The 115,343-nt window shown below is 66.3% G+C and carries 81 protein-coding genes, 2 tRNA genes, 3 rRNA genes and 18 pseudogenes (2 of these 104 running past the window's edge); 67 read left to right on the forward strand and 37 right to left on the reverse strand.

Features of this window, described 5'->3' with window-relative positions:
• Window positions 1–610, reverse strand: the 5' portion of a protein-coding gene (locus OMK73_RS29415; RefSeq protein WP_267605136.1) for a DUF433 domain-containing protein. 80 nt of this gene lie to the left of the window's left edge; the window shows 610 of its 690 coding nt (coding positions 1–610); its start codon is at window positions 608–610; its stop codon lies beyond the left edge, outside the window.
• Between the two features lie 557 nt (window positions 611–1,167).
• On the opposite strand from OMK73_RS29415, the gene OMK73_RS29420 reads away from it, so the two are divergent.
• The gene (locus tag OMK73_RS29420; RefSeq protein WP_267605137.1) at window positions 1,168–1,452 is read left to right on the forward strand and encodes a hypothetical protein; all 285 of its coding nucleotides are present in this window, start codon (window positions 1,168–1,170) and stop codon (window positions 1,450–1,452) included.
• 269 nt (window positions 1,453–1,721) lie between these two features.
• Here the strand turns inward: OMK73_RS29420 and OMK73_RS29425 are convergent, their stop codons facing one another.
• Together OMK73_RS29425 and OMK73_RS29430 are read right to left on the reverse strand one after the other, a co-directional pair.
• On the reverse strand, window positions 1,722–2,453 hold the full coding sequence (locus OMK73_RS29425; RefSeq protein ID WP_267605138.1) for a hypothetical protein: 732 nt from the start codon (window positions 2,451–2,453) through the stop codon (window positions 1,722–1,724).
• The gene (locus tag OMK73_RS29430) at window positions 2,453–2,869 is read right to left on the reverse strand and encodes a hypothetical protein (RefSeq protein WP_267605139.1); all 417 of its coding nucleotides are present in this window, start codon (window positions 2,867–2,869) and stop codon (window positions 2,453–2,455) included. The genes OMK73_RS29425 and OMK73_RS29430 overlap by 1 nt, the downstream gene beginning before the upstream one ends.
• Window positions 2,870–2,959: 90 nt before the next feature.
• Here OMK73_RS29430 and OMK73_RS29435 point away from each other — a divergent pair, with 90 nt between their 5' ends.
• Entirely contained in the window at window positions 2,960–3,127 is a 168-nt protein-coding gene (locus OMK73_RS29435; protein ID WP_267605140.1) for a hypothetical protein, read from the forward strand.
• Window positions 3,128–3,256: 129 nt separating this feature from the next.
• Here OMK73_RS29435 and OMK73_RS29440 read toward each other — a convergent pair whose 3' ends face one another.
• Together OMK73_RS29440 and OMK73_RS29445 are read right to left on the reverse strand one after the other, a co-directional pair.
• Window positions 3,257–3,517 (reverse strand): Txe/YoeB family addiction module toxin, encoded by a 261-nt coding sequence (locus OMK73_RS29440; protein WP_267605141.1) that lies wholly within the window; start codon window positions 3,515–3,517, stop codon window positions 3,257–3,259.
• Window positions 3,514–3,774, reverse strand: coding sequence for a type II toxin-antitoxin system Phd/YefM family antitoxin (locus tag OMK73_RS29445; protein WP_267606562.1), 261 nt, complete (start codon window positions 3,772–3,774; stop codon window positions 3,514–3,516). The genes OMK73_RS29440 and OMK73_RS29445 overlap by 4 nt, the downstream gene beginning before the upstream one ends.
• A 339-nt stretch (window positions 3,775–4,113) precedes the next feature.
• Here OMK73_RS29445 and OMK73_RS29450 point away from each other — a divergent pair, with 339 nt between their 5' ends.
• Window positions 4,114–4,422 carry a hypothetical protein gene (locus OMK73_RS29450; protein ID WP_324291776.1) on the forward strand — a complete coding sequence of 103 codons (309 nt, stop codon included), beginning with the start codon at window positions 4,114–4,116 and terminating at the stop codon, window positions 4,420–4,422.
• On the forward strand, window positions 4,415–4,717 hold the full coding sequence (locus OMK73_RS29455) for an addiction module antidote protein (protein WP_267605142.1): 303 nt from the start codon (window positions 4,415–4,417) through the stop codon (window positions 4,715–4,717). The genes OMK73_RS29450 and OMK73_RS29455 overlap by 8 nt, the downstream gene beginning before the upstream one ends.
• Before the next feature lie 100 nt (window positions 4,718–4,817).
• Here OMK73_RS29455 and ychF read toward each other — a convergent pair whose 3' ends face one another.
• Window positions 4,818–5,909, reverse strand: a complete 1,092-nt coding sequence (gene ychF, locus OMK73_RS29460) for a redox-regulated ATPase YchF (protein ID WP_267605143.1) — start codon at window positions 5,907–5,909, stop codon at window positions 4,818–4,820.
• Between the two features lie 252 nt (window positions 5,910–6,161).
• Here ychF and OMK73_RS29465 point away from each other — a divergent pair.
• The 5 genes and pseudogenes from OMK73_RS29465 (at window position 6,162) to OMK73_RS29485 (ending at window position 13,729) form a co-directional block, all read left to right on the forward strand.
• Window positions 6,162–7,423: pseudogene (locus tag OMK73_RS29465) on the forward strand (UbiH/UbiF family hydroxylase).
• A 44-nt stretch (window positions 7,424–7,467) separates the two neighbouring features.
• The gene (locus OMK73_RS29470; RefSeq protein ID WP_267605144.1) at window positions 7,468–8,217 is read left to right on the forward strand and encodes a DsbC family protein; all 750 of its coding nucleotides are present in this window, start codon (window positions 7,468–7,470) and stop codon (window positions 8,215–8,217) included.
• 81 nt (window positions 8,218–8,298) lie between these two features.
• Window positions 8,299–9,288, forward strand: coding sequence for an MDR family oxidoreductase (locus tag OMK73_RS29475; protein WP_267605145.1), 990 nt, complete (start codon window positions 8,299–8,301; stop codon window positions 9,286–9,288).
• Between the two features lie 44 nt (window positions 9,289–9,332).
• Window positions 9,333–11,137 (forward strand): annotated as a pseudogene (locus OMK73_RS29480) (M61 family metallopeptidase).
• A gap of 40 nt (window positions 11,138–11,177) precedes the next feature.
• Window positions 11,178–13,729, forward strand: a pseudogene (locus tag OMK73_RS29485) (FUSC family protein).
• Window positions 13,730–13,763: 34 nt separating this feature from the next.
• Here OMK73_RS29485 and OMK73_RS29495 read toward each other — a convergent pair.
• On the reverse strand, window positions 13,764–15,110 hold the full coding sequence (locus OMK73_RS29495; protein ID WP_267605148.1) for a nitrate/sulfonate/bicarbonate ABC transporter ATP-binding protein: 1,347 nt from the start codon (window positions 15,108–15,110) through the stop codon (window positions 13,764–13,766).
• A 62-nt stretch (window positions 15,111–15,172) separates the two neighbouring features.
• Window positions 15,173–16,926 (reverse strand): annotated as a pseudogene (locus OMK73_RS29500) (ABC transporter permease).
• A gap of 326 nt (window positions 16,927–17,252) precedes the next feature.
• Here OMK73_RS29500 and OMK73_RS29505 point away from each other — a divergent pair.
• Window positions 17,253–17,525, forward strand: a complete 273-nt coding sequence (locus tag OMK73_RS29505; RefSeq protein WP_150985647.1) for an acylphosphatase — start codon at window positions 17,253–17,255, stop codon at window positions 17,523–17,525.
• A 45-nt stretch (window positions 17,526–17,570) separates the two neighbouring features.
• Here OMK73_RS29505 and OMK73_RS29510 read toward each other — a convergent pair.
• From OMK73_RS29510 to rpe, 8 genes and pseudogenes are all read right to left on the reverse strand, one after another.
• Window positions 17,571–18,364 (reverse strand): annotated as a pseudogene (locus OMK73_RS29510) (uracil-DNA glycosylase).
• 55 nt (window positions 18,365–18,419) lie between these two features.
• Entirely contained in the window at window positions 18,420–19,061 is a 642-nt protein-coding gene (locus OMK73_RS29515) for an inorganic triphosphatase (protein WP_267605149.1), read from the reverse strand.
• A gap of 16 nt (window positions 19,062–19,077) precedes the next feature.
• Complete coding sequence (gene trpC, locus OMK73_RS29520; RefSeq protein ID WP_267605150.1) at window positions 19,078–19,881, reverse strand: indole-3-glycerol phosphate synthase TrpC; 804 nt, start codon at window positions 19,879–19,881, stop codon at window positions 19,078–19,080.
• A 48-nt stretch (window positions 19,882–19,929) separates the two neighbouring features.
• The gene (gene trpD / locus OMK73_RS29525; protein WP_267606563.1) at window positions 19,930–20,958 is read right to left on the reverse strand and encodes an anthranilate phosphoribosyltransferase; all 1,029 of its coding nucleotides are present in this window, start codon (window positions 20,956–20,958) and stop codon (window positions 19,930–19,932) included.
• 68 nt (window positions 20,959–21,026) lie between these two features.
• Window positions 21,027–21,596: an anthranilate synthase component II gene (locus OMK73_RS29530; RefSeq protein ID WP_267605151.1), complete on the reverse strand. Its 570-nt coding sequence runs from the start codon at window positions 21,594–21,596 to the stop codon at window positions 21,027–21,029.
• A 24-nt stretch (window positions 21,597–21,620) separates the two neighbouring features.
• Window positions 21,621–23,137 (reverse strand): annotated as a pseudogene (trpE, locus tag OMK73_RS29535) (anthranilate synthase component I).
• Window positions 23,138–23,620: 483 nt separating this feature from the next.
• A pseudogene (gene gph / locus OMK73_RS29540) lies at window positions 23,621–24,350 on the reverse strand (phosphoglycolate phosphatase).
• The gene (gene rpe / locus OMK73_RS29545; protein WP_267605152.1) at window positions 24,347–25,048 is read right to left on the reverse strand and encodes a ribulose-phosphate 3-epimerase; all 702 of its coding nucleotides are present in this window, start codon (window positions 25,046–25,048) and stop codon (window positions 24,347–24,349) included. Before rpe ends, gph begins: the two are co-directional and overlap by 4 nt.
• Before the next feature lie 165 nt (window positions 25,049–25,213).
• Here rpe and apaG point away from each other — a divergent pair, with 165 nt between their 5' ends.
• On the forward strand, window positions 25,214–25,588 hold the full coding sequence (gene apaG / locus OMK73_RS29550; protein ID WP_006162582.1) for a Co2+/Mg2+ efflux protein ApaG: 375 nt from the start codon (window positions 25,214–25,216) through the stop codon (window positions 25,586–25,588).
• Window positions 25,589–25,604: 16 nt separating this feature from the next.
• Here apaG and OMK73_RS29555 read toward each other — a convergent pair whose 3' ends face one another.
• Window positions 25,605–25,823: a hypothetical protein gene (locus OMK73_RS29555; protein WP_267605153.1), complete on the reverse strand. Its 219-nt coding sequence runs from the start codon at window positions 25,821–25,823 to the stop codon at window positions 25,605–25,607.
• Window positions 25,824–25,911: 88 nt separating this feature from the next.
• On the opposite strand from OMK73_RS29555, the pseudogene OMK73_RS29560 reads away from it, so the two are divergent.
• Window positions 25,912–27,074 (forward strand): annotated as a pseudogene (locus OMK73_RS29560) (murein transglycosylase A).
• Window positions 27,075–27,143: 69 nt separating this feature from the next.
• On the opposite strand, the gene paaK reads toward OMK73_RS29560, so the two are convergent.
• The 3 genes and pseudogenes from paaK to paaG form a co-directional block, all read right to left on the reverse strand.
• Complete coding sequence (gene paaK, locus OMK73_RS29565; RefSeq protein ID WP_267605154.1) at window positions 27,144–28,445, reverse strand: phenylacetate--CoA ligase PaaK; 1,302 nt, start codon at window positions 28,443–28,445, stop codon at window positions 27,144–27,146.
• Between the two features lie 52 nt (window positions 28,446–28,497).
• Window positions 28,498–28,944, reverse strand: a complete 447-nt coding sequence (paaI, locus tag OMK73_RS29570; RefSeq protein ID WP_267605155.1) for a hydroxyphenylacetyl-CoA thioesterase PaaI — start codon at window positions 28,942–28,944, stop codon at window positions 28,498–28,500.
• Window positions 28,945–28,990: 46 nt separating this feature from the next.
• Window positions 28,991–29,802, reverse strand: a pseudogene (gene paaG / locus OMK73_RS29575) (2-(1,2-epoxy-1,2-dihydrophenyl)acetyl-CoA isomerase PaaG).
• A 227-nt stretch (window positions 29,803–30,029) separates the two neighbouring features.
• Here paaG and OMK73_RS29580 point away from each other — a divergent pair.
• From OMK73_RS29580 to OMK73_RS29610, 7 genes are all read left to right on the forward strand, one after another.
• Window positions 30,030–30,806: an enoyl-CoA hydratase gene (locus OMK73_RS29580; RefSeq protein ID WP_267605156.1), complete on the forward strand. Its 777-nt coding sequence runs from the start codon at window positions 30,030–30,032 to the stop codon at window positions 30,804–30,806.
• A gap of 573 nt (window positions 30,807–31,379) precedes the next feature.
• Window positions 31,380–32,909: ribosomal RNA gene (locus OMK73_RS29585) — 16S ribosomal RNA — on the forward strand.
• A 61-nt stretch (window positions 32,910–32,970) separates the two neighbouring features.
• Window positions 32,971–33,047, forward strand: a tRNA-Ile gene (locus OMK73_RS29590).
• A gap of 60 nt (window positions 33,048–33,107) precedes the next feature.
• Window positions 33,108–33,183, forward strand: a tRNA-Ala gene (locus OMK73_RS29595).
• Between the two features lie 305 nt (window positions 33,184–33,488).
• Window positions 33,489–36,367: ribosomal RNA gene (locus OMK73_RS29600) — 23S ribosomal RNA — on the forward strand.
• 135 nt (window positions 36,368–36,502) lie between these two features.
• A 5S ribosomal RNA gene (rrf, locus tag OMK73_RS29605) occupies window positions 36,503–36,615 on the forward strand.
• Together the 16S, 23S and 5S rRNA genes with 2 tRNA genes alongside form the textbook arrangement of a ribosomal RNA operon.
• Before the next feature lie 266 nt (window positions 36,616–36,881).
• Window positions 36,882–37,841: a DUF3047 domain-containing protein gene (locus tag OMK73_RS29610; protein ID WP_267605157.1), complete on the forward strand. Its 960-nt coding sequence runs from the start codon at window positions 36,882–36,884 to the stop codon at window positions 37,839–37,841.
• A 7-nt stretch (window positions 37,842–37,848) separates the two neighbouring features.
• Here the strand turns inward: OMK73_RS29610 and OMK73_RS29615 are convergent, their stop codons facing one another.
• Entirely contained in the window at window positions 37,849–39,042 is a 1,194-nt protein-coding gene (locus tag OMK73_RS29615) for a M20 aminoacylase family protein (protein WP_267605158.1), read from the reverse strand.
• Window positions 39,043–39,353: 311 nt separating this feature from the next.
• Between OMK73_RS29615 and OMK73_RS29620 the strand changes: the two genes are divergently transcribed.
• The 5 genes and pseudogenes from OMK73_RS29620 to OMK73_RS29640 all read left to right on the forward strand — a co-directional run bounded on the left by OMK73_RS29620 (window position 39,354) and on the right by OMK73_RS29640 (window position 45,175).
• Window positions 39,354–40,940 carry an ABC transporter substrate-binding protein gene (locus OMK73_RS29620; RefSeq protein ID WP_267605159.1) on the forward strand — a complete coding sequence of 529 codons (1,587 nt, stop codon included), beginning with the start codon at window positions 39,354–39,356 and terminating at the stop codon, window positions 40,938–40,940.
• A gap of 255 nt (window positions 40,941–41,195) precedes the next feature.
• A pseudogene (locus OMK73_RS29625) lies at window positions 41,196–42,172 on the forward strand (ABC transporter permease).
• 4 nt (window positions 42,173–42,176) lie between these two features.
• Window positions 42,177–43,094 carry an ABC transporter permease gene (locus tag OMK73_RS29630; RefSeq protein WP_267605160.1) on the forward strand — a complete coding sequence of 306 codons (918 nt, stop codon included), beginning with the start codon at window positions 42,177–42,179 and terminating at the stop codon, window positions 43,092–43,094.
• A 21-nt stretch (window positions 43,095–43,115) separates the two neighbouring features.
• Entirely contained in the window at window positions 43,116–44,114 is a 999-nt protein-coding gene (locus OMK73_RS29635) for an ABC transporter ATP-binding protein (protein WP_267605161.1), read from the forward strand.
• A gap of 32 nt (window positions 44,115–44,146) precedes the next feature.
• The gene (locus OMK73_RS29640) at window positions 44,147–45,175 is read left to right on the forward strand and encodes an ABC transporter ATP-binding protein (RefSeq protein ID WP_267606564.1); all 1,029 of its coding nucleotides are present in this window, start codon (window positions 44,147–44,149) and stop codon (window positions 45,173–45,175) included.
• Window positions 45,176–45,310: 135 nt separating this feature from the next.
• Here OMK73_RS29640 and OMK73_RS29645 read toward each other — a convergent pair whose 3' ends face one another.
• Window positions 45,311–46,480: an ABC transporter substrate-binding protein gene (locus OMK73_RS29645; protein ID WP_267605162.1), complete on the reverse strand. Its 1,170-nt coding sequence runs from the start codon at window positions 46,478–46,480 to the stop codon at window positions 45,311–45,313.
• A gap of 312 nt (window positions 46,481–46,792) precedes the next feature.
• Here OMK73_RS29645 and OMK73_RS29650 point away from each other — a divergent pair.
• Both OMK73_RS29650 and OMK73_RS29655 read left to right on the forward strand, forming a co-directional pair.
• Window positions 46,793–48,897, forward strand: a pseudogene (locus OMK73_RS29650) (molybdopterin-containing oxidoreductase family protein).
• Between the two features lie 5 nt (window positions 48,898–48,902).
• Entirely contained in the window at window positions 48,903–50,111 is a 1,209-nt protein-coding gene (locus OMK73_RS29655) for an aminopeptidase (RefSeq protein WP_267605163.1), read from the forward strand.
• On the opposite strand, the gene OMK73_RS29660 is transcribed toward OMK73_RS29655, so the two are convergent.
• Genes OMK73_RS29660 through OMK73_RS29670 form a run of 3 tightly spaced genes read right to left on the reverse strand, consistent with a single transcriptional unit; the run spans window position 50,112 to window position 56,566 of the window.
• Window positions 50,112–51,443: a branched-chain amino acid ABC transporter substrate-binding protein gene (locus tag OMK73_RS29660; protein ID WP_267605164.1), complete on the reverse strand. Its 1,332-nt coding sequence runs from the start codon at window positions 51,441–51,443 to the stop codon at window positions 50,112–50,114.
• Window positions 51,444–51,463: 20 nt separating this feature from the next.
• Window positions 51,464–54,784, reverse strand: a complete 3,321-nt coding sequence (locus OMK73_RS29665) for an acetyl-CoA carboxylase family protein (protein WP_267605165.1) — start codon at window positions 54,782–54,784, stop codon at window positions 51,464–51,466.
• Window positions 54,785–54,835: 51 nt separating this feature from the next.
• Window positions 54,836–56,566, reverse strand: coding sequence for an AMP-binding protein (locus OMK73_RS29670; protein ID WP_267605166.1), 1,731 nt, complete (start codon window positions 56,564–56,566; stop codon window positions 54,836–54,838).
• A gap of 219 nt (window positions 56,567–56,785) precedes the next feature.
• On the opposite strand from OMK73_RS29670, the gene OMK73_RS29675 reads away from it, so the two are divergent.
• From OMK73_RS29675 to ltrA, 3 genes are all read left to right on the forward strand, one after another.
• Entirely contained in the window at window positions 56,786–57,457 is a 672-nt protein-coding gene (locus OMK73_RS29675) for a TetR/AcrR family transcriptional regulator (RefSeq protein WP_267605167.1), read from the forward strand.
• Between the two features lie 199 nt (window positions 57,458–57,656).
• Window positions 57,657–59,339, forward strand: coding sequence for a long-chain fatty acid--CoA ligase (locus OMK73_RS29680; RefSeq protein WP_267605168.1), 1,683 nt, complete (start codon window positions 57,657–57,659; stop codon window positions 59,337–59,339).
• A 467-nt stretch (window positions 59,340–59,806) separates the two neighbouring features.
• Window positions 59,807–61,177 carry a group II intron reverse transcriptase/maturase gene (gene ltrA / locus OMK73_RS29685; protein ID WP_267600714.1) on the forward strand — a complete coding sequence of 457 codons (1,371 nt, stop codon included), beginning with the start codon at window positions 59,807–59,809 and terminating at the stop codon, window positions 61,175–61,177.
• Between the two features lie 88 nt (window positions 61,178–61,265).
• Here ltrA and OMK73_RS29690 read toward each other — a convergent pair.
• Window positions 61,266–62,719: pseudogene (locus OMK73_RS29690) on the reverse strand (CHASE3 domain-containing protein).
• Between the two features lie 284 nt (window positions 62,720–63,003).
• Here OMK73_RS29690 and OMK73_RS29695 point away from each other — a divergent pair.
• The 4 genes and pseudogenes from OMK73_RS29695 to OMK73_RS29710 all read left to right on the forward strand — a co-directional run bounded on the left by OMK73_RS29695 (window position 63,004) and on the right by OMK73_RS29710 (window position 64,699).
• Window positions 63,004–63,177, forward strand: coding sequence for a DUF1328 family protein (locus OMK73_RS29695; protein ID WP_035859073.1), 174 nt, complete (start codon window positions 63,004–63,006; stop codon window positions 63,175–63,177).
• Window positions 63,178–63,260: 83 nt separating this feature from the next.
• A complete protein-coding gene (locus OMK73_RS29700) occupies window positions 63,261–63,422 on the forward strand; it encodes a DUF1328 domain-containing protein (protein ID WP_150992526.1) in 162 nt (53 codons plus the stop codon).
• A gap of 159 nt (window positions 63,423–63,581) precedes the next feature.
• Window positions 63,582–64,004: pseudogene (locus tag OMK73_RS29705) on the forward strand (glycine zipper domain-containing protein).
• Window positions 64,005–64,183: 179 nt separating this feature from the next.
• Window positions 64,184–64,699, forward strand: coding sequence for a ferritin-like domain-containing protein (locus OMK73_RS29710; protein ID WP_267606565.1), 516 nt, complete (start codon window positions 64,184–64,186; stop codon window positions 64,697–64,699).
• Window positions 64,700–64,971: 272 nt separating this feature from the next.
• Here OMK73_RS29710 and OMK73_RS29715 read toward each other — a convergent pair whose 3' ends face one another.
• Window positions 64,972–65,316, reverse strand: coding sequence for a DUF1840 domain-containing protein (locus OMK73_RS29715; protein WP_267605169.1), 345 nt, complete (start codon window positions 65,314–65,316; stop codon window positions 64,972–64,974).
• 260 nt (window positions 65,317–65,576) lie between these two features.
• Here OMK73_RS29715 and argS point away from each other — a divergent pair.
• The 6 genes and pseudogenes from argS (at window position 65,577) to OMK73_RS29745 (ending at window position 72,134) form a co-directional block, all read left to right on the forward strand.
• Window positions 65,577–67,369: pseudogene (gene argS, locus OMK73_RS29720) on the forward strand (arginine--tRNA ligase).
• A gap of 127 nt (window positions 67,370–67,496) precedes the next feature.
• Complete coding sequence (locus OMK73_RS29725; protein ID WP_267605170.1) at window positions 67,497–68,267, forward strand: SPOR domain-containing protein; 771 nt, start codon at window positions 67,497–67,499, stop codon at window positions 68,265–68,267.
• 91 nt (window positions 68,268–68,358) lie between these two features.
• Window positions 68,359–68,997, forward strand: coding sequence for a thiol:disulfide interchange protein DsbA/DsbL (locus tag OMK73_RS29730; RefSeq protein WP_267605171.1), 639 nt, complete (start codon window positions 68,359–68,361; stop codon window positions 68,995–68,997).
• Between the two features lie 169 nt (window positions 68,998–69,166).
• A complete protein-coding gene (locus OMK73_RS29735; RefSeq protein WP_267605172.1) occupies window positions 69,167–69,967 on the forward strand; it encodes an SDR family oxidoreductase in 801 nt (266 codons plus the stop codon).
• A complete protein-coding gene (locus OMK73_RS29740) occupies window positions 69,964–70,800 on the forward strand; it encodes a helical backbone metal receptor (protein ID WP_267605173.1) in 837 nt (278 codons plus the stop codon). The genes OMK73_RS29735 and OMK73_RS29740 overlap by 4 nt, the downstream gene beginning before the upstream one ends.
• Before the next feature lie 77 nt (window positions 70,801–70,877).
• Window positions 70,878–72,134 carry an IS256 family transposase gene (locus tag OMK73_RS29745; RefSeq protein ID WP_267605175.1) on the forward strand — a complete coding sequence of 419 codons (1,257 nt, stop codon included), beginning with the start codon at window positions 70,878–70,880 and terminating at the stop codon, window positions 72,132–72,134.
• Between the two features lie 839 nt (window positions 72,135–72,973).
• Here the strand turns inward: OMK73_RS29745 and OMK73_RS29750 are convergent.
• Window positions 72,974–74,046 (reverse strand): annotated as a pseudogene (locus OMK73_RS29750) (MBL fold metallo-hydrolase).
• Window positions 74,047–74,279: 233 nt separating this feature from the next.
• Between OMK73_RS29750 and OMK73_RS29755 the strand changes: the two are divergent.
• The 27 genes and pseudogenes from OMK73_RS29755 to OMK73_RS29885 all read left to right on the forward strand — a co-directional run bounded on the left by OMK73_RS29755 (window position 74,280) and on the right by OMK73_RS29885 (window position 99,301).
• Complete coding sequence (locus OMK73_RS29755; protein WP_267605178.1) at window positions 74,280–74,717, forward strand: MerR family transcriptional regulator; 438 nt, start codon at window positions 74,280–74,282, stop codon at window positions 74,715–74,717.
• A gap of 85 nt (window positions 74,718–74,802) precedes the next feature.
• The gene (locus OMK73_RS29760) at window positions 74,803–75,261 is read left to right on the forward strand and encodes a PaaI family thioesterase (RefSeq protein WP_267605179.1); all 459 of its coding nucleotides are present in this window, start codon (window positions 74,803–74,805) and stop codon (window positions 75,259–75,261) included.
• A gap of 53 nt (window positions 75,262–75,314) precedes the next feature.
• Window positions 75,315–76,496, forward strand: coding sequence for an isovaleryl-CoA dehydrogenase (locus tag OMK73_RS29765; RefSeq protein WP_267605180.1), 1,182 nt, complete (start codon window positions 75,315–75,317; stop codon window positions 76,494–76,496).
• A 160-nt stretch (window positions 76,497–76,656) separates the two neighbouring features.
• Window positions 76,657–78,501 (forward strand): bifunctional isocitrate dehydrogenase kinase/phosphatase, encoded by a 1,845-nt coding sequence (aceK, locus tag OMK73_RS29770; RefSeq protein WP_267605181.1) that lies wholly within the window; start codon window positions 76,657–76,659, stop codon window positions 78,499–78,501.
• Window positions 78,498–79,169: a carbonate dehydratase gene (can, locus tag OMK73_RS29775; RefSeq protein WP_267605182.1), complete on the forward strand. Its 672-nt coding sequence runs from the start codon at window positions 78,498–78,500 to the stop codon at window positions 79,167–79,169. The genes aceK and can overlap by 4 nt, the downstream gene beginning before the upstream one ends.
• 93 nt (window positions 79,170–79,262) lie before the next feature.
• Window positions 79,263–80,459 (forward strand): acetyl-CoA C-acetyltransferase, encoded by a 1,197-nt coding sequence (locus OMK73_RS29780; protein WP_267605183.1) that lies wholly within the window; start codon window positions 79,263–79,265, stop codon window positions 80,457–80,459.
• A gap of 92 nt (window positions 80,460–80,551) precedes the next feature.
• Window positions 80,552–81,232, forward strand: coding sequence for an SDR family oxidoreductase (locus tag OMK73_RS29785; RefSeq protein WP_267605184.1), 681 nt, complete (start codon window positions 80,552–80,554; stop codon window positions 81,230–81,232).
• A gap of 60 nt (window positions 81,233–81,292) precedes the next feature.
• Window positions 81,293–82,423, forward strand: coding sequence for an acyl-CoA dehydrogenase family protein (locus tag OMK73_RS29790; RefSeq protein WP_267605185.1), 1,131 nt, complete (start codon window positions 81,293–81,295; stop codon window positions 82,421–82,423).
• Between the two features lie 100 nt (window positions 82,424–82,523).
• Window positions 82,524–83,207, forward strand: coding sequence for a 2-hydroxychromene-2-carboxylate isomerase (locus OMK73_RS29795; protein ID WP_267605186.1), 684 nt, complete (start codon window positions 82,524–82,526; stop codon window positions 83,205–83,207).
• Window positions 83,204–83,893: an HAD family hydrolase gene (locus OMK73_RS29800; RefSeq protein WP_267605187.1), complete on the forward strand. Its 690-nt coding sequence runs from the start codon at window positions 83,204–83,206 to the stop codon at window positions 83,891–83,893. The genes OMK73_RS29795 and OMK73_RS29800 overlap by 4 nt, the downstream gene beginning before the upstream one ends.
• Window positions 83,890–84,309, forward strand: a complete 420-nt coding sequence (locus tag OMK73_RS29805) for a YchJ family metal-binding protein (protein WP_267605188.1) — start codon at window positions 83,890–83,892, stop codon at window positions 84,307–84,309. The genes OMK73_RS29800 and OMK73_RS29805 overlap by 4 nt, the downstream gene beginning before the upstream one ends.
• Window positions 84,306–85,007, forward strand: coding sequence for a glutathione S-transferase family protein (locus OMK73_RS29810; RefSeq protein WP_267605189.1), 702 nt, complete (start codon window positions 84,306–84,308; stop codon window positions 85,005–85,007). Before OMK73_RS29805 ends, OMK73_RS29810 begins: the two co-directional genes overlap by 4 nt.
• Window positions 85,008–85,078: 71 nt before the next feature.
• Window positions 85,079–85,978: a dienelactone hydrolase family protein gene (locus tag OMK73_RS29815; RefSeq protein ID WP_267605190.1), complete on the forward strand. Its 900-nt coding sequence runs from the start codon at window positions 85,079–85,081 to the stop codon at window positions 85,976–85,978.
• A gap of 273 nt (window positions 85,979–86,251) precedes the next feature.
• Complete coding sequence (gene bioA / locus OMK73_RS29820; protein ID WP_420715602.1) at window positions 86,252–87,739, forward strand: adenosylmethionine--8-amino-7-oxononanoate transaminase; 1,488 nt, start codon at window positions 86,252–86,254, stop codon at window positions 87,737–87,739.
• Window positions 87,729–88,945: pseudogene (gene bioF / locus OMK73_RS29825) on the forward strand (8-amino-7-oxononanoate synthase). The gene bioA and the pseudogene bioF overlap by 11 nt, the downstream one beginning before the upstream one ends.
• On the forward strand, window positions 88,942–89,664 hold the full coding sequence (gene bioD / locus OMK73_RS29830) for a dethiobiotin synthase (protein WP_267605192.1): 723 nt from the start codon (window positions 88,942–88,944) through the stop codon (window positions 89,662–89,664). The pseudogene bioF and the gene bioD overlap by 4 nt, the downstream one beginning before the upstream one ends.
• A gap of 56 nt (window positions 89,665–89,720) precedes the next feature.
• A complete protein-coding gene (gene bioB / locus OMK73_RS29835) occupies window positions 89,721–90,767 on the forward strand; it encodes a biotin synthase BioB (RefSeq protein WP_267605193.1) in 1,047 nt (348 codons plus the stop codon).
• Between the two features lie 95 nt (window positions 90,768–90,862).
• A pseudogene (locus OMK73_RS29840) lies at window positions 90,863–92,898 on the forward strand (acetyl/propionyl/methylcrotonyl-CoA carboxylase subunit alpha).
• Window positions 92,899–92,993: 95 nt separating this feature from the next.
• Entirely contained in the window at window positions 92,994–93,935 is a 942-nt protein-coding gene (locus OMK73_RS29845; RefSeq protein WP_267605194.1) for a 2-hydroxyacid dehydrogenase, read from the forward strand.
• 117 nt (window positions 93,936–94,052) lie between these two features.
• Window positions 94,053–94,988 carry a hydroxymethylglutaryl-CoA lyase gene (locus tag OMK73_RS29850; RefSeq protein WP_267605195.1) on the forward strand — a complete coding sequence of 312 codons (936 nt, stop codon included), beginning with the start codon at window positions 94,053–94,055 and terminating at the stop codon, window positions 94,986–94,988.
• A gap of 25 nt (window positions 94,989–95,013) precedes the next feature.
• Entirely contained in the window at window positions 95,014–95,535 is a 522-nt protein-coding gene (locus OMK73_RS29855; protein ID WP_267605196.1) for a YbaK/EbsC family protein, read from the forward strand.
• A gap of 42 nt (window positions 95,536–95,577) precedes the next feature.
• Window positions 95,578–95,826, forward strand: coding sequence for a DUF1289 domain-containing protein (locus OMK73_RS29860; RefSeq protein WP_267605197.1), 249 nt, complete (start codon window positions 95,578–95,580; stop codon window positions 95,824–95,826).
• Between the two features lie 33 nt (window positions 95,827–95,859).
• Window positions 95,860–96,549: a 2-hydroxychromene-2-carboxylate isomerase gene (locus OMK73_RS29865; protein WP_267605198.1), complete on the forward strand. Its 690-nt coding sequence runs from the start codon at window positions 95,860–95,862 to the stop codon at window positions 96,547–96,549.
• Between the two features lie 23 nt (window positions 96,550–96,572).
• Window positions 96,573–97,517, forward strand: coding sequence for an MBL fold metallo-hydrolase (locus OMK73_RS29870; protein ID WP_267605199.1), 945 nt, complete (start codon window positions 96,573–96,575; stop codon window positions 97,515–97,517).
• Window positions 97,518–97,595: 78 nt separating this feature from the next.
• Window positions 97,596–98,192, forward strand: coding sequence for a GatB/YqeY domain-containing protein (locus tag OMK73_RS29875; RefSeq protein ID WP_267605200.1), 597 nt, complete (start codon window positions 97,596–97,598; stop codon window positions 98,190–98,192).
• Window positions 98,193–98,301: 109 nt separating this feature from the next.
• Window positions 98,302–98,898 (forward strand): GNAT family N-acetyltransferase, encoded by a 597-nt coding sequence (locus OMK73_RS29880; protein ID WP_267605201.1) that lies wholly within the window; start codon window positions 98,302–98,304, stop codon window positions 98,896–98,898.
• A 1-nt stretch (window position 98,899) separates the two neighbouring features.
• Complete coding sequence (locus OMK73_RS29885; protein WP_267605203.1) at window positions 98,900–99,301, forward strand: GFA family protein; 402 nt, start codon at window positions 98,900–98,902, stop codon at window positions 99,299–99,301.
• A 70-nt stretch (window positions 99,302–99,371) separates the two neighbouring features.
• On the opposite strand, the pseudogene OMK73_RS29890 reads toward OMK73_RS29885, so the two are convergent.
• Window positions 99,372–100,951: pseudogene (locus tag OMK73_RS29890) on the reverse strand (ABC transporter substrate-binding protein).
• Between the two features lie 283 nt (window positions 100,952–101,234).
• On the opposite strand from OMK73_RS29890, the gene OMK73_RS29895 reads away from it, so the two are divergent.
• Window positions 101,235–101,858, forward strand: coding sequence for a glutathione S-transferase family protein (locus OMK73_RS29895; RefSeq protein WP_267605204.1), 624 nt, complete (start codon window positions 101,235–101,237; stop codon window positions 101,856–101,858).
• Between the two features lie 7 nt (window positions 101,859–101,865).
• Here OMK73_RS29895 and OMK73_RS29900 read toward each other — a convergent pair whose 3' ends face one another.
• From OMK73_RS29900 to zigA, 8 genes are all read right to left on the reverse strand, one after another.
• Window positions 101,866–103,275 carry a hypothetical protein gene (locus OMK73_RS29900; protein ID WP_267605205.1) on the reverse strand — a complete coding sequence of 470 codons (1,410 nt, stop codon included), beginning with the start codon at window positions 103,273–103,275 and terminating at the stop codon, window positions 101,866–101,868.
• Window positions 103,272–103,952, reverse strand: a complete 681-nt coding sequence (locus OMK73_RS29905; protein WP_267605206.1) for a hypothetical protein — start codon at window positions 103,950–103,952, stop codon at window positions 103,272–103,274. The genes OMK73_RS29900 and OMK73_RS29905 overlap by 4 nt, the downstream gene beginning before the upstream one ends.
• Window positions 103,919–109,687 carry a protein kinase domain-containing protein gene (locus OMK73_RS29910; RefSeq protein ID WP_267605207.1) on the reverse strand — a complete coding sequence of 1,923 codons (5,769 nt, stop codon included), beginning with the start codon at window positions 109,685–109,687 and terminating at the stop codon, window positions 103,919–103,921. The genes OMK73_RS29905 and OMK73_RS29910 overlap by 34 nt, the downstream gene beginning before the upstream one ends.
• Window positions 109,684–110,373, reverse strand: coding sequence for a 4Fe-4S cluster-binding domain-containing protein (locus tag OMK73_RS29915; RefSeq protein ID WP_267605208.1), 690 nt, complete (start codon window positions 110,371–110,373; stop codon window positions 109,684–109,686). The genes OMK73_RS29910 and OMK73_RS29915 overlap by 4 nt, the downstream gene beginning before the upstream one ends.
• The gene (locus tag OMK73_RS29920; protein ID WP_267605209.1) at window positions 110,370–112,256 is read right to left on the reverse strand and encodes an AAA family ATPase; all 1,887 of its coding nucleotides are present in this window, start codon (window positions 112,254–112,256) and stop codon (window positions 110,370–110,372) included. The genes OMK73_RS29915 and OMK73_RS29920 overlap by 4 nt, the downstream gene beginning before the upstream one ends.
• Before the next feature lie 144 nt (window positions 112,257–112,400).
• On the reverse strand, window positions 112,401–114,602 hold the full coding sequence (locus OMK73_RS29925; RefSeq protein ID WP_267605210.1) for a TonB-dependent receptor: 2,202 nt from the start codon (window positions 114,600–114,602) through the stop codon (window positions 112,401–112,403).
• A 133-nt stretch (window positions 114,603–114,735) separates the two neighbouring features.
• Entirely contained in the window at window positions 114,736–115,212 is a 477-nt protein-coding gene (locus tag OMK73_RS29930) for a hypothetical protein (protein ID WP_267605211.1), read from the reverse strand.
• Window positions 115,181–115,343, reverse strand: the end of a protein-coding gene (gene zigA / locus OMK73_RS29935) for a zinc metallochaperone GTPase ZigA (protein ID WP_267605212.1). 1,133 nt of this gene lie beyond the right edge of the window; 163 of the gene's 1,296 nt are visible here — the last part of the coding sequence; its start codon lies off the right edge, out of view; the stop codon is at window positions 115,181–115,183. The genes OMK73_RS29930 and zigA overlap by 32 nt, the downstream gene beginning before the upstream one ends.

Consider the following 115,343-nt stretch of genomic DNA (forward strand, 5'->3'; position numbering starts at 1 on the left):
GCTTGTCGCCTTCAGCCTGGAATGCCTCGGCGAGGATCGAAGTTCTGATGGCGCCATCGGTGACAATGGGCTTGCCGAAGGCGATTTCAGGATCCAATACCACGGCTTTGCTGCGCAGCGTCGGGTACCAACGTGCAGCGGCATCGTCCGCACCGAATTCGATGCCACGATACAAAGAGGGCTCGATGATCTTCTGAAACGCGTACTGGCTTTTCACCAAGTCCAGCAGCTCAGTCTCACCAGATTCCTGTATTGTCGACGCGAAGATCGTGCGGCCGTCCGTCTGAAACCGGCGGGAGGTAAAGGGATGCGGCAGGGCAAAAAGCTCGCGTGCCTTGCGGCTGGCCAAGCGAATCGTTTGCAGGCTGACGCCGTGCTGGCGAAACGCTCGGACGAATCGGGCTTCCAGCAAATCATGAAAACTGATGCCATCCACGTCCGCTTCCGCCAGTTCGGACTCCCAAAGTGGAGCAACCGGAACCGCACGCCGGGTCGTCTTGTCCCGATATGCATAGCCGTCTAGCCAGCGCCGCAGGTCGCGCACGGGGATGCCGGTGAGCCTCGCAGCTTCATGGAAGGTGTAAAGGCCAATGCCAGTCAACTTCATCATTGCCCTTCCTTCCATCGTAGTGTCCTGCCAGCTGAATGCCGGCGACGAATCCGGATATTTTAGCGACTTAGTGGACCTGCTGTTGTCATGTTTTCGTTAACACTCTCCAGTGCATGACTCGCGTAAGTCTATCGGGGAGGAGCCCCAAGCTTTGTTTGCGGGTCTTCGTGGAGTCGGCAGTCGATGCCTCAGGAAAGCGCAAGATCATCGCGGCCAGCGCTATACTAGATGAGTCGCTGCAACCACAGCGACCGGGATTGGCGTCCCGAAAACGTAGGCGGATAGCCGCCGCCAGGCGGTTTTTCCGTCGTGCCTTCGCACGTCCCTATGGGCGGGCCTGGGCGGGGAGCCTTCGGGCTCGCCGGTTCCTACGTTCTGGTACGCCAACCCTGCCTTGCGCCCGCCCACCCCGATTGGCGTCGGGGAGCGGAGTTGAAACCGCAACGTAGGAGGCATCTGCATGCCCCAGTTTTCGCTCGCCCATTTAGGGCAATCTGCATTTCCCAAAACTCCTCTCGTCTGTCAGCGCGAGCGCGCATCCCAGCGGAGGGCATCCAATGTGTAAGCACCCGCACTACAACATCAGCGCCGAGCAGACCGGCCGCGATATCTTCGTGACCGCGCACGCTGCATCCGAAAGCCCGCTTAGCCTCGCCGCTGAAAAGGCTGCCCAGCTCAACGCGCTGCTGTCGGTCGCCATCGAGAACGCTGCCGGCGGCACATTGGCCAATCTGACTGAAGAGACTCAGGGCCATCTGCTCTCGCTGGCGGCCGTGCTTGCGAAGGAGACGCTGGTGTTGAGCGAACTCGCGGTCCTGCGGGACCTTGAGGGGGACGCGTGATGGGTGATCCGATGGCGGGCTTCCACGAGCGGGCTGCGTCAGCAGTCTCGTGAAATAAGGAGCCCCGCAGGCGTTTGGTCGCCCCGGGGCTTCCGTTTGTTTTCGTGCGCATGGATTCTCACCCTGCCGGCGAGCCATCCCGCCTATTTGGCCAATTCGCGCGGAAGTGGCGGTCCCGAGTCGCTACACTGGGCGAAGCCAAGCCTTGATCGAGCCGATCAGCCCGGCAATCTGCAAGTTCTCCGTCTCGGCTTGTTCTCAAAGGGTGCTCATGTCGGGCACAACCCCGCATCGCGCAAGCGGCGCAACAGGGCGCCGCGCTTGGCGTGGGAAGCCAGGAGTTGCCGCAGCGCGATCTCGAATGCTTCAGTGCTTGACGTGAGCGCATAGCCGTCCGCCAGCTCTGACAGCGCCTTCGTTGCCTCGTCATAGGCCGACGCCGTGCCCCTCTGCACCTGCGCATCAATGGCTACCCAGCGCTTGTCCACATCGTTCATCACCAGCCTCAGTTGCATTTCGCGTTTTCGGCGGCGTGCGGCCTCCTGCTTGGCTTGCGCCTTCGCTTCGCGCTTCAGGCGCGCAATGCTGGCCGCTTCGGCGAGTTCCCGCAGATGGCCAAGGGTGCGCTGCGCCGAGGAAGACGGTGAAACGCGCTGTGCTTTCAGCCAGGCCGCATGACGTAGCCGCACCTGGCGTTCGGCCTGGTGTACCAGCCCTTGGGCGAGCAACTTCATCACGGCAGTCATTTCCTCTCGCTGCCATTCGTCTAGCCACGCGTCGATGCGATCATCCTGCTCGGCGTCGCCCGGCGAAACGTCAGCACTCGCTGCCGCGGCGGCGGCCAGCAGGTCGGGGTCGATCTCCAGGAATTCGACGAGCGCCTCCTGCGGCGGCGACAGTGTCGCCAGGCCGGGTGGCACCTCCGGCTCCAGCGCGTCGTCCTCAAGGTCAGGGGATCCGGCCAGCCAGCCCAGGTAAAGCGGGCGCAGGTCGCCGCGCATCAGCTCGGCGCGCAGGGGGCCAGGCGCTGCATCCAGCCGCTACCGTCTTCCATGTCGAAACGGTCATACTCTTCGCTGTCGTTGTGCGACCAGCCAAAGATCCAGTGCTCTCCGTTTGCCTCAACGGTCGAGGCATGCCGGATAGTGAAAGGCTTCAGTTCCGCCTTGCCAAACGTGGAGAGCGGTACGCGCAGCGCCAGCCGGCAGCTGCGCCAGTTGGCCGTGTAGACGAAGACGTCGAAATACTGCCGCATCCAGTCAGCCGGATCGGCCTTCAGGTCGCCCCACTCATAGTGATTGACGAACCCCGTGGGGCTGATCTGGGCACGCGTGGAGACGGTGCGCAACTGCGCCATCTCGGCGCGAGTCAGCGGCCGGTCGATGGCCGCGAATTCGTAGTATTGGTATTCGCTCATGCTGATTGGATCAAATAGGGATCAGTCTACTTTGCGCTTGCGCGCAGGATTCCCTCCTGAGACGCACTGGGGCTGAATAACTCCTGATCGATGAAGCGGCCGTGGCTGCGCATCACCGGCGCGCAGCACGGCTGCGCACAGTTCCCGGTCATCGTGGGTCAGTGGGCGGAAGAAGTGTTCGCGAGGCGGGGTGAAGAACAGCATGAGCAGATCGCATCCTATAGCCAGTTTTCAATGTTGCTGTGCTCGGGTTCATGATCAGGGCGGGCCCGGGTCCCCAAGGTGCGGGACGGAATCAGCCCTCCGCGAGCGGCGGTTGCTCAAGGGAGTCATGCGCGGCCGGAAACAAAAGCTCCCGCGGGCGTCCGGTCGTGCGAGGGCACTTTCTTAATAATGGTAACGGCAAGCGACGATGTTGATCCGGTCCTCGATCACGTCATAGACGAGGCGATTGGTGTCATCAATGCGCCGTGACCAGAAACCTGTGAAATTGCCCACCAGCGGTTCGGGCTTCCCGATTCCCTCGAACGGCGTGCGTTGCGCATCTTTGATCAACTTGCTGATGCGTTTGAGGGTCTTGCGATCCTGGCCTTGCCAGTAGAGGTAATCTTCCCAGGCATCGGGCGTGAAGAGCGCGGGCCGGCTCACTCATCTTCCTCGGGCCGGGGACGCTCAATGGCCTGCCCGCGCTGGAGTTGCCCGATGGAGCGGGCCAGCCGTGCTGCGTTGGCAGGCGAACGCAGCAGGTGCAGCGTTTCTATCAGGCTGTCGTAGTGCTCCTGCGACATGATGACGGCGTTGGGTGCGTCGCGGCGGGTGATCAGGATCGCGTCCGCGTCGTCGATGGTTTGGTCGATCACAGCTTTGAGATTGTTGCGTGCATCGGAGAAATGTACAGTGCGCATGGTCACTCCAACTTGTACAATTACACGTACAAGTATAGCTTGCGTTAATGACTGAAACCAGCGCCCGTAAGTCAACCAGCTTCCAAGAAACCCCGCCGCATGCACGTCTTGCGGGCCCTTCGTCGCCTGCCGGACCCAGCCAGCGGCGCTCGCCGCGAAAGGCACGAACAGACTGGTCGTCGTCATTGGCGAGATGGGCCCGGCGGCCTTGCCGTGCCGGAATTGCCCAATGGAATCGGCGCTCATTATTGGAGTATTCGAAAACACATCGATCCTTGCGTTGTTCCCAATCTCCTCTTGTCCTTGACATTCGTATCCAATTGGATACGATTGGAGGCCATGACCACGCTCAACCGCACAGCTGAATTCAGCGCTTGGCTCCTGGCTCTTCAGGATCTGAAGGCCAGGGCCAAGATCCTTACACGTCTCAAGCGGGCCGAACAAGGCAACTTTGGCGATTCGGAGCCGATCGGCGAGGGCCTGTCGGAGATGCGGATCGATTTGGCCCTGGCTATCGCATCTATTACGGCCGTGAAGGCGCTGTGGCCTACCTGCTCATTTCGGGTGGCGATAAGTCGACTCAGAAAGCCGACATCAAGCGAGCTAAGGAAATGTGGAAAACGATCAAGAAGGAGTCATCATGAATAAGGTCGAAGTCGCACGCTTCGATGCCTCGGACTATCTCGACAGCGAGGAAATGATCTCCGAGTACCTGAATGCAGCCCTGGAGGAGGGTGACACTGCAGTGCTTATCTCCGCTATTGCGGACATCGCCAAGGCGCGTGGCATGACCAGAGTGGCGGCCGACTCCGGCCTTGGCCGCGAGAGTCTTTACAAGGCACTCGCTCCGGGTGCCAAGCCGCGTTTCGACACCATCATGAAGCTCCTGCATGCTCTCGGCGTGAAGCTTACGACTTTGCCGGACGCCGGCACTCACGCATAGCAGACCGACGCCTCAAAAACAAAAAGCCCCGCAGGCACACATGCCTTGCGGGGCTTTTTGCCATCCGCCGAATCCAACCGGCAGACAGCAGATCAGGATCTTAGACGTTGAACAAGAAGTTCATCACGTCCCCATCCTTCACCACATACTCCTTCCCTTCCGCGCGCATCTTCCCGGCTTCCTTCGCGCCTTGCTCACCCTTGTAGGTAATGAAGTCCTCATAGGCGATGGTCTGGGCGCGGATGAAGCCGCGTTCGAAGTCGGTGTGGATCACGCCGGCCGCTTGCGGGGCGGTGTCGCCCACGTGGATGGTCCAGGCGCGGACTTCCTTCACGCCGGCGGTGAAGTAGGTCTGCAGGCCGAGCAGGGTGAAGCCGGCGCGGATCACGCGGTCCAGGCCGGGTTCTTCCATGCCGAGGTCGGCCAGGAATTCGGCCTTGTCGGCGTCGTCGAGGTCGGCGATCTCGGCTTCGATGGCGGCGCAGACGGCCACGACCGGCGACTTGGTCTTGGCGGCGTGGGCGCGCACGGCATCCAGGTGGGGATTGTTCTCGAAGCCGTCTTCACGCACGTTGGCCACGTACATGGTGGGCTTGGCGGTGATCAGGCACAGCGGCTTGATGGCGGCCCATTCTTCGTCGGACAGGTCGAGCGTGCGCACGGCCTTGGCTTCGTTGAGCACGGCCTGGGCCTTGTCCAGCACGGCCACCAGGCGCAGCGCTTCCTTGTCGCCGGCGCGGGCGGGCTTAATGTAGCGGGCGTGGGCTTTTTCGACGGTGGAGAGGTCGGCCAGCGCCAGTTCGGTGTTGATCACCTCGATGTCGGACAGCGGGTCGACCCGGCCGGAGACGTGGATCACGTTTTCGTCTTCGAAGCAGCGCACCACGTGGGTGATGGCGTCGGTTTCGCGGATGTTGGCCAGGAACTGGTTGCCCAGGCCTTCACCCTTGGACGCACCCGCCACCAGGCCGGCGATGTCGACGAATTCGACCACGGCCGGCAGGATGCGCTCGGGCTTGACGATCTCGGCCAGCTTGGCGAGCCTCGCATCCGGCACTTCCACCACGCCCACATTGGGCTCGATGGTGCAGAACGGATAGTTCTCGGCGGCGATGCCGGCCTTGGTCAGGGCGTTGAACAGCGTGGACTTGCCGACGTTGGGCAGGCCGACGATGCCGCATTTGAGGCTCATGGTAAACCTTTAAAAATCAATGGGTTGCGGTTCACCCTGGGTGCGTCCGGCGCGCTCTGGCAGCGCAGCGGTGAAGGACGCAGAGGGGGAAAGCTCAGCACGAGACAAGACAGCCAAAGCGGGGCGATGCTCACCGGTTTTGTGCTGGAATTGCCATCGGAAAGATGGCTATTGTAACCGCGCCGGAGGTTGCGCTGAACTGGGCGCGAGGGCGCACCAAAGCCGTCATGCCGGGGTGGCTATAATCCACGCATGACTCGTCCATCTCCCTCCCATTTCCAGGTTGCCGTGGTTGGCGGCGGCATCGTCGGCAAGGCTTGCGCGTTGCTGCTGGCCCAGCAGGGCATGCAGGTGGCGCTGGTTGCGCCGCGCTTGCCTGCATCCGCTGCTACGCCGGATCCTGGCCAGTGGGACAGCCGTATCTACGCCTTCTCGGCGAGCTCGCAAGCCTTGCTGGAGCAGTTGCGCGTATGGGAGGCGCTGGACCCTGCGCGGATGCAGCCGGTGTGCGACATGCGTGTCTTCGGCGATGCAAGCGCCGCACAGGCGGATGCCTCGGGCGCCGGTGATCTCCATTTCTCGGCCTACGCGGCCACCGTTGCGCAACTGGCGTGGATCATCGAATCCGGCCATGTGGAGCGCGTGCTCGATACCGCGCTGCGCTTCCAGCACCAGGTGCACTGGCATGACGATACCGCCGCCGCGTTCGCGCGCGACCATGACGGCGTGACGCTGACCCTGGCCGGCGGCGGCAAGGTGCGCGCGGCTTGCGTGGTGGGCGCCGATGGCGCGCGCTCGTGGGTGCGCGAGCAATGCCATATTCCTGTCACCAAGCGGCACTATCGCCAGCTTGGCGTGGTGGCCAACTTTGAATGCGAGTTGCCGCACCAGGACACGGCCTGGCAGTGGTTCCTGGGCACGCCGCCCAAGCTGATGGCTGACGAGGAGCCGGCCAACGGCGAGATCCTGGCGTTGCTGCCATTGCCGGGACGGCGCGTGTCGATGGTGTGGTCGGCTGACGATGCCCACGCGAGCGATCTGCTGGCGCTGTCGCCCGAGGCGCTGGCCGACACCGTGATGCAGGCCGCCAGCGGCGCCGTGGGGCGCCAGTTTGGCGCGCTGCGCTGCGTGACGCCGGCCCAGGGCTTCCCCTGGTGCTGCAGCGCGCCGATCAGTTTGTGCAGCCGCACGTGGCGCTGGTGGGCGACGCCGCCCATGTGGTGCACCCCTTGGCAGGTCAGGGCATGAACCTCGGTTTGCGCGATGTCGCGGAACTTGGCCGCGTAATGGCCGACAAAGAGTCTTTCCGCGCAGAAGGCGACTTGCGCTTGCTGCGACGCTACGAGCGGGCGCGCGCCACCGATCTGTTGTCGCTGACGGCGGCTACCGATGGCCTGCATCGGCTGTTTTCCTTGCCTGGCGGTGTGGCGCGCACGGTGCGCAATACCGGCATGCGGGTCGTGGGTGGCCAGTCGCTGCTCAAGCGTTTTCTTATCGGCCGCGCGCTGGGCTGAACCCCGCCCACGCGAACCGAATCACCCGAATTACTGGAGTCATCATGTTGCAATTCCTGCGCCGCCGTCCCGCCTTGTCCGCCACCATCGTCGGCGGCATCGCGGCTGCCGGCTTCGCGCTGCACGCCATGGCGGCGGGCGAGCCCGGCACCGACCGCATCAAGGAATCGATGCAAAAGATGCTGGGCGGGCGCGCTGAAGTGAAGAGCGTGGCCAAGACTCCCGTGCCCGGCCTGTTCGAGGTCAATATCGGCGGGCAGGTGGTCTACACCGATGCTACCGGCCGCTACATCATCAACGGCGAGATGGTGGACTCCAAGACCGGCACCAACCTGACCGAGGAGCGGCTGGCCGACATCAACCGCATCAAGTGGTCGGACCTGCCGCTGGCGCGCGCGATCAAGTGGAGCAAGGGCGATGGCAGCCGCCAGGTGGCGGTGTTCTCCGACCCCAACTGCGGTTACTGCAAGCGCATCGAGCAGACGTTCCAGCAGATGGACAACATCACGGTCTACACCTTCCTGTACCCGGTGCTGTCGCCGGATTCGTCGGTGAAGGCCAAGCAGGTGTGGTGCGCGGCAGACCGCACCAAGGCCTGGCGCGACTGGATGATCAGCCACGTGGCGCTGACCGGCAACGGCAGCTGCAAGACGCCGGTGGAAGACAACCTGGCGCTCGGCCAGAGCCTGAACATCACCGGCACCCCGGCCGTGTTCTTCATGGACGGCACCCGCATTCCCGGCGCTGCCGACGCCGCCACGCTCGAGCGCAAGCTCGCCAGCCTGAAGAAGTAAGCACATCGCGCCGGAGGCCTTCCCGGTGCTGCGTGCCGGAGCCGACCGGTCGTCTTTGATCACAGATCCAAAGGAGACTCCATGACGTTCCAGGCATTGCTGCTGACCCAGGCCGACGGCGCCACCCACGCCGCCGTTACCGCGCTCGAAGAATCCAGCCTGCCCGCCGAGGGCGATGTGCTGGTGGCCGTCGACTACTCCACCATCAATTTCAAGGACGGGCTGGCTATTACCGGCCGCTCGCCGGTGGTGCGCAAGTGGCCGATGGTGGCTGGCATCGACGGTGCCGGCACGGTGCTGGAATCCACCCATGCGCGCTGGAAGGCCGGGGACAAGGTCGTGCTCAACGGCTATGGCGTGGGCGAGACGCACTGGGGCTGCCTGGCGCAGCGCGCCCGCCTCAAGGGCGACTGGCTGGTGGCGCTGCCGGACGCGTTCACCACGCAGCAGGCCATGGCCATCGGCACCGCCGGCTATACCGCCATGCTGTCGGTGCTCGCGCTGGAGCGCGCGGGCGTCAAGCCGGCCGATGGCGAGGTGCTGGTGACCGGGGCCTCGGGCGGCGTGGGCTCGGTGGCCATCGCCATCCTGTCAAAGCTGGGCTATCGCGTGGTGGCCTCCACCGGCAAGACGGCCGAGGCGGATTTCCTCAAGGCGCTGGGCGCGGCCGAGGTGATCGACCGCACGGAACTAGGCAAGCCCAACAAACCGATGCAGAAGGAGCGCTGGGCCGCGGTGGTGGATTCGGTGGGCTCGCACACACTGGTCAATGCCTGCGCGCAGGTGCGTTACGGCGGCGCGGTAACGGCGTGCGGGCTGGCGCAAGGGCTGGATTTCCCGGCCTCGGTGGCGCCCTTCATCCTACGTGGCATTACGCTCTATGGCATCGATAGCGTGATGGCGCCGATGGCCCTGCGCGAGCAGGCCTGGCAGCGGCTGTCGCAGGACCTGGTGCCGGATCGCCTGCGCGCCATCACTCGCGAGATCGGCTTGTCGGAGGCGATCGAGGCCGGGCGCAAGATCGTCGACGGCGGCATGCGCGGCCGCGTGGTGGTGAACGTCAACGCCTGAGCCGGCGCGGGGTCGGGCCCGGGCATGGCGCTACAATCACGCTCATGAAGCCGATCCATTACGCCATTGCCCCGCTTCAACCGGAAGCGCACCTGTTCGCCGTCACCGTCACGGTAGACGCCCCCATCCCGCCGGCCAGCTGTTCTACCTGCCGGCGTGGATTCCCGGCAGCTACATGATCCGCGACTTCGCACGCAATATCGTGCGCATCCGCGCGGATGCCGGCGGCAAGCCGGTGGCACTGGCCAAGCTGGACAAGCAGAGCTGGCAGGCGGCACCGGTGGACGGGCCGCTTACGCTCAGCTATGAGGTCTACGCCTGGGACCTGTCCGTGCGCGCCGCGCACCTGGACGCCACGCACGGCTTCTTCAACGGCAGCTCGGTCTTCCTCTGCGCCGAAGGGCAGGAAGACCAGCCTTGCACGGTCGACATCCATGCACCCGACGGCGAGGCCTATGCCGGCTGGCGTGTCGCCACGGCCATGCGCGAGGCGCCAGGCCGCGGTGGTGCCAAGCGCTACGGCTTCGGCCGCTACCAGGTGGCAGACTACGACGAGCTGGTCGATCACCCCGTCGAGATGGGCAACTTCACCATGGGCAGCTTCCGCGCCTGTGGCGCCCAGCACGACGTGGTGTTCACGGGCAATGTGCCGCAACTCGATCTGGAGCGCGTGTGCCGCGACCTGAAGCAGATCTGTGAAGCGCAGATCCGCCTGTTCGAACCCAAGACCGAGGCCGCGCCCTTCCTCGACAGCAACCGCCGCTACGTGTTCATGACCATGGTCACGACCGATGGCTACGGCGGCCTGGAGCATCGCGCCAGCACCGCGCTGATGTGCGCGCGCGCCGACCTGCCGGCGCGCGGCAAGGAGGAGGCCACCGAGGGCTATCGCACTTTCCTCGGGCTGTGCAGCCACGAGTATTTCCATACCTGGAACGTCAAGCGCATCAAGCCCGCGGCGTTCGTGCCGTACCGGCTGCGCGAGGAAACCTACACGCCGCTGCTGTGGCTGTTCGAGGGTTTCACCAGCTATTACGATGACCTGATGCTGGTGCGCAGCGGCCGCATCACCGAGAAGCAGTACGTGGAGCTGCTGGCCAAGACCTGGAACGGCGTGCTGCGCGGCAACGGCCGCACCAAGCAGAGCGTGGCCGACAGCTCCTTCGATGCCTGGACCAAGTACTACCGCCAGGACGAAAACGCACCCAACGCCATCGTCAGCTATTACACCAAGGGCTCGCTGGTGGCGCTGGCACTGGATCTCACCATCCGCACCAAGACCCGCAACCGCCGCTCGCTCGACGACATCATGCGCGCGCTGTGGCAGCGCTATGGCAGCGGCTTCTACGCGCTGGGCGCGCAGCAGCGTGGCGTGACCGAGGCCGAGGTGCATGCCTTGTTCGACGAGGTCAGCGGCCTGCGCCTGGGCGCGCTGCTGCGCTCGCTCACCGAAGGCACCGGCGAGCTGCAGCTCGCCGCGCTCCTCAAGCCCTTCGGCATCAAGGCGGTGCCGGCCAAGCCGGAGCGCAACGCCGCGCTCGGCATCAAGACCAAGAACGAGGATGGCTGGGTGCGCGTGACCCAGGTGCTCGACGGCGGCGCGGCCCAGGGGGCCGGGATCTCGGCGGGAGACCTGCTGGCCGCGGTGGATGGCCTGCGCGTGGCCCCGGGCCAGCTCGATAAATTGCTGGCGCGCTACCGTACCGGCGATAGCGCCGAGTGCCATGTGTTCCGTCGCGATGAACTGCACGTGCTGCCGCTGACCTTCGCGCGCGAGCCGGCCGTGCAGTACACCGTGACGGCCGAAGGCGGCCGCCAGGCCATGCGCGCGCGCTGGCTGGGCCGGTAGGCCAACAGGCCAGCAGGGAACACAGGACCTACGCAGCCACATGCAATACGCGCACGACGCCCGCACCTTCGTTTATTCGCATTACGTGGCTCGCGGCCTGCGTTCCGCGACCGGGGTGATCGGCGCCACGCTGATCGCCCTGCAGTTCGCAGACCTGCCCACCGCCATGGTGGTCTCGATGGGCGCGCTGTGCACCAGCCTGATGGACCTGCCCAGCCCGTTCAACCACAAGTTCAACGAGATGCTGGCCAGCGTGCTGCTGTGCACGGCGGTGACCTTGCTGGTGGCCATGGCCACGCCGTTCCCGCGCGTGATGCCACTGGTGCTGGTGCTGGTGACCTTCATGGCCGGCATGATGACGGTGTACGGCAACAAGACCTTGCCATTGCAGTTCTCGGCCTTGTTCGTCATGACGCTCACCATCAACGAGGATTTCGTGGTGCGGCGCGCGCTCGAGCATTCCTTGCTGTTCGGCATCGGCGCGGTGGCGTACATGGCCTACGCGATGGTGGTGAGCTGGGCCACGCAGCGGCGCACCAAGCAGCAGGTGCTGGCCGAGGCGTTGTATGAGATGGCGGGCTACCTCGAGATCAAGGCGGGCTTCTACGATGCCGGCTACGACTACGAGGCGCAGTTCAACCAACTGGTGCGCCAGCAGATCGTGGTGGCCGAGCGCCAGCAGGCCGCGCGGGACCTGGTGCTGCGCGGCAACCGCACTCCGCACGACGGGCTGCTGGTGCAGGTTCACATGCGCATGCTGGACCTGTACGAGTACATTCTCTCCACCAATACCGATTACCCGCTGCTGCGCCAGACCTTTGCCGGCACGCCGGTGCTGGATCACTTGCGCCGGCTGGTGCAGCTGATGTGCGAGGACGTGGAGGGGATCGCCTACGACATCACGCGCGGCCGGCCCTCCTACGCTTCCGTTGAGTACCGGCAGGAGCTGCGCGCCGTCGAGCACGAGATCGCGCAGCTGCGCCATCACCACATCAACGCGGCGGCAATGACGGCGGTCGCGGAGACGCTCGACATGATCAAGGGCGCCATCGTGCTGGTGGAACAGTTGCACGAGGCGTCGCGCACGCCGGTGGAGCCCAGCAAGGTGCTGCCCGGGCCCGACATGACGCCATTCCTGACGCGCCAGCGCTACGAGCTCAAGGTGCTGCGCGACAACCTGAACTGGAAGTCGCCGGCGTTCCGCTATGCGCTGCGCATCACCATGGCGGTGGGCGCGGGCCTGTGGATCGCCGATCATCTGCCTTATGTCTCGCACAGTTACTGGATCCTGCTGACCATCATCGTCATCCTGAAGCCCAACTTCAGCATGACCAAGCAGCGCTACAACGATCGCCTGATCGGCACGCTGATCGGCTGCGTGATCGCGGTAGGCGTGCTCAAGGTCGTGCACCAGCCGCTGATCCTGCTTGGCGTGCTGTTTCTGGCGCTGGTGGCCAGCACGGCGTTCTCCACCATCAAGTACCGATATACCGCTGTCGCCGCCTGCGTGCAGGTGCTGATCCAGATCAACCTGCTGATGCCGGGTAGCCCCACTGTCGCCGGCGAGCGGCTGATCGATACGGTGATCGGCGGGCTGATCGCCTCGGTGTTCAGCTTCGTGCTGCCCAGCTGGGAATACCGCGCGCTGCCTGCGCTGGTGGAGAACGTGCTGCAGGCCAACCGCCGCTACATCGCCGCCACGCGCGACCTGCTGCTGCGCGTGGCCAAGGACGATTTCGCCTACCGGGTGCAGCGCAAGCAGTTCATGGACAGCCTGTCGGCGCTGATCGGGGCGTTCCAGCGCATGCTCGACGAGCCCAAGAGCCGGCATCGTGCGGTGGACAACCTGAACCGCTTTATCGTGCAGAACTACCTGGTGGCCGCACACGTGGCCGCGGCGCGCATCCAGGTGCGCGAGCACTATGGCGAGCTGGACCTGCCGGCCGCCGAAGCCGCCATCCGCCAGGCCACCGATGCCGCGGCCAACAGCTTGCAGCTGGCGAACGAACGGCTGGCCGAGGACGATCGTGCCGGTGGACGGGGGCGGGTTTCATTCGCGCGGTGAAGGATCCAGCGAAGGGGAAGGCGCAGGCGAAAGCGCCGGTGAAAGCCACGGAGACAGCGGACCTGGCGAACGATAGCGTGGATGCCAAGGGGGCGGCCGGCGCTGGTGTTGCCGAGCTGGCCGATGTTGCCGTTGCGTCCGCGGCGTCCGCGGCGTCCGCGGCGTCCACGGCGTCCACGGCGTCCACGGTGTCTGCTGCGTCCAATGCGCAGGCCGTGCGCGCCGCCGATGCCGCGATCGCCACGGAAGCGCTCATCGCGCCGCCCGCGGCCGAAGACGCCAGCGAGCGTCGCGCTCGCCTGGCCGATTCGGCCGACCGCCGCCGCGCCGACGTGCTGGTGCAGGCCGCGGCCTCGGGCGAGCTGACCCGGGCTGCCAGCGAAGCCGGCGGCACCGCCAGCACGGCGAGCTCCACCGGGCGCACCGCCAATGCCATCCTGGAGCGCCGCCTGCGCGCGCTGCGCGAGGACACCGCCAAGATCGCCCTGCGTACCGGCGCGATCGGCCGGGCCATGCGCGAGCGCTAGGAACCTAGGAAACCAGAACGCCGGGCCGCGCCAATCAGGACTGCGTGCCCGCGCCCGGCGCCGGCTGCTCCTCGCGGGGCAGCGTCAGCATGCCGCTGTTGTAGCTGTATTCGTACACCTCGCCATAGCGGCCCCATTCGATCGCAAGGGTCAGCACGCGCTCGGCTTCGTCCGGCTTGAGGAAGGCTTCGAGCTCGCGCAGCGCATGTTCCTCGCGGATCTCTCCGTCCTCCGACTGCTCAAGCTCGCGGCGGATATGCGCGGCCAATGCCACGTGCTGCAGCAACTGCTTGCCGAACAGCACCTTGCGCTCGGGCGGTTCCGTCTCGTAGTACGCGCGGCCCAGGCCGGTGGCGCTGATGTCGCCGCGCTCGATGGTGGCCAGCTGCAGCAGGTGCAGCGCTTCGCAGGCCGGGAGCAGGTCATCGTCGGTGAGCCCGGCCTCCTCGGCCAGGTGCGGCAGGTCGGCCCGGCCGAAAAAGGGCGCTTCGCACAGCAGGTCGAGAATGGCTTCCATCTGGCTGATGTCGGCATCCGGCAGGCGGTAGCCGATATCGCTCGCGGCCGCCAGCGCGGTGACGCGCGGGCCCATCGCGGCGGGCGACGTCATCAGCGTGTAGACCTCGTCGATCAGCCCGCGCACCTGGGAAGAGTCGCGGTTGCGCGGGCGCGGGAATGGAATCTTCACCTCGGCGCGGATGCGGCCGGGATCGCTCGACAGGATCACGATGCGGTCGGCCATCATCACCGCCTCCTCGATATTGTGCGAGACGATCAGGATGCACTTGATATTGGTGCGGCCGTCTTCCCACAGGTCGAGCATTTCGTCGCGCAGGGTCTCGCCGGTCAGCACGTCGAGCGCGGAGAAGGCCTCGTCCATCAGCAGCAGGTCGGGCTCGGTCACCAGCGCGCGGGCAATGCCCACGCGCTGGCGCATGCCGCCGGAGAGCTCGCGCGGCAGCGCGCTGTTGAAGCCCGACAGCCCGATCATGTCGATCGCCGCCTCGGCCCGGCGCGCGCGTTCTTCCTTGTGCACGCCCTGGGCTTCCAGCCCGAGCTCCACGTTTTGCTGCACGGTGAGCCAGGGAAACAGCGCGAACGACTGGAACACCATGGCGATGCCTTCGGCGGTGCCGTGCAGCGCCTGCCCGCGAAAGCGCACCTCGCCGCGATCGGCGCCGACCAGCCCGGCCATGATGCGCAGCAGGGTGGACTTGCCCGAGCCGGACTTGCCCAGCATGGCGACGATCTCGCCGCGCTTGAGGGTCAGGTCCACGCCCTCGAGCACGGCGCGGTCGGAGCGGTCCGCGGTGCGGAAGATTTTCGAGACGCCGCGTAGTTCGACTACGGATTCGGCTGCGTCTGCGGTGGGGCTTGCCATGATGGAATTCCGTTCAGATTCAGGGCTTCAAATGGGCGGCTTCTTGGCGGCGTATGGGCGGCTCAAAGACGCGTGCGTTCTTGCGCGAGCAGGTAGAGGCGGTTCCACAGCAGGCGGTTGAAGCCCACCACGAACACCGCCATCACGCCGATGCCCAGCGCGATGCGGGGAAGTCGCCCTTCGAGGTCATCTCCGCGATATAGCTGCCAAGGCCGGTGGCAACCAGCGTGCGGTCGCCCCAGGTGACGTATTCGGACACGATACTCGCATTCCACGAGCCGCCGGCCGCGGTCACCAGGCCGGTCAGCAGGCTGGGAAACACCGCAGGGACCAGGAAGCGTTTCCACAGCAGCCAGCCGCGCAGGCCAAAATTGCGCGCGGCCAGCTTGAGTTCGGTGGGGATGCCGGAAGCGCCGGCAATCACATTGAACAGGATGTACCACTGCGTGCCGAAAATCATCAGTGGGCTGAGCCAGATCTCCGGGTTCAGCCCGAAGCGCACGATCAGCATCACCACCAGCGGGAACATCAGGTTGGCCGGGAAGGCGGCCAGGAACTGCGCCACCGGCTGGGCGATGCGCGCCACCTTGGGGTTCAGGCCGATGCGGATGCCGATGGGTACCCAGATCACCGCGGCCAGCGCGATCAGCACGATCACCCGCACCATGGTCAGCGTGCCCAGCCACAGCACATGGCCCACCTCCGCCCAGCCCACCTCGGTGCGCACGAAGTGCATCACGCGATACAGGGCCAGCATGGCAATCACGATGATGATGACATTGCCGGCGCGTTCGATCCACATTGCGCGCCGGCTATCGTTGGCCTTCGGCGCTACCGCCTTGCGCCCGGATCCCCAGGCCAGCGTGCGCTCGGCCAGCGCTGCCGTGCGGCCCAGCAGCACGCGTACCCATTCCGAGCGGCGCAGCAGGTTGAGCAGCCACGATTGCGGCTCGGTTTCCTGCGCCATGATCTCGAAGCGGAAGCGGTCGGCCCAGGCAATCAGCGGCCGGAACAGCAACTGGTCATAAAGCACGATGCCGATCAGCATGGCCAGGATGGCCCAGCCGATCGCCGCCAGGTTCTGCTGCTGGATCGCCAGCGAGATATAGGAGCCGATGCCCGGCAGCCGGATGTCGTTGCCAGACACTGAGATGGCCTCGGACGCGACCACGAAAAACCAGCCGCCGGACATCGACATCATCATGTTCCATAGCAGGCCCGGCATGGCGAAAGGCACTTCGAGGCGCCAGAACTTCTGCCACGGCGAGAGCCGGAACATGGCTGCCGCTTCCACCAGGTCGGTCGGGATGGTGCGGATCGACTGGTACAGGCTGAACGCCATGTTCCAGGCCTGCGAGGTGAAGATGGCGAAGATGGCGGCGCATTCCACCCCGACCAGGCTCCCGGGGAACAGGGCGATGAAGCCTGTCACCGTAATCGACAGGAAGCCCAGCACCGGGATCGACTGCAGGATGTCGAGCGCCGGCACCATCACTTTCTCGGCGGTGCGGTTCTTGGAGGCGAGCGCCGCGAAGGCGAAGGAGAACAGCAGCGAGGCGCCCAGCGCAATCATCATGCGGATGCTGGTGCGCATGAGATAGTAGGGCAGATAGGCGATGTCCAGGTGCACGTCCAGCGGCTCGCCGGGCTGGTAGGGCACGTTCATCTGGCGGGCGGCAAAGGCCACCAGCACGATCACCGCCAGGATGATGGGCAGCAGCGCCAGGTCGAAGCGGTTCGGCGGCGCGGTCAGCAGCTGGCTGGCGTAGCCACGGGAAGTGACCGAGCTGGCCTGGTCGTGTTCGGCTTGCTGCATTATCTTGGCAGTGGAAACGTTGGCTGCGGTTGCCGGACGGGGCCGGGCGGTCCGGGGGCCTGGATGAATCGGATCGGCGGTGGCCGGCCAGGGCGTGGGCGCCTTGCGCTGCGCTGGCTCGGGTTATTTCGGGTTACGTCGGCTTGCTAACAGGGCTTTCGGGTTGTCGACAGAGCGCGACTCGCGCGTCGTTGTGCTGCGGACGTTACCTGCGTTGGCCTGCCCCTACTGGTAACGCTTGGCAGGGCGGTCTGGTTTACCTGTTATGCGTGTCGTAACCGTTTCAACGGTTGTTTCAGCGCTCGCGCGCGGCAAGGGGAAGCCAGATGGAAACGTGGCACATCGTGGTCAAGGGGCGGGTGCAGGGCGTGGGCTACCGCGTGGCGTGCGCGGGGCAGGCCGGGGCGCTGGGCATCAACGGCTGGGTGCGCAACCGGCGCGATGGCTCGGTCGAGGTGATGGCCTATGGGCCGCCGGATCGGCTGGAAGCCCTTTGCAACTGGATGCGGCGCGGGCCGCCGGACGCGCAGGTCAACGCGCTGGTGGCGCTGCCCGGCGCGGGTGAGTTCGAGGATTTCGACTGCCTGCCGACGGCCTAAAGGCGGGCAGGCGCGCCCGGCAGGGTGAACAGGCTGCCCGGCGGCTCAGGTGGCGCGCCAGTCCACCGGCGCGGCACCGTGCTCTTGCAGCCAGTCGTTGGCCAGCCGGAAGTGCCCGCAGCCGAGGAAGCCCCGGTGTGCCGACAGTGGTGACGGATGCGGCGCTTCCAGCACGCAATGCGTGCCGGCCAGCAAGGGTTTCTTGGCCTGCGCGTGGCTGCCCCACAGCAGGAAGACCAGGTGCGGGCGCGCGGCGGACAAGGCCTGGATCAGGCAATCGGTCACCGCTTCCCAGCCGCGCTTGGCGTGGCTGGCGGCTTGGCCCTGCTCCACCGTCAGCACGGTGTTGAGCAGCAGCACGCCTTGGCGTGCCCAGCCCTCCAGGTTGCCGGAGGCCGGGGCTGTTGCCCCGCCGTCGCCATATTCCGCGGCGATTTCCTTGAAGATGTTGCGCAGGCTGGGGGCACGCGCACGCCATCCGGCACCGAGAAGGCCAGGCCATGCGCCTGCGGAATCTCGCTGCCGTTGACCACCCCGGTGCCGTGATACGGGTCCTGGCCAAGGATCACCACCTTGACGGTCTCGGGCGGCGTCAGGTGCAAGGCGTGGAACACGTCATGCGGAAAGACCGGCTTGCCGCTGGCGCGCTCGCCGTCGACGAAGGTGGCCAGTTCCTGCCAGCCGGCTGCGTTCATGCAGGGGGCCAGCAATGCGCGCCAGGCCGCTGGCAGCGCCGCGGCTTGCTCCGACAGGCTGGCGGCGGGCGCGGGCGCGGTTTCGGCTGCGGCAACGACCGGGGCTGCGAACAGGTCGGCCTGTGCGCTGTTGTGCTTGCTCATGCTGGAGGGATACCTGGTTCTTGAAGTAGGGGAGAGGCGGGCGGGGCGCGCCAACTCAGGCGCGGCCCGCGCCGCCGGCGAGCCGGTAGCCGCGCGCGGCTTTGCTCTGGTCGGACGGTTTGAGGGGCGCGACGTGCTGCAGGCGCAGCGCCAGCGCGCGCAGCGCGGCCTCGGCCCGTTCCTGCGTGGGAGCTTGTCCGGCGTCGCCGGGCAGCCATTCGAGCTCGAGTTCCTGGATCGTCTCTTGCGCGGCGCTGGCCGGTACTGAAATCGTCCCGACGTCGAGCGCGGCCTCGATGCTGACGCCATCCTGTTCGACCAGCCAGGTGCGCCGCGCGAAATCGGTGCGGAAGACCGGCGCCAGGGTTGCGGCCAGCGGCGCCAGCAGGGCACGCGCCTCGGGCGGGAAGGCATCGAGCTCGATGGCTTCGGCCGCCACCTTGGTTTCCCACTCGTGGCGGGCGGCCAGCCCGGCTTCGCTCTTGCCCGCGGTCTTCAACGTCTGCAGCCATTGCTCGCCACGGCGGCGCAGCCGCAGGGCGGCACGGGCGCCGGCCAGGTCGCGGGCCGGGGTGTCGAGGTAGACGTTGAGCAGCGTGTGCTCGCCGCACGCCTGCCCTTGTGCATCCAGCCAGGCCGCTAGCGCCGGCATGGCACCGTCGGGCACCGCCAGCTTGAGTTCGATTTCCTGGGCCATTTTTTCGTGCTCCCGCTCAGGCGAACAGGCGTGCCAGCTCGACACCCGGGTCGGGCGCGCGCATGAAGGCCTCGCCCACCAGGAAGGCGTGCACATTGGCGTCGCGCATGCGGTGTACGTCGTCCGGGCCGATGATGCCGGATTCGGTCACCACCAGGCGGTCGTCCGGGATGCGCGGCAGCAGGTCCAGCGTGTTGTCGAGCGAGACCTCGAAGGTGCGCAGGTTGCGGTTGTTCACCCCCAGCAGCGGCGATTTCAGGCGCAGCGCGGCGTCGAGCTCCTCGCCGCCGTGCACTTCCACCAGCACGTCCATGCCGAGCTCATGCGCGCAGGCTTCCAGCTCGGCCATCAGGCCCGGGTCCAGCGCGGACACGATCAGCAAGATGGCGTCGGCGCCCCAGCAGCGGGCTTCATAGACCTGGTACAGGTCGATCATGAAGTCCTTGCGCAGCGCGGGCAGCGGGCAGGCGCCGCGGGCGCGCTTGAGGAAGTCGGCGTGGCCCTGGAAGAAGTTCACGTCGGTCAGGACGGACAGGCAGGCCGCGCCGTGCGTGGCGTAGCTCTCGGCGATGGCCTCCGGCACGAAATTCGCGCGCAGCACGCCCTTGGAGGGCGAGGCCTTCTTCACCTCGGCGATCACCCCGGCGTTGCCGGCGGCGATCTTCTCGCGCAGCGCGCGCGCGAAGCCGCGTGGCGCCAGGCCCGGCTCGGCGCGCAGGCTCTCGGCCTCGGCGCGCAGGCTGGGCAGGTCGCGCTTCTTGCGCGCCGCGTTCACTTCGTCGGCCTTTACGGCCAGGATTTTCTGCAGGATATCGGACATGCGGGAATTCTCTCGCTCGGCTTAATTTGCTAGACGGACCAGGCCGGCTTACTTGAACTGCTGCGTGGCGCGCACGAACTGGTCGAGCTTCTCGCGTGCCGCGCCGCTGGCGATGGCCTCGCGCGCGCGCTGGATGCCGTCCTCGATCGAGGTGGCCACATTGGCCGCGTACAGTGCGGTGCCGGCGTTGAGCGTGACGATCTCGCGCGGGGTGCCCGGCACATCGGTGAGCGCTTCCAGCAGCATTTCCTTGGACTCGGTGGCATCGGCCACCTTCAGGCCGCGGTTGGAGATCATCTGCAGGCCAAAGTCCTCGGGATGGACTTCGTACTCGCGCACTTCGCCGTCCTTGAGTTCACCCACCAGCGTGGCAGCGCCCAGCGAGACTTCGTCCATGCCGTCCTTGCCGTAGACCACCAGCGCGTGGCGCGCGCCCAGGCGCTGCATCACGCGCACCTGGATGCCGACCAGGTCAGGATGGAACACGCCCATCAGGATATTGGGCGCGTCGGCCGGGTTGGTCAGCGGGCCCAGGATATTGAAGATGGTGCGCACGCCCATTTCCTTGCGGATCGGCGCCACGTTCTTCATGGCCGGGTGGTGCGTGGGCGCGAACATGAAGCCGATGCCGGTCTGCTCGATGCAGTGGCCAACCTGTTCCGGCGTGAGCATGATGTTCACGCCCAGCGCTTCCAGCACGTCGGCGCTGCCCGACTTGGAGCTCACGCCGCGGTTGCCGTGCTTGGCGATGCGCGCGCCGGCAGCGGAGGCCACGAACATCGACGCGGTGGAAATATTGAACGTATGCGAGCCGTCACCGCCGGTGCCGACGATATCGACGAAGTTCTCGCGATCCTTGACGGGCACCTTGTTGGCGAACTCGCGCATCACCTGCGCCGCCGCCGAGATCTCGCCGATGGTTTCTTTCTTGACGCGCAGCCCGGTCAGGATGGCCGCGGCCATCACCGGCGACATCTGGCCCTGCATGATCTGCCGCATCAGGTGCAGCATCTCGTCATGGAAGATCTCGCGATGTTCGATGCAGCGGGTGAGGGCTTCCTGGGGCGTGATGGACATGGCGGTCTCGGTCTTGGCGTTGGTGTGGGCAGCGCCTGGCGCGGGCGCGTTGGGCGTATCGAGCAGTCTCATCGGGGCGCCTTGATGAAGTTGGCCAGCAGCGCATGGCCATGCTCGGACAGGATGGACTCGGGGTGGAACTGCACCCCTTCAATGGCGAGCGTCTTGTGGCGCACGCCCATGATCTCGCCATCCGGTGTCCAGGCCGTCACTTCCAGGCAATCCGGCAAGGTTTCGCGCTCGATCGCCAGGGAATGATAGCGCGTCACGTCGAAGTGCTTGGGCAGGCCGGCGAACACGCCTTCCTGCGTGGTCTCGATGCGGCTGACCTTGCCGTGCATGACCTGCTTGGCGCGGATCACCTTGCCGCCGAAGGCTTCGCCGATGGCCTGGTGGCCCAGGCACACGCCCAGCATCGGGATGCGGCCGGCAAAGTGCTGCAGCACCGCCACCGAGATGCCGGCTTCCTTGGGACTGCACGGGCCGGGCGAGACGCAGATATGGTCGGGCTTGAGCGCCTCGATCTCTTCCAGCGTGATTTCGTCGTTGCGATAGGTGCGCACGTCGGCGCCGAGTTCGCCGAAGTATTGGACGATGTTGTAGGTAAACGAATCGTAGTTGTCGATCATCAGCAGCATGGCGGTTCCCCTGTTCCCTTTACCTTAGATATCCGAGTCCAGGCCGTCCTGGACCTGCTCGGCGGCGCGGATCACGGCGCGCGCCTTGGCTTCGGTTTCCTCCATTCGGCTTCGGGGTCCGAGTCGGCAACGATGCCGGCAGCGGCCTGCACATAGAGATTGCCGTCCTTGACGATGCCGGTGCGGATCGCAATGGCCAGGTCCATCTCGCCGCCGAAGGACAGGTAGCCCACCGCGCCGCCGTAGATGCCACGCTTGCGCGGCTCCAGCTCGTCGATGATCTCCATCGCATGCACCTTGGGCGCGCCCGACAGCGTGCCGGCCGGGAAGGTGGCGCGCAGCACGTCCAGGTTGCTCATGCCGGGCTTGAGCGTGCCTTCCACGGAGCTGACGATGTGCTGCACGTGGGAGTATTTCTCGATCACCATCTGGTCGGTGACCTTGACCGAGCCGATCTCGGCAATGCGGCCGATGTCATTGCGCGCCAGGTCGATCAGCATCACGTGCTCGGCGATTTCCTTGGGGTCGTTGAGCAGTTCGGTGGCCAGCTGCGCGTCCTTCTCCGGCGTGTTGCCGCGCGGGCGGGTGCCGGCCAGCGGGCGGATGGTGACGATGTGATCCTCGCGCTGGTCGCCGTTGCTGCCGACGCGGCGGGTTTCCTGGCGCACCAGGATCTCGGGCGAGGCGCCCACGATCTGGAAGTCGCCGAAGTTGTAGAAGTACATGTACGGCGACGGGTTCAGCGAGCGCAGCGCGCGGTACAGCGTGAGCGGCGAGTCGCGGTACGGCTTGACCAGGCGCTGGCCGATCTGCACCTGCATCATGTCGCCGGCCATGATGTATTCCTTGGCCTTATGCACGGCCGCAAGGTAGTCGGCCTTGTCGAACTCGCGGTAGACGTCGGTCTGCACCGAGGGGCTGGTGATGGGCACATCCACCGGCTGGCGCAGCTTCATGCGCAGCTCGCGCAGGCGCTGGCGGGCGCGGGCGTAGGCTTCCGGGGTGGTCGGGTCGGCGTAGACGATCAGGTAGAGTTTGCCGGACAGGTTGTCGATCACCGCCAGCTCTTCGCACAGCAGCAGCTGGATGTCGGGCAGGTTCAGGTCGTCCGGCTTTTGCGTGTTGGCGAGCTTTTTCTCGATATAACGCACCGCGTCGTAGCCGAAGTAGCCGGCCAGGCCGCCGCAGAAGCGCGGCAGGCCGGGGCGCAGCGCCACCTTGAAGCGCTTTTCGAAGTCGGCGATGAAGTCGAGCGGGTTGCCTTCATGGGTTTCCACCACGCGGCCATCGGTGACCACCTCCGTGCGCATGCCGCAGGCGCGCAGCAGGGTGCGGGCATGCAGGCCAATGAAGGAGTAGCGGCCGAAGCGCTCGCCACCCACCACGGATTCCAGCAAGAAGGTGTTGACCCCGCGCGTTTGCGATTGCGCCAGCTTCAGGTACAGCGACAGCGGCGTTTCCAGGTCGGCGAAGGCTTCGGTGATCAGGGGGATACGGTTGTAGCCCTGCTCGGCCAGCGATTTGAATTCCAGTTCGGTCATGTCGATCCTCTTGTGCAGCGGCGCCAGTCGTTTCAGTATGGCGCACGTCGCGATGTCGGCAACTTGGGGCTGGAAGGTCGTCAGACCCGCCCCGGAGAGACCATGGCGCGGACGAGTGTCCACGCACGGCCGGGGTGGGCGTGCAGCGCGTTCGGATGACACCGGCGCAAGGGCTGGGATGTCGGGCGGCTGGAAAATCAGTGAAGGTCCGGCAACCTGCCGGTCTGGCCGGCCCCATCCTGGTACGGATGCATCGCGGGGATGCGGGAAGGGGGCGGTCAGGAGACTCGCGAACGCACTTTACGCCTGTTGGGAGGCGCGCCAGCGACGCCAGGGCCAGGCCTGCCGATCACTGCCAGAAGAGATGCGTTTGCGGTTCAGAAACATGAAATCGTGTTCAGCGATTTATGGTTTGGATGTTTGGTGGTGCTTGTACTTCTTTTTGTACTTCTTTTGCTTGTTTGGCGGCCGTGGCCGCCAGGGTCATGCCCGGTGTGCCGCAAACAGCTCGGCAACGCGAACAATGGAATCGACTATACCATCGGCGTCGACGCCTTGTACAGGATTGCCATGGTTGTAGCCATAGGGCACAAGCAGCACTCCCATGCCCGCCGCACGGGCCGCCTGCGCATCGTTTTCCGAGTCGCCGATCGCGGCCATTTCAGCCGGCTCCAGCCGGAACGCCTCGGCCACCTTGAGCAGCGGCAGGGGATCCGGCTTGCGCAGGGCGAAGGCGTCGCCGCCGTAGACCAGCTCGAAGAACCGGCCAAGGCCGGTCTTGGCCAGCAGGGTCCGGTGAAGTTGTATGGCTTGTTGGTCACACAGGCCAGCCGTATGCCGGCTGCCTTCAGCGCCGCCAGCCCCTCGGCGACACCAGCGTAGACCTGCGAGAACTGGCCGTTGATGCGCAGGTATTCGCGGTCGTACAGGGCCAGCGCATCGGCAAACATGCCATTGGCGTGGGCGGGGAGAAGCGCGCATCCAGCACCCGCCGGATCAGGTTTTCCGAGCCCTTGCCGACAAAGCTGACGATCTCCTCCTTGCTCATCGGCGCGGCGTTGCCAAGCTGCCGGTGCAGGTGGACCAGCGCCTTGAGCATGGCGTTGACCGCCGCATGGAAGTCGCCGGCGGTGTCCACCATGGTGCCGTCCAGGTCCACGATGACGCCGCGGATGCCGCGCCAGTCGGTGCGCTTAAGCTGGGTCACGCTCATTGGCCGACCTTGGCCAGCTCGCTGCGCATGGCCGACAGCACGCCCTTGTAGCCGCCGTCCGCGTCCGGCTTGCTGAACACGGCGGAACCGGCGACAAAGGTGTCGGCCCCGGCTGCGGCGATTTCGGCGATGTTATCGATCTTCACGCCGCCGTCCACTTCCAGCAGGATGCGGCGTCCGGTGCGCTCGGCGTACGCGTCGATGCGCTTGCGGGCAGCGCGCAGCTTGTTGAGCGTCTCGGGGATGAACGACTGGCCGCCGAAGCCGGGGTTGACCGACATCAGCAGGATCACGTCGATCCGGTCCATCACGTGGTCCAGGTGGTGCAGCGGCGTGGCCGGGTTGAATACCAGGCCGGCCTGGCAGCCGTGTTCGCGGATCAGCGCCAGGGAGCGGTCGATATGCTCGCTCGCTTCCGGGTGGAAGGTGATGATATTAGCGCCAGCCTTGGCAAAGTCCGGGATGATGCGGTCTACCGGGCGCACCATCAGGTGCACGTCGATCGGGGCGGTCACGTGGGGGCGGATTGCCTCGCACACCAGCGGGCCCACGGTCAGGTTCGGCACGTAATGGTTGTCCATCACGTCGAAATGGATCCAGTCGGCGCCGTCCGCGGTCACGCGCCGCACTTCCTCGCCCAGGCGGGCAAAGTCGGCGGACAGGATGGACGGGGCGATGCGGTAGGTGGGCGTGCTCATGGCGGGGCTCGAAAGGGGGAGTGCTTCAAGGGGAAGCCGGTATTTTACCCTCCCCGCGCAGGGCGCCGCTGCCATCGGGCAGGCAGCTTGCGGCGGCTTAGCTTGCCGCCCCCGAGCCTTGCCGCACAATGCGGCTACCCTGATCCCGCCCCTTATGTGTCGACTATGAGCGAATACGCGTTTTCCGTGGCCGTACGTACACAGTACCTGGCCGACCAGTCCGACCCTGAGCGCGGGCGCCATGCCTTCGCCTACACCATCACGATCCACAATACCGGCGAGGTGGCTGCGCAGCTGATCTCCCGCCACTGGGTCATCACCGATAGCGACAACGGCACCCAGGAAGTGGCTGGCCTTGGCGTGGTCGGGCACCAGCCCCTGCTCAAGCCGGGCGAGCATTTCGAGTACACCAGCTGGGCCACCATCTCGACCCCGGTGGGCTCGATGAAGGGGGAGTATTTCTGCGTGGCCGAGGATGGCCATCGCTTCGAGGTGCCGATTCCCGAGTTTGCGCTGGTCCTGCCGCGCATGTTGCACTGAGAGAAGCCGGCGGAACCTATTGGCCCGGTGTGCTGTCCTGATCCTGTTGGGTACGCGCCGAGCCTTGTTCTGCATGTCCCGCACGCGACGGATGATCGTCCGGCGCGCGGCTGGGGCGCGGGTTCTTCTTGGCCGTGCCCATGGTCCAGACGACGATGAAGATCAGCAGGAAGAGCGCCAGTCCGGCCTCGAGGGCGAACAGCAGCATGGGATGGGCTTCAAAGAACTTGCTCATGACAGGGCTACGTGGAGGCGACGGTGGGCATTGTAGGCCATCGGCAGATGCGTCCGGCCGCGATACGCTGAGTTTTCACCCAATCAAGATGGCACACCTGCATTCCTTTTTCCGCTTTCCTGTTTTCTCTTCCCGGGCCCCGCTGCGCGGCTCGCCAGGCGCCGGGCGCCGCCTTGGCTGGCTCGGGCTTGCCGCTGCGGCCACGCTGCTGGCCGGCTGCATGAGCGGCCCGCCGCCGCGCATCGAAGGCCCGGGCACCCGTCCCGTGACGCCACCGACCGGTTCCACCCAGAAGGGCGTGCTGCAAGCTGCCAACTGGGCCGAGATCGGCGGCTGGAGCCAGGACGACGTGCGCGCGGCCTGGCCGGCGCTGCAGGCCAGCTGCCAGGCCCTGAAGAAGCGCGCCGAGTGGAACCGCGTCTGCGCGCTCGGCCTGATGGTCGACGCCGGCGACCTGGACGCCATGCGCTCCTACTTCGAGTCCAACTTCCAGCCCTTTCGCGTGGTCAACGGCGACGGCACCGACAGCGGGCTGATCACCGGCTACTACGAGCCGATCCTGCACGGCGCGCGCCAGCGCCAGGGCCAGTACCAGGTGCCGCTGTACCGCAAGCCGGCCCAGTGGGGCAACCGGCCGCTGCCGGCGCGTGGTGAGCTGCTGCAGAACCCGGCCCTGCGTGGCCAGGAGCTGGTCTGGGTGGATGATCCGGTGGAAGCCGCGTTCCTGCAGATCCAGGGCTCCGGCCGGATCCGCCTGCAGGACGGCAGCGTCATGCGGGTAGGTTTCGGCGGCACCAACGACCAGCCGTTCCGCTCCTTCGGCAAGTGGCTGCTCGACCGCGGCGAGATCACGCCGGCGCAGGCCACCATGCAGGGCATCAAGGCCTGGGCTGGGGCCAACCCGGGGCGCGTTGATGAAATGCTCAACGTGAACCCGCGCTTCGTGTTCTTCCGCGAACTGCCGCCTAATAACGATGGCCCGGTCGGCGCGCTGGGCGTGCCGCTGACTGCCGAGCGCTCCATCGCGGTCGATCCCGCCACCATCCCGCTGGGCGTGCCGGTTTTCCTCTCCACCACGCGGCCGCTGTCGTCCGAGCCCATCCAGCGCCTGATGTTCGCGCAGGATACGGGCTCCGCCATCAAGGGCGGGGTGCGCGCTGACTTCTTCTGGGGGCTGGCGACGCTGCCGGCGAAACCGCCGGGCGGATGAAGCAGGGCGGGCGGATGTGGGTGCTGATGCCGCGCAGCTAAGGCATGAAAGCAAGAGAGCCGGCCATTCCTGGCCGGCTCCTGCACTTTCTTGCACTTACCTCTCTATCTTCAGCGCGGGCGCTGGTCGACAATGCGCCGCGCCTTGCCCACCGAGCGTTCCACGCCGCCGGTAGGCAGGATCTCGATGCCAACGGTGACGCCGATAAAGGCTTTGATGTCGTAGGTCAGTTGCGCGCTGGCCTGCTGCGTGGCCGCCGGGTCGACGCCATGCGCGCATTCCACGCGCACGGTCAGTACGTCGAGATGGCCATCCTTGGTCAGCACGCACTGGTAGTGCGGCGCTAGTTCCGCGTGCTTGAGGATCAGCTCCTCGATCTGCGAGGGGAACACGTTGACGCCGCGGATGATCATCATGTCGTCGGAGCGGCCGGTCACCTTCTCCATACGGCGGAACGCGCCCCGAGCGCTGCCAGGCAGCAGCCGCGTGAGATCGCGGGTCCGGTAACGGACGATCGGCAGGGCTTCCTTGGACAGCGACGTAAAGACCAGCTCGCCGAATTCGCCGTCGGGCAGCACCGCGCCGGTGACGGGATCGACCACCTCCGGGTAGAAATGATCCTCCCAGATGGTCGGGCCATCCTTGGTCTCGGCGCACTCGCTGGCCACGCCCGGCCCCATCACTTCCGATAGCCCATAGATATCCACCGCCGAGATGCCCATGCGCTTCTCGATGGCCAGGCGCATCTCGGGCGTCCAGGGCTCCGCGCCGAAGATGCCGACCTTGAGCGAGCTGGAAGTCGGGTCGATGCCTTGGCGCTCGAACTCGTCGGCGATGGCCAGCATGTAGCTCGGCGTGACCATGATCACTTCCGGCTTGAAATCCTGGATCAACTGTACCTGCCGCTCGGTCTGGCCGCCACCGAACGGGATCGCGGTGAGCCCCGCCTTTTCCACGCCGTAGTGCGCACCAAGTCCGCCGGTAAACAGTCCGTAGCCGTAGCTGATATGCACCTTGTCGCCGCGCCGTGCGCCGGCGGCGCGGATCGAGCGTGCCACCACCGTGGCCCAGGTATCGATGTCCTTCAAGGTGTATCCCACCACCGTGGGCTTGCCGGTCGTGCCCGACGAGGCATGGATGCGCGCCACGCGGTCCTGCGGCACGGCGAACATCCCGAACGGGTAGCTATCGCGCAGGTCCTGCTTGGTGGTGAACGGAAAGCGGGCGAGGTCGGCCAGAGTCCGGATCTGGTCCGGGTGGACGCCGGCGGCATCGAACTTGCGGCGGTAGACCGGCGAGTTCTGGTAGGCGTGGTTGAGCGACCATTTCAGGCGTTCCAGCTGCAAGGCCTGCAGGGCTTCGCGGCTGGCGGTCTCGATCGGCTCGAGCGGCAGATCTGTCAGGCGCGTCATGGTGTCTCCTGCGCGGGGGCTTATGTTTGCGTGGTGGAATCCGGGTCCGGCATCACGCCGCCGCGCCCGGCGGCGGGACGACATGCCCTTTGATCTGCGCGGACTTGCCGCGGAACATCGCCACCGGCTCGCCGGCGCGGTTGGTCACCCGGATATCGTAGATGCCATGACGGCCCGACAGGACCTGCTCCGTGGCTTCTGCCGTCAGCACGTCGCCGCCCTGCACGGGTTTGAGGAACTCGATGCTGCAACCCGCCGCCACCGTGTTGATATTGTGGCTGTTGCAGGCGAAGGCAAAGGTCGAATCGGCCAGCGTGAACATTAGTCCGCCGTGGCAGATGCCGTGGCCGTTGAGGAATTCCTGCCGCACCGGCATGGACAAGCGCGCATAGCCGGGCCGCACGGCCTCGACGGTGATGCCCAGCCAGCGGCTGCAGGCATCGGCCTCGTACATGCTGGCAGCGGCCGCTTCGGCGAGGGCCTGGGGATTGTGGGTCAAGCTGGTCTCCTGTTCGGGCTGTTGGCTGCGGTGCGTACAGGCGATCCTAGCGCCCCGTGAAGCGTGGCGCGCGTTTTTCCAGGAAAGCGTTGACGCCCTCGGCATAGTCCAGCGAGGCGCCCAGCTGGCGCTGCAGGTCGCGTTCCAGGTCGAGCTGGGTATCGAGGCCCTGGCTTGCGCCGGCGTACATCGCCTGCTTGATCGCGGCCAGGGCGCGCGTTGGCTGCGCCGCCAGGTGCGTGGCCAGGGCCAGCGCCTGCTCGGGCAGCAGGGGGTCGTCCATCGCCTCCCAGATCAGCCCCCATTTTTCGGCCTCGTCGGCGCTGAGCTTGTCGCCCGTCATGGCCAGTCCCATGGCGCGGGCCATGCCGATGCGCTTGGGCAACAGCCAGGTGCCACCGGAATCCGGGACCAGCCCAATCTTGACGAAGGCCTGGATGAAGCTGGCCGAGCGTGCCGCCAACACTATGTCGCAGGCCAGCGCCAGGTTGGCGCCGGCGCCGGCCGCGGTGCCGTTGACGGCGGCAATCACTGGCAGCGGCAACTTTGCAGGCGCCGGACCAGCCGGTTGAACCATACATCGATCAACTCGCCCAGGTCGGTCATGGCGCCGGGCGTGAAATCCAGGTCGGCCAGGTCCTGTCCTGCGCAGAAACCGCGCCCGGCACCCGTCAGCAGCAGGGCGCGGGCGCCGCCGGCCTCCACATGGTCTAGTGCCTGCTGCAGCACGGCATGCATGTCGCGGGTAAAGCTATTGAGCTTGTCGGGGCGATTCAGCGTGATGACGGCAACCTTGCCGTGCCAGGCGAGCAGTATCGGGCCGGAAGTCAGGCTGGCCTGCGGGGGCGTATCTGGCATCTTCGTCTCCTGCCGTGTCTGTTAGGGGCAATGTCTGGCGGCACCCGGTCACTCTCTTATATATAGCTATGCATATAGCCATGCAGGAGAATTCGGATCGCCGTTTAAATTAACCGACCAGTCGGTCGGCGAATGGTAGCACTAATTTCCGCGCGCGAGTATCGTCTCGCTGGTAACGAATCGATCCACTTTGTACTTCCCCACTTCCTATTCCAAGAGGAGAACACATGCCGTACGAGAACATTCTGGTGGAGACGCGCGGGCGCGTTGGCCTGGTGACGCTGAACCGCCCCAAGGCCCTGAACGCGCTCAACGACGCGCTGATGGATGAGCTGGGCGCGGCGTTGCTCGCTTTCGACGCCGACGAGGCCATCGGCAGCATCGTGATCACCGGCAGCGAGCGCGCCTTTGCCGCGGGCGCCGATATCGGCATGATGGCCAAGTACACCTATATGGATGTGTACAAAGGCGATTACATCACCCGGAACTGGGAGGCGATCCGCCGCGTCCGCAAGCCGGTGATCGCGGCGGTGGCCGGCTACGCGCTTGGCGGCGGCTGCGAGCTGGCGATGATGTGCGACATCATCATCGCTGCCGATACCGCCCGCTTCGGCCAGCCCGAGGTCAAGCTGGGCACCATGCCGGGCGCCGGCGGCACCCAGCGCCTGCCGCGCGCGGTCTCCAAGGCCAAGGCCATGGACCTGTGCCTGACTTCCCGCATGATGGACGCGGCGGAAGCCGAGCGCGCCGGCCTGGTGTCGCGTGTGGTTGCAGCCGACAAGCTGCTCGACGATGCGCTGGCCGCCGCCGAGACCATCGCCGGGTTCTCCTTGCCGGTGGTCATGATGATCAAGGAGTCGATCAACACCGCTTACGAGACCAGCCTTTCCGAAGGCGTGCACCTGGAACGCCGCTTGTTCCACTCGACCTTCGCGACGGAGGACCAGAAGGAAGGCATGGCCGCATTTGTGGAGAAGAGAGCGCCCGGGTTCAAGCATCGCTAAAGCTTGATAGGCAAATACCCGAGTAGCTTCATCGGGTATTCATCTTTCGATGCGGGGTAAGAAAGCGGCATTTTCTTTATAGATCAATGGGTTGTTCCTGGCCCCTCGGAGGGCCCCGCATACTCATGTGACAAAACGATTGCCAAGGTCGGATGGGGCGCTTACTATTCGCCCCCTCGCAACACAAAAGACCGCTGCAAAGCAGACGGGACAAGGGTTGCGGGGTTGGCAGGGGGTGGTTGGCGACGCGCATGGCGAAGCGAACCGAAGTAAAAAACCTGTTGACGAAACGATGATCACGCTTCATAATCTCGTTTCTCTGCTGCAGGCAAAGCAGCGACGCGGTAAGCAAAGCGAGCCGCGGCCAGTTCTTTAACAAACAAACAACCGATAAGTGTGGGCGCTTGATAGCGGATGCGGAAGACTTCGGTCTTTTAGCTTACAAGTTATAAAGTGCTCGCACAGTAAAACATGTTGGTTATGTCTTCGGACGTAGCCAGTCAGTTTTCTGAGAGTGAGCGACCGCTCGAAAGAGCGAGATCCGTCGGGAAACCGAAGGGTCACACAGGTATTAAACTGAAGAGTTTGATCCTGGCTCAGATTGAACGCTGGCGGCATGCCTTACACATGCAAGTCGAACGGCAGCACGGGAGCAATCCTGGTGGCGAGTGGCGAACGGGTGAGTAATACATCGGAACGTGCCCTGTCGTGGGGGATAACTAGTCGAAAGATTAGCTAATACCGCATACGACCTGAGGGTGAAAGCGGGGGACCGCAAGGCCTCGCGCGATAGGAGCGGCCGATGTCTGATTAGCTAGTTGGTGGGGTAAAGGCCCACCAAGGCGACGATCAGTAGCTGGTCTGAGAGGACGATCAGCCACACTGGGACTGAGACACGGCCCAGACTCCTACGGGAGGCAGCAGTGGGGAATTTTGGACAATGGGGGCAACCCTGATCCAGCAATGCCGCGTGTGTGAAGAAGGCCTTCGGGTTGTAAAGCACTTTTGTCCGGAAAGAAATCCCTTGCCCTAATACGGCGGGGGGATGACGGTACCGGAAGAATAAGCACCGGCTAACTACGTGCCAGCAGCCGCGGTAATACGTAGGGTGCGAGCGTTAATCGGAATTACTGGGCGTAAAGCGTGCGCAGGCGGTTTTGTAAGACAGGCGTGAAATCCCCGAGCTCAACTTGGGAATGGCGCTTGTGACTGCAAGGCTAGAGTATGTCAGAGGGGGTAGAATTCCACGTGTAGCAGTGAAATGCGTAGAGATGTGGAGGAATACCGATGGCGAAGGCAGCCCCCTGGGACGTCACTGACGCTCATGCACGAAAGCGTGGGGAGCAAACAGGATTAGATACCCTGGTAGTCCACGCCCTAAACGATGTCAACTAGTTGTTGGGGATTCATTTCTTCAGTAACGTAGCTAACGCGTGAAGTTGACCGCCTGGGGAGTACGGTCGCAAGATTAAAACTCAAAGGAATTGACGGGGACCCGCACAAGCGGTGGATGATGTGGATTAATTCGATGCAACGCGAAAAACCTTACCTACCCTTGACATGCCACTAACGAAGCAGAGATGCATCAGGTGCCCGAAAGGGAAAGTGGACACAGGTGCTGCATGGCTGTCGTCAGCTCGTGTCGTGAGATGTTGGGTTAAGTCCCGCAACGAGCGCAACCCTTGTCTTTAGTTGCTACGCAAGAGCACTCTAGAGAGACTGCCGGTGACAAACCGGAGGAAGGTGGGGATGACGTCAAGTCCTCATGGCCCTTATGGGTAGGGCTTCACACGTCATACAATGGTGCGTACAGAGGGTTGCCAACCCGCGAGGGGAGCCAATCCCAGAAAACGCATCGTAGTCCGGATCGTAGTCTGCAACTCGACTACGTGAAGCTGGAATCGCTAGTAATCGCGGATCAGCATGCCGCGGTGAATACGTTCCCGGGTCTTGTACACACCGCCCGTCACACCATGGGAGTGGGTTTTGCCAGAAGTAGTTAGCCTAACCGCAAGGAGGGCGATTACCACGGCAGGGTTCATGACTGGGGTGAAGTCGTAACAAGGTAGCCGTATCGGAAGGTGCGGCTGGATCACCTCCTTTCAAGAGCGTGCATCCAACGTCGAGCGTTCACACTTATCGGTTTGTTTGCTGTTACAGCCAAGGGTCTGTAGCTCAGGTGGTTAGAGCACCGTCTTGATAAGGCGGGGGTCGTAGGTTCAAGTCCTACCAGACCCACCAAGTTACGGATGGTGGTTCGACGATGTGAGTCGATGTTGAGCCTCCGGACAGAGAAGTAAAGGGGGATTAGCTCAGCTGGGAGAGCACCTGCTTTGCAAGCAGGGGGTCGTCGGTTCGATCCCGTCATCCTCCACCACTTACTTCAGTAACCTTGGATTGGTCGTCAAAGGCAAGCGCTTAGTCTTGAGCGTTTGCCTTTGGCCTTGGCCAAGACGATGCGGGACCAAGTCTCGCTCGGCTGTTCTTTAACAATATGGGATGTAGTAAAGGTGTCGTGAGCGTTGATGAGACGCTGCAGTAAAACACGATACCGGGTTGTGATTGTATCAACCAAAATGTATTTAAGTGATCGAAAGATGACTTGGAATACGGCACAAATGCGAGAACTCATCCTGTAGCGAGCACGTACTTGGACGCAAGTTTGAGACACACTCGTTATAGGGTCAAGCGAACAAGTGCATGTGGTGGATGCCTTGGCGATCACAGGCGATGAAGGACGCGGTAGCCTGCGAAAAGCTTCGGGGAGCTGGCAAACAAGCTTTGATCCGGAGATGTCCGAATGGGGAAACCCGGCCCGTATGGGTCATCCCTGACTGAATACATAGGTCAGGGAAGCGAACGCGGCGAACTGAAACATCTAAGTAGCTGCAGGAACAGAAATCAACCGAGATTCCCAGAGTAGTGGCGAACGAAATGGGAAGAGCCTTGTACTCTTTAGCAGTGTTGTTAGCAGAACGGGATGGAAAGCCCGGCCATAGCAGGTGATAGCCCTGTATGCGAAAACAGCGTTGTGGAACTAGGTGTACGACAAGTAGGGCGGGACACGTGAAATCCTGTCTGAAGATGGGGGGACCATCCTCCAAGGCTAAATACTCGTGATCGACCGATAGTGAACCAGTACCGTGAGGGAAAGGCGAAAAGAACCCCGGGAGGGGAGTGAAATAGATCCTGAAACCGCATGCATACAAACAGTCGGAGCCTGGAAACGGGTGACGGCGTACCTTTTGTATAATGGGTCAGCGACTTACATTCAGTGGCAAGCTTAACCGATTAGGGAAGGCGTAGCGAAAGCGAGTCCGAATAGGGCGTTCAGTCGCTGGGTGTAGACCCGAAACCAGACGATCTATCCATGGCCAGGTTGAAGGTGCGGTAACACGTACTGGAGGACCGAACCCACTAACGTTGAAAAGTTAGGGGATGAGCTGTGGATAGGGGTGAAAGGCTAAACAAGTCTGGAAATAGCTGGTTCTCTCCGAAAACTATTTAGGTAGTGCCTCGTGTCTCACCTTCGGGGGTAGAGCACTGTCATGGTTGGGGGGTCTATTGCTGATTACCCCGCCATAGCAAACTCCGAATACCGAAGAGTGCAATCACGGGAGACAGACATCGGGTGCTAACGTCCGGTGTCAAGAGGGAAACAACCCAGACCGCCAGCTAAGGTCCCTAAGATTGGCTAAGTGGGAAACGAAGTGGGAAGGCTAAAACAGTCAGGAGGTTGGCTTAGAAGCAGCCATCCTTTAAAGAAAGCGTAATAGCTCACTGATCGAGTCGTCCTGCGCGGAAGATGTAACGGGGCTAAGCCAGTCACCGAAGCTGCGGATGCACGTAAGTGCATGGTAGGAGAGCGTTCTGTAAGCCTGTGAAGGTGTCTTGTAAAGGATGCTGGAGGTATCAGAAGTGCGAATGCTGACATGAGTAGCGATAAAGGGGGTGAAAAGCCCCCTCGCCGTAAGCCCAAGGTTTCCTACGCAACGTTCATCGGCGTAGGGTGAGTCGGCCCCTAAGGCGAGGCAGAGATGCGTAGCTGATGGGAAGCAGGTTAATATTCCTGCACCGTCGTATGATGCGATGGGGGGACGGATCGCGGAAGGTTGTCCGGGTGTTGGAAGTCCCGGTCCCTGCATTGGAGAAGGCGCTTAGGCAAATCCGGGCGCGGAATTCAAGGATGTGGGGCGAGCGGCCTAGTGCTGCGAAGCAATTGGAAGTGGTTCCAAGAAAAGCCTCTAAGCTTCAGTCATACGAGACCGTACCGCAAACCGACACAGGTGGGCGAGATGAGTATTCTAAGGCGCTTGAGAGAACTCGGGAGAAGGAACTCGGCAAATTGGTACCGTAACTTCGGGATAAGGTACGCCCTTGTAGCTTGACTGGCCTGCGCCAGGAGGGTGAAGGGGTTGCAATAAAATGGTGGCTGCGACTGTTTAATAAAAACACAGCACTCTGCAAACACGAAAGTGGACGTATAGGGTGTGACGCCTGCCCGGTGCCGGAAGATTAAATGATGGGGTGCAAGCTCTTGATTGAAGTCCCGGTAAACGGCGGCCGTAACTATAACGGTCCTAAGGTAGCGAAATTCCTTGTCGGGTAAGTTCCGACCTGCACGAATGGCGTAACGATGGCCACACTGTCTCCTCCCGAGACTCAGCGAAGTTGAAGTGTTTGTGATGATGCAATCTCCCCGCGGCTAGACGGAAAGACCCCATGAACCTTTACTGTAGCTTTGCATTGGACTTTGAACCGATCTGTGTAGGATAGGTGGGAGGCTTTGAAGCGTGGACGCTAGTCTGCGTGGAGCCGTCCTTGAAATACCACCCTGGTTTGTTTGAGGTTCTAACCTTGGTCCGTGAATCCGGATCGGGGACAGTGCATGGTAGGCAGTTTGACTGGGGCGGTCTCCTCCCAAAGTGTAACGGAGGAGTTCGAAGGTACGCTTGGTACGGTCGGACATCGTACCTAAAGTGCAATGGCAAAAGCGTGCTTAACTGCGAGACCGACAAGTCGAGCAGGTGCGAAAGCAGGACATAGTGATCCGGTGGTTCTGAATGGAAGGGCCATCGCTCAACGGATAAAAGGTACTCTGGGGATAACAGGCTGATACCGCCCAAGAGTTCATATCGACGGCGGTGTTTGGCACCTCGATGTCGGCTCATCTCATCCTGGGGCTGTAGCCGGTCCCAAGGGTATGGCTGTTCGCCATTTAAAGAGGTACGTGAGCTGGGTTTAAAACGTCGTGAGACAGTTTGGTCCCTATCTGCCGTGGGCGTTGGAATCTTGACGGGGGCTGCTCCTAGTACGAGAGGACCGGAGTGGACGTACCGCTGGTGTACCTGTTGTCTCGCCAGAGGCATCGCAGGGTAGCTATGTACGGAAGAGATAACCGCTGAAAGCATCTAAGCGGGAAACTCGCCTGAAGATGAGGATTCCCTGGAGCCTTGAGCTCCTTGAAGGGTCGTTCGAGACCAGGACGTTGATAGGCTGGGTGTGGAAGCGCAGTAATGCGTTAAGCTAACCAGTACTAATTGCCCGTAAGGCTTGATCCTATAACCAGTGTGTTTCTCCTGGTTGAGTATCGCGTGCCGCTGCGACAGCCACACAGCAGCTTGGCCGATACCTCGCAACCTACTACTACATCCCTATTCGCTGCGTTGACCAAGTCAACGCGGCCACCGTTTATGCCTGGTGACCATAGCGAGTTGGAACCACCCCTTCCCATCCCGAACAGGACCGTGAAACGACTCCACGCCGATGATAGTGCGGATACCCGTGTGAAAGTAGGTAATCGCCAGGCTCTCCTTGAAAACCCCCAGTACGAAAGTACTGGGGGGTTTTGCTTTTGTGGCGGCGGTTTGCGCTGCCGCTACACCAGGAATCCCGCGTCAGGGTACTGGAGCCTTTCTTCCCCCATATCCTTCTGTTACCGTTTGTCTCAAGCCCCGGCTTGGCCGGACGTGACGCGGTTCGATGCATTGACGCAGTTCGAAAGATTGAAAAAAGCCCGGGCCGGTGCGCGCCAGAACGCGCGACCTGGCGGCGGCATCCAGGTTTGGGGGATGAATGGCGGCCAGATTTTGCCTGTCGGTGCTGACCGGCGTGGTAGGTGCGCTTGTTTTGGCGGGTTGCGGCACACTCGGAACGGCGTCCACGCCGCGGGGACCGATCCCGCTGTCGGGTCCAGGCGCCATGGCCGCGGTCTCGTCAAACGATTGCAGCAGCTTTGCCGCGCACATCGAGCAACTCAAGCTCGCCCCGCCGGCGCAGACGCCGGTTTCCGCCGAGAACCTGACACCAGACCAGATCGCAACGAGCCAGAATCCAGCCGAAGCCGATCACGCCAGTGAGCCCAGTGAGCCGGAAGAGCACCCTACGCTGAAGCCCCTGCCCTTGTTCTCCGCAGCGCCAAGCGGGCTTAGCAAGCCGGTAGGCTGGCAGCCCTGGACCGTCAACCGCAACAAGATTCCCACACGCTATACCCTGACAGAAGTCGACCAACGCATGGTGTTGCATGCCGAAGCCGACAATTCGGCATCCGGCCTGTACGTACCACTGGTCGGGCGCGAGCCGGGCATGCTGAACTGGACGTGGAAGACGCGCGACGTCATCCGTAGCGCTGACAACTCGCTGGCCCCTCGCGAGGACGCGCCGCTACGCATCTTCGTCGCCTTCGATGGCGACAAGGGCAGCCTCTCGCTGAAGGATCAACTGATGTACGAGATGGCACGGCTGACAACGGGGCGCGAGATGCCCTATGCCACGCTGATGTACATCTGGGGCGGGCGCAAGCCGGAGGGATCCGTGGTGTCGAATCCGCACACCGACCGTGTGCGGATGATCGTGGTCGACTCAGGTACCCGGCATACCGGCGAATGGCGCTGCCATCGGCGCGACCTGCGTGCCGATTACCGCAAGGCCTTCGGTGCCGATCCGGGCAAGGTGGTGGCGATCGGCATCATGACCGATACCGATAACACCAAGAGCCGCGCCGAGAGCTGGTACGGCGATATCGCGCTGGACTGACGCGCGTTCAGGCCGGCGCGAGCCATTTCTCCACCAGCTTCACAAAGAAGGTCGAGCCGACCGGCAGGATCTCGTCATTGAAGTCGTAGCTGGGGTTGTGCAGCATGCAGGGGCCGAGGCCGTGGCCGGCTTCGCGGTGCACGCCTTCGCCATTGCCGATGAACAGGTAGCAACCGGGCTTTTCCAGCAGCATGAAGGAGAAGTCCTCCGCGCCCATGGTCGGCTCGATCTTGCCGTCGACATTGCCCGCGCCCACCAGCTCGCTCGCCACTTCGACGGCAAACGCGGTTTCCGCTGCGCTGTTGACGGTAGGCGGATAGTTGCGGTGAAACTCGAATTCCACGGTGCAATCGAAAGCGCTCGCCACGGCCTTCGAGACTTCCTCCATGCGGCGCTCGATCAGGTCCAGCACCGGCAGCGTGAAGGTGCGCACCGTGCCACCGATCCAGGCCTGGTCCGGCACGATATTGGTGGCATCGCCGCCATGGAACTGCGTGACCGAGATCACGGCGGCATCGATCGGGCGCTTGTTGCGGGTAATGATGCCCTGCAGCGCGGAGACGATCTGCGCGCCGGTGAAGACCGGGTCGTTGCCGTTGTGCGGCAACGCAGCATGCGCGCCCTTGCCGCGCACGACGATGCGGAATTCGTTGCTCGACGCCATCAGCGGGCCGGGGGTGGTGCCGAAGCTGCCGGCCGGCATGCCGGGCCAGTTGTGCATGCCGAACACGGCATCGCACGGGAAGCGCTCGAACAGGCCATCCTTGATCATCTCGCGCGCGCCGCCGCCGCCTTCTTCGGCGGGCTGGAAGATCAGATTGATGGTGCCGTCGAAATTTCTGTGCTCGGCCAGGTAGCGTGCCGCGCCCAGCAGCATCGCGGTGTGGCCGTCATGGCCGCAGGCATGCATGCGGCCGTCGTGCTGCGAGCGGTGGCCGAAAGTGTTGGCCTCCTGCAGGGGGAGGGCATCCATATCGGCGCGCAGGCCGATGCTGCGCTTGCTGCTGCCGTTGCGAATCACGCCGACCAGGCCGGTGGTGCCAAGGCCGCGATGGACCTCGATGCCCCAGGCAGCGAGGTTCTGCGCCACCACGTCGGAAGTCCGTTCCTCCTTGAAGCAAAGCTCCGGATGGGCGTGGATGTCGCGTCGGATGCTGCGGATCTCGGACTGCGCCTGAAGAATTTCGGGGATGAGTGTCATGATGCCAGTTGAGGGCGTGGGATACCCCGATCATACGACGCCTTAGTCCAAAGCGCCAAAGCAGGCACCTGGCAGGACACTTCCGCCACTTTCACAAGCGCTCCCGAGGCGGATGACCGCCAACCAGCGCGGGGGTTTCCCCGCATTGCCCCGCATGGTGCACTGCTGGAACAGTTCATGCTTGATGTGCTTGCCTGGCAACGTTGCCGCCTGCCGCGTCCGTAGCCGCACCAAAATGCGGCGCCTGGCGCGATTTGCCTGCGCTGCCCCTAGTCGTCATTTGCTACATTTCTTCCCGGGAGAGTTGCGCGATGTCCCTTCGCACATGCAAGAAGGCATTCGGTGCCATGGTGGTAACCGCGGCCATGAGCTTCGGTTTTGCCAGCCAGGCCCACGCGGTCGATTTCAAGCTGGCCATGAGTTCGCCCCCGACCTCGATGGATCCGCACTTCTACAATCTGTTCTCCAACATCAACGTCTCGGAGCACATGTTCGAGTGCCTGGTGAAAATGGATGCGGACAGCAAGATCATTCCCGGCCTGGCCGAGTCCTGGAAGCTGGTGAACAACCTGACCTGGGAATTCAAGATCCGCAAGGGCGTGAAGTTCCACGACGGCTCGGAACTCACCACCGACGATATCGTCTGGTCGCTCGAGCGTCCGTCCACCATCCAGAACAGCCCCGGCAAGTTCGACGTCTACACCAAGGCGATCATCAACAAGAAGGTGATCGACAAGCACACCATCCAGCTCACCACCAACACGCCGTACCCGCTGATGCTGAACGACCTGACGTCGATCTTCATCGTGCAGAAGAAGGCTACGCAGGGCCTGACCTCGGACGACTTCGCGCAAGGCAAGGGCATGATCGGCACCGGCCCCTTCAAGTTCGTCAACTACGCGCGCGACGACCGGGTCGAGCTGGTGAAGAACCCCGACTACTGGGGTCCCAAGCCCGCCTGGGACAAGGTGACGCTGCGCTTCATCCCGAACCCGGCCACCCGCATGGCGGCGCTGCTGTCCGGTGACGTGCAGGCCATCGAGAACGTACCGACGCCGGACCTGCCGCAGGTGCGCAAGGATCCGAAGCTGTCGTTCTTCTCCAAGATCTCGCACCGCGTGATCTACCTTTACACCGATGACAAGAAAGACAAGTCGCCTTTTGTCACCACCAAGGAAGGCGCGCCGATGGATAAGAACCCGCTGAAGGATGCGCGCGTGCGCAATGCCATCAGCATGGCCATCAACCGCCAGGGCATCAAGGACCGCCTGATGGAAGGCCTCGCGGAGCCGACCAACAACCTGGTGCCACCCACGCTGTTCGGCTACAACCCGAACCTGAAGACGGTCAAGTACGACCCGGAAGGCGCCAAGAAGCTGCTGGCCGAAGCGGGCTACCCGAACGGCTTCGGCATCACCTTGCACACGCCTAACAACCGCTACGTCAACGACGAGAAGATCGCCCAGACCATTGCGCAGAACCTGACCCGCATCGGCATTGCGACCAAGGTCGAGGGCATGCCGATGGCGACCTATTCTTCCAAGGGCATCAAGCACGAATTCTCGTTCGGTTTGCTGGGCTGGGGCGCGCAAACCGGCGAAGTGAGCTCGCCGCTGCGCGCGCTGCTGGCTTGCGAGGATCCGAAGAAGGGCTTTGGCACGACCAACTGGGGCGAGTACTGCAATCCCAAAATGGACGTAGTGCTGGAAAAGGCGCTGGCCACGGTGGATGACGGCGAGCGCTCCAAGCTGCTGCAGGAAGCTACCGCGATTGCCATCAACGATGGCGGTATCATCCCGATCCACCAACAGGTGACCACCTGGGCCACCCAGAAGGGCATCACCTATGTGCCGCGTACCGACGAACGGACCTACGCGCACAATTTCAAGCCGCAGTAACTTGAAGGCCTGACGTTGCGAGGGCCTGAGCAGTAAAAGGTGAGGCTAGGGAGCGCGGCCACGACGTCGCGCCCCCGGCCAGGCATTTGCAGGCATTTGCAGGTAAAGGCGGGAAGCGTACGCGGTCTGGGCGGCCGCTTCCCGACGAATCATCCCCGGACGGTAGCCGGGCCTAGCCACGAGCCGACTGCCGGTGCAGCTAGGCGGCGCCTACAGGCGCCGTGGCCTGTCATCGGCGAAGGAAAGCTTCCGAACATGCTGGTTTTCATTATTCGGCGCCTGATGCAGAGCGTAGTCGTGCTCTTTGTCATGTCGCTTTTGGTTTTCCTGGGCGTCTTCGCCATCGGCAACCCGGTCGATATCCTGATCAATCCTCAGGCCGACCAGGAGGACATCAAGCGCACCATCGCGGCGCTCGGGCTCGACAAGCCCTCTGGGAACAGTACTGGATCTTCCTGCGCAACGCGCTGCACGGCGATCTCGGCACCTCGTTCGCGCATGGCACGCCCGCGCTCAAGCTGATCTTCGAGCGCATGCCGGCCACCATGGAGCTGGCCGTGTGCGCCATCCTGCTGGCCGTGCTGCTCGGCATCCCGCTCGGGCTGTGGGCCGGCCTGCGCCCCGGCGGCGTGGCAGGCAAGACCATCATGGGCGTTTCCATCCTCGGCTTTTCGCTGCCCACCTTCTGGGTCGGGCTGATGCTGATCATGGTGTTCGCGGTGCAACTGGGCTGGCTGCCGTCCAACGGGCGCGGTGAAACCAGCACCTTGCTCGGCATCCCCGTCAGCTTCCTCACGGTGGACGGCTTGCGTCACTTGCTGCTGCCCGCGGTGACGCTGTCGCTGCTCAATATCGCCATGGTGATCCGGCTCACGCGGGCCGGCACGCAGGAGGCGATGCTGCAGGACTACGTCAAGTTCGCGCGGGCCAAGGGCCTGTCGAATACCCGGATCGTGGGCGTGCACGTGCTCAAGAACATCATGATCCCCATCGTCACGGTGATTGCCCTGCAGTTCGGCTCGATCATCGCCTTTGCCATCGTGACCGAATCGATCTTTGCCTGGCCCGGCATGGGCAAGCTGATCATCGATTCCATCCAGTTGCTCGACCGGCCGGTCATCGTGGCCTACCTGATGGTGATCGTGACGCTGTTCATCCTGATCAACCTGCTGGTGGACATCATCTACAGCGTGCTCGATCCGCGCGTGCGTATCGCCGACAACAAGGGCTGAGCTCATGACAACCGCAACCGAAACCACCGCGGCCCCGCCGCTAGCCGAGCAGACCCCGCTGCGGCGCTTCGCCAGCCAGTTCTTCTCGAGCAAGATCGCAGTGACCGGCCTGACCTTGCTGATCATGATCCTGCTGATCGCGCTGCTCGCGCCCTGGCTGTCGCCGCAGAACCCATATGACCTGGCCACGCTCGACGTGCTCGACGCGCGCATGGCCCCTGGCGAGCAGTCCGGCAGCGGCATGACCTTCCTGCTCGGCTCGGACGAGCAGGGCCGCGATATCCTCTCGGCCGTGATGTACGGCCTGCGCATCAGCATCGGCGTGGGCGTGGTCAGCACCGTGATCGCGCTGCTGCTGGGCGCCACGCTTGGGCTGATCGCCGGCTTCCTGGGCGGCCGCGTCGAGGCCATCATCATGCGCGTGGCCGACCTGCAGCTGTCGTTCCCGCCCATCCTGCTGGCGCTGATCCTGCTGGCATTCCTGCGGCCGGGCATCGGCAATATCGTGATCGCGCTGGTGGCGGTGCAGTGGGCTTACTACGCTCGCACCACGCGCAGCGCGGCGCTGGTGGAGCGGCGCAAGGAATATATCGAGGCCGCTACCTGCCTGGGCCTGCCGCCGGGGCGGATCATGTTCCGCCACCTGCTGCCCAACTGCCTGCCGCCGCTGATCGTGATCGCGGCGCTGCAGGTGGCATCGGCGATCACGCTGGAGGCCACGCTGTCTTTCCTCGGCCTGGGCGTGCCCATTACCGAGCCGTCGCTGGGCTCGCTGATCGCCAACGGCCAGCAATACATGCTGTCCGGCAAGTACTGGATCAGCTTCTTCCCGGGCATTGCGCTGGTGGTCACCATCGTGGCCATGAACCTGGTCGCCGACCAGCTGCGCGATGTACTCAATCCGCGCCTGCAAACGCAGTAACGCAGCACGACAGGAGCGAATATGAGCAAACCGACCCTTGTGGTGGAAGGCCTCAAGACCCAGTTTTTCACGCGCGGCGGTATCGCGCGCGCCGTGGACGATGTCTCGTTCTCGGTCGACCGGGGCGAGATCATGGGCCTGGTGGGCGAGTCCGGCTCGGGCAAGTCGATGACCGGCTACTCGATCATGGGCCTGATCGATTCCCCGGGCAAAGTGGTGGATGGCCGCATCGAGCTGACCAGCCGCGACGGCGTCACGCGCGACCTGCGCAACCTCACGCCGGCGCAGATGCGCGATGTGCGCGGCAACCGCATCGCGATGATCTTCCAGGATCCGATGATGACGCTGAACCCGGTCCTGCGCATCGACACGCAGATGATCGAGGCAGTGCTGGCGCATGAAAAGGTCGACAAGGCGGTGGCGCGCGAGCGCTCGCGCAATGCGCTGGCCCGCGTCGGGATTCCTTCGCCGGACGAGCGCCTGCGCGCCTATCCCCACCAGTTCTCGGGCGGCATGCGCCAGCGCGTGGCGATTGCTATCGCGCTGCTGAACAAGCCGGACCTGATCATCGCCGACGAGCCCACCACCGCGCTGGACGTCACCATCCAGGGCCAGATCCTCTACGAGATGCAAAAGCTGTGCCGCGAGTCCGGCACCGCGCTGATCTGGATCACCCACGACCTGTCCGTGGTGGCCGGCCTGGCCGATACGGTGTGCGTGATGTACGCGGGCAAGATCGTGGAAGCCGGCGATGTGCGGCAGGTGCTGGAGCGGCCCGAGCATCCCTACACGCACGGCCTGATCAGTTCCGCGCCGTCGCGCAATCCGCGCGGCGCGCCGCTGCGGCAGATTCCCGGTATGACGCCTTCGTTGTTGAACCTGCCGGCCGGCTGCGCTTTCCGCGAGCGCTGCGCCTACGCCACCGATGTATGCAAGACAACGCCGCCGCTCGACACCGCGGCAGACGGGCGCCGCCTGCGCTGCTTTCATCCGGTCCTTGCCCAGCAGGAGGCCGCATGAGAGCCGCCGTCGTTGATCCCGCACTCGCCGCCATGACGACCGAACCCATCGCCGAATCCACGCCCAACGCGCCCATCCTCGAGCTGAAGGGCGTGTCCAAGCGCTTCGTCAAATCGCTCGACGTCGCGGCCAAGATCGCCAACCTCTTCGGCGCCGGGGCGAAAGAGGAAGTGGTGCATGCGGTCGACCGGGTCGACCTGTCCATTCGCGCGGGCGAGGTGGTTGGCCTCGTCGGCGAGTCAGGCTGCGGCAAGTCCACGCTGGGCCGCATGGCGGTGGGCCTGCATTCGCTGACCGAAGGCTCCCGGCTGTGGCGGGGCGTTGACCTGGACCGCCTGCCGCCGGAGAAGAAGCGCGAGAAGCAGCTGGCGATCCAGATGATCTTCCAGGATCCGTATGCGTCGCTGAATCCGCGCCTGCGCGTGATGGACATCGTTGGCGAGGCGCCGGTCGTGCACGGCATGGTGCCGGCCAGCGAGCAGAAACGCTACGTGGAAGACATGCTGGTGCGAGTGGGCATGGACCCCACCGTGCTACGCCGCTTCCCGCACCAGTTCTCGGGCGGGCAGCGCGCGCGCATCGGGATTGCGCGGGCGCTGGCGGTCAAGCCGGAATTCCTGGTGTGCGACGAGTCGGTGGCGGCGCTGGATGTCTCGATCCAGGCGCAGGTGCTGAATCTCTTCATGCGCCTGCGCGAGGATCTCAACCTGACCTACCTGTTCATCAGCCATGACCTGGGCGTGGTCAAGCACATCAGCGACCGGGTGGTGATCATGTACCTGGGGCGGGTGGTGGAGTCGGCGCCGGCGGAAGATGTCTTTGCCAGCCCCAACCATCCCTACACGCAGGCGCTGCTGGCCGAGGCCCCCAAGCTGGAAGTGGGCAAGAAGACGTTCGTGGCGATCAAGGGCGAGATTCCCTCGCCGCTGCATCCGCCGCCGGGTTGCCATTTCCATCCGCGCTGCCCGCATGCGATGCCGCGCTGCCGGGAGGAGCAGCCGCTGCTGAAGGAAGTCGCACCGATGCGGTTTTCGGCTTGCCATTTGAACGACATGGCGTAGTTGGTTAGCCCGGCAGCGCTGGACGAAGCTGACAGGATGCGCCAACGGCGATTGAAATGACGACGGTGCTACCCCCTCTCCCCTCATGGGGAGAGGGGGAAGAACCCGGCCGCGGCGGAAGGCCAGTGGCTGACTTCAGCGGATGACCTGCCCCCGCGAATTGATGATGGTCATCTCGACGAATTTCGAGCCGACGTGGCTCTCCGGGCTGAAGTTGATGATGTAGCCGCCGAGGTCGACGTTTCTCATGCTTTCCAGCGCGGTGATCAGCTTTTCCCGGGTGAGGTCCTTGCCGGCGCGGCGCGTGCCCTCGACAAAGGCCTTGGCGGCGATGAAGCCTTCGATGCTGGCATAGTCGAACTCGTTGGGCTTGCCGGCTGCCTGCAGCAGGCGCAGGTATTCGCGCACCACCGGCAGCGTGGCGTTGCCTGGGTGGGGCATGACTTGCGAGATGATCACGCCGCTGCCCTTGGCGCCCACTTCCTTGGCAAGCGCCTGGGTGCCGACGAACGAGACGTTGTAGAACTGGCCGTTGAAGCCGCGGCGCAGCGCTTCCTTGACGAAAGCGCCGGTGGTCCGGTACGCGTTGATCATCACCACCGCGTCGGGCTTGGACTTCATCGAGCCCTGCATGGCGTCGCCGATTTCCACCGTATTGCGCACCACGCCTTCGCGGGCGACGATCTGCACGCCGCTGTCGGGCGAGGCCTTGAGAGCGCGTTCCAGCGCCTCCAGGCCGGCCTTGCCGTAGGCGTCCTCGTTGTAGACCACAGCGACCCGCTTGAGGCCGGTGACGCGGACCTGGCGCAGGATGGCCGCGGCTTCCTCGTTGAAGCCGGCGCGCACATGGAACGCATAGCGGTTGAACGGCTCGCGCAGCGACTGGGCGCCGCTGTAGGGGGCGAAGAACGGCACCTTGGCCTGGGTGGCAAGCGGCAGCGAGGCCTCGCCGGTCTCGGTGCCCACGTAGCCGAACAGCGCGAAGGCGCGGTCTTCGTCGATCAGCGCGCGGGTGTTCTTGGCGGCGGATTCGGGCTCGTTGAAGTCGTCCAGCACCTTGAGCTCGATCTTGCGGCCGTAGATGCCGCCGTGCTGGTTGACGTAGTCGAAATAGAGCTGCGCGCCGGAATTGAGCTGCTTGCCGAGCATGGCGGTAGGCCCGGTGAGCGCAGCCGACTGGCCCAGCAGGATGGTGTCCGCGCTGACCCCGTTCTCGGCGCTGGCATTGGCAACGAATGAGCCGATGGCGCATGCCACCAGCAGGCCGGCAATGCGCCAGCTCCTGACCCCAGAATGCACTTGCATGGTTTCCCCGTGAAAAACGGTGTGTTCTTTACCCGTGAATGCCTTGCCGGTCTGTGCCGGCGCTGCCCTGGCGCCATCCCCCGGCGCAGCGTCGGGCTATCATAATCGAATACAATCGGAGCCTAACAATTTCCCCGGCGGCGCCCGTCGGGGCGACGCCGGCATACAACACGCGATGCCATCAGGTCAGCCCGGCAACGGCCTTTCCTGCACGGTAGCCAGGTCCCGCCGCGTGTGGCCGCCCAGCCGCCCCGATGCATGGTTCCCATGCCAGTCGCGCCGCCCGCCCCCAATTGCTTGCCAGGAGAATCCATGGCTTCCCGCATCGTCCGTGCCGCTTGCCCGCACGATTGTCCTGATACCTGTGCCTTGCTCGTCACCGTCGAAGACGGTCGCGCGACCAAGGTGGCGGGAGATCCCGATCACCCCGGCACCCAGGGCGTGCTGTGCACCAAGGTCTCGCGCTACACGGAGCGCACTTACCACCCCGACCGCTTGCTCACGCCAATGAAGCGGGTCGGCCGCAAGGGCGAAGGCAAGTTCGAGCCGATTTCCTGGGACGAGGCGCTGGACACCGTGGCCTCCCGCTTGTCCGCCATCGCCGCGCGCGACCCGCAGGCCATCCTGCCATACAGCTATGCGGGCACCATGGGGCTGGTGCAGGGCGAGAGCATGGCGGCGCGCTTCTTTCACAAGCTGGGCGCCTCGCTGCTTGACCGCACGATCTGCGCCAGCGCCGGTGCCACCGCACTGCGCTACACCTACGGCGCCAGCATCGGCATGGACATCGAGCATGTGCCCGATGCCAAGCTCATCATCATCTGGGGCGGCAACCCCATCGCCTCCAACCTGCATTTCTGGACGCGGGTGCAGGAAGCCAAGCGGCGCGGCGCCACCCTGGTGGCGATTGACCCGTACCGCTCGCTGACGGCCGAGAAATGCCATCGCCACATCGCCCTCATGCCCGGCACCGACGGCGCGCTGGCCCTGGCGATCATGCACGTGCTGATGCGCGACGACCTGCTCGACTTTGAGTACATCGCGAGCCACACGGTGGGCTTCGAGGCGCTGCGCGAGCGTGCCCAGGCTTACACCCCGGCGCGCGCGGCCGAACTGTGCGGGATCGGCGTCGACGACATCGAATGGCTGGCCGGCCTCTACGGGCAACTCGCCGTGCGCGAGCGCCAGCCGGTGGCGATCCGCCTGAACTACGGCATGCAGCGCTCCCATGGCGGTGGCCAGGCGGTGCGCGCGGTGGCCTGCCTGCCGTCCCTGGTAGGTGCCTGGCGCCACGCGGCCGGCGGCCTCCAATTGTCCACTTCGGGCTTTTTCCCGGTGGACAACCTGGCGCTGCAGCGCCCCGACCTGCTGCCTGGCCTGCCGGCGCTGCCGCGCACGGTCAATATGAGCACCATCGGCGACGCGCTGCTCGATGCCGGTGACGGCGCGAGCAACCCGAAGATCGAGGCGCTGGTGGTCTACAACAGCAACCCGGTGTCGGTGGCGCCGCAATCGACCAAGGTGGCCGAAGGCTTCGCGCGTGAAGACCTGTTCACCGTGGTACTGGAGCAGTTCCGTACCGATACGGCCGACTATGCCGACATCCTGCTGCCGGCCACCACCCAGCTCGAGCACGTGGATGTGCACAAGGCCTACGGCCATACATACTTCCTGGCCAACAACCAGGCTATCGCGCCGCTGGGCGAGGCCTTGCCAAACACCGAGATCTTCCGCCGCCTGGCCCAGCGCATGGGCTTTGTCGAGCCGTGCTTTGCCGATAGCGACGAGGACATCGCTGCCCAAGCCATCGTGGCCACGGACCCGCGCGCGGCAGGCATCAGCTGGGACTCCCTCAAGGCGCAGGGGTGGCAAAACTCAACCTGCCGGCGGCGCCGCTTGCCGAGGGCGGCTTTGCCACGGCGTCCGGCAAGTGCGAGTTCTACTCGGAGATCATGCGCCGCGACGGCCTCGATCCCTTGCCCGACTACGTGCCCCTGTACGAGACACCCGCGACCGCGCCGGAACTGGCAGCGCGCTATCCGCTGGCGATGATCTCGCCGCCGGCGCGCAACTTCCTCAACAGCTCGTTTGTCAACGTCGACAGCCTGCGCGCCACCGAAGGCGAGCCGCACCTGGACATCCATCCCGAGGACGCCGCCCCGCGCGGCATCGCCGACGGCAGCATGGTGCGTGCCTTCAACGACCGCGGCAGCATGCTGGCGCGGGCCCGCGTGACCGACCGGGCTCGCCGCGGGCTGGTGGTGGGGCTGTCGATCTGGTGGAAGAAACTGGCGCCGGACGGCAAGAACGCCAACGAGCTCACCAGCCAGCGCCTGACCGACCTGGGCCGCGCGCCGGTCTTCTACGATTGCCTGGTGCAAGTGGAAGCCGCGCCGGCCACGGCTGTCGCCGCCTAGCCGCCATGAACCTGCGCCCGGCACGCACGCTTCAAGCCCTGGCTGCGCTGGGGCTTGCCGCGCTGCTGTCCGGCTGCGACACGGTCGGCTACTACGCGCAGTCGATCGGTGGCCACCTTGGGGTGATGGCGGATTCCCGGCCATTGCCCGACGCCATTGCCGCGGCGCAGCAAGCCAAGGACACGCGGCTGGCGCAGCGCCTGGCTCTCGCCGGCACCATCCGCGACTTTGCCTCCCGTGAGCTGAAGCTGCCGGACAACGGCAGCTACCGCCGCTACGCCAACCTGCACCGGTCGTATGTGGTGTGGAGCGTGTTCGCCACCCCCGAGCTGTCGATGGAGCTGCACAAGTGGTGCTTCCTGGTGGTGGGCTGCATCAGCTACCGCGGTTATTACGCGCAGGCCGACGCCGACGGCTACGCGCAGGGCCTGCGCAAAGAGGGCCTGGAACCCTACGTCGCCGGCATTCCGGCGTATTCCACGCTGGGATACTTCGACGATCCGCTGCTCAATACCTTCGTCTACCAGCCCGAAGGCGAGCTGGCCCGGCTGATCTTCCACGAACTGGCGCACCAGGTGGTCTATGTGCGCAATGACACCACCTTCAACGAGTCCTTTGCCACCGCCGTGGAAACGGCCGGGGTGGAGCGCTGGCTGGCGCTGGCGGCGTCGCCCGATGCTCGCGCCAGTTACCGCCAGTACGACATGCGCCGCCAGCAATTCCGCGCGATGCTGCTGGACGCGCGCGATCGGCTTGATGTGCTCTATCGCTCGCCCTTGCCAGACGATGCCAAGCGCGCCGGCAAGGCGGAGATCTTCGCCGGCTTGCGTGCTCGCTATGCAAAGCTCAAGGAAGAGTGGGGCGGCTACAGCGGCTACGACCGCTGGTTCGAGCGGCCGCTGACCAACGCGCAGCTCGCTGCCGTGGCGACCTACCAGCAATGGGTGCCGGCCTTCACGGTGCTGCTGGCGCGAAGCGGCGGCGATTGGACAGCGTTTTATGCCGAAGTGCGGCGCATCGGCGAGCTGCCGCGCGCCGAGCGCGACGCCCGCCTGCGCCAGCTGGCGCCGCCGGCCAGCGGCAGCGATGCGCTGACCGCTGGCGAGAGCGGGACCGCGGTGGGTGCCGCGATCGGCGCGGCACGCGCCAGCGGCGCGCCCGACACGCCCCCGCGCCCCCGCACCCGCAGCGGGCGCCAAGCCTGGAAGCCCTGACTAGGCGCCCGGTGGGCGCTTCATCCGGCAGACCGATGGCAGGTTCAGGTCTCCCCCAGCCGTGGTGCTGTCGAGGCGGAAGCCGTATTGTGTGCCTTCCACGCCAACCTTGACCGTCTTGCCGTCCACCGGCGCGATGGTCGAGACCACCTGTGGCAGCAGCAACTGGTGATCGCTCTTGCGCATCAGCACGTCGCCCACGGGCGAGCGGTACTGCATGCCCTCGAGGGCAAACGCGATGCTGGTCGGATCGTCGGAGTTGGCGCGGCGGATCGCCTCGCTGAGCATCTGCACGGCGATCAGCACGCGCGGGGCGAAGTACTCGCCCGCCGGGGTTTGCCTGACCCGCGCCGCCAGCGCAGCCAGCACCGGATCGTCGCCGTTGGGCAGGTACTCGGCCACCCAGGTCAGGTGCGCGTTCTTGGCCTGCGACACGGCCAGCACCGTGCCGGGCGCGCCGCCGCCGCTATGGTTCAGGTAGTTCAGCTCATAGCCAGCCTCGCCGCCGGCCTTGATCAGCAGGCTGAGATCCTGGCCCCAGTTGCCCGTGACCACGGTATCGGCGCCGCTCTCCTTGATCCGGCTCATGTAAGGCGCGAAGTCCTTGACCCTTGCCAGCGGGTGCAGCGCCTCGCCGACGAACTGCACATCGGGCCGCGCTCCTGCGATCATCTGCCGGCCCAATGCTGCCCAGATGCGGCCCTGGGTGTAATCCTGGTTGAGCAGGTAGACCTTGTGCATGCCCTTTTGCTGGCGCGCGAAGTTGGCCAGCGCGCGCATCTTCATTGCCGTGTTCGCCTCGGTGGCGAAGTGCCAGAAGCTGCAGCGAGCGCCCGTCAGGTCTGGGTCGAGCGAGGCGTAGTTCATGATCAGGACGCGCTGCCTGGGGTTGCGCTCGTTGTGGCGGTTGACGGCCTCCACCAGCGCCGTGACCACCGGCGAGCCAGATGCGCCGGTGAACACCACGTGCACACCCGCGTCGATCGCGCTTTGCAGCGCCGTCAGGCTTTCCTGCGCAGAGAGCTTGTTGTCGTAGCTCACCAGGGCGTAGTCGCGCCCGAGCACGCCGCCCTGGGCGTTGGCGTCATCGAGCGCGAACTTCAGGTTGGCCTGGAAGATCTGGCCGACGTTGGCCAGCGGCCCGGACAACTGGTCGATGAACGCCACCTTGATGGGCGCGGCGGCGCTGTCCTGCGTTTTTTCCTGTGCCTGCAGCGGCAGCGCGCTGACCAGCGCAAACGCGGCAACGGCGACGCTGCGCACGAACACGCCACGCGCCAGCGCGGCGATCCTGGCGGCGGCGCGTGGCGCGCGCCTCAAGTCATGGGACATCGATCCTCTCCTTGTTCTCGTCACCACGTGTCGATGAAACGGCGCGATTCGGCCGCAGGCGTATCGCGCGCGCCCGGTGCCGAGAGCGCCGAGGCCAGGCCGCGCAGCAGCCAGTGGCGTGTGTCGGCCGGGTCGATGACGGCGTCGATTTCCAGGTGGCTAGCCATATTAAGCGCTCGGCCGCGCTGGTAGGCCGCCTCGATCATGCGCGCAAACAAGGCTTCGCGCTCGTCCGGGTCGGCCACGGCTTCCAGCTCCTTGCGAAAGCCTAGCCGGATCGAGCCCTCTATGCCCATCGCGCCGAACTCGCCGCTGGGCCACGCTACCGTAAAGAACGGTGCGCTAAAGCTGCCGCCCGCCATGGCTTGCGCGCCCAGGCCATAGCCCTTGCGCAGCACCACGGTGAAGAAGGGCACGCGCAGCGCGCCGGCGGTGACGAACAGGCGCGAGACGTGGCGCACGGTGGCGGTCTTCTCGGCCTGCGGCCCCACCATGAAGCCGGGCGTGTCGCACAGCGAGACGATGGGCAATCCGTGCGCATCGCATAGCTGCATGAAGCGCGCGGCCTTGTCGGCGGCGGCGGCATCGATGGCGCCGCCCAGGTGCCGCGGGTTGTTGGCGATGCAGCCGAAGGCGCGGCCTTCGATGCGGATCAGCGCGGTGATGATGCCCGCCCCAAAGGCGGCGCGCAGCTCCAGCACCGAATCGTGATCGGCCAGCGCCGCGAGCACGCCGCGCATGTCGTAGCTGCGCAGCCGGTTCTCCGGGATCAGGTGGCGCAGCGCGCGGGCGTCGCCGGCCTGCCAGAGGGCCAGGTCGCCCTGGAAGTAGGACAGGTAGCGGCGCGCGGCTTCCACCGCGGCGACCTCGTCGTCGACCAGCACGTCGATCACGCCGTTGGGTGCTTGCACGCTCACCGGGCCGACCTCCTCCGGGGCGAACACGCCGAGCCCGCCGCCTTCGATCATGGCCGGGCCGCCCATGCCGATGGTGGCGTTGCGCGTGGCGATGATCACGTCGGCGCAGCCCAGCAGCGCGGCATTGCCGGCAAAGCAGCGCCCGGAGACGATCCCCACCAGCGGCACCTGGCCGGACAGCCGTGCGAGCTGGATGAAGGAGGTGCAATCCAGCCCGGCCACCACCGGGGTGTCGGTGTCTCCGGGCCGCCCGCCGCCGCCTTCGGCGAACAGCACCACCGGCAGGCTCCACTGGCGCGCCAGCGCCAGCATGCGGTCCAGCTTCTTGTGGCCGTAGAAGCCCTGGGTTCCGGCGAGCACCGTGTAGTCGTACGCCAGCACCATGCAGCGCGCATCCGTTGCCGGGAAGCGTTCGGCGTTGACGGTGCCGATGCCGGTGACGATGCCGTCGGCCGGTGTCGCGCGCTCCAGGTCCTCCACGCTGCGGCGCTGGCGTTGCGCGGCGATGGCCAGCGCGCCGTACTCGATGAACGAGTTGGCATCGCACAGCTGGGCGATGTTCTCGCGCGCGGTGCGCCCGCCCCGGGCATGGCGCTTGTCCACCGCTTGCGCTCGGGCCGCATCCAGCGTGAGTGCGTGGCGGGCCAGGGCGTCGCGCAGGTCCGCGCGGATATGGGCGGGATCCACGGCGGCGCCGGCCTGCGCCGCATGGTGGCCGCCTGCATCCATCGACAGCACGATCACCGGCGCGCCCGCGCGCAGCACGTCGCCGGGCGCGGCCAGCACGCGCAGGACTTCGCCCGCGCCCGGCGCTTCCAGCGGGTGCTCCATCTTCATGGCTTCGATGATGGCCAGCGGCTGCCCGCGCCGCACGCGGTCGCCGGGGCGCACCTGCACAGCCGCCAGCGCGCCGTCCATGGGCGCGCAGAGCAGCTCGGCGTCGTCCGGCAGATCGTCCGGCAGCGTGGATGCGAGCGCTTGCGGGCTGCCGGCCGCGCCCACCGCATGCAGCGCCGGATGGCCTGGCTCGCTATCCTGGGCTTGCGCCGCGAGCGCCGGCAGCGCGGCATCCAGGTATTGGGTGTGGACCGCGTTGCGCCGTACGTCGTCGCGCAGCAGCAGGTCCTGCAGCAGCCTGCGGTTGGTGTCGATGCCCTCGATGCGGAACTCGCACAGCGCGCGATAGGCCTGGGCCAGCGCGCGCTCGTAGTTGCCGCCGGGCTCGTGCACGATCAGCTTGGCCAGCAGCGAATCGAAGCGCGGGTTGACGGTCATGCCGGCATGGCCCGCGCCGTCGACGCGCACGCCGGGGCCGCTGGGCGGCTCGTAGGCGTCGATGCGGCCGCTGGCGGGGCGCAACTGGCCCTGCGCGTCGAGGTGCTCCGCGTTGATGCGCAACTGCACCGCGATGCCGCGCGGCGCTGGTGCTTGCGCCAGCCCGAGGTGATCGAGATCCTGGCCGCCGGCGATGGCCAGCTGCACCTGGACCAGGTCCACGCCGGTCACCATTTCCGTGACGGTGTGCTCCACCTGCAGGCGCGGGTTGGCCTCCATGAACCAGAACTCGCCATCGGCGCCCAGCAGGAATTCAAAGGTGCCAATGCCGCGATAGGCGCTGGCGCGTGCCAGCGTGATCGCGGCCTGCGCCAGGCGCGCGCGCGTGCCGGCATCGAGCGAAGGGCTGGGCGCCACTTCCACCAGCTTCTGGTGCCTGCGCTGCAGACTGCATTCGCGCTCGCCCAGGGCCATCACGCCACCGGCCGCATCCGCCACCACCTGGATCTCGATATGGCGCGGCGCGTGGACGATGCGCTCCACGTAGACGGCGCCGTTGCCGAACGCGGCCGTGGCTTCGGAGACGCAGCGGGCATAAGCCTCGTCGATGTCCGCTGCCGCGTGCACCGCGCGCATGCCGCGCCCGCCGCCGCCCGCCAGCGCCTTGATCATCATGCCGGCCGGCTTGCCCGGCGCCTGCAGCGCAGCAAAGAACGCGTGCGTGGCAGCCAGGGTCGTCGGCCCGGTCGAGCCCGGCACCACGGGCACGTTGCACTCGCGCGCCAGTGCGCGCGCCCGCGCCTTGTCGCCGAACAGGCGCAGCACATCGGGCGCGGGGCCGACGAAGGCCAGGCCGGCATCCAGGCAGGCCTGGGCAAACTCGGCGTTCTCGGACAGCAGGCCGTAGCCCGGGTGGACCACGTCGCAACCACTGCGGCGCGCGGCGTCTACCACCTGCGCGATGTCAAGGTATGCGCGCGGTCCGGTGCCGGGCAGCGCCACCGCGCCATCGGCCTTGCGCACATGGAGGGCGTCGCGATCGTCCTCGCTGTACAGGGCCACGCTTACCAGGCCCGTGGCCGCGGCGGCGCGGGCGATGCGGATGGCGATTTCACCGCGATTGGCGATCAGTAGCTTGCGCAACGTCATGATGTGGAGGAGGTGAATAGGGCGGAGGTGAGGGAGAGAGGCATCGCGGGTTCAGCCAAGCTGTTCGGCAAGCGGCGCCAGGTCCTGCTTGCGCACCTTGCCCGTGGCGGTCAGCGGCAGGGCGTCGACGATCTGCACCAGCGGCACCTTGTAGACCGCCATATTGGCGCGGCACCATTGCACCAGCGCGGCGTTGTCCACCGTGCCGATGGCCTCGGGCTTTAGCATGACAAAGGCCACCGGCAACTGGCCGCGGTCTTCATCCGCGCGGCCCAGCACCGCCGAGCCGAGAATGGCCGGATGCTGGCCCAGCAGCGCCTCGATCTCGGCCGGGAAGACGCTCATGCCGTTGACCTTGAGCATCTCCTTGCGCCGGCCCAGGTAGTGCAGGTAGCCGTGCTCGTCGATCAGGCCGATGTCGCCGGTGTGGAACCAGCCGTTGCGCAGCGATTCGCGCGTGGCGTCGGGTTTGTTCCAGTAGCCTTTGAGCAGGGTCGGCGTGCGCACGCACAGCTCGCCCTCGGCGCCCGGCGGGAGCAGTTCGCCGCCTTCGAAGTCGCAGATCTTGAATTCGGTGCCGGGCACGGGCAGGCCGACAAAGATGGGTTGGGCGCGCAGGTCCAGGTCATCGTCCTGCATGCCGTAGGCAAAGGTGTTGCAGGTCTGGGTCTCGGTCATGCCCCAGGCGGTCTCGGCGATGACCGAGCCGGTCAGCGCCTGCCATGCGCGGCGATAAGGCAGGTTGAGCTTCTTGACGAAGGACGATACGCCCACGTAGCGCAGCGAGCGCAATGCGTATTGCGCCGCGCGCGGGTGCTCCATCACCTCCACCGCGTTGTCCACCAGCATCGAGGCGTTGGTGACGCGGTAGCGCTGCACCGCCGCCATGAAGGTCTCGGGATCCCAGCGCGCCAGCAGCACCAGCGGGATGCCGAAGAAGGCGGGGAAGATCAGGCAGAGGTTTTCGCCGGCGATCCAGAACTCGGGGAAGAAGCCCAGCATGACGCTGTCGTTGGCGATATCCAGCGAGACCGCGCCGAACGCGGCCGCCATGTCCACCATATCGCCCTGGGTATGGATGCAGCCCTTGGGCAGGCCGGTGGTGCCGCCGGTGTAGTTGAGCGCGGCCACGGCATCGAGCGATGCCGGCGTGGCGGGCGCCGGGTGCGTGCACGCGGCCATTGCGGGCAGCAGGTCGATGGCGTGGTCCTGCGCTTCGCCGTGGTAGCGCGGTGCCTGCATCATGGGCGGCAGCGGCAGCGTGGGCTCGGCGGGAATCACATCGGCAAAGCTGGTTGTGAACAGCAGCGCTAGCGGATCCTGCGTGCCCAGCGCGGCGCGCGTTTCGCGCACCAGCGGCACCAGTTGGTCGAGCGCGATCAGCGCGCGCGGCGTGCTGTCGGCGAGCGCGTGCTGCAACTCGGCGCGCTGCGAGAGCGGGCTGATCGGCACGTACACGGCGCCCAGCTTGAGGATGCCGAAGAACACGACGTGGAATTGCGGGCAATTGGGCATCAGTACCGCCACGCGGTCGCCGGCGCCGATGCCGTGCGCTGCCAGCAGCGCGGCGCAGCGGTCGCTCTGCGCGTCGAGCCCGGCATAGGTGGTTTGGTGGCCGTAGACGATCACTGCGGGGCGGTCCGGCCGGGTGCGGCCCCAGTGGCGCAGCATGTCCGTGAGCGGCTGGCGCCCCAACGGATATTGCGGCGCGCGCGGGGTGTGCTCGGGCCATGCGCGCTGCCAGCGCGCATGCATGTCGGCCAGGTAGGTCGTCTCGTCCATTGGCGGTGTCTCCTTGCTGGTGGGCCGCCAAGCCGGCTTGGGTTGGCGAAATTTACTCTTTGGTATATTTACTTACCCTTGGGTATGATCGTATTGGCATTGCCGTCACGCGTCAAGCCAGGCGCCGGCTGCGTGAATCAGTGGCAGCCAGGGGTAGCGGGTCAACGCCAAAACGGACTGCCGGGCCTTCCAGGCGCGGCGCCATGCGAGAATCGCGTCATGCCGACTGCACAGAAAACCGCTCCTGCTCCCGCCGCCGAGGCCGTCCCGGAGATCGCTCTGGACGCCGTACCCGCCCGCTCGCATATCGCCGAGCGGCAGGAAGCGCGCCGCCGCCAGATTCTCGATACCGCTGCCCAGCTGTTCTATACCAAGGGCTATCCCGGCATGACGATGAACGACCTGTGCCGCGCGCTGGGCGTGACCAAGCCGGCGGTGTACTACTACTTCACCGACAAGTACGAGATCTTCGACATCCTGTGCCGCGAGTCCGCGCAGACTTGCCTGCCGGTCATCCGCGAGACCGCCGATCCGGCCCTGCCGGTGCGCGAGCGCCTGCATGCCTGCCTGCTGGAAATGGCGCGGCGTTGCATCGCCTGCTACGTGCCCGCCACGCTCAGCTTCCGCGACAACCAGTACCTGCGGCCGGAAACGGTGACTTGGCTGGGCAATATGGCGCGTGCCTTCTACCGCGACCTCTATGCGCTGCTGGAGGAAGGCAAGCGCGCGGGCGTGTTCAGCTATGGCGACGCACGCGTGACCGCTCATGCGATCGGCAGCGTGGTTGGCTTCATGTACACCTGGCACCAGCCCGAGCGCATGGAGGCGCAGACGCTGGCGGAAGAACTGGCCACCAACATGATGAAGATGGTGCTGCCGGTGAACGCCTGACTTCGGCGAGGCTTTTCGTGGCGGCCTGGCGAGAAGCCGCTAGGGGAATTCCCGAGTCCGGGTTGAACTGTGCGCTAAACTTCACGTCAGAAGGTGGAGAGGGTCCAGAGGACTTCATCTAACGTGTTGTCTTAACCGGGTCGCGCGTTTAGCATCTGTCGAAAATCGAACGACCATTCAGAAAATCAGGAGACGGTGCATGGAAAGACTGTGGCTGAAGCATTACCCGGCCGGCGTGCCTGCCGAGATCGATAGCAGCCAGTTCCGCTCGCTGGCCGAATTGCTCGAGGCATCCTTCCGCACCTATGCTGATCGCCGTGCCTTTGTGTGCATGGACAAGTCGATCACCTACGGCGAGCTCGACCGCATGTCGCGGCAGTTCGCGGCGTGGCTGCAGTCGCGCGGGCTCAAGGCCGGCGCGCGCGTGGCCATCATGATGCCCAACGTGCTGCAGTATCCCGTGGTGCTAGCCGCCGTGCTGCGTGCCGGCTTTGTCGTGGTCAACGTCAATCCGCTCTACACCCCGCGCGAACTCGAGCATCAGCTCAAGGACAGCGGCGCCGAGGCCATCGTCATCCTCGAGAACTTCGCCACCACGTTGGAGCAAGTGCTGCCCGCCACGCCGGTCAAGCATGTGGTGGTGGCCAGCATGGGCGACCTGCTGGGCGGCCTCAAGGGCGCGATCGTCAATTTCGTGGTGCGCAACGTCAAGAAGATGGTGCCGGCCTGGGAGCTGCCCAACTGCGTGCGCTTCAATGCGGTGCTGGAGGAGGGCCGCGGCATGCAGTTGCAGCCCGCCACCACGGGCCCGGACGATGTTGCCTTCCTGCAATACACCGGTGGCACCACCGGCGTGTCCAAGGGCGCCGTGCTGCTGCACCGGAACATCGTCTCCAACGTGCTGCAGTCCGAAGCCTGGATGCAGCCGGCGCTGGCCAAGGGCGCGCCGATCGACCAGGTGGTCACCATCACGGCGCTGCCGCTGTACCACATCTTCGCGCTGACGGTCTGCTGCCTGCTGGGCATGCGCAGCGGCGGCCTGAGCGTGCTGATCCCCAACCCGCGCGATATCCCCGGCTTCATCAAGGAGCTGCAGAAGTACAAGTTCAACATGTTCCCGGCGGTCAATACGCTGTACAACGCGCTGATCAATAACCCGGAGTTCGACAAGGTCGACTTCTCCGGCTTGCGCGTGGCCAACGGCGGGGGCATGGCGGTGCAGGAAGCGGTGGCCAAGAAGTGGCTGGCCAGGACGGGCTGCCCGATCATCGAGGGCTACGGCCTGTCGGAGACCTCGCCTTCGGCTACCTGCAACCCGACCGATTCCGACGCGTTCTCCGGCACCATCGGCCTGCCGCTGCCGTCGACCGACATCGCCATTCGCGACGACGACGGCGCTGACGTGCCGCTTGGCCAGCCCGGCGAGATCTGCATCCGCGGCCCGCAGGTGATGGCAGGCTACTGGAACCGCCCGGACGAGACCGCCAAGGTCATGACGGCCGACGGCTTCTTCAAGTCCGGCGACATCGGCGTGATGGACGCGCGCGGCTACACCAAGATCGTCGATCGCAAGAAGGACATGATCCTGGTGTCCGGCTTCAACGTGTATCCGAACGAGGTCGAGGGCGTGGCCGCCGAGTGCCCGGGCGTGCTGGAGGTGGCAGCGGTGGGCGTGCCCGACGAGCATTCGGGCGAAGTGGTCAAGCTGTACGTGGTCCGCAAGGATCCCGCGCTGACCGAGGCCGAGCTGATTGCCTTCTGCAAGGAACGCCTGACCGGCTACAAGCGGCCCAAGTTCGTGGAGTTCCGCAGCGAGTTGCCCAAGACCAATGTGGGCAAGATCCTGCGCCGCGAACTGCGCGACAGCCGCAAGGCGGCCTGAGCGAAGCGCGAAATCCAGCTGCGCGCGCCGCAGTAAGAACGGCCTCCCGCAAGGAGGCCTTTTTCATGTGCGCCCAGCATGGGCGCACTCCTGTGGGTGCAAGTCCCACCGTAAGTTGATCACAGCGATCGAAGCGAAGCGCAACTGCGAAAGGGCGACCGATCGTGGGGAGGAAGCGTGGAGCGAAGCTGCGAGCCGAGGAACACGAACCGGATAGAAGGCGGTGCCGACCAGGACGAGCGGGCATGAAACCGCGAAGTTCTCGTGATCAAGGGGAGGCGGCGTAAATCCGGCGGTTGTGCAGCGAAGGAGTGCGTTCTTACCTGGGGAGATCTCGCCTCATGCCTGAAAGGGCGACGGCGTCGAGCCGGAGCGAGAAGTCAGCAGAGGTCGAAGTAGTTGGGGGTAGCGCCGGCAAGGCTCGAATCCGCCGACGAAGGACCGAACGAGAGGGAGTGTTCGAAGCCATGTCGATACCGAAGGCATTGCGTCAGAAGCCCGCGCGAGCGGGGCGGGAGGGAGTAGCGGGCGGTGAAGCCGGCCGTGAACCCGCCTGCGACGAAGCCGGCGGTCCGCGGCGGGGACCGGAGGACACGGGGTCGGCGCTGCTGGCAGCGGCGCTGACGCGAGAGAACCTGAAGCAGGCGTTCAGGCGGGTCCGCCGCAACAAAGGCGCCGCTGGCGTGGATGGTCTGGATATTGATCAGACCGCCCGCTATCTGGTGTCGGCGTGGCCGGAGATCCGCCAGCAACTGCTCAAGGGGACGTACCGGCCCAGTCCGGTACGGCGGGTAACGATTCCGAAGCCGGACGGAGGAGGCGAGCGCGAGCTCGGTATTCCGACGGTGACGGACCGGCTGATCCAGCAGGCGCTGTTGCAGGTGCTGCAGCCGATGCTGGACCCCACCTTCAGCGAGCACAGCTACGGCTTCCGGCCTGGGCGGCGTGCGCACGATGCGGTGTTAGCCGCGCAGTCGTACGTGCAGTCGGGGCGGCGAGTGGTGGTGGACGTGGATCTGGAGAAGTTCTTTGACCGGGTCAACCACGACATCCTGATTGACCGTCTACAGAAGCGCATCGGGGACGCCGGGGTCATCCGGCTGATCCGGGCGTATCTGAACAGCGGGCTGATGGATGGCGGGGTAGTGCTGCAGCGGTACGAGGGCACGCCGCAAGGCGGGCCGCTGTCACCGCTGCTGGCTAACGTACTGCTCGATGAGGTGGACAAGGCGTTGGAGCGTCGAGGTCATTGCTTCGTGCGCTATGCCGATGATGCGAACGTGTACGTGCGCAGTCGGCGGGCGGGCGAGCGGGTGATGGCGCTATTGCGGCGCTTGTACGGCAGCCTGCGCTTGAAGGTCAACGAGGCAAAGAGCGCGGTGGCGAGCGCGTTTGGCCGCAAGTTCCTCGGCTACAGCTTCTGGGTGGCCGCAGGGGGAGTGGTCAAGCGCAAAGTGGCAGTTAAGCCGCTGCTGACGTTCAAGCAACGCATCCGCGAACTGACTCGCCGCTCAGGCGGGCGGAGTCTGCAGGCAGTCGTGGATCGGGTGAGGCCATATGTTCTGGGATGGAAGGCCTACTTCCGGCTGGCGCAAACGCCCCAGGTCTGGCGCGAGCTGGACAAGTGGATGCGCCACCGGCTGAGGGCCATCCAGCTCAAGCACTGGCGCCGTGGTCGGGTCATTTACCGAGAGTTGCGTGCGCTGGGTGCTACAGCGGATGCCGCCAGGCAAGCAGCGGCGAGTAGCCGGTGCTGGTGGCGCAACAGCGGCGACACGCTGAACCGGGTCCTGACCATCGCCTACTTCGATCAGTTGGGCATGCCCCGTCTCACTTAACCTCAACCTCTCGAACCGCCCGGTGCGGACCCGCATGCCGGGTGGTGTGGCAGGGGCGCAGCCAGTGGGCTGCCCCTATGCCGATTGCCTAGTTGGCCGGCGGCGTGCTGGTGGGCTCGTCCTGCGGCTGCCCGCCGGGGTCACCCAGCCCGTCCAGCCCGTCCTCATCATCGCGCGGCGGCGTCACGATGGCATCGGTGAGCGGCACCACTACCCGGATGGTTACGCCGGCGCCGCGCTCCGATTGAGCTCCAGCGTGCCGCCCAGCGCGATCATGCGCTGCTCCATGCCCAGCAGGCCATGGTGTCCCACCGAGCGCCGCAATTCGAAATCCGCCGGCAGCCCGCGCCCGTTGTCGCTGATTGCCAGCGAGAGCACGCCGTCGGCGCAATCGAGCTTGATGGACACGCGCTGCGCTTCGGCGTACTTGCTGGCGTTGGTGAGCGACTCCTGCACGATGCGGTAAAGGGCGATGGCCGCGTCGTCGCGCAGCGGCGGCACCGCCTCTGCCAGCTGCACATCCGCCTCCCACCGGTTGCGCGCGGCGACTTCCTCCACCAACTGGCCGATGGCTTCCTTCAGGCCCAGGTTGAGCAGCACGGTGGGCCGCAGGTCCTCGATCAGGCGCCGCTTGATCTGGATCCCCTGGTCCACATGCAGCATCACGCGGGTGAGCTTTTCCGCCACATCCGGGTGCGTGTCCTGGATGCGGCGGCGTACCCAGTGCATATCGAGCTTGGTGGCGGTCAGGATGGCGCCCAGCTCGTCGTGCAGCTCGCGCGCCAGCCGCGTCTTCTCGTCCTCGGTCACGCGCTGCAGGTGGGATGCCAGCGCCGATAGCTGGCGCGTGCGCGAGCGCACCATGTTATCCAGGCGCGCACTTTCTTCTTCCAGCTCGCTGCGCGCGGCTTCCGATACCGCCATGCGGCGCGAATGCTGCAAGCCCACGACGATCAGCAGCACGATATTGATGGCGGTCAGCAGGCCGATGCCGTAGCGCGACAGCGCGAGATCGCGGTCGGCGTACTCCAGGCTTTGCGGCACCAATGCCGCCTCGCGCTGGAGCAAGGCTTCCAGCCCGCGCCGTGCGTTGTCCATGGTCTGCTTGCCGAAGTCCGTGCGCACCAGGTCGAGCGCGACCTCCACGTCGCGCTTGCCGTAGATCAGCGTCAGGTCCATCTCGGTCAGCTTGCGGTTGACGGCGGTGGAAGCCTCGGTGAACAGCTTGAGCGCCTCCGGGTCGTCCGCGTAGCGGTTACGCAGCGCGCTCATCAGCGCATTGATGCGCGGCACAGCCTGGTAATACGGTTGGAGGTAGCTTTCCTTGCCGGTCAGCAGGAAGCCGCGCTGGCCGGCTTCGGCATTGACCAGCTCGCCAAGCAGGGAGGTGATCTGGCCCTGTACCTGCTGCGACTGGATGACTTGCGTATAGCCCTGGCGCAAGCGAATGTTGCCCGCCTCGGAGGCGATCAGCACCACCACGGTAAGCACGATGCCGCCCGCCAGTAGCAAGGTTGAGCGCAACAGTGACTGCTTGAACATGTTCGTTTCCCGATATCGGGCGCTTGGCCGGCGCGGCGTTCCCGCGCCGCCGCGCCTGGCCTGCACCTGTCTGCGTCGATGGAAGCACATCGACGGCCCACGGTCAACCTGCCGCCTCCGTGGTGCTGCCCGCGAGGCCGCGCCAGCGCTTGGGCTGTAGGAATCGGCTGACAAGCGAATCGGTGCGGCTGCGGTGTCTGCAGGGAGGTCTGATTTCTACCATGGTTCCATGAGCTTGCGCACCCTGCGTCAAGCCAGCTCGGGAAGAACGAGGGAGAACGTCAATGCTGAAATGGGCGCTGATCTTTGCAGTGGTCTCCGTGGTCGCCGGCTTGCTGGGGTTCACAGGCATTGCTGCCGGTGCGGCCGGCATTGCCAAGATCCTGTTCTTCATCTTCCTGGTGCTGTTCGTGCTGTTCCTTGTCCTGGGCGTGACCGTGTTCAAGGCGGTGAAATAGCGAATAGCAGTCGCCAGCCGCTGTCACTTGCCAAGCGCGTGCCACCTGGCGCCGCAGCCCCATCCACTTAGGGAGCCATCACCATGTTGCACTATGCACTCGTATTTTTTGTCATCGCCCTGATCGCCGCGGTCTTCGGTTTTGGGGGCATCGCGGCAGGGGCGGTCGAGATCGCCAAGATCCTGTTCTTCATCTTCCTGGTGGTTGCGCTGGTGACGTTTGTGATCAGCCTGGTCAGGCGTTAGGGGTGTCAGGCGCGGCTTGCGCGATGGCAGCGAAAGCCGCGGGCGGGCGGGGTGGCGGTCGGCAGGGCCGCCGCCCCGCACTGCGCATGCCGTCCCGGCATCCTGACAGACAGCATGAACCGAATCACAGCGAGTCATCAGACGAAACGGAGATAAGCGATGCTGACCAACAATCCGAAGATCCGAAAAGAAGTGAGTCACCTGGCTGACAGTGCCGAAAGCACGGTGCGCCAGATCCGGCATGCGGCGCGCGATGCGCGCGGCGCCGCCCGCGAAGCCGCCAGGCCCGTGGCCGGCGAGGTCAGGGCGTAGATCGCCCAGCTCGAGCAAACGATGGAAGTGCTGGGGCGCGAAGGCTCGTCCGAGGCAGTGCAGGCCGGACGCCGGCTGCAGGACCGCTCACGCGCCCTGGCCGACCAACTCAAGGCCCGCGCCCGCGAGCGTGTCGACCACGCAGTGGACGGCGTGCAGCAACGCGTGGTGGCGTCGCCGCTGAAGGCGATCGGTATCGCGGCGGCGGTAGGCGCTTTCCTCGGCTTGCTGCTGGCGCTGGCGGCCAATGGGCGCAGCGGCAATGACTGACTGAGCCACATTGCGCCCAGCCCGATTGAATAGGGCAGCAGGCCCGTCAGAGGCCATCCCCGAATCCACAGGAGCATGACTGCCATGGATAACCCCGTGAAAGAGAAGCCGGAGAAGCCCGTCGGCGGCAAGGGCAAGGATCAGCAGGTCCAGAATGGGAAAGGCGCAAGCGGGGCTTCCTGTCGGACGTCAAGACGCTGCGCGAACGCGCCCGCAAGCACATTGAGGACGGTGCCGTCACCCAGGACTACGACGCGGACCGGACCACCGTGCTGAAGCTGCTCAATGAAGCCCTGGCCACGGAGCTGGTTTGCGTGCTGCGCTATCGGCGCCACTTCTTCATGGCCAAGGGGATCCACGCGGAACCCATCGCGGCCGAGTTCAAGGTGCACTCCGACGACGAACAGGGGCACGCCGACCGCATTGCGGCGCGCATCGTGCAACTGGGCGGGGCGCCGGATTTCTCGCCGGACACCCTGACCTCGCGCAGCCATGCCGAGTACGTCGAGGCCGGATCGCTGACCGACATGATCAAGGAAAACCTGGTGGCCGAGCGGATCGCCATCGAGAGCTACCGCGAGATGGTGCAGTACCTGGGCGAGCGCGACCCGACCACCCGCCGCATGCTGGAGGAAATCCTGGCGGTCGAGGAAGAACACGCCGACGAGCTCGCGGAAATGCTGGACAAGGGCTAGCGCTACGGCGCCAGCCGGGCTGGCAGTGCTGCATGCGCCGCACTCGCCACGTGGGTCGCACCCCACAACACAATTCTTCCCCCTTCCGGATCCCCTCCCTGATCCGGCATGCCCGGCCCGAATCATCGGCCGGGCCATTTTTTCCGGAAGCGCTAGCAAGCAGGAGAATGGAAACCAGGCGGGGCGGGAAGCTGGCCGAAGTGCGGCGAGCGGAAGGGTGAGCGGAAGGGCGGGCAAGGCCGCCGGCTGGCGCCGGCCACCTTGTTGTCTATCTACGGGGATGCGGCGCGCTGCCTACACCCCCACATCACCTCGGTGTTCTCGCGCTGGGAAGCGCGCAGCATGTCGAGGAAGGGGTAGGCGCGTTGGCCCAGGTGCAGGGGCTCTTCCTCGATGTCGTCGTCATTCTTGCCGGGGTGGACCGACGATACGGCCGGGTGCACCTTCTTGGCGTCCGTCACAGCGGCTTCCAGTATATGGATGCAGCGGGGCAGTTCCTCGATGGTGATCACCCCGCGCTCTCCCAGGTGCTTGCCGATAATCCCCAGGAGCGTCACGGCAAGGTCTCTCATCATGATGAGGTCTTGCGACGCGTGGGATTTGAAGGTGATCAGCATGATATTTCCTTTCCTTGGCGTACAGCGAAGTACATGGGCGAAAACCATGGCCGCGCGGCTTGTCCCGGGATCGGGCAAAGGGCTCGCAACAGCCGGTTTTGGGCTTGCTGCATGATGTCAGCATAGCACCTGATAAAATTCCGCGTTCTGCAATTCATTGCCTGCCACGCGGCGCGGCCTCCACATGCCGCCCGTGACGGTGCCGCCGCGGCAGAACCGCCGCTACGGCACCAGACAACCGCCTCAGGGCCACGACATCCATGCTGCCAGTTCAGACCACCAATCTTGCCGCTGCGTTCAATGACGCGGTGCGCGCAATCGCTCCGGCCGACGCCGCCCTGCCCGACGCCGTCTTCGAGCGTCCGAAGGTCGCCGCCCACGGCGACCTGGCTTGCAACCTCGCCATGCAGGTTGCCCGCGCGCTCAAGCGCAACCCGCGGGAGCTGGCCCAGCAGATCGTCGACGCGGTCAAGGCCGACGCGCGTACCGCCGGGCTGGTGGCCAGCCTGGAAATCGCCGGCCCCGGCTTTATCAACCTGCGCCTGACGCCGGCCGCCAAGGCCGACGTGCTGCGCGCGGTGCTGGAGCAGGGCAACCGCTACGGCGCCAAGGACAGCGGCGTGCACGGCAAGGTGCTGGTCGAGTTCGTCTCCGCCAACCCGACCGGCCCGCTGCACGTCGGCCACGGCCGCCAGGCGGCACTGGGCGACGCACTGGCCAACCTGCTGGACTGGCAGGGCTTTGCCGTGCATCGCGAGTTCTACTACAACGACGCTGGCGTGCAGATCCAGACCCTGGCCGTATCGGTGCAGGCACGCGCCCGCGGCTTCAAGCCGGGCGACGCCGCCTGGCCGGAGTCGGCCTACAACGGCGACTACATCGCCGACATCGCCGCCGACTTCCTGGCCGGCAAGACCGTGCGCGCCTCCGACGGCGACGCCGTGACGGCCTCCGGCAACGTCGAGGACATCGAATCGATCCGCAAGTTTGCCGTGGCCTACCTGCGCAACGAGCAGGACATCGACCTGCGCGCCTTCGGCGTCAAGTTCGACCACTACTACCTGGAGTCCTCGCTGTACAGCGACGGCCGCGTCGAGGCCGCCGTGCAGTCGCTGGTGGCCAAGGGCAAGACCTACGAGAACGAAGGCGCCCTGTGGCTGCGCACCACCGACGACGGCGACGACAAGGACCGCGTCATGCGCAAGACCGACGGCACCTATACGTATTTCGTGCCGGACGTGGCCTACCACACCAGCAAGTGGGAGCGCGGCTTCGCCAAGGTCATCAACGTGCAGGGCAGCGACCACCACGGCACCATTGCCCGCGTGCGCGCCGGCCTGCAGGGGCTGGACATCGGCATCCCCAAAGGCTACCCCGACTACATCCTGCACAAGATGGTCACCGTCATGAAGAACGGCGAGGAGGTCAAGATTTCCAAGCGCGCCGGTTCCTACGTGACCGTGCGCGACCTGATCGAGTGGAGCAACGGCGCGGAAGGCGGCGAGACCATCCGCGGCTGCCTGGAAGCCGGCGTGGCCGACTGGCCCGAGCACTTCACCCGCGGGCGCGACGCGGTGCGCTTTTCCTGCTGTCGCGCAAGGCCGATACGGAATTCATCTTCGACGTCGACCTGGCCCTCAAGCAGAACGACGAGAACCCGGTGTATTACGTGCAGTACGCCCATGCCCGCATCTGCTCGATCTTCGAATCCTGGGGCGGCGCGGACTGGGAGGCCAGGCTGCCTGCCCTGGCCGGCACCGACCTGGCGCCCGTAACTGGCGCCGACGCCACCCCGCAGGCGCTCGCGCTGGGCCAGCGCCTGGCCGATTTCCCGGACATGCTGGCGGCGGCGGCGGGTGAGCTGGCGCCGCATGCGGTCGCCTTTTACCTGCGGGACCTGGCGGGCGATTTCCACGCCTTCTACAACTCCGATCGCGTGCTGGTGGATGACGAGGCGGTCAAGCTGGCTCGCCTGGCGATGCTGGCCGCCACCCGCCAGGTGCTGCGCAACGGGCTGGCGGTCATCGGCGTCTCGGCGCCGCAGCGCATGTAAGCCATGCCGGCGCCATGCCGGGGGCAAGCCCCGGCATGGCGCGCCTTATCCGTATCGCCCTGACCACAGACAGTGATGCCGGGATCGGCGCAGGCTCTATAATCGCGCCATCACGCTAGAGGAATTCATGCAACAGCAACGCAAGCGCACCCCGCGCAATGCCAGCCGCGCCCCGCAGCGCGGAGGTACGTTCCTGGGACTGGTGCTGGGCCTGATCGTCGGCCTGGCGATCGCGGTAGTGGTCGCCCTGTACATCACCAAGTCACCGGCGCCATTCCAGCAAAAGGGCGCACAGAAGCCGGCCGAGCCCGGCAATGTGGTCAGCAACCTGCCCGCTCCGGCGCAGGAAGCGCCAAGCGATCCCAACAAGCCGCTGTGGAGCAAGACGCCGGCCAAGCCCGTCGGGCCCGCCGCCGAGCCGGAGCAGCCCGCCGGCCCGGCGCCGACCACGGTGAAGCCGCCCGAGCGCCAGCCGCCGGTGGCCGTCAACCGGCCCGCGGAACGCCCCGCCGAGAAGCCCGCTGAAAGACCCGTGGACAAGCCCGCGGAAAAGCCTGCCGAAAAGCCGGCGCAGAAGCCTGCCGAGAAGCCTGCAGAAAAGCCAGCCGAGAAGCCCGTCGCCGACCCGATCGCCGAGATCGCCCAGGCCGATGCCAACAAGGTGGGCTACCTGCTGCAGGTAGGCGCCTTCCGCTCGCAGGACGACGCCGACCGCCAGAAGGCCAACCTGGCCATGCAGGGGTTCGAAGCCAAGGTGACCGAGCGCGACGTCAACGGCGTCAAGCTCTATCGCGTGCGCCTGGGGCCGTTCAACAAGATCGACGACATGAACCGTTCGCGCGACCGGTTGCAGGCGTCGGGCTTCGAAGCTTCGGTCATTCGCTTTACCAAGCAGTAACAAGCAGTAACGGTAACCCGGGGCGATCCGCTGAACCGGATCACCCCGCCGCTGTCATACGCTCATTGCCCATTCTCGAAAGCCGCGCCACATGAAGAAACTCGCCACCTTGTTTGCCACGCTGGTCGCTGTGACCGGTTTCCTGATGACCGCGCCCGCCCAGGCAGCCGCGCCCACCTCGGGCAAGGAATACCAGGTCCTGAAAGCGCCGCAGCCCGTCTCGCCGGGCAAGATCGAAGTCACCGAGTTCTTCTGGTACGGCTGCCCGCACTGCTTTGACTTCGAGCCCGAGCTGGAAGCCTGGGTCGGCAAGCAAGGCAAGGACGTGGTGTTCAAGCGCGTGCCGGTTGCCTTCCGCGACGACCTGCTGCCGCACACCAAGATCTTCTACGCGCTGGAAGCCATCGGCAAGCTGGACGCCATGCACACCAAGGTCTTCAACGCCATCCACGTCGACCGCAAGCGCATGCTGGACCCGAACGAGATCGCCGACTTCATGGCCAAGAACGGCATCGACCGCAAGGCCTTCCTCGACGCCTACAACTCGTTCTCGGTGACCACCAACTCGCAGCGCGCCAACAAGATCGCCGACGCCTACAAGGTCGACGGCGTGCCGACCATTGTGGTGCAGGGCAAGTACGTGACCTCGCCGTCCATCGCCGGCACGAAGGGCACGGCCATCCAGACCATGGATTACGTGGTCGGCCAGGTGCGCGACAAGAAGATGTAATTCCCGGGCTGCGGCCGCCAGCCTTTCGGCTCGCCACGCGCGAGCCGGCTGACGGCCACCAGCGGTCGTCCGGCACCGCCGGCGCCGGCGTGGCGTCGCGGCGTCCGGCGCGCGCCAGGGCGGGGTCGGTCGGCATGAACCATGTTGCGCTTACCCCTGGACCCTCCCGATGCGAGCACAGAAAGTCTTCCTTACCGGCGCGTCGAGCGGACTCGGCCAGGCCCTGGCGCGCGAGTACGCCTCGCAGGGCGCCATCCTCGGCCTGGTTGGCCGGCGTGAAGAGGTGCTGCGTGAATTCGCCCGCACCCTGCCCAATCCCAATGCGGTCCGCGTTTATGCCGCGGATGTGCGCGATGCCGATGCCATGCAGCGCGCCGCCCAAGACTTCCTCGATCATTTTGGTTGCCCCGATGTGGTGATCGCCAATGCCGGCGTATCGGTTGGCACCGTCGCCAGCGAGCGCGAGGATCTCGAAGCCTTCCGCATGGTGATGGACACCAACTGGTTCGGCGTGCTCACCACCTTCCAGCCCTTCATGCAGCCCATGCGCGAGCGGGAACCCGGCGCTGGCGGCTGGCGCGGCACGCTGGTCGGCATCGCCAGCGTGGCCGGCGTGCGCGGCCTGCCGGGCGGGGGCGCCTACAGCGCCTCCAAGTCCGCCGTGATCAAGCTGCTCGAAAGCCTGCGCCTGGAGCAGCGCCGCGAGCGCATCCGCGTGGTCACCATCGCGCCCGGCTACATCCGCACGCCGATGACCGAGCACAATCCCTATCGCATGCCCTTCCTGATGGACGCCGACGTGTTCGCCCGCAAGGCGGTGCGTGCTATTGCCGCAGGGCGCCGCTTTGCCGTGGTGCCATGGCAGATGGGCCTGGTCGCGTCCATCCTGCACCTGATGCCGCGCTGGCTCTACGACGCGATCTTCTCCCGCGCGCCGCGCAAGCCGCGCGCGCAGGACAAGCAGCCATGAGCTGGCAGGACGCAGCCGGCGTCCTGCACCGCCCGGCCACGGGCGAGGTGCGCATTGCCTCGCTGGTGCCGTCCGTTACCGAACTGCTGTTTGCGCTGGGGCTGGGGCCGCTGATGGTGGCGCGCACCGGCTTTTGCATCCATCCCGAGCCTGCCGTGCGTGCCGTTGCCAAGGTGGGTGGCACCAAGGACGTCAAGCTCGAGCGCCTGCGGGCGCTGGCGCCCACGCATGTGGTGGTCAACATCGACGAGAACCGGCGCGAGACGGTGGATGCGATCCGCGCGTTTGTGCCGCATGTGATCGTCACCCACCCGTGCGCGCCCGAGGACAACCTGGCGCTCTATCGGCTGCTGGGCGGCATCTTCGGCCGCCTTGCCCAGGCTGAGCCGCTCTGCAAGGCGCTGGAAGTGGAGCTGGCGCAGGTGCGTTCCCGCCAGTGGCCTGCGCGCAAGGTGCTGTATGCGATCTGGCAGGATCCATGGATGACGGTGTCGCGCGATACCTATATCAGCCGGATGCTGGCGCTGGTGAACTGGCAGACGTGGCCTTCGGCTGACGCCATGCCGCAGGCCTGTGTCGACGGCGATTGCAGCCGGCCCAATACGCCGCAGACGCGGTATCCGAGCTTCCGGTGGAGCGATGCGCTGGTGCGGGAGATTGACCTGGTTTTGCTGTCCAGCGAGCCTTATCGATTTACCGAGGCACATGTGGATGCGCTGGAGCGGCAGATTGGCAAGGAGGTTTTGCTGATTGATGGGGAGATGGTTTCTTGGTATGGGAGTCGGGCTGTGGAGGGGGTGGGGTATTTGGCGCGGTATGCGGAGGGAGTTTAGGGGGTGGTTGCAGCGGCTTAACTGGGCCTGTACGGGATTTTGTGTGCAGGGCATAACATGTCGACAAGGAGCATGTAATGCCACGCAAACCAAAGGCCATACCCAGGGACCTTCCGACCATCCCTAAGGAGCTGATCGATCAGTTCGTTAAAGGTCCGATGACTGCTGAGGCGGTGCAAGACGCCGCCATGGCGTTCAAGAAGGCCCTGATCGAGCGGGCGATGGGCGCGGAGCTGGGCCATCACCTGGGCTACCCGGCGGGTGCCGAGCGCCCCGAGGATGCAACCAACCAGCGCAATGGCTCCAGCGCCAAGACCGTGCTTACGGACACGGGACCCTTGCGGCTGGCGATCCCGCGCGACCGCGACGGCAGCTTCGCGCCCATCCTGATTCCCAAGCACGACCGGCGTTTTACTGGCTTTGACGACAAGATCATCGCCATGTATGCGCGCGGCATGACGGTACGCGAGATCCAGGCGTTCCTGGTCGAGCAGTATGGCACTGAGGTGTCGCCCGCGTTCATCAGCTCGGTAACGGATGCGGTCATGGAGGAAGTCACCGCCTGGCAGGCCCGTCCATTGGAGGTCATGTACCCGGTCGTGTTCTTCGACGCGCTGCGGGTCAAGATGCGCGAGGATGGCGTCGTGCGCAGCAAGGCGGTCTATCTGGCGCTGGGCGTGCTGCCCGATGGCACGCGTGACATCCTGGGCCTGTGGATCGAGACCACCGAAGGGGCAAAGTTCTGGATGAAGGTGTTCAACGACCTGAAGACGCGAGGCACCCAAGACATCCTGATCGCGGTGACCGACGGCTTGAAGGGCATGGAGCAGGCCCTGAACGCGGTGTTCCCGAGCACGACACTGCAGACTTGTGTCGTGCATCTGATACGCGGCAGCCTGGACTACGCGAGCTGGAAGGACCGCCGTGTGGTGGCGGCCGCGCTCAAGCCTGTCTACACGGCTGCCACGGTTGAGGCCGCCGAGGCGGCGCTGTTGGCCTTCGAGCAAAGCGACTGGGGCAAGCGCTACCCACCGATTGCAGCCTCCTGGCATCGCGCCTGGGACCGGGTGATTCCATTCTTTGCGTTCCCGCCGGCCATCCGCAAGATCATCTACACCACGAATGCCATCGAGAGCATCAACGCGCAACTGCGTAAGATTATCAAGACCCGCGGGCACTTCCCGAGCGATGAAGCGGCCACCAAACTGCTGTGGCTAGCCTTGCGCAACATCACCGGCAAGTGGGGCAGCGCCACGCACGACTGGAAAGCCGCCATGAACCAGTTCGCGATCCTCTACGAGGATCGCTTCACACTAACCCCATCGCTGAGATAGGATCAAAGGCCTGCCTGCCGGGCAGCCTGCCCGGCAGGCAGGTTTTTAGCCTTGCACACAAAAATCCTGACACCCCCGCTTAACTGCAACTGCAACTGCAACTGCAACTGCAACTGCTTAACGTCAAAGTCAAAGGCAGTTTCACCTCCCCTGCGGGGAGGCGACCTACTTTCTTGTCTCGCCAAGAAAGTAGGCAAAGAAGGCGACCCGGATGGGGCGAAAGACTCCTCGTCGGCAGACAAAAAGAGCGGCCGGAGGCCAAACTCGCATCGCCTTAAGGCGATACTCAAACATGGCCTCCTCTTTTCCGCTCTTTTTGCCTGCCGACGAGGCGCCCCATAACGGGAGATGAAAACCTACACGGCTCGCTTCGCATCGCGCATGGGTGATTGCCGCCTGGGGGCGGAAATCACGGCTACACCGAATGGTGATTTGACGACATCGCGCTCACGCTGGTTCGGCCGTGTTTCCCGCCAGTCAGGCGGGAAACACCCATGCGCGATGCGTAGCGAGCCGTCAAGGTTTACCTAGGCCGTATGGGGCGCCTCGGGATTTCACGAAAAGAGCGGAAAAGAGGGACCCATGTTTGAGTATCGCCTTAAGGCGATGCGAGTTTGGGTCCCGGCCGCTCTTTTCGTGAAATCCCGAGGGGTGTCGCCCCATCCGGCGCGCCTTTTTTCCTACTTTTTTGGCAAGACAAAAAAGTAGGTCGCCTCCCCGAAGGGAGGTGAAACTGCAGCTGCTTTTGACGTTAAGCCGTTGAATTTGAAGCTGAATTTGCAGTTGCAGTTGCAGTTGCAGTTGCAGTTGCAGCTGTAGTTAAACCCCAACGCCCACCCCTAAACCCTAAACCTCACAATCCCATCCCCCCAATCTCCCGCCTGACTTCCCCCGCATGCCACAACACATGCAAGTGCGCCAGCGCCTCGCCCATCGCAAACGTCATCTGGTGAATATCAAACTGCCGGTTGAAAATCACCCCAACAATGTCATGCGCATTGCAGGCCTTCTCCACGCAGGCCGCCCGCGTCTCGGCAAGCCGCTCCACATGGTGCTGGCGCAACTGCTCGATGCGGATATGCAGGTTCCGGAACGGCCGGCCGTGCGACGGCAGGATCAGCACGTCTTCCGGCAGCGGCTCGTACTTGCCCAGGGAATCCAGGTATAGCTTGAGCGGATTGGCTTCCGGCTCCATGTCGAACACGCTGACATTGGTGGAGATGCGCGGGAGCACCATGTCGCCGGAAATCAGCACATCCAAGGCGGCGTTGTAGAGGGCGACGTGCTCGGGCGCGTGCCCGAAGCCAGTGATCACTCGCCAGCCCGACTTGGCCGGGTCGGTGCCGATATGCACGATGTCGCCGTCCATCATGCGGCGGTACTGGGTAGGCAGGTCCGGCACCAGCGACGGGTAGTAGCTCTTGCGCGCGCGCAGCTTTTCAAGGCTGTCAGGGTCCGTCAGGCCGTGGCGGGCGAAGTGGCTGGCCGCGAAGTCGCCGCCGGCATTGGAGCCGACGCCGCTGCCGCCACCCATCACGCGGGCGTTCATGTAGTCGCCCAGGCTCATCCACAGGCGGGCGTCCCAGCGCTTGCACAGCCAGTGCGCCAGCCCGATGTGGTCGGGGTGGCAGTGGGTGGCCATCACGCGCAGCACGGGCAGGCCATCGAGCTCGTTGGCGAACACGGTTTCCCAGTGCGCCTTGATGGTGTCGTTGGTGACGCCGCAATCAATGATGGTCCAGCCGTCGCGGCCTTCGAGGCGGTCGCGCACCAGCCACAGGTTGATATGGTCCAGCGCAAAGGGCAGCGGCATGCGCAGCCAGTAGACGCCGGGGGCCACTTGCTGCCGCGCGCCGCCTTCAGGCAGGGTTTCGCCAAACGGATATTGGAGTTGGTGTTCGAGTGCGTTCATGAAGAGTCTCTCGGGGTCTGAAGCCCTGTGCGCGCGGTGCCGGGCGCAGGCGGGCTTTCTCGTTGTCACGGTAGCCGTCGCAAGATGGCGGCTTGCACGTCACGGTTGCATGTCAAGGTTGCCATCGGCTTTGCTTGACGCTAACGTTAACGTCAATTGGGGCGGGCTTTTTCAATATTAAGCGAAAACTTCATTCCATACCGAACGACCGTTCACTTTTTTACCGGGCCACCATGCCAGACTCGCCAGCCACGCCAACCTACACCATCACCGATCTCGCCCGCGAGTTCGACGTGACGCCGCGTGCGATCCGCTTCTACGAGGACCAAGGCTTGCTGTCGCCGGAGCGCGAAGGGCCGACCGGGCGCAAGCGCGTCTATAACGGGCGCGAGCGCACGCGCCTGAAGCTCACGGTGCGGGGCAAGCGCCTCGGGCTGACGCTCAACGAAATCCGCGAGATTCTCGACCTGTATGAGTCGCCGCGCGACACCGCGCCGCAACTGGAGCGCTTCCTGCACGCGCTGGCGCATCACCGCGGCACGCTGGAGCGCCAGCTCGAGGACCTGCAGGCGCAGCTAGCCGAGATCGACCAGCACGAGCGGCAGTGCCGGGCGTTGCTGGCGACGCATGCGTGCGAAGCATCACCGCCGGTGGCGGAAAAAAGCGCCTGATAAACCATTAATCCGGTTTCGGTATCGGATTTGATTGACGTTTACGTAAACGTCAATAGAATAGTTTCTCAATCGAGGAAAGCCCATGCCCCAAGCTGTCGATGCCACGCCTTTGTCCGCCGAGCGCGCGGATGCCATTGCCACCAGCTTCTCCCGCCAAGGCCTGATGACCACCTTCGGCGCGGCGCTGACGCGGGTTACGCGCGGCGAGGTGGAGATCGCCATGCCATGGTCCGAGGGCGTGACCCAGCAGCACGGTTTCTTCCACGGCGGCGCCGTGGGCGCGCTGGCCGACAGCGCCTGCGGCTACGCCGCGCTGTCGATGGTGGGGGACGGGGAGGCCGGGCTGACCGCAGAATACAAGATCAACCTGCTCTCACCCGCCCAGGGCGAGCGGCTGGTGGCGGTGGGCCGCGTGCTCAAGCCGGGCCGCACCCTGATCGTGGCGCAGGGCGACGTGTATAGCGAAACCGACGGCGTGCGCAAGGCGGTGGCCACCATGCTGATGACCCTGTGCGTGGTGCGCACGCTGGGCCACGTCTGAGCGCCAACTACAAAACAAGAAGACAAGAAGACCGATTCCACCAGGAGACCGCCATGACTGACCTGCCAGGCCTGAAGTTCGACTTGGGCGAAGACATCGAGATGCTGCGCGAATCCGTGCGCAACTGGGCGCAAGCCGAACTGGCCCCGCGCGCGGCAGAGATCGACCGCACCGACCAGTTCCCGATGGACGCCTGGAAGAAGATGGGCGACCTCGGCGTGCTCGGCATCACCGTGGCGGAGGAATACGGCGGCGCCAATATGGGCTACCTGGCCCACATGATCGCCATGGAAGAAATCAGCCGCGCTTCCGCATCGGTCGGCCTGTCCTACGGCGCGCATTCCAACCTGTGCGTCAACCAGATCCACCGCAACGGCACCGCTTCGCAGAAGGCGAAATACCTGCCCAAGCTGGTCTCCGGTGACTGGATCGGCGCGCTGGCCATGAGCGAGCCCAATGCCGGCTCCGACGTGGTGAGCATGAAGCTGCGCGCGGACTTCAAGGGCGACCACTACGTGCTCAACGGCACCAAGATGTGGATCACCAACGGCCCGGACTGCGACGTGCTGGTGGTCTACGCCAAGACCGAGCCGGACCTTGGCGCGCGCGGCATGACCGCCTTTATCGTCGAGAAGGGCATGAAGGGCTTCTCGGTGGCGCAAAAGCTGGACAAGCTCGGCATGCGCGGCTCGCACACGGGTGAGCTGGTGTTCCAGGACGTGGAAGTGCCGGTGGAGAACATCCTTGGCGGCGAGAACCTGGGCGCCAAGGTGCTGATGAGCGGGCTGGACTATGAGCGCGCGGTGCTCTCCGGCGGCCCGGTAGGCATCATGCAGGCGTGCATGGACGTGATCACGCCGTACATCCACGACCGCAAGCAGTTCGGCCAGAGCATCGGCGAGTTCCAGCTGATCCAGGGCAAGGTGGCCGACATGTACACCACGCTGCAGGCGGCACGCAGCTACCTGTACACGGTGGGCAAGAATCTGGACTCGCTCGGTACCGAACACGTGCGCCAGGTGCGCAAGGACTGCGCCGCAGTGATCCTGTACACCGCCGAGAAGGCAACCTGGATGGCCGGCGAATCCGTGCAGATCCTGGGCGGCAACGGCTATATCAACGAGTACCCGGTGGGCCGCCTGTGGCGCGACGCCAAGCTGTACGAGATCGGCGCCGGCACCTCGGAAATCCGCCGCATGCTGATCGGGCGCGAGCTGTTCTCGCAAACCATGTGACGCAGGCGCTGCACGCGGCCGGGCGCGGTGGCGCGAGGCGGCAGCGCCAGCCTAAGTGCCCTGCCGCCTGCGCCGAATTGACCGAAAGAGCACTCGCCCTACCGCCGAACCAATTTACAATCTCCGGAACCACCTCTAGCTTTAGTCACCGGTCTGCGACATGTCCCACTTCCCCAAGCTGCTGTCCTCGCAGATCGCCTACGACGTGGCCCGGACCATGCTGGACGGGTTTGACAAGCACTACCGGCTGTTCCGCGAGGTGAGCCATCAGGCCAAGCTGAAGTTCGAAGCGGCCGACTGGCATGGCCTGCTGCAACTGCAGCGCGACCGCATCGACTTCTACAACGAGCGGGTACGCGAAACCAGCGTGATCCTGGAAGACGAATACGACGCGGAAAATATCGAAGACGAGATCTGGCAGCAGATCAAGCTGCACTACATCGGCCTGCTGACCAATCACCACCAGCCCGAACTGGCCGAGACGTTCTTCAACTCGGTATGCACGCGCATCCTGCACCGCTCGTACTTCAACAACGACTTCATCTTCGTGCGCCCGGCCGTCTCGACCGAGTACATCGAGAACGAGGAGTCGCCCACGCGGCCGACCTTCCGCGCCTACTATCCGGGCAGCCGCAAGGGCATGGCGGCGTGCTTCGAGCGCATCGTCCACAATTTCCAGCTTGAGCGCCCGTTCGACGATCTCACGCGCGATATCGGCTATGTGGTGCGCGCCGTCACCGAGTATTTCGGCGACTTGCGCATTGCGCCGAATTTCCAGATCCACGTGCTGTCGTCGCTGTTCTTCCGCAACAAGTCGGCCTTCATCGTCGGCCGTATCCTGAACGCCGACCGCACCTACCCGCTGGCGATTCCCATCGTGCACACGCCAGGTGGCAAGCTGTCGCTCGACACGGTGCTGCTAAAGAAGGTGCAGCTGCTGATCCTGTTCTCCTTCACGCACTCGTACTTCATGGTCGACATGGAGATCCCGTCGGCGTACGTGACCTTCCTGCGCGACATCATGCCGCGCAAGCCGCGCGCTGAAATCTATACCTCGCTGGGCTTGCAGAAGCAGGGCAAGAACCTGTTCTACCGGGACTTCCTGCATCACCTGCAGCACTCCTCGGACAAGTTCATCAGCGCGCCCGGCATCAAGGGCCTGGTGATGCTGGTGTTCACGCTGCCGTCGTACCCTTACGTGTTCAAGGTGATCAAGGACTACTACCCGGCGCCCAAGGAGACCACGCGCGAGCTGATCAAGTCCAAGTACCAGCTGGTCAAGCAGCACGACCGCGTCGGGCGCATGGCCGATACGCTGGAGTACTCCGACGTGGCCTTCCCGCTCTCGCGCTTCGACGATGCGCTGGTGCGCGAGCTGGAGCTGCATGCGCCGTCGATGATCGAATACCAGCGCGGCAAGGATGGCGGCGAGGAAATTGTCGTGCGCCACGTGTATATTGAGCGCCGCATGACGCCGCTGAACATCTGGCTGCAGGAAGGCTCGGATGCGCAGGTCGAGCACGGCATCGTCGAGTACGGCAACGCCATCAAGGAGCTGATCGCCGCCAATATCTTCCCCGGCGACATGCTCTACAAGAACTTCGGCGTGACGCGCCACGGGCGCGTGGTGTTCTACGACTACGACGAGATCGAGTACATGACGGACACCAATGTCCGCCACGTGCCGCAGCCGCGCAACGAGGAGGAGGAAATGTCGGGCGAGGTCTGGTTCAGCGTGGGACGGCACGATATCTTCCCCGAGACCTATCGCACCTTCCTGCTCGGCGACGCGCGCGTGCGCGCTGCTTTCCTGCGGCACCACGAAGACTTTTTCGATCCTGCCATGTGGCAGGCTCACAAGGACCGGCTGCTGGCCGGGCAAATCCATGACTTCTATGCCTACGATGTTTCTGAACGCTTTATCCATCGCTATGCCGCCGGCAGCGGCGACGCCAAAGCGCGCGCGCACGGCAACGAACATGCTCCAGCAAGGAGAGTCGCATGAGTGACGCCATCGCACAGCTATTCCGCAACAACCGCGAGTGGGTGGACCGCGTCAATGCGGAAGACCCGAGCTTCTTCATGCGCCTGGCCAACCAGCAGGCGCCCGAGTACCTGTGGATCGGCTGCTCCGATTCGCGCGTGCCGGCCAACCAGATTCTCGGGCTGGCGCCTGGCGAGGTGTTTGTCCACCGCAATATCGCCAACGTCATCGCCCATAGCGACCTCAACGCGCTATCCGTGATCCAGTTCGCGGTGGAAGTGCTCAAGGTGCGCCACATCACCGTGGTGGGCCACTATGGCTGCGGCGGCGTCAAGGTGGCGCTCAAGCGCCAGCGCATCGGCCTGGCCGACAACTGGCTGCGCCATGTGCGCGACGTGGCCGACAAGCACGGCGCCTACCTTGGCACCATCACCCGCGAGGAAGACGCGCACACGCGCCTGTGCGAGCTCAACGTGATCGAGCAGGTCAACAACGTGTGCCAGACCACGGTGCTGCAGGACGCGTGGGACCGCGGGCAGGCGGTCACGGTGCATGGCTGGGTCTACGGCGTGTCCGACGGGCTGCTGCGCGACCTGGGCATGGCCGCCAGCAGCAACGACGAACTTCACGCCCAGCTTGAGGCCGCCTACCGCCAGTTCGGCGATCCGCCGCAAGCATCGATCCGCTAGCCATTCGTCATCAGCCAGGCAGCAAGCACAGAGAGATTTCCGGAAAGAGCCAACATCGCCGCCAGTCAGCGCCCCAATCATTGGAGACATACCATGCATGATCCCGTTGTCATCGTATCCGCCGCCCGCACCCCCATGGCGGCTTTCCAGGGCGAGTTCGCCGCGCTGACGGCGCCGCAGCTTGGCGCCACCGCCATCCGCGCCGCAGTTGAGCGCGCCGGCCTGACCCCGGAGCAGATCGAGGAGGTGGTGTTCGGCTGCGTGCTGCCTGCGGGCCTGGGCCAGGCGCCGGCCCGGCAGGCTGCCCTGGGCGCCGGCCTGCCGCTTGGCGTGGGATGCACCACCGTCAACAAGATGTGCGGCTCCGGCATGCGCGCCGCCATGAATGTGCATGACGCGCTGATCGCGGGCGCGTTCGAGATCGGCATTGCCGGCGGCATGGAGAGCATGACCAATGCGCCGTACCTGGTGCCCAAGGGCCGCGGCGGCTACCGCATCGGCCATGGCATGATCTTCGACCACATGATGCTGGATGGGCTGGAGGACGCCTACATCAAGGACGAAAAAGGCGGCGGCCGCTCGATGGGCACCTTCGGCGAGGACTGCGCGGCCAAGTACAACTTCACCCGCGAGGCGCAGGACGCGTTCGCCATGGAAAGCGTGCGGCGCGCCCAGCAGGCCACCGAGCGCGGTGACTTCCGCTGGGAGATTGCGCCGGTGACGGTGCCGGGGCGCGGCGGCGACACCGTCATCGACACCGATGAAGGCCCGCGTCGCATCAAGGTCGACAAGATCCCTTCGCTCAAGCCTGCCTTTGCCAAGGACGGCACCATTACCGCCGCCTCATCGTCGTCGATCAACGATGGCGCGGCCGCGCTGGTGATGATGCGCGAATCCACCGCCAAGCGGCTTGGCCTGGAACCGCTGGCCCGCTTGCTGGGTCACACCACGCATGCGCAGGCGCCCGGCTGGTTCACCACCGCGCCGGTGGAGGCGATGAACAAGCTGTACCGCAAGCTTGACTGGACCACCGACAGCGTCGACCTGTTCGAGATCAACGAAGCGTTCGCCGTGGTGCCAATGGCCGCGATGCACGACCTCAAGATCCCGCGCGACAAGGTCAACATCCACGGCGGCGCCTGCGCGCTGGGCCACCCGATCGGTGCCTCGGGCGCGCGCATCATGGCTACGCTGATCGGCGCGCTGCGCAAGACCGGCGGCAAGCGCGGCGTGGCCAGCCTGTGCATCGGCGGGGGCGAAGCCACCGCCGTGGGGCTGGAGATCGTTTGATCTAGCAACGCCGGCTGCATCGACAGCCATGGAGCGGCTGCCGCCCCGTGCGGCAGCCAGGCCGTAACCAACATAGAAGAAGGAGTACCGCCTTGCCAACTGCTCTCATCCTTGGTGCCTCGCGTGGCATCGGTCTCGAATTCGTGCGCCAGTACCGCGCCGACGGCTGGCGGGTACTGGCCGTCGCGCGCAGCGACGATGGCGTAAAGGCCATCGAGGCGCTCGGCGCGGAGGCGCTGCGCGCCGACCTGACCGACGCGGGCCAGGTCGCCGGGCTGGGCTGGAAGCTGGACGGCGAGTCCATCGACGTGGCGATCTACAACGCGGGCGTGATCGGCCCGCGCACCGAAGGCGCGCAGCCGGTGACCCGTGAGGACTTCGACAAGGTCATGCATGTCAACGTGCTGGGGCCGATGATGGCGCTGCCGTTGCTGCTGCCGCTGGTCGAGGCCGGGCGCTCGGGCAAGGGCGGCGTGCTGGCGGTGCTGGCCTCGCGCATGGGCAGCATCGGCACCATGGACAGCAACCGCAGCTGGCTCTACCGCGTCAGCAAGGCGGCCGCCAACGCGGCGCTCAAGGCCGCCTCGCTCGACGCGCGCCACGCCACCTGCCTGGCCTTCCACCCGGGCTGGGTGCAGACCGAGATGGGCGGCAAGGAAGCCGATCTCACGCCGCAGCAGAGCGTATCCGGGATGCGCAGCGTGATTGCCGGCGCGACCCGGCAGGACAACGGCGGCTTTCGCAACTACGATGGCAGCGTGATCCCGTGGTGAGCACCGCTTCTGTTGTTTTCTTTGCCACGGCCGTCGCCGCTACCCGCTTGGTGATCTGACATGCTGCTCACGCCAGAACAGGAAATGATCCGCGACGCCGTGCGCCAGTTCGCGCAGCAGGAGATCGCGCCGCACGCCGCCGCATGGGATCGCGACAAGACCTTCCCGCAGGCGGTGCACCGCGAGCTGGCCGCGCTGGGCGCGTACGGCGTGGCGGTGCCCGAGCAGTACGGCGGGGCCGGACTCGACTATCTCTCGCTGGCGCTGATCCTGGAAGAGATCGCCGCCGGCGACGGCGGCACCTCCACCGTCATCAGCGTCAACAACTGCCCGGTTTGCAGCATGTTGATGGCCTTCGCGAGCGAGGCGCAGAAGCAGCAGTGGCTGGTGCCGCTGGCGCGCGGCGAGATGCTCGGCGCCTTCTGCCTGACCGAGCCGCACGTGGGCTCGGATGCCGCCGCGCTGCGCACCAGCGCGGTGAGGGATGGCGACGACTACGTGCTCAACGGCGTCAAGCAATTCATCACCAGCGGCAAGAACGCCGACGTGGCCATCGTGCTCGCGGTCACCGACAAGGCGGCGGGCAAGCGCGGCATCAGCGCCTTCCTGGTGCCCACCGCCACGCCCGGCTATATCGTCGCGCGGCTCGAGGAAAAACTCGGCCAGCATTCGTCAGACACCGCGCAGATCCTGTTCGAGGATTGCCGCGTGCCGGCAGCCAATATGCTGGGCGAGGAGGGTGCCGGCTACAAGATGGCGCTGTCCGGCCTGGAAGGCGGACGCATCGGCATTGCCTCGCAAAGCATCGGCATGGCGCGCGCGGCGTTCGACGCGGCGCTGGCCTATGCCAAGGAACGCGAGAGCTTCGGCCAGCCGCTGTTCGCGCATCAGGCCGTGCAGTTCCGCCTGGCGGACATGGCGACCAAGATCGAGGTGGCGCGGCAGATGGTGTGGCACGCCGCGTCGCTCAAGGACGCGGGGCGGCCTTGCCTGAAGGAGGCCGCCATGGCCAAGCTGTATGCCAGCGAGATGGCCGAGGAGGTCTGCTCGGCCGCCATCCAGGTCTTCGGCGGCTATGGCTATGTCAGTGATTTCCCGGTCGAGCGCATCTACCGGGATGTGCGCGTGTGCCAGATCTACGAGGGCACCAGCGACATCCAGAAGATACTGATCGCGCGGGCGCTGGCCTGAGGGCGGCTCGCGTGCAGCACGGAACCAACCAGTTGGCGCATCATCGAATCACCGAAGTATCGAACCCAAACGGCCAGACGCCAGGAGCCCCCAGATAACAATGACTGCTGCCATCGATTTCTACTTCGATTTCTCCTCGCCCTATGGCTACTTCGCCAGCACGCGCATCGACGAGCTGGCGCAGAAATACGGGCGCATCGTCGCCTGGCATCCGATCCTGCTTGGCGTGGTGTTCAAGACCACCGGCAGCTCGCCGCTGCCGCAGGTGCCGCTCAAGGGCGACTATTCCTGGCGCGATTTCGAGCGCACCGCGTGCTTCCACAATATCGAGTACAAGCGCCCGACGCACTTCCCGCTGCCCACCACGCAAGCCGCCCGCGCCGTGCTGTGGCTGCAGAACCATCATGGCGACGATATCGCCACCGCGTTCGCCAAGTCGGTTTATCACGCCCTGTTCGTGGACGACATCAACATCGCCGAGCCGGCCGAGCTGCTGAAGCTGGCCGAGCCGCTCGGCATCGACGCGCACGCCATGGATGCCGGCGCCAGCAGCTTCCAGATCAAGGACCAGCTCAAGGCCGAGATCGACGTGGCCATGGCCAAGGGCGTGTTCGGCTCGCCCTTCGTGATCATCGACGGCGAGCCGTTCTGGGGATTCGACCGCTTCGACCAGATCGAGGCACACCTCAAGAGCAAGCGCCCCACGGAACTGCGTGCCGTGCCGGGCAAGGACAGCAACACAGACAGCAGCACAGACAGCAGCAAGGAAAAGAAACCCGCATGAATGCCAGCATCAAGCCGATCCGCCATCCCCGCTTCGATTGCGTGATTTTCGATTGCGACGGCGTGCTCGTCGACAGCGAGCCCATCGTCAACCGCGTGCTCAACGAGATGCTCAATGAGCTTGGCATCCGCATCTCGATCGAGGAATCCACCAAGTGGTTCCTTGGCCGCGCGGTGCGCGAAGAGCTCGACAACATCGCCAGCCGGCGCGGCTCGCCGCTGCCGGAAAACTGGCTGTCGGAGTGGTTTGTGCGTCGCAACGCAGTCCTTGAGGCGGAAGTGCAGGCGGTGCCGCATGTGCGTGAAGCGGTCTGCGCGATCGTCGCGGCAGGCTTGCCGATCTGCCTGGCCTCGGGCGCGGATCGCATCAAGGTCAAGCTGCAGCTGATCCGCACCGGCCTGGTGGAGCTGTTCCAGCAGGACGAGCGCGAGCATATCTTCTCGTCCACCGAGGTCGAGCGCAGCAAGCCCGCGCCCGATGTCTACCTGCTGGCGGCGCGCACCATGAACGTGGAACCGGCGCGCTGCGTGGTGATCGAGGATAGCCCGACGGGCGTGACCGCAGGTGTTGCCGCGGGCATGACCGTGCTCGGCTACGCCGCGCGCAACGCGGCGCAATCGCTGATGGCCGCCGGCGCTGTAGCGACCTTCACCGATATGCGCGAGCTGCCGGGGCTGATCGGATGAAGGCGCGCGCGTCCGGCACCGGCGGCTGCCCATGCGGCGGGGGCGACTATGCCACCTGCTGTGGGCGCTTTCATCGCGGCGAGGCGCTGCCGTTCAACGCCGAGCAACTGATGCGCTCGCGCTATAGCGCCTATGTGCTGGGCGACGTGGACTGGCTGCGCCATACGTGGCATCCATCCACCTGCCCGGCCGATCTCGCCGCGGACACGGACACGCGCTGGCTCGGGCTGGCCGTCAAGGCGCATGCGCAGCAGGACGAGACGCATGCCCAGGTGGAATTCGTGGCGCGCTACAAGGTGGGCGGGCGCGCCTGGCGGCTGCACGAGCGCAGCCGCTTTGTACGCGAGCCGCGCAGCGCCGGCGAGGCGCCGCGCTGGCTCTATGTCGATGGCGAAATGCTGGGGGAGACACCATGACGGAATCGATGGCTGCCGGCACCGCGCAGGAGACCGCGCAAGGCACCGAATACCTGCTGTATGGCTTCGCGCAGTCCGGCAACACCTACAAGGTGGCATTGCTGCTGGAAACCGTCGGCGTGCAGCGTGGCCGAAAGCTGTGGACGCCGCGCTTCGTCGACTACTTCAACGGCGAGACGCACACGCCGGAGTACCGCGCCATCAACGAAATGGGCGAGGCGCCGGTGCTTGAGTTCGATGGCCGCCGCCTGTCGCAATCGGGCGCCATCCTGGACCTGCTCGCGCAGCGCCTCGACATCTACGGCCCCGCCAGCGAGGCCGAACGCACCGAGGTCTTGCGCTGGCTGCTGTTCGACAATCACAAGTTCACGTCCTACACCGCAAGCTACCGCTTCCTGTGCACCTTCGCCAAAGCGCCGGACCCGGCCGTGCTGCAGTTCCTGCGCCAGCGCTGCGAGGGCGCGTGGAATGTGCTCAACACGCATTTGTCCGGACGGCCCTACGTGCTGGGCGAGCGCTTGACCATCGCCGATTTTTCGCTGGCAGGGTACGTGTTCTACGACGACGAGATCGGCGTGCACTGGCGCAAGGAGTATCCGCATATCCACGCCTGGACCGAGCGGCTGCGTACGCTGCCGGGCTGGCGCCATCCCTACGATCTGTTGCCGGGGCATCCGTTGCCCAAGCGCACGGGCTGAAGCGGCGGCAGCGGGCAGCGGGCAGAGCAGCGACGCCGCGCACGGCGGTGGCAACCAAGGAGCAGGCAATCATGAGATGGATGCATCGGCTGGCCCTGGCCCTGCTGTTGACCCTGCCATTCAGCGGGGCCATGGCCCAGCCTCCATCCACAAAGCAGGCCCAGGCACCTGCGACGATCGCCGCCATCATCCCCGGCGCCTCGGAGCAGATTGCGATGGTTCCCAAGCCCGGCATCATGTTCTCGCTGGAGCTGGAGACTACCGTCTTCAAGCCACCCGGCGACGGCCCGTTTCCGCTGGTCGTGATCAATCACGGCAAGGCGGCCGGCAAGCCGGCCTTCCAGTCGCGCGCACGCTACCTCGTGCAGAGCGCGGAGTTCGTCAAGCGCGGCTACGTCGTGGCGCTGCCGATGCGCCAGGGCTTTTCCAAATCCGGCGGCGCGTATATCGGCGGCGGCTGCAATGTCGAGAGCAACGGCGTGGTGCAGGCCGAGGACGTGGTGGCCACGCTCGAATACATGGCCGGGCAGCCCTATGTGGACAAATCGCGCATTGTGGTGATCGGCCAGTCGCATGGCGGGCTGACCACCATGGCCTTTGCCACCATCGCATATCCGGGCGTGCTGGGCGTGATCAATTTTGCCGGCGGCCTGCGCGACGAATCCTGCAGCCGCTGGGAATTCAACCTGGTGGACGCGTTCAGCGACTACGGCAAGAAGGCGCGCTATCCCTCGCTGTGGCTGTATGGCGATAACGACAGCTACTGGCCACAGCCCCTGCCGGCAAAATTCTTCGAGGCCTATACGGCGCAGGCGCATGGCCCCGCCGCCAACGCCCGCATGGTGGATTTCGGGACCTTCGCAAGCGACTCCCACACGCTGTTCGGCGCACGGGCGGGGGTGCCGGTGTGGCTGCCGGAGGTCGAGCGGTTCTTCAAGGAGATCGGGCTTTCGTTCGATCCGCAGCCGTGACGGGCGATTTTTTTCGATAGGTGGATGGAATCGCCCGCCGCATGCAGCGACGCGAGGTGGAGATAGGCGCACGCAAGCGTCAGGATACGAGGCGGTTACGTACTTCTTCGCGTTTTGTCGCTCAACGTGTTGCCAACGTGTAAATCCGGCGCTGTTTGCCAATTCACCAGGTAGCTCCCTACCATGACTCTCCCCAACCCGCACGCAAGTGCCGCCACGCCAGGCTCCGCCCGGCCGGGCAGGCTAGCGCGCGGTCAACAAAGGAGGGTTTCCTTGGAAGACCAGTCCAATTCCGCGTCCCTGGCGCCGAACGCGCATCCCGCCCAGCCCACGCTCGGCGAGCGCAGCTTGCGCGCGGTATGGCATCCGTGCACGCCGCTGCGGCCCGATGCCGGCGAGCCGCCGCTTGCCATCGCCCGTGGTGAGGGCCCCTGGCTGCACGACACCGACGGCCAGCGCTATTTCGACGCTACCAGTTCCTGGTGGGTCAACCTGTTCGGCCACGCCAACCCCGACATCAACGCTGCGCTGCGCGCGCAGCTCGACACGCTCGAGCATGTGATGCTGGCCGGCTGCACGCATGCGCCGGCGGTGGAGCTTGCCGAGCGCCTGTCAGCGCTCACCGGCGGCGCGCTCGGCCATGTGTTCTATGCCAGCGACGGCGCATCCGCCGTCGAGATCGCGCTGAAGATGAGCTTCCACTACTGGCGCAACACCGGCCTGGGCGGCAAGCGCGAATTCGTCTGCCTGCGCCATGGCTATCACGGCGAGACCGTGGGCGCGCTGGCGGTGACCGACGTGGCGATCTTCCGCGATGCCTACGATCCGATGCTGATGAGCTCGCATGTGGTGATGTCGCCAGATGCACGCCAGGCCGCGCCGGGCGAAAGCGCCGCGCAAGTCGCGCAGCGCGCGCTGGATGCGCTGGAGGCGCTGCTGCAGGCGCGCGGCGGCCAGATCGCTGCGCTCATCATCGAGCCGCTGGTGCAGTGCGCCGCCGGCATGGCGATGCACGATCCGGTCTACCTGGAAGGCGTGCGCGCGTTGTGCGACCGCTACCGCGTGCACCTGATCGCCGACGAGATCGCGGTGGGCTGCGGGCGCACCGGCACCTTCTTCGCGTGGGAGCAGGCGCGCGGCGCGGGCGAGCCCGGCGCAGCGCTGCCGGCGCACCTGTGGCCGGATTTCCTGTGCTTGTCCAAGGGCATCAGCGGTGGCTACCTGCCGCTCTCGCTGGTGCTGTCGCGCAGCGCGATCCAGCAAGCCTTCGTGGCCGAAGCGCGCGACCCGGACCGCGCCCGCAGCTTCCTGCACTCGCATTCCTATACCGGCAATCCGCTGGCCTGCCGCGCCGCGCTGGCCACGCTGGACCTGTTCGCCAGGCAAGACGTGGTGGCGCAGAACCGCCAGCGCGCGCAGTGGCTCACGCAAGCCATGGCGGGGCTGGCGGCGGATGCGCGGCTGCACCACGTGCGCCAGCGCGGCCTGATCTGGGCCGCCGACGTGCGCGAGGAATACGCGGCCAACGCAGGCGAGTTCGCCGCGCGCTTCCATCATGCCGCGCGCGCGCACGGCGTGCTGATCCGGCCGATCGGCCGCACGCTTTACATCATGCCGCCGTACGTGTTCGATGCGCAGCTTGCGCAATGGCTGGCCGGCCAGTTGCAAGCCACGCTCGACACGGTGCTCGCCGGCATGGACCAGAACGATAGCGCCGACAACGGTACCGGCGCACCCACGGAGATATGCCATGCTGCTTGAGCACCTGACCCTGGCCGCCGCCGAGCGCGACGAAAAGGCACTGACGCGGCGCCGCCGCACCGCGTACTCCGCCTGCGCGCCGCAGCAAGCCGTGAGCGATGCCTGCGGCGGCGAGTTGCACTCGTTGCTGACGTTCTGCAGCAACGACTACCTGGGCCTTGCCAACCATCCCGCGCTGATCGCGGCCATGGCCGAGGGCGCGCGCCAGTTCGGCGCGGGCAGCGGGGCGTCGCACCTGGTGAGCGGCCATTCGCTGGCCCACCACCGGCTCGAGGGTGAGCTGGCGGAGTGGTTCGCGCCGAACATTCCGCACGCGGCTGCGCTCTACTTCAGCACCGGCTATATGGCCAACATGGCGGTGCTGACTGCGCTTGGCAGCGCCGACGCCACGCTCTTTGCGAAGAGCTCAACCATGCCTCGCTGATCGACGGCGCACGCCTGGCGCGTGCCGAAGTCCGCCGCTATGCGCATCGCAATGTGGCCGAGCTGGAAGGCCTGCTGAGCGCCAGCACCAGCCCGCTCAAGCTGATCGTCACCGACAGCGTGTTCAGCATGGACGGCGATTTCGCGCCGCTGGCCGAGCTGCTCACGCTGGCCGAGCGGCACGACGCGTGGATCATCCTGGACGACGCGCATGGCTTCGGCGTGCTGGGCGAGCAAGGCCACGGCGTGCTGGAGCATCTCGCGCTGACGTCGCCGCGCTTCATCTATATCGGCACGCTGGGCAAGGCCGCCGGCGTGGCGGGCGCCTTCGTGGCCGCGCACGAGACCATCATCGATCATCTCGTCAACACCGCGCGGCAGTACATCTACACCACGGCCGCGCCGCCGGCGGTGGCGCACGCCTTGTCCGCCAGCCTGGCGCTGATCGCCGGCGACGAAGGGCGGCAACGCCGCGCGCAGCTCAACGAGCTGATCCGCACGCTGCGTGGCGGCCTGGCCAGCTTGTCCCGTGCGGCCGGCTGGCGGCTGGGCGAGAGCTCGACCGCGATCCAGCCCGTGATCGTGGGCGACAACGTGGCGGCGCTGGCGCTGTCCGCGGCGCTGGAGGCAGATGGCATCCGCGTTGGCGCGATCCGCCCGCCCACCGTGCCCGTCGGAACCGCGCGCCTGCGCATCACGCTGTCGGCCTCGCACACCGTGGCCGATGTCGAGCGCCTGCTCGCCAGCCTTGCCAGCGTGGTGCGGCGCAAGGAGGCGTCATGATCGCCTGTTTTGTCACGGGCACCGACACCGGCATCGGCAAGACGCACGCCAGCGCCACCTTGCTGCACGCGCTGCGCGCCGCCGGCCATCGGGCCGTCGGCATGAAGCCGGTGGCAAGCGGCAGCGAATGGCGCGATGACCATTGGCACAACGATGACGTGGCGCAACTGCGCGCCGCCAGCTCGGTGATCGTGCCGCAAGCGCTGACGTGCCCGTTTTTGCTGCGCACGCCGGCCTCGCCGCACCTGGCCGCCGCCATCGAAGGCGCGCGCATCACGCGCGAGCCGATCCGCGCCGCCTTTGCCGCGCTGCAGGCGCAGGCCGACGCGGTGGTGGTGGAAGGCGTTGGCGGCTTTTGCGTGCCGCTGGACGGCGCGCCGCGGGAGCAGGGCGGCTGGGACACGGCCGACCTCGCCGTGATGCTCGGCCTGCCGGTGGTGCTGGTGGTTGGCATCCGCCTGGGCTGCATCAGCCACGCGCTGCTCACCGCCGAAGCCGTGCGCGCGCGCGGCCTGCACCTGGCCGGCTGGATCGCCAACCGCATCGATCCCGGCATGGACCTGGCCGACGAGAACATCGACACGCTGCGCGCGGCGCTGGGCGCGCCCTGGCTCGGCACACTGCCGTGGCAGACCGCGCCGGCCGAAGCCGCCAGCCAGCTCGCGCTGGCGCCGCTCTTTGCCGCTTGCCATGCCGCCGGCACCGGCATTGCCGCCTGAGCGCGCAACGAACAAAGACTGAAAACACCGAACGAATCACCGGACAAATAACCACCATGACCGCAACCACCCACGCTGGCCAGACCGTCGCCACCATTTCCGCCGACACCCTGCGCCAGACCGCCCGCCGCTTCACCGAGTCCACGCCCGCGACCAAGCCGGGCGACTGGAGCGTAGCCGAGGTCGCCGCGCTGTACGCGCTGCCGTTCAACGATCTGCTGTTCCGCGCCCAGCAGGTGCACCGCGAGCATTTCGATCCCAACGCCGTGCAGCTCTCCACGCTGCTGTCGATCAAGACAGGTGGCTGCGAAGAGGATTGCGGCTACTGCCCGCAGAGCGCGCACCACGATGCCGGCGTCACCGCGGGCAAGCTGATGGCGCTCGACGAGGTGCTGGAGGCCGCGCGCGCCGCCAAGGCCAGTGGCGCTGGCCGCTTCTGCATGGGCGCCGCCTGGCGCAGCCCGAAGGACCGCCACCTTGAGCCGGTGATCGAGATGGTGAAGGAGGTCAAGGCCATGGGCCTGGAGACCTGCGTCACGCTTGGCATGCTGGAGGCCGAGCAGGCGCAGCGCCTGAAGGACGCGGGCCTCGACTACTACAACCACAACCTCGATACCTCGCCCGAGTTCTACGGCGAGATCATCGGCACCCGCACCTACCAGGACCGCCTGGACACCATCGGCCATGTGCGCGAGGCCGGCATCAACGTGTGCTGCGGCGGCATCGTCGGCATGGGCGAATCGCGCGAAGCGCGCGCCGGGCTGATCGCGCAGCTCGCCAACCTCGACCCGTACCCCGAATCGGTGCCCATCAACAACCTGGTGGCGGTCAAGGGCACGCCGCTGGCCGACACCGCGCCGATCGACCCGTTCGAGTTCGTGCGCACCATCGCCGTGGCGCGCATCACCATGCCCAGCGCCATGGTGCGCCTGTCCGCCGGCCGCGAGACCATGGACGACGCGCTGCAGGCCCTGTGCTTCATGGCCGGCGCCAATTCCATCTTCTACGGCGACCGCTTGCTGACCACGGCCAACCCCCAGGCAGATCGCGATCGCGCATTGCTGGCACGGCTGGATATCCGCACCGAGGGCTACGCAGGGTAAGCTGGCGGAAACGGCGGCGGCCAACGGCCAATGGTCAACGGCCGCCGTCCCCGCAACCGCGCTGGCTGCGGACAGAAGTCCATCAGGGGGACGCCATGTTCAACAAGATCCTGATCGCCAATCGCGGCGAAATCGCCTGCCGCGTGGCAGCCACCTGCCGCCGCCTCGGCATCCGCACGGTGGCCGTCTACTCCGACGCCGACGCCAATGCCCGCCACGTGGCACTATGCGACGAGGCCGTGCATATCGGCGGCGCCGCCGCGCGCGACAGCTACCTGCGCGGCGACCACATCATCGAAATGGCCAAGGCCACCGGTGCGCAGGCCATCCATCCGGGCTACGGCTTCCTTTCTGAAAACGATGGCTTCGCCGAGGCCTGCGCCGAAGGCGGCCTCGTCTTCATTGGCCCGCCGGCATCGAGCATCCGCGCCATGGGCAGCAAGAGCGCCGCCAAGCGCCTGATGGAACAAGCCGCGGTGCCGCTGGTGCCGGGCTACCACGGCGAGGATCAGGACCCCGCCCTGCTGCGCCGCGAAGCCGACCGCATCGGCTATCCGGTACTGCTCAAGGCCAGCGCCGGTGGTGGCGGCAAGGGCATGCGCGTGGTCGAGGCCAGCGAAGGCTTCGAAGCCGCGCTGGCGTCCGTCAAGCGCGAGGCCAGCGCCAGCTTCGGCGACGACCGCGTGCTGGTGGAGAAATACCTGACCCGTCCCCGCCATATCGAAATCCAGGTGTTTGCCGACACGCACGGTAACTGCGTCTACCTGTTCGAGCGCGACTGCTCGGTGCAGCGCCGCCACCAGAAGGTGCTGGAAGAAGCGCCGGCCCCAGGCATGAGCGAGGCGCGCAGGCGGGCGATGGGCGATGCCGCCGTGGCCGCCGCGCAGGCCGTTGGCTACGTCGGCGCCGGCACCGTGGAGTTCATCGCCAACCAGGACGGCTCGTTCTACTTCATGGAGATGAACACCCGCCTGCAGGTGGAGCATCCCGTCACCGAGATGATCACCGGGCAGGACCTGGTGGAATGGCAGCTCCGCGTGGCTTCCGGCGAACCGCTGCCGCTCAGGCAGGATCAGCTTCACATCCACGGCCACGCGCTGGAAGCCCGCGTCTATGCCGAGAACCCTGACAAGCAGTTCCTGCCCTCCACCGGCACGCTGCGCTACCTGCGCACGCCGGCGGCGGTGACGTTCACGCTGGGCCAGGACGGCAGCGGCCCGGCGGGCGTGCGCATCGACTCCGGCGTGCGCGAGGGCGACACCATCAGCCCGTACTACGACCCCATGATCGCCAAGCTGATCGTGTGGGGCCGCGACCGGGACGAAGCGCTGGCGCGCATGGTGCAGGCGCTGGCCGAGTATCACGTGGTGGGCCCGTCGACCAACGTCGCCTTCCTGCGGCGGCTGGTGACCTCGCAGGCGTTCCGCACCGCGGATCTCGACACCGGCCTGATCGAGCGCAACCAGGCGGCGCTGTTTCCCCGCCCGCGCCGGTAGGCATGGAGGTGATCGCCCTGGCGGTGGCGGCGCTGCTGGATGCGCAAGCCCGCGCGCGCCGCGTCGATCCGGCCGACGCGCATTCGCCCTGGCAACATGCGGGCGCATGGCGGTTGAATGGCGGGGAGCGGCGCGCCCTGCGTTTTTCCGTAGTCGGCGTGGCGGGCAGCCATTTCGCTGATGTGACGCTCGCCACCGATGCGCGCGGCAGCACGCTGTTCTTCGCCGACCAGGCCGCGCCGTTCCGGGCGCAGTGCGCGGCGGACGACATTCGTGTCGATCTCGGCACGCGGCGCGCCCGTGGGCAGGTCCATGCGGAAGGTGATACCTTCCATGTGTTCAGCGGCCACCGCCATGTGGCCCTCACCTGGATCGACCCGCTCGCGCATGCGGCCGAGGGCGAAGGCGAGGGCGGCAAGCTCACCGCGCCCATGCCCGGCAAGGTCATCGCGGTGATGGTCCAGGCCGGCAGCCGGGTCGCGCGCGGCGCGCCGCTGCTGGTGATGGAGGCCATGAAGATGGAGCACACCATCAGCGCGCCGGCCGACGGCGTGGTGGGCGAGGTGCTGTACGGTGTGGGCGAGCAGGTTGGCGAAGGCGCTCAGTTGCTGTCCTTCGAAGCCGGAAACGGCTGAGCTGCCACCCTGGTGTGCGCCTGCAGCAAGAAAACCGCAGGCCATGCCCATCCTCTGCGAAAATGGAAGAGAAAGAAGACCAGAGTGGAGATGAGATGAAGTTGCAGTTGTATGTACCGGATGGCCGTTACCAGCCCTGGATCGACGGCTTTACCGAAGCCCTGCCCGAGGCGCAATGCCTGACCTGGGAAGACAGCAAGAACGAGCAGGTCGACTACGCCGTGGTGTGGCGCCCGCCGCTCGAGATGCTGCGCGCTCGCACCGACCTGAAAGCCGTGTTCAACCTGGGCGCCGGCGTGGACGGCATCCTGAGCCTGCGCGACACCGCCCCGGATGCACTGCCGGCCGGCGTGCCCATCGTGCGCCTGGACGATGCCGGCATGGCCGCGCAGATGATCGACTACGTGACGCACGCGGTACTGCGCTACTTCCGCCGCCTGGACGAATACGCGCTGGCCCAGCAGGCCGGCACCTGGCGCTTTCTCAAGCCGCATCGCCGCGCCGATTTCACGGTGGGCGTGATGGGCGTGGGCACGCTCGGCGCGCAGATCGCGCAGGCGCTGGCCGGCTTCGGCTTCCCGGTGCGCGGCTGGAGCCGCACGGCGCGCGATATCGAAGGCGTGCAGGGCTTTGCCGGCGAGGCCGGCCAGGCGCCGTTCCTGGATGGCCTGCGCGTGCTGGTCAATGTGCTGCCGCTCACGCCGGAGACCGAGAACATCCTCGATGCCGGCCTGCTCGGCAAGCTTGCCAAGGGCGCGTACCTGGTCAACGTGGCGCGCGGTCCGCACCTGGTCGAGGAAGACCTGCTGGCCGCCGTGCAGTCGGGCCAGATCGCCGGCGCCACGCTCGACGTGTTCCGCACCGAGCCGCTGCCCGCCGAGCATCCCTTCTGGGCCGAGCCGCGCATCACCATCACGCCGCATATCGCGGCACTGACGCTGCGCGAAGACAGCGTCGCCCAGATCGCGGCCAAGATCCGCGCGCTGGGCGCGGGCCAGCCGATCGCCGGCGTGGTCGACCTGCAGCGCGGCTATTGAGCAAGCCGGGTGCCGGGGCGGAGCGTTTGCGCCAGGTGCCCGGGCCCAATGTCCGTACATTAGTTAAATGGCGCGCGGCAAAGCGCGTGCGCCGCAACCAGACAGCGAGGAGACATCGTGACCCTGCCCCACTATGTAAAAGTCGTAGAAGTCGGCCCGCGCGACGGCCTGCAAAACGAGAAGGCCTTGGTGCCGACCGAGGTCAAGGTCGACCTCATCAACCGCCTCAGCGACGCCGGCTTCGTCAATATCGAAGCCGCATCGTTCGTCTCGCCCAAATGGGTGCCGCAGATGGCCGATGGCGCCGACGTGATGGCGCGCATCCAGCGCCGGCCGGGCACGCTGTACTCGGTGCTCACGCCCAATATGAAGGGCTTCGAAGGCGCGGTGGCGGCCAGCGCCGACGAGGTCGTGATCTTCGGTGCCGCCAGCGAGGCGTTCTCGCAAAAGAACATCAACTGCTCCATCGCCGAGTCCATCGAGCGCTTTGCGCCCGTGGCCGCCGCCGCCAAGGAAAAAGGCCTGCGCCTGCGTGCCAGCATCTCCTGCGCGCTGGGCTGCCCCTACCAGGGCGAGGTGCCGGTGCACGCCGTGGTGGACGTGGTGCGCCGCATGCGCGATCTCGGCTGCGACGAGATCGACATCGCCGACACCATCGGCGTGGGCACACCTGGCCGGGTGCAGGAGGTGATGCACGCGGTTGCCGCCGAATTCCCCATCGACCGGCTCTCCGGCCATTTCCACGACACCTACGGGCAGGCGCTGTCCAATATCCTGGCAAGCCTGCAGGTCGGCATCTCGATCTTCCACGCCTCGGTGGCCGGCCTCGGCGGCTGTCCTTATGCCAAGGGCGCCACCGGCAACGTGGCCACCGAAGACGTGCTGTACATGCTGCACGGCATGGGCATCCACACCGGCGTGGACCTGGAGCAGGTGGTGCGCGCGGGCGACTTCATCTCGCAATCGATCGGCCGCGCCAACGGCTCGCGCGTGGGACGCGCGCTGCTGACGAAGTGGGGCGCCGCTGCGGACGCTGCGCCTGCCTGCGTATAAGGCCTTCCATCCGAACCCTATCGACATGAACGCTCACTCTCCCGACAACGCCAACGACACTGGCGCGTTGCCCGAAGCGGCGCAGCGCGTGGCCGGCCTGCTGGCCGGCCTTGGCCACGACAAGCCCGTGGTCATGCTGCCCGCCACCGGCAAGACCTCGGCCGAGGCCGCGGCCGGCCTCGGCTGCTCGGTGGCCGAGATCGCCAAGTCCATCATCTTTCGCCGCGTCGCCGACGACGCGCCGGTGCTGGTGATCGCCAGCGGCAGCAACCGCGTCGACGAAGCCAAGGTAGCCGCCGTGGTGGGTCCGCTCGGCAAGGCCGACGCAAGGTTCGTGCGCGAGAAGACGGGCTACGCCATTGGCGGCGTCTGCCCAATCGGCCACGCGGTGGCGCCCGTGATGCTGCTCGACAGCGGCCTGTTCCGCTACGACAGCCTGTGGGCCGCCGCCGGCCATCCGCACGCCGTGTTCAACCTCACGCCCCAAGAGCTGCAGCGCATGACCGGAGCCGAGGTGGCCGACGTGGCGCAGCGCCATTGCGCATGAAGCCGCTGCTTGCACCCGGCATCAAGGGCGAGGGCTGAGGCGATGTCGCAAGCCACCCGCCTCGCCGCCGAGCTCGCGCGCGGCGCGCAAGCCGCCCAGCGCGCGCAGCCCGTGCCGTCGCCGTGCCGCAACGTGTGCCGCATGGATGCCGCGAGCGGCTTGTGCGAAGGCTGCCTGCGCACGATCGACGAGATCGCCGCGTGGTCCGGCAGCGACGAGGCCGGGCGGCGCAGGATCTGGCTGCTGCTGCCGCAGCGCGCCGCGGCGCTTGCCGCAAGGACAGCGCCATGATGCATCCCACCCACAACACAGCGTGACCCGGCCATGACCACCGCCATTGACTGGTACTTCGACCCGATCTCGCCGTTCGCCTACCTGGCATTCGAGCGCTTGCCCCGGGCGTTGCCAGCCGATGTGACGGTGCGCTACGTGCCGCTGCTGTTTGCCGGGCTGCTGCGCCATTGGGGCAATGTCGGCCCGGCCGAGATCGCGCCCAAGCGCCGCTTTACCTTCGAGCACGTTGCCTGGATCGCGCACCGCGACGGCACGCCGCTCGCCATGCCCGCCGTGCACCCGTTCAATCCGCTGCCCCTGCTGCGCCTGGCGGTAGCGCTGGAGCTCGAAGGCCGGCTCTCGCACGCCACGCTGGCGCCCATTTTCCGCTTCGTCTGGCAGCAAGGCCACGTGCCCCAGCAGCAGGCCGAATTCGATGCGCTGTGCGGCGCGCTGGGCGTACCTGCCGCTGCGCTGGCACAGGATGCGGTCAAGGCGCGCCTGCGGGAGAACGGGGACGAAGCGCTGGCGCGCGGCGTGTTCGGCGTACCTACCGCTGCGCTGCAGGAGGATGCCGAGGGGCAGTTGTTCTGGGGCCTGGATGCGCTTGACATGCTCGCCGCGCGGCTTGGCCAGGATCCCTTCTTTGCCTCCGAGGCATTCCGTGCCGCCGCCGCGTTGCCGGTTGGCGCGGGGCGTGCCGACGCGCCAGCGGGCAACCCAGCGGCCGCCGGCCGCTGATCAGCTGATTTGCCGACACCCCGATGCCAACTACCTTCACATCTTCCACCCTGCCTCCCACCCTGCCTGGCACCATGCGCGTCTTCGAGCGCGGCTGGCTATCCGCAAACAACATCCTGTTTGTCGACGGCGATGACACCGCGCTGGTCGACTCCGGCTACGTCACGCATGCGCCACAGACGCTGGCGCTGGTCGAGGCCGGCCTCGGCGGCCGGGTGCTGCGGCGCCTGGTCAACACGCACCTGCACTCCGACCACTGCGGCGGAAACGCCACGCTGCAGCGCCGCTGGCAGCCGCGCACGCTGATCCCCGCCGCGCAGGCCGAGGCGGTGCGCGCGTGGGACGTGGACGCCCTCAGCTACCGCGCCACCGGCCAGCAGTGCGACCGCTTCACCTTCGACGACGTGGTGCAAGACGGCGATACCTTGCGCCTGGGCGGGATCGAGTGGCAGGTAGTCGGCGCGCCCGGCCACGATCCCCATGCCGTGATGCTGTTCGCCCCGCAGGAAGGCATCCTGATCTCGGGCGATGCGCTGTGGGAGAACGGCTTTGGCGTGATCTTCCCGGAACTCGAAGGCGAGAGTGGCTTCGCCGAGCAGGCGGCCGTGCTGGCGCGCATCGCCACGCTGGATGTGCGCGTGGTGATTCCCGGCCACGGGCGGCCGTTCACCAACGTGGCGGCCGCGCTCGACGTCGCCGGCGGGCGGCTGGCCTACCTCAGCGCCGATGCCGGGCGCAACGCCACGCATGCCATCAAGGTGCTGGTGAAATTCAAGCTGCTGGAGCAGCAGCGCATGCCACGCGACGCGCTGCTGGCGTGGATGGCGCAGGCGCCGCTGATGCAGCGTATCCACGCGCGCTTCATGCCCGCGCAGGACATGGCGGCCATCCTCGACCGGGTCCTGGCGTCGCTGGCCGCCGCCGGCGCGCTGGCGCTGGAAGGCGGCGAGGTGTACAACCGGGATTGAGCGGTAACACCGGTAACGCGGGCGCCACCATGCCCTGGAGCCTGTCCCCGACCCTGACCCTTTGCGAGGAAACCGTCCATGCCTGCCTTTCCCGTCGCACTGCTTCACCCCCTGGTCGCGCATCTCTCTGCCTCCACCATTCACGCGCACGGCGCCGATCTCGAGATCGAGCTGGCGCCGTTCGTCCTCGGCGGCGCGCCGGTGCGCACGGCGATCCGGCTTGATGGCATGAGCCTACCTACCTTCAGCCTTGAACAACTGGCCGGCAAGCGCCTCGTGTTCCCGCTCAACCCGGAGCCCGGCTACATCGACGGCACGCTCTACTTCGACGGCCGCCACCACGCGGTCGACATCCGCGAGTTGCGCTTCGGCAAGCTCGACCAGTACGGCCTGCCTGTGAGGATCGAGGGTCGCATTCATTTCGACGACGGTGCCCGCTTCGACGACACGGCACTGAGCCTGGCCGCCCGCATCGCCCGCCCTTTGTCCGAGATGGAGATCGACGTGCTGATCGACCGCGCCGCCGCCGAGGCCGGCGTTGGCTCGATCCAGCAATCCGGCAAGGTGATGGCCGCGCTAAGCCGCCACCCGAGCCTGCGTCATGCCGACATGGCGCTGCTGCATGCGCGCGTGCGGGCCAGGCTGCTTATTGGCGAAGCCATGAGGCCGAGATGAGGCTGCGTGGCCACTACACTCGCTACACTGGCGTGCAGGCCGGGCGTGTCGCGCCGCACGATGCCCGTGCCGGCAAGTTCCTGCGCTGACCGAGTCCCAAGGACGCACCATGCAAGCCCTTCACGGCCAAGGCTTCCTCCTTCGCCCCTTTCGCTATCCCGACGTGCCCCAGTTCGTGGCCGCCGTGCACGAGTCGCTCGAGACCGTGGGCAAGTGGCTGCCGTGGTGTCGTGCGGGCTATAGCGTGCGCGACGCCGAGAACTGGGTCGGCATGTGCACGGAGAGCATGGCCATTGGCGAGGCCTACGACATCGGCGTGTTCGCCCCGGACGGCAGGGAGCTGTATGGCGGCGTTTCCATCAACCAGATCAACCGCGACTACAACTTCGGCAACCTCGGCTACTGGATCCGCCAGACCCGGCAGCGGCAGGGACTGGGCGCGCGCGCGGCCGAGCTGATGGCGTGCTATGCCTTTCACCGCCTCGGGCTGACGCGCCTGGAAGTGGTGGCGGCCGAGCACAACATGGTCAGCCGCGCTGTTGCGGAGAAGATCGGCGCGCAGTTCGAATGCATCGCGCGCAACCGGCTGGTGCTGCACGGCGTGCCGTGCTCGGCCGCGATGTATTCGCTGGTGCCGCCGTGGTACGGCAATGCCGGGCCGGCCAGGGATGCGGGCAAGGATAAGGACAAAGACAAGGGGAGGTGAGATGAAGGGAAGCTGCCTGTGCCAGGCCATTGCATACGAGATCGACCAGCTCGACGGGCCGATCGTCAATTGCTCCTGCCGGACTTGCCGCAAGGCGCACGGCGCGGCGTTTCCCGCCACGGCGCGTGTGTTGCACGAACACTTTCGCTGGCTCAAGGGCGAGCAACACCTGCGCGCGTTTGCTTCATCGCCCGACAAGGATCGCTTGTTCTGCAGCCAGTGTGGGACGCATCTTGTGGCGCAGCGCGCAGGGCAGCCTTCAGTGATTCTGCGGGTGGCTACGTTGGACGAGGATCCCGGGCGCAGCCCGGAGATCCATATCTGGCGCTCGCATGAAGTGCCATGGGCGGCGTATGGCGAGGGCGCGGTTGGGCATCCGGAAGTTCCCTCTCTGGCGGGGTAGAGCCGGGATTCAGTGGCGCCCCGCTAAATGCCGCTGCATGGCTGCAGCGGCATTCGATAGATCCAGATGACTACTTGGTGATGGCGAACGCGTAAGTCCGCTCATCCTGGCGCGGCACCACCTTGTACCCCTTCTTCGCCGCCCACACGTTGATCTGGTAATACAGCGGGATCACGCCATAGTCCTTGATCCCGATCTCGGTCGCTTCCTGCAGCAGTTTCTCGCGCGCGCGATCGTCGATCGTGGTCAGCGCCGTGGCCAGCTTGGCATCCAGCGCAGGATTGCTGTAGCGGCCGCGATTGGATGAGCCCCAGCCCTTGGCCGGATCGTAGGTTGCCAGGAGCGACTTCAGCGACGAGCCAGCCTCCCCGTGTCCGCGCCCCAGCCGGCCAGCATGAAGGAAAACTCCAGCTTGTTGGCGCGCGTGAAGAAGGTGGCGGACGGCATCGCTTCGACCCGGGTCTGGATGCCGATGCGCGCGAGCATGGAGGCAATCGCCTGCGCGACTTGTTCGTCGTTGACGTAGCGGTTGTTGGGCGCGTGCAGCGTGAGCGCGAAGCCGTCGGGGTAGCCGGCGTCGGCCAGCAGCTTCTTGGCGCCGGCGGCGTCGAAGGTGTCGGGCTTGAGGCCCGGCACATGGCCGAACAGCGTGGAGTTGACGAGCTGCCCGGTGGGCTCGGCGGCGCCTTCCATCACGCGCTCGACGATGGCCTGGCGCGAGATGGCGTGCGAGATGGCGGCGCGCACGCGTGGGTCCTTGAGCGGATTCTTGGCGAGCGGCTTGCCGGCCTTGTCGGTGACGAAGGGCGTGACGTCGCGGTTGGTGTCCAGGTGCAGGTACATCATGCGGAAGGTCGGCACCTTGAACACGCTCACGGCGGGATCGCTTGAGAGCTTGCGGATATCCGAGGTCGGCACGTTCTCGATGACCTGCACGTCGCCGGCGAGCAGCGCCGCCACGCGCGGCGCGTCGTTGGTGAGGATGCGCAGCGACACGGTGTCCCACTCGGGCTTGTTGCCCCAGTAGCCGTCGTTGCGGGTCAGCTCGATGCGGTCGCCCTTGCGGAAGCTGACGAACTTGTACGGGCCGGTGCCGACCATGGCGCGGCCGCTGTTGAAGTCGTCGCCGCTGGCGTTCTCCGCGACCTTCTTCGACAGCATGTAGATGGTGGAGAGGTCATTGGGCACCAGCGGGTAAGGGCCGTTGGTGGTGATGCGCACGGTCAGCTTGTCGACCGCGGTGATGTCCTTGAAGCCCTTGGTGTAGATGGTGTACGGCGACGGGCTGTTCTTGACCGTGGCGGGGCGGTTCAGCGAATAGACCACGTCCGCCGAGGTGAACTCGCTGCCGTCGTGGAACTTCACGCCGGGGCGCAGCTTGATTTCCCAGGTGGTGTCGTCGACCGGCTTCCACGAGAGCGCCAGCGCGGGCTTGAAGCGCATCTTCTCGTCCTTGGCGATCAGGGCCTCGAACATATGCTCGGCCACGTTCGCGTTGGGCGTGACGTTGTGATAGTGCGGGTCCAGCGAGGTGATGTCCCCGGACATGCCGATGGTGAGGCCGGCGGCCACGGCGGTCTGGGAGAGTGCGGCGCAGGCTAAGCTTGTGGCAAGTGCTGCGGCGCCAAGGGCGCGGCGGATGATCGTCATCGATGGGTCCCCGGTAGGCAAGATGCGGTGCAGGCATTGTCAGGAGATGCAGACATCCATGTCAAGGCGGGCAGACCCGCAGCGCCGGATGCACCGGGGCGAGGCGGCCGTGCACAGCGGGCGTGCGGTTTTGCGGGGTGTTTGCCCTGCCGCGCGGCACAAACTTCCGACTGTCAACTGTCAACTGTCAGGCCGCAAACCGGCGCAACTGTGCCTGTGCGGCCCGACAGCCCGGCTTTATATTGGAAGCCATTCTCTTTGCGCCACGCGCGCCTCCCCGCCCATGCTGAAGATCCTTGGAAAGGCCTCCTCCATCAACGTCCGCAAGGTGCTCTGGTGCTGCGACGAACTCGGCTTGCCGTTCGTGCGCGAGGACTGGGGCTCCGGCTACCGCGCTACCGATACGGCGGAATTCCTCGCGCTGAATCCGAACGCGATGGTGCCGGTGCTCGACGACGACGGCTTTGTGCTTTGGGAGTCGAACACCATCATCCGCTACCTTGCGTCGCGCTACGGTGGCGAAGCCATTTACCCGGCTGGCCCGCAAGCGCGTGCGCGGGTGGACCAATGGATGGACTGGCAGGCGACGGAGCTGAACAATGCGTGGCGCTACGCGTTCATGGCGCTGGTCAGGCAATCGCCTTTGCATCAGGATGCCGCGGCGCTCGCTGCGTCCATCGGCAACTGGTCTCGGCATATCGGCATCCTGGAGCGGCAACTGTCAGGTACCGGTGGCTATGTGGTTGGCGATCGCTTCACGCTGGCGGATATCCCGATCGGCCTGTCGGTGAACCGCTGGTACGCCACGCCGCTGGCGCATCCGGACTATCCCGCGGTAGCCGCCTATTTCGAGCGGCTTGGCGGCCGGGAGGGTTTCGTGCGCCACGGCCGCAACGGCATTCCCTGATGGGTGGCTACGCGCGTGGCAGCGTGCGCTGCAGCGACGCAGTCGTCGCGGCGGCAGCCGGCGCGGGCTCGTTCTCCAGCGTCGCGACCCGCAATGGCGCGGCGCCTACCGGCAGCGCGCGCTCGATCTCGATGCCTGCGCCACGCTGCGCCACCAGTGCCTGCAAACGCGTGAATTCGCCGCACCAGATGGTCTCGATATCGCGGTCGCGGCTGGTGTCGCGTACCTCGGAGAAGGCCACGGCGCGCACTTGCAGCCGCGCGCTGTCGCCGGCGCCACCGAGTTCCACGCCATAGCCCGGCGTGGCCGTCTTGCGCAGCGCCACCTTGCCTTGCTCGGCCCATGCGGTAGCCATGCCTTCGCGCACCTCGTAGCCAAGGCTGGCCAGGCCTCCCAGCACGGCCTCGCGGCGGGCGAGCGCGGCCTGCCGCTGGAGCAGGGTTTCGAGCATCGCTTCGCCGTGCTCGCATTGCACGCCGATGGTGGCGGCGTCCGCCGCCTGGCACGCAATGTCGATGACCTTGCGCAGTGCGAGAGCGTCCTGATCCAGGGTGCCGGATCCCAACGTGCCAAGGCCGTCCAGGCGCGCCGCCAGCGCATCCAGGCGCAGCAGCCATCCGGCACGCACCTGTCGCTCCCGCGCAGCCGCGGCAAGGTCCAGCAACAGGCTGTCCAGCAACATGCTGCGACGCGCCGATGCCGTCTCCGCCTGGGCGTTGGCTGCGCGCGCGGCGAAGCTGGCGGCGGCGTCGTGGTCGTCCAGTGCTTCCAGCATGCCGATGTGATGATCGATCTGGCGCAGGCGCGCATCGGTGGCGCCAGGCTGGCGCGCCTGCCATTGCGACAGCGTTTCGGTGGGCACGCCAGCCGACAGGGCGCTGGCGAGCGCGCGTTGCGCATCGCTCAGCGCGGCTCGCTCTTCCGGTGGCGCCATCAGGGTGAAGCCGCGTGCAAGCGCAGCCTGCGCTTGCGGGCCATGCAGGGTGCCGTCTTCGATGGCCTGCAGCGCCGTCAGCAAGTCCGCTGGCAAAGCCCGTTGCGGATCCCGCTGCTGGTCCCGCTGCTGATGCGCGCGGCGCAATGTGGCGGCGTTCTGTATCAACTGCCGCTGCTGCTGGCGGGCCTGTCCGGCTTGCTCCGCGGCGCGCTGCCGGCATGCCTCGAGATCGCCCTGCAGGAAGGCAAGCTCAGCCGCGGCGCCGCGCTGCAGCGCCCCGAACCGATCGGCTTCCAGCAGCGCCTGCAGGCCGGCGCGGCGCTCGCGCGTGGCCGCCAGCGTGGCTTGGTCGAGCTGTCCCAGGCGCTGTCCTTCGCGGCTCCAGTTGGCCATGGCGTGGTCGAGTTGCGCGAGCTGGTCGCGCCCGCGTGCGATGCGCTCATCCCGGGTGACCACCCGGACTACCTTGGGGCCGCTCATGGCGTGGCTCCTGTCGATGCCGCTTCGGCGGCGGCATGCGTGGCGGGTTCGCCCGGCGCCTCGTCCAGCTGCGCCGCCGGGCGCGTGGCGGCTTCGATCGCTGCCTTCAGGCGCGCACGCTCGCTCTCGCCATCGTGGTACCAGCCGTGCGAGGAAACGCGGTACACCCGCGCGATGGCGCGCGCTAGTACGGAAGGGCGCCAGATCTCGCGGGCACGGGCGCGGGCCAGCAGCGCGTGGCGCGGCGCATCGCATTCGATGCCCAGCGCATACAGGCCGGTGCGCGGGTCCTCGATGGCATAGTCCAGCCCGAAGGCGTCGCCTTCGCTGGCCGGCGCGAGCTGCCATCCGAGGCTGCGGACATAGCTGGCTACCGCGGCCTTGAAACCGTCCTGGGGCGCATCGTCGACTTCGCTGCCGGCGCTGCGCGGGCCTTCCGCTCGTTCGCCGTGGAGCCTGCCGAGCAGCCCTTCGCAGGCGGGGAATTCGCCGGCGGACAGCGTGCGGGCGTACTCAAGATAGCTTTGCAGGAAGTCGCGCGGGATGGCCGGCGCGCGGCGCGTGGACAGCATGTCGGAAATATCGGAGATGGGCATCGAGGTCACCATCACCACCTTGCGGCGCGCCCGCGTGACGGCTACGTTCAGGCGGCGCTCGCCGCCCTTCTGGCCGAGCACGCCGAAGTTGCGGCGAAAGCTCCCTGGCCGTTGCGGCCAAAGGTGGTGGAGAACACGATGATGTCGCGCTCGTCGCCCTGCACGTTTTCCACGTTCTTGACGAACACCGCCATGTCCTCGCCGCCTTCGCTGCGTTCGCGTTCCTCGCGGTAGGCGGCGCGGAAATCACCGTCGCGCGAGGCGCGTGCCTCCAGCACTTCTTCGATCAGGTCGGCCTGCTTGCGGTTGAAGGTGACCACGCCCACCGAGGGCCGCTCGGCGAACGGCGCCTGCCATAGCGTGGCGAGCAGGTCTGCCACCTTCTCGGCTTCGGCGGGGTTGGTCTGGTTCTGGTAGAGGCCGTCCACGCGGATCAGCTCCACGGGCTTGTCCTGCAGGATGCGCGTGCGCGGATGGCGCACCGGCACGCTGAGCCGGTTGCCATAGAACGCGGCGTTGGAAAAGCCGATGAGCTCGCGGTAGGCCGATCGGTAGTGGATCTGCAGCGTCGCGCTGGGCAAGGCGGTGCGGGCCAGTTGCAGCAGGTCAGGGCAATCCTTGATCTCGCGCCGGTTCCACTCCTCGTCGAAGGCGTCCTGCACGGCCTCGTCGGCGTTTTCGTCAGGGGCCTCGCCGTCGAACAGCTCGGCCTCGTCGCTCTCGATGCGGCTGGAGAAGAAGCTGGTCGGCGGCATCTGCTTCTCATCGCCGCTGACCACCGCGACGCGGCCGCGGAACAGGGTTGGCAGCGCGTACTCGATGGGCATCTGCGAGGCTTCGTCGTAGATCACGGTGTCGAATAGCCCGGCCTTGAGCGGCAGCACGCGGCTAGCCACGTCGGGGTTCATCAGCCACACCGGGCGCAGCGCCATGAGCCCCAGCGGCGCACCCAGCTCGATGAACTCGCGTAGCCTGCGCGCGCGCCGTCCGGTGAGGCGGGTGATGTCCTCCCATTCCTTGAGCGGGCGCACGCGGCTGCGCTCGATGCCTTGTACCAGCAGCGCGCGGTTGAGCCGGCGCATCTCGACGTCGGCGGCGGCCAGCGCGCTCACGCGCGCCTCGGTTTCGCCGCGTTCGAGTTGCAGCGCCGGGTGGTGCAGCTCAAGCTGCCGCTTCCAGGCGAGGCGCGCCTCCCGGTTGAGCAGGCGCCGCACCTCGGCCTCGAGCGTGTCGGTGGGTATCGCTTCGAGCGCTTGCTGCTTGTCGCGCAGCGTGGCGAACACGGCCAGCTCGTCAGGGCCGAGCTGGCTGGCGCGGCTGCGGAACCGCTGATAGGCCGGCAGCGTGGGCAGTGCCGCCGCAAGCGGCGCCGTCAAAGGCGCGCTGTCCTTGTTGCCGGCAATGGCTTCGTCGCAGGCGGCAATCCAGTCCGGCTCGCACCAGCCGGCCAGGCGCTGCAGCGCGGCGTGGCTGATGCGGCGTGCTTCGCAGCGCGCGAAAGCAGCGTCGAATCCGGCCAGCAAGGCGACCACCGTCTCGCGCCGTCCGCTGGCGAGCGCGGCTTCGACCTGCTCTGCGCGAGGGGCTTGCGCGAGGCGATCGCACATTGCCGCTGCATCGTGCAGGCGGGCCTGCGCGTCGGCGCATAGCGCAGGGAGTGCCAGGCCGGCGTCGGTGGCAGGCGCGGGCAGCGAGAGGTGTTGCAGGATCTCGCGCAGGGCCTGGCGCGGCGCGCGCCATTGCTGTTCCAGCCGCGCCGCCATGGCCAGCGCCCTCAGCCGGCTGGAATCCGCCGCGGCCGCGGCGTTGCCGCTGCAGCGTTGCAGCAAAGCCAGTTGCTTGCGCTGGCGCAGCCAGCGCGCCGGGCTGAGGCGGCCAAGCAGGCCGGCGGGCGTCGCCAGTTGCTCGGCGCGTGAGACCGCTGCGGCGAGTTCGCCTGCGTCGAGTGCGGCCAGCGCGGGCGACAGCACGGCATCTTGTGCGTCCTGCGGGCAGGCGGCGAGTTGCTGTTGCACCTGCGCGAGCTGCGCCAGCAGCGCGGCGCCGCGCGTGGTCGCGCCAGGGGTCGTGTTGGCCGGTGCTCCGGCCAGCGGACGGAACAGTGGCAGCCAGCGTGCCAGGTCGGCGCGGCGCCCGTCGTCGAGCGCGAGCAAGGCGTCGCCATGGCTGGCGAGCCATGCGCGATGCGAGCCGGGATCTTCGACTTCGAATGCCGCGGGACGGTGCGCGAGCACATCGGCGCGCGCTTGTTCGGTTTGCACCAGGCGCTCGAAGTTCTCGCTGAAATCGGCGAGCGTGGCGCTGTCGGTGGCGAAGGGGCGCAGGCGCGCCAGCGGGCTGCCTTCGAAGCGCGCGGGCAGCCAGTAGCGGGCCAGCGGCGCGCAGGCTTCTTCCAGCGCGGCAAGGCTGGCGGTGTCGAGCGGCTCCAGCCTGGCGCGCAGCGCCGGCACGTCCAGCGGCGGTCTGCCTTGTTCCAGCGCCACCAGTTCGCCCAGCAAGCCGCGGTAGCTCAGGCCGATGCGCGCATCGACCTGGTGCAGCGCTTGCTGGTGGCGGTCCAGTTCTCCCTCCAGCGCTTCGATGCGCGCGGCGATGCGCTCGCGTTGTGCGCGCCATGCGGGCGGACCGGCGTCGGGCGTCTTCAACAGCGCCTCGAGCTGCTCGCGCACGCCACGGATCACCGGCTCGCGGTCGCGGTTCACGTCGCTCAACATGACGATGCGCTGCTCCAGTCCTTCGGCAACCAGCCGCTTTCGCACCACGTCGAGCGCGGCTTGCTTCTGGCACACGATCAGCAGGCTGCGCTGGCGGCCGAGCGCATCGGCCACCATATTGACGATGGTCTGGCTTTTGCCGGTACCGGGCGGGCCTTCGACCAGCAGGCCCGGCGCCTGCCGCGCCTGCAACACTGCCGCTTCCTGCGAAGGATCGCTCGCCACGGTGAAGTAGCGCTCGCGCTCCGGCGGCTGCGTGGCTTCGGTGGCGTCGGCCGCTTCGGTTGCAGCGTCGGCATCCGGCGCGGCAGCATGGCCCGCGCCCAGCCGCAACGCGGTCTCCAGCCCCGTACCGCCGCCAGGCAGGGTCTTGAGCTGCCGCAGGTCCTCGCCGACCGCCTGGCCCATGAAGGTGACATGGAACAGCACTGCCGCGCACGAGAGCGCGTCCTGATAAGGCTGCACCTCCGTGTCGAGTCCGGGCAGGCGGCCCAGCACACGCTCGCTCGCGCTGGCCAGCGTGCCGAAGGCGTCCATCACCTCGCCGGCCTTGAGCGCGGAGCGCCCCAGCAGCTCGTCGGCGGCGTCGCGCCAGCGGCGGCTGGCCTCGATGCCCAGCAGCGCTTCCAGCGCCGGGTTCAGGCGCACTTCCTCGCGCTCGCCGTCAAAGGCCAGCGCTACCTGGCCCCGGCTGCCGACTTCCAGCAGCAGCCTGACCGGCCACAACAGCACTGGCGCGATGCGGGTCTTGGTGTTGCCGCGCGCGTCGCGCGTGAGCAGGAAGGGAAAGCCGAGGTAGAGGCCGTCGATGCCGGTATCGCGACGGTACAGCGTGCTGTGCCGGTACAGGCTCTGCAGGCGCAGCTCCAGCTCGGGGCGCTCGCCGAAGAGCGCGGGGTCCAGCGAGACCGGTTGCGCATTGCGCTGGAGCAAGTGGTCGAGCAACGCGCCGGCGGGACGGCGCGCGCTGTCGAGCTCGCGCAGGTCGATGCGCGCGGTGGTCTTGCCGATGCTCATGCGCACCAGCGGCCCGCGCAGCACGGCGGTGGCCACCTTCTTCTGGAAGAAGTCGAGGATGTCGGCCACGTATTGCTGCTTTTGCGGCGCGAGCCATTGCTCCGGCGGCACCGCCAGCAGCACCAGCGCCTGCGCCAGCGGCAGGCGCCGCTCCAGGCGGAACTGCGCTGCCCAGCCGTCGACCGCGGCCACGCTGCTGCGCGCGAAGCCTTCCAGGCGCGCGTCCACCGCCTGCCAGATCGCTAGCCGGCCCTGTTCGAGCCAGGCGCGCGCTGTGTCGTCGCTGAACGCGAGCACGTCCTCGCGCCGGGCCAGCGCCGCGGCTTGCTCGACGATCGCATCGATCGAGCGGAACTGGCCGGGCGCGGCGGACAGCAGCACGATCAGGTCTTCCTCGCCAATCAGCCGGCGCTCGGCCAGCGACAGCACGCCGGCGTGGCTGCTGTCCGGCAGCAGCCGCCGGCGCGCCTCCCACAGCGCGGCGAGACGCGCGCGCGAGCTCGACAACAAGTGGATGCGCAGGCTGTCTTCGTCAAGCTCGATCTCCAGGCTGCGCGCGCGCTGGCGCACCTGGGCCGCGCGGGCCTTGAGGCGGACCAGCCAGTGCTCGTTGTCGAAGCGGGACAGCAGGTCGGGCGCCAGGCCTGCGAGCAGCGCGTAGCCTTGCTGCGGATGCTGCAGCAGCCAGCCCGGCGTGACAATGTCGCCGCGCAGGATCAGCGGCATTTCCGGGTTGAGCAGCTTGAGGGCGAGCATCAGGCGGAAATCGTCTTCCAGGCCCTCGTGCCGCGCCACTTCGCGCAGGCCGGACAGGCGCTGCGCGGGCAGCGCGGCATCCTGCGCCCAGGTCACGATGACGCCGCGCCGCAGGTGGTCGCCGGCCTGGTCCCAGTTGCCGGCTTCCGCGGCGGCGAGTGCAAACTGCGCCGGGCTGCGGTAGCGCCGGCCGCCCAGTTCGATGGCGCTGGCGGCGCCGCTGTCGTGCTCGGTGGCCTGCTCGCCGCTGTCGGCGGGGGCATCGACTGCCTCGCCATTGAGCCATGCCTGCACCTGCGGCCATTGCCAGCGCTGATTGTGGTCTCGCGCCAGCAGGCCGCGCAGCAGCAGGCGCAATTCGGGATCGAGGTCATCGGGCAGCGCCACACCGTTGGCCAGCACGTGGATCAGGAAAGCCTGCGGATGGATGTCCGCGAAGCAGGCGCCGCCGGTGACCTGCTCCAGCAGGATCATGCCCAGGCTCCACCAGTCGGAGGCGGCCGCGACGCCGCCGGCAATGGCTTCGGGCGCCATATAGCGCGAGGTCTCCAGCGGCGAGACGATGTCGAGGTCGAAGTCCGACAGCCGCGCCGAGCCGAAGCCGCTGACCACCAGGTCGAGCGGCTCGCGCTGGCGTACCAGCAGCGTGCCGGGGCGCAGGTCGCGGTGGCGCAGCCCGGCTTCCGAGAACACATGCAGCGCCTCGCCAAGCTCGCGCACGATATGGCGAATCCGCTCGAGGTCGCCGGCGACGATGCCAAGGTCGGCCAGGGTGCCTGCGCTGAGTTCCTCGGCCACTTCATAGGCGCGCTCCTGCCAGCGCCCGGTGGCCAGGATCTCCGGCACGTGGGCGCGCGGCAGGCGTTGCAGCAGCGCGTAGACGGCCGGGTCGGGCTCGGCGCCGGCGCGGTAGAGCGTCAGGACGGCATGGCGCTCGGTATCGACCTGCTGCGCGGCATAGCGCTCGCGCACCCCGTCGGTGCTGGCGATGCGGCGCAGCAGGCGCCAGCCGGCGATGACGTCCGCTTCGGCGTGGGCGCCGGTTTCAGCGTTCGGCACATCGCCTGCCGGATCGGCGCCGCATTGCAGGCAGATCAGGTCGTCGGCAGCCATCGGGTGGCCATTGAGGCAGTGGCCTGGCGCTACGTCGGGCGCCTGCTGCGCGGCGGCAGGCGTAGCGGTGGTTGCCGTTGCGGCAGGGCGCCAGCCCGGCGCATGGATTGCTTCGCCGGACAGGTCCCAGCCGCAGGGCGCCTGGCCGAACAAGCCTTCGCAGAAGATCTCCGCCAGTGAACGTTCGGTCTGGCAGTTGGGGCAAAAACGCATCATGGCTGGGAGTATCCGTTGGGTTCGGCCCGCCTGGCGGCGCGGTCCTCGGTGATGGTGATGGTGTGGCCCTGGGCCTGCAGCAGCGCGCGCAGCCGCCCGAGGTCGCCGCGCCGGGGGATGCCGGCCAGCCACACGGTACCGTCGTCGTCGAACATCAGGTCGAGCGCGCGATCGTGCGCGGCCAGCGGGCGCTCGAAGGCGCCGAAGCGCGCGCGGCCAAGCGGGGTGAGCAGGTGCAGGCGCTGGTTGTCGCTGCCGCGCAGCGCCAGCGTCTGCGGCGCGTGCAGCGCGAACGGGTCGGATATCAGCGCGTCGATCAGGCCGTCGGCGCGCGCCAGCACGGGTGCCAGCGCTTCGATGGGATGGCCGCTGTAGACCAGGATGTCGAGCGGGCTGGCCGCGCGCAGCGCATGCAGCAGCGCCAGCAGGCCCTCGGGCTGCTCGAACGGCTCGCCGCCCGAGATGGTGATGCCCTCGGCCTGTGCCAGCCAGGGTGCCAGCGTCGCCATCAACGTTGTCACGCTCGTGCTGCGCCCGCTACCGGCCTGCCAGGTGTCTGCCGAGATGCAGCCGGGGCAGCGGATCGAGCAGCCTTGCAGCCAGATGCCGACGCGCTGTCCGGGGCCGAGCGTCGTGACGGGGAAATGCAGGCGCGACAAATCCAGCGCTGCCTCGGCGCCGCTCACAGGCGTTGCAGGCTGAGCTGCGTGAAGGCGCCGGTTGTCAGCCCGGCGATCTCGAAGCGCTCGCCCGGCTGCGCGTCCTGGTCGAACAGCGCGCGCGCCAGCGGGTTCAGCAGGTGGGCTTCGACCTGGTTGCGGATGCCGCGCCCGCCGTTGGTGAGATCGGCCAGGCAGCGCTCGCGCAGCGCTTGCAATGCGCCGGCGGCCAGCGTCAGGTGCAGGTCCTGGCGCGCCAGGTCGGCCAGCACATTGTCCACCATCTGCGTGAAGATCTGCGCGGCGATATCGGCGCGGATGAAATCGAACACGATCACGTTCTCGCCGATGCGGTTGAGGATCTCCGGGCGATTCAGCTCCAGCTTGAAGTAGCGCTCGATCTCGCTGCGCACCTTGGCCTGTACCGCTTCGAAGGGCTCGGCCGGGGTGACGTTGGCCACCCGCAGGCCATCCGCGCCGGTGCGGTAGATGCCCAGGTTGGAGGTGAACACGATTAGCGCCTCGGAGAAATACACGCGGTCGCCGCGCCCCGAGGTCAGCACGCCGTCGTCCAGGATCTGCAGGAACTTGTCGAGGATGCGCGGATGGGCCTTCTCGATCTCGTCGAACAGCACCACGGCAAAGGGCTTCTCGCGGATCGCGTTGGTCAGCTCGCCGCCCACGTCATAGCCGACGTAGCCGGGCGGCGCGCCGATCAGGCGCTGGTCGGCGTGCTCGGCGCTGAACTCGGACATGTCGAAGCGGATGTAGGCGCTCTCGTCGCCGAACAGCAGACTGGTGATGGTCTTGGCCAGCTCGGTCTTGCCCACGCCGGTGGGCCCGGCCAGGAAGGCCACGCCGCGCGGCCGTCCGCCGCGCCGCCCGCCGCCCACGCCGGTCATGGCGCGCTTGACGATATCGAGCATGTGCGTGGCCGCATGGCCCTGGCCCTTGACCCGGCGGCTAATGAATTCGCTCGCGCCGCGGATGCGGTTGCGATCGATCTTCAGCCAGGGGTCCTCGGTTACGCCCACCTTGTAGCGGCGCACTGCGTCGGCCACCTGGGACAGCGGCACGCCTTCTACCCGCGCCAGCTGCGTGATGGCGTTCAGATCGAGCAGCAGCATGCCCTCGGTGTCATCGACGAAAGCCTGCTGCGCCTGCTGGATGGCCTGCGCATCGGCGTCCTGCGCGCCCGCCAGGCCGCGCAGCAGCGCCGGCGCCAGCGCGCGGCGGGCGTGGTGATCGGGCTTGGCCACCGGGATATGGCGCAGGCGCGGGTTGCCCACCAGCAGCCAGTCGGGCAGGTCGCCTTCCTTGTCGACCACCCACAGGATGCTGTTGAAGAAGGGCTTGCGCGCCGTGCCGGCCGGGCGCGAGCGGACCTGGTGCGACAGCACCAGCGCGCGGGTGAACAGCTGGTGTTCGGCGGGGCTGGGGTTGTCTGCGCGCGTGAGCAGCCGCGAAGCGAAATCCACCATCAGCGCCAGCGGCTCGCCGGGGTGCGCGGCGAAGCGCTCCAGCGTGGTGCCGAGCAGGTCGATGCCGGCATTGGCGCGGCCTTCGCTCACGGTCAGGCCGAACTGCTGCAGGATGGCCTCGGCCGGTTTGCTGTCTTCGCCGGGCGCGCACAGCGCCTGGAAGCCTGCTACCGGGTCGTAGAGAAAGACGTGGGCGTAGCCCGCTTCGCGCAGGGCGCCGTGCATGGCCAACGCGAAGGACTGCGGCGCGATGACGCCAGGCGCCACCTCGCAGGCCTGCAGGTCGCGTACGTTGCCCGACAGCACGAACTGGCTCTTGAGCGGCAGGAAGCGCAGCAGGTCGCGCAGCCAGCGCGGGCGGGTGAAGGCGGGGGCAGCGGCAGCGGCGGCTGCAGCCGCTGAAGCGTTTGCGGGTTCGGTACCGGACATGGGCGGGCTCGGGAAGATCCAGGGGCGCGCGGCCGTGTGCCGCGCGCGCACCATGCGGATTCTATCCCCCGTGCGCCATCATGCCGGCACCGGTACCAGTTTGTTACCACGCGGGGCGGGCAGGGCCCGCCTTTGCGGTGCTGCTTAGAACGTCGTGCGCACGCCCAGCTTGACGCTGCGCCCTGCCAGCGGCGCGATGTCGCGCAGGATCGAGGTGGCGCTGCGGGCGTCCTGGTTGGTCAGGTTGTCGCCGCGCAGGTAGACCAGCGTCTGGGTGCCCGCCATCTTGAACTTGTACGTGACGGACACGCCAAGCAAGGTGTACGCATCGGTGGGCGTGTCGTTGGACGGCACGCGCGTCTGGCGGGCGGCGTAGGTCACGTCCGCGCGCGCGCCCCACGGGCCGGCGCCGTACACCACCGCGCCGCCCAGGCGCAGCGGGGACAGGCGCGGCAGCGGCTGGCCGGTGTTGCGATTCTCGCCGCGCACGTAGTCCGCGCGGGCCTCCAGATCCACCGTGTCGCTGCCGGTCAGCAGCTTCTGCCACACACGTGCCTTGCCTTCGGCCTCGAAGCCGTACAGGGTGGCGGGCACGCCCATGTATTGCATCACGGGCAATGCGCCGGTGCTGCCGGGCGTGACAAAATCGCCTTCCGCGTCGCGCGCGGTGCCGGTGTTGGTGAGCGCCAGGTAGTTCGCGAAGCGGCTGTAGTAGCCCGACAGGCCGGCGCTGTGCGGGCCCGACTTGAAGCGCACGCCCAGGTCCAGCGAGGTGGCGCGTTCCTTGTTGGCGTTGGGGTCGCCCTGCTCCCACGAGCCGGTAGCCACGTGGGGGCCATTGGCGTACAGCTCGTAGAAGGTCGGGGCGCGCTCCGTGTAGGCCAGGTTGGTGGTCAGCGACCAGGCCGGCGCCAGCTTGTAGAGCAGGCCGGCCGAGGCGCTGCCGGCGTTGAAGCTGCGGCTGGCGTCGGAGAACCGGTCGTTGCCGTTGGCCTGCGCCTTCACGCCGGTGTGGTCCATGCGCCCGCCCAGGTTGAGCTTGAGGTCGCCGCTGGCGCTCAGCGGCATTTCCTCGAAGATGAACAGGGCCGCGTTGTCGGTGTCGGTGCTCGGCACGAAGGCTTCCTCGCCAAGCGCCGAGAAGCGGGTCGAGCCGAACTGGGTGCCGATCACGCCCGTCATGTTGCCGATGCGCGCGTGCTTGGCCTCGAAGCGTGCGTCCCAGCCGTTGTTCTTGAAGATGGTGCCGGTCTGGCCGGAGTCGATCTCCTTGTGTTCGTAGTCGGTATAGCTGAACTTGCCCTTGACCGACTCGATGAAGCCGCCGGTGTTGCCGGCCAGGTTGCGCGCCTCGCCTTCGAGCGCGAAGCGCTGCTGGCGCATCTGCAGCCGCACGGTGTCTTCGGCGGGGGTGCCGTATTCGTTGTGGTATTCGCTGTAGTTGGCGCCGACGAAGCCGTCGGCCCAGGTGTAGGCGCTGCCCAGCGAGCCGCCCGACTGCTGCGCGTTGCTGTTGGGCAGGCGGCCGTAGGCCTCGCTTTCGCCTTCCGGCAGCGGCTGGCTGTTGCGCAGGCTGGCGCTGCGCGCGTAGCCGGGGATGCGCAGGTTGCTGGTCTTGCGGGCGAAGGCGTCGGCGTGGATGGCGATCTGGCCATTGCCGGCCTCGAGCAGGCCGCTGGCGTTGCGCGCGCTGTCGCCGCCGGCGGTGGCGCTGGCGTCCACCGCGCCGCCGATGCCCTGGATCGGCTCCTTCGGGATGCGGTTGTCGATGACGTTGACCACGCCGCCGATGGCGTTGCCGCCGTACATCAGCGCGGCCGGGCCGCGCACCACTTCAATGCGCTCGGCCACCAGCGGATCGATCGGCACGGCGTGGTCGTTGGACAAGGTCGAGGCGTCGACGGTGGTGCCGCCGTTCTGCAGCACCTTGATGCGGTCGCCGTCCAGGCCGCGGATGATCGGGCGGCTGGCATTCGGGCCGAAGTAGCTGGAGGACACGCCCGGCAGCTTGTCCAGGGTGTCGCCCAGCGTGCTGCCCTGGCGCACGGCAAGGGCATCGCCGCTGAGGGTGGAGACTGGCGCCACCAGGTCGGTGAGCTCGCTGCCCAGCGGGTTGGCGGTGATGACCACTTCGCGCAGGGTGGCCGGGGGCGTGGCCGGGGTGCCAGGGGTGGACGCGCTGGCTGCGGCCGGGGCCGCCGGGTTGCTTTGCGCGAAGGCGCCGGTGGAAACGGAGGCGGAAGCGATCAGGGCCGCAATGGCGGCAAGCGGCGTGCGCCGCAGGTTTTTTCTTGTTGGAAACGGAAAGACATGGCTCGCATTGTTCTTGGATGCTATCGAGCGCATGGCGCCAGTGGCCGAACGCCGGCCGCGCGCCGCCTGGCGCAAAATGCGCGGGATGGCGGCGGGCAGGGGTGTTCGGGAGCGTGGCGCGATGCGACAGGCGGCGGGCTGCGGCTTGGCGGCCGCGGCCCGGGCTTCAGGCGAGAGCGTGAACGGCCGGTGGGGCGCGCGAGCGGAAAGGCTGGGGATGCTGCAGGTCGGGCCGGCGCCAGCCTACGCTGAACGGAACCGGCGATTGCAGGTGCGTGAGCGCCGGCATGACTGGCGTGCCGCAATGGCTGGCAGCCACGGTGGCGCCATCGAACAAGACGCAGAAATGTCCCGCCAGCTTGAGCGAGAGGGGAAGGTCGGGAACGGCACCGAAAGCCGTGAGGGCTGGCTCGCCGTCATTGGCGTCGTTGGCGTCATTGGCGGTACTGGCGGTAGCCTGCAGCGCCGGGCTGAGCAGCCCGCCGTGGTGGATGCGGTGCGTGAGCCCGGCATGCTGGGCCAGCACCAGGCATAGCGCCAGCCAGAGCGCCGGCCACAGGCCGAGGCCGCGGGCGCGGCTGCGCTGCAGGCGTTGCCAGGGCACGACGGCGTCAGTGGCCATGCCCGCCGTGGTCGTGGTCATCGCAACCGCAGTCGTCGCCGTGCTCGTGGTCGTGGTCGTCATGGTCCAGGCCGTCGTCCCAGCTCGGGAACGGGTCGGCGTACCGCGCCCAGGCATCCGGGCCTGCAGCCATTTCCGCGTCGGTCAGCAGG

Source organism: Cupriavidus sp. D39 (genome assembly GCF_026627925.1).
GTDB classification, from domain to species: domain Bacteria; phylum Pseudomonadota; class Gammaproteobacteria; order Burkholderiales; family Burkholderiaceae; genus Cupriavidus; species Cupriavidus ulmosensis.

Excerpts from the sequence above, each read along its gene's own strand:
- OMK73_RS29445 (WP_267606562.1), bottom strand. The coding sequence starts at position 3,774 with ATGCGCACTGTACATTTCTCCGATGCACGCAACAATCTCAAAGCTGTG.
- OMK73_RS29640 (WP_267606564.1), top strand. The coding sequence starts at position 44,147 with ATGACGACCGAACCCATCGCCGAATCCACGCCCAACGCGCCCATCCTC.
- OMK73_RS29865 (WP_267605198.1), top strand. The coding sequence starts at position 95,860 with ATGACCACCGCCATTGACTGGTACTTCGACCCGATCTCGCCGTTCGCC.
- OMK73_RS29815 (WP_267605190.1), top strand. The coding sequence starts at position 85,079 with ATGAGATGGATGCATCGGCTGGCCCTGGCCCTGCTGTTGACCCTGCCA.
- OMK73_RS29790 (WP_267605185.1), top strand. The coding sequence starts at position 81,293 with ATGCTGCTCACGCCAGAACAGGAAATGATCCGCGACGCCGTGCGCCAG.
- OMK73_RS29930 (WP_267605211.1), bottom strand. The coding sequence starts at position 115,212 with ATGACCACGACCACGGCGGGCATGGCCACTGACGCCGTCGTGCCCTGG.
- OMK73_RS29895 (WP_267605204.1), top strand. The coding sequence starts at position 101,235 with ATGCTGAAGATCCTTGGAAAGGCCTCCTCCATCAACGTCCGCAAGGTG.
- OMK73_RS29760 (WP_267605179.1), top strand. The coding sequence starts at position 74,803 with ATGCCCCAAGCTGTCGATGCCACGCCTTTGTCCGCCGAGCGCGCGGAT.
- OMK73_RS29885 (WP_267605203.1), top strand. The coding sequence starts at position 98,900 with ATGAAGGGAAGCTGCCTGTGCCAGGCCATTGCATACGAGATCGACCAG.
- OMK73_RS29795 (WP_267605186.1), top strand. The coding sequence starts at position 82,524 with ATGACTGCTGCCATCGATTTCTACTTCGATTTCTCCTCGCCCTATGGC.
- OMK73_RS29925 (WP_267605210.1), bottom strand. The coding sequence starts at position 114,602 with ATGCGCTCGATAGCATCCAAGAACAATGCGAGCCATGTCTTTCCGTTT.
- OMK73_RS29645 (WP_267605162.1), bottom strand. The coding sequence starts at position 46,480 with ATGCAAGTGCATTCTGGGGTCAGGAGCTGGCGCATTGCCGGCCTGCTG.
- OMK73_RS29435 (WP_267605140.1), top strand. The coding sequence starts at position 2,960 with ATGAAGCGGCCGTGGCTGCGCATCACCGGCGCGCAGCACGGCTGCGCA.
- OMK73_RS29555 (WP_267605153.1), bottom strand. The coding sequence starts at position 25,823 with ATGAGCAAGTTCTTTGAAGCCCATCCCATGCTGCTGTTCGCCCTCGAG.
- OMK73_RS29425 (WP_267605138.1), bottom strand. The coding sequence starts at position 2,453 with ATGCGCGGCGACCTGCGCCCGCTTTACCTGGGCTGGCTGGCCGGATCC.
- OMK73_RS29910 (WP_267605207.1), bottom strand. The coding sequence starts at position 109,687 with ATGATGCGTTTTTGCCCCAACTGCCAGACCGAACGTTCACTGGCGGAG.
- OMK73_RS29740 (WP_267605173.1), top strand. The coding sequence starts at position 69,964 with ATGAGCTGGCAGGACGCAGCCGGCGTCCTGCACCGCCCGGCCACGGGC.
- OMK73_RS29745 (WP_267605175.1), top strand. The coding sequence starts at position 70,878 with ATGCCACGCAAACCAAAGGCCATACCCAGGGACCTTCCGACCATCCCT.
- can (WP_267605182.1), top strand. The coding sequence starts at position 78,498 with ATGAGTGACGCCATCGCACAGCTATTCCGCAACAACCGCGAGTGGGTG.
- OMK73_RS29725 (WP_267605170.1), top strand. The coding sequence starts at position 67,497 with ATGCAACAGCAACGCAAGCGCACCCCGCGCAATGCCAGCCGCGCCCCG.
- OMK73_RS29505 (WP_150985647.1), top strand. The coding sequence starts at position 17,253 with ATGGAAACGTGGCACATCGTGGTCAAGGGGCGGGTGCAGGGCGTGGGC.
- OMK73_RS29665 (WP_267605165.1), bottom strand. The coding sequence starts at position 54,784 with ATGACGTTGCGCAAGCTACTGATCGCCAATCGCGGTGAAATCGCCATC.
- apaG (WP_006162582.1), top strand. The coding sequence starts at position 25,214 with ATGAGCGAATACGCGTTTTCCGTGGCCGTACGTACACAGTACCTGGCC.
- OMK73_RS29805 (WP_267605188.1), top strand. The coding sequence starts at position 83,890 with ATGAAGGCGCGCGCGTCCGGCACCGGCGGCTGCCCATGCGGCGGGGGC.
- OMK73_RS29695 (WP_035859073.1), top strand. The coding sequence starts at position 63,004 with ATGCTGAAATGGGCGCTGATCTTTGCAGTGGTCTCCGTGGTCGCCGGC.
- OMK73_RS29715 (WP_267605169.1), bottom strand. The coding sequence starts at position 65,316 with ATGCTGATCACCTTCAAATCCCACGCGTCGCAAGACCTCATCATGATG.
- OMK73_RS29530 (WP_267605151.1), bottom strand. The coding sequence starts at position 21,596 with ATGCTGCTGATGATCGACAACTACGATTCGTTTACCTACAACATCGTC.
- OMK73_RS29680 (WP_267605168.1), top strand. The coding sequence starts at position 57,657 with ATGGAAAGACTGTGGCTGAAGCATTACCCGGCCGGCGTGCCTGCCGAG.
- bioD (WP_267605192.1), top strand. The coding sequence starts at position 88,942 with ATGATCGCCTGTTTTGTCACGGGCACCGACACCGGCATCGGCAAGACG.
- ychF (WP_267605143.1), bottom strand. The coding sequence starts at position 5,909 with ATGAGCCTCAAATGCGGCATCGTCGGCCTGCCCAACGTCGGCAAGTCC.
- OMK73_RS29515 (WP_267605149.1), bottom strand. The coding sequence starts at position 19,061 with ATGGCCCAGGAAATCGAACTCAAGCTGGCGGTGCCCGACGGTGCCATG.
- OMK73_RS29670 (WP_267605166.1), bottom strand. The coding sequence starts at position 56,566 with ATGGACGAGACGACCTACCTGGCCGACATGCATGCGCGCTGGCAGCGC.
- OMK73_RS29845 (WP_267605194.1), top strand. The coding sequence starts at position 92,994 with ATGAAGTTGCAGTTGTATGTACCGGATGGCCGTTACCAGCCCTGGATC.
- trpC (WP_267605150.1), bottom strand. The coding sequence starts at position 19,881 with ATGTCCGATATCCTGCAGAAAATCCTGGCCGTAAAGGCCGACGAAGTG.
- OMK73_RS29455 (WP_267605142.1), top strand. The coding sequence starts at position 4,415 with ATGAATAAGGTCGAAGTCGCACGCTTCGATGCCTCGGACTATCTCGAC.
- OMK73_RS29780 (WP_267605183.1), top strand. The coding sequence starts at position 79,263 with ATGCATGATCCCGTTGTCATCGTATCCGCCGCCCGCACCCCCATGGCG.
- OMK73_RS29900 (WP_267605205.1), bottom strand. The coding sequence starts at position 103,275 with ATGAGCGGCCCCAAGGTAGTCCGGGTGGTCACCCGGGATGAGCGCATC.
- bioB (WP_267605193.1), top strand. The coding sequence starts at position 89,721 with ATGACCGCAACCACCCACGCTGGCCAGACCGTCGCCACCATTTCCGCC.
- OMK73_RS29700 (WP_150992526.1), top strand. The coding sequence starts at position 63,261 with ATGTTGCACTATGCACTCGTATTTTTTGTCATCGCCCTGATCGCCGCG.
- OMK73_RS29495 (WP_267605148.1), bottom strand. The coding sequence starts at position 15,110 with ATGGCAAGCCCCACCGCAGACGCAGCCGAATCCGTAGTCGAACTACGC.
- trpD (WP_267606563.1), bottom strand. The coding sequence starts at position 20,958 with ATGTCCATCACGCCCCAGGAAGCCCTCACCCGCTGCATCGAACATCGC.
- OMK73_RS29855 (WP_267605196.1), top strand. The coding sequence starts at position 95,014 with ATGAACGCTCACTCTCCCGACAACGCCAACGACACTGGCGCGTTGCCC.
- OMK73_RS29660 (WP_267605164.1), bottom strand. The coding sequence starts at position 51,443 with ATGTCCCATGACTTGAGGCGCGCGCCACGCGCCGCCGCCAGGATCGCC.
- OMK73_RS29755 (WP_267605178.1), top strand. The coding sequence starts at position 74,280 with ATGCCAGACTCGCCAGCCACGCCAACCTACACCATCACCGATCTCGCC.
- OMK73_RS29810 (WP_267605189.1), top strand. The coding sequence starts at position 84,306 with ATGACGGAATCGATGGCTGCCGGCACCGCGCAGGAGACCGCGCAAGGC.
- OMK73_RS29730 (WP_267605171.1), top strand. The coding sequence starts at position 68,359 with ATGAAGAAACTCGCCACCTTGTTTGCCACGCTGGTCGCTGTGACCGGT.
- OMK73_RS29765 (WP_267605180.1), top strand. The coding sequence starts at position 75,315 with ATGACTGACCTGCCAGGCCTGAAGTTCGACTTGGGCGAAGACATCGAG.
- OMK73_RS29630 (WP_267605160.1), top strand. The coding sequence starts at position 42,177 with ATGACAACCGCAACCGAAACCACCGCGGCCCCGCCGCTAGCCGAGCAG.
- rpe (WP_267605152.1), bottom strand. The coding sequence starts at position 25,048 with ATGAGCACGCCCACCTACCGCATCGCCCCGTCCATCCTGTCCGCCGAC.
- OMK73_RS29880 (WP_267605201.1), top strand. The coding sequence starts at position 98,302 with ATGCAAGCCCTTCACGGCCAAGGCTTCCTCCTTCGCCCCTTTCGCTAT.
- OMK73_RS29470 (WP_267605144.1), top strand. The coding sequence starts at position 7,468 with ATGTTGCAATTCCTGCGCCGCCGTCCCGCCTTGTCCGCCACCATCGTC.
- OMK73_RS29675 (WP_267605167.1), top strand. The coding sequence starts at position 56,786 with ATGCCGACTGCACAGAAAACCGCTCCTGCTCCCGCCGCCGAGGCCGTC.
- OMK73_RS29615 (WP_267605158.1), bottom strand. The coding sequence starts at position 39,042 with ATGACACTCATCCCCGAAATTCTTCAGGCGCAGTCCGAGATCCGCAGC.
- OMK73_RS29450 (WP_324291776.1), top strand. The coding sequence starts at position 4,114 with ATGACCACGCTCAACCGCACAGCTGAATTCAGCGCTTGGCTCCTGGCT.
- OMK73_RS29800 (WP_267605187.1), top strand. The coding sequence starts at position 83,204 with ATGAATGCCAGCATCAAGCCGATCCGCCATCCCCGCTTCGATTGCGTG.
- OMK73_RS29420 (WP_267605137.1), top strand. The coding sequence starts at position 1,168 with ATGTGTAAGCACCCGCACTACAACATCAGCGCCGAGCAGACCGGCCGC.
- OMK73_RS29735 (WP_267605172.1), top strand. The coding sequence starts at position 69,167 with ATGCGAGCACAGAAAGTCTTCCTTACCGGCGCGTCGAGCGGACTCGGC.
- OMK73_RS29875 (WP_267605200.1), top strand. The coding sequence starts at position 97,596 with ATGCCTGCCTTTCCCGTCGCACTGCTTCACCCCCTGGTCGCGCATCTC.
- OMK73_RS29430 (WP_267605139.1), bottom strand. The coding sequence starts at position 2,869 with ATGAGCGAATACCAATACTACGAATTCGCGGCCATCGACCGGCCGCTG.
- OMK73_RS29635 (WP_267605161.1), top strand. The coding sequence starts at position 43,116 with ATGAGCAAACCGACCCTTGTGGTGGAAGGCCTCAAGACCCAGTTTTTC.
- OMK73_RS29870 (WP_267605199.1), top strand. The coding sequence starts at position 96,573 with ATGCCAACTACCTTCACATCTTCCACCCTGCCTCCCACCCTGCCTGGC.
- aceK (WP_267605181.1), top strand. The coding sequence starts at position 76,657 with ATGTCCCACTTCCCCAAGCTGCTGTCCTCGCAGATCGCCTACGACGTG.
- paaK (WP_267605154.1), bottom strand. The coding sequence starts at position 28,445 with ATGACGCGCCTGACAGATCTGCCGCTCGAGCCGATCGAGACCGCCAGC.
- ltrA (WP_267600714.1), top strand. The coding sequence starts at position 59,807 with ATGTCGATACCGAAGGCATTGCGTCAGAAGCCCGCGCGAGCGGGGCGG.
- OMK73_RS29920 (WP_267605209.1), bottom strand. The coding sequence starts at position 112,256 with ATGTCCGGTACCGAACCCGCAAACGCTTCAGCGGCTGCAGCCGCCGCT.
- OMK73_RS29655 (WP_267605163.1), top strand. The coding sequence starts at position 48,903 with ATGAACCTGCGCCCGGCACGCACGCTTCAAGCCCTGGCTGCGCTGGGG.
- OMK73_RS29620 (WP_267605159.1), top strand. The coding sequence starts at position 39,354 with ATGTCCCTTCGCACATGCAAGAAGGCATTCGGTGCCATGGTGGTAACC.
- OMK73_RS29580 (WP_267605156.1), top strand. The coding sequence starts at position 30,030 with ATGCCGTACGAGAACATTCTGGTGGAGACGCGCGGGCGCGTTGGCCTG.
- OMK73_RS29610 (WP_267605157.1), top strand. The coding sequence starts at position 36,882 with ATGGCGGCCAGATTTTGCCTGTCGGTGCTGACCGGCGTGGTAGGTGCG.
- OMK73_RS29860 (WP_267605197.1), top strand. The coding sequence starts at position 95,578 with ATGTCGCAAGCCACCCGCCTCGCCGCCGAGCTCGCGCGCGGCGCGCAA.
- OMK73_RS29475 (WP_267605145.1), top strand. The coding sequence starts at position 8,299 with ATGACGTTCCAGGCATTGCTGCTGACCCAGGCCGACGGCGCCACCCAC.